The following is a 102,247-nucleotide window of genomic DNA, read 5'->3' as shown; positions in this document are numbered from 1 at the left end:
AAAGAAAATTTTGCTTGGGATTATAATCTTTAAAGACTATTTTTGATTTACTTAACACACAGCAAATTAATCAATTTGCAAAAACTGGGAAAGCTTTGAGCTTTCCTTTTTTGCGCATAAAAAAAGACTGTCTCACTTTTGAGACAGCCTCTTTTTTTATGCTATTTACACATAATTTGTGTAAAATATTCAGCATAATTTTTAAGAATTTTCCCGCGGATAGCACAGATCTTCACAGCTCTGTTTTTATTTAAATACTAAAATCGTATAGTTATCTCCGGCTGTTTTAGGCTGTACCATCCTGATCAGAGCTTTATCTTTTAGATAATCAAGATAGCTTTCGCCGGTAAGGATCTTTCCTTTTTCTGTCTGTTTGTATCCTGCTCCAAGAATTGCCTTTAAATAGGCATCATATTCTTTTTTGTCTTTGAACTGAAACTCTATATTGTCCTGAGATTTATCCTCAGTATATTCAAATTTTCCGATTTTGTATGTATAATCCGGGCTTTCATATTCGAACAGAATAAATGCAGGACTTTCTGTTTTGTCGTAGAAAGTATATTTATGCTTTTTAATTTCCGTTTTAAAAGTCGCCATATCAAGAGTGTTGAATGCAGCAAGCTCTTCCAGTTTAAATGCCTGTCCGGAGACCTGTGATTGAAACAGAATAAAAAACAGAAGTAATAGCAGATTAACAGATATTTTCATAAAAGAATTTTTGTGGTTTGTGATCTGTAAATTTAAAAGAATTTATTTAAATCTTTTTATGCCACCGGCAATCTGAAATAAAAAGTACTTCCCTGATTTGGAGCACTCTTCACTCCTATTTCGCCATTTTGCTTTTCTATAAAGTTTTTAGATATCGCCAGGCCCAGCCCTGTTCCGTTCTGCTGTTCTCCCGGAACCTGGAAATAGCGGTCGAAGATCTGGCGGTGGTATTTTTCATCGATCCCGCTTCCGGTATCAGTAATACTGAACTGGATCATTGAGTTCTCTTTTTCTACCCTGATACTGATATTTTCGTCCTGAAAAGAATGTTTAACGGCATTGGTCAGGAAATTATTGATCACCCAGACCGTTTTATCGAAATCGGCACTAACGAAATCGTTATCGTCTGTAAGGTATTCGGTATTGATCAGGATATTCTTCTGTTCGGCCAGCTTTTCAACATTTTTCGCGGCGGCCTGCACCATTTCTTTCGGGGAACATTTTTCAACAGTCAGGCTAATATTTCCGGTTTCTACCTGTGATAAATTCAACAGTTCCCCGGTGATATTCAATAACCTCTGGCCATCATCATTGATGCTTTTGAGCAGTTCTTTCTGTTGGTCATTCAGCTCTCCGAATTTTTGGTTTCCAAGCAGCTGCACGCCCATTTTTATGGCAGATATCGGAGTTTTAAGTTCATGGGAAATGGTAGCAATGAAATTGGTTTTAGCAAAATCAAGTTCCTTAAAAGGCGTAATATTCCTCAAAAGAATCACCTTTCCTATATATTTTGTTTCCTTTTCACCGGTTTTTACAATATTAATAGGAACAATATCCTGTTCGAAGTAATTCTCTTTATGATCACGGACGATCTTGATGGGCTCTTTTACCGGATGATCAATATTTTTAAGCAGTTCACGCATCAGATCATTATTGACCGCTACTTCATGAGCCGTTTTACCGATGATCTCTTCTTTATGGAGATTGGTGATCTTCAGGGCTTCATCGTTAATCATGTAAATAAAGTGGTTTTCATCCAGGCCAATCACTGCATCATGCATATTATTCACCAGCGTTTCAATCCTTTTTTTATCCATCAGCTGCTTGGAAAGGCTGCTGCTTTCGTATTCCTGAAGCTTTTCTGCCATGGTATTAAAAGAATCTGCAAGGCCGTTAAATTCTTCACTGCCTTTAAAATGAACTCTTTCATTATAATTTTTAGCAGCGATCTGCCTGATACTGAATGTAAGCTGATTGATAGGTTCCGCAATGGTCTGCGGCAGGTTAAAAAGCAGGATAAAAGCAATCAGAAAACATACGGTTCCCAGACTTACAATCCAGAAGGTAGCATTTTCAGCGGTAATGATGGCAATATCGCTTTTCCTCTCAATACCTTTCATATTCAGGGACATGATCTTGGCCAGGTCTTCACGGATAAGCTTTTCCTTTTCCGGAGAAGGCTGCTTCAGATAGCTGCTGAAATGAAGATTCAGGCTTTGGGTAGCTTCTTTTTCCCCAAATTCGGTAAGGTTTTTCTCCTGAAGTTCATTATTTTTCTGAAAATCATTCACTGCAACAGCACTGTCTGTACTTATTTTATCCAGGGCCAGCAACATATTTTTGGAAAATTCCAGACTGTTGTAGTTGGCGGTAAGAATTTTTTCAGTGTCGGATTTCAGCTTATTGATATACACAGATCCGATGACCGACATAAGAACGATCAGTAAAAATAAAAGACCTACGCCTAAGGTGAGTTTTGTTTTAAGTTTCATTACTTCTAAGATAAAATAATAATATCTATCTGCTTTTCATTCAGCCTGTTCATCAGTGTATAAATCCAGCTGTAGCCGGAAAGACGCTGCCAGAGCTTTGCATGGGGTTTTCCTATACAGACCGTGGTGATATTATGGGCAATCACATACTCCAGAATTCCTTTATGGACACTGCTTTCTTTTACCCGGACCACTTTCGCTCCCAATTCCTGTGCTAAATTAAAATTATTAATCAAATACCGCTGTTTGTCGAGAGCAATTTTTTCAGGATTTTCTGATGGCTTCTGCACATAGAGAACGGTCCACTGACTGTTATAATAGCTTGCCAGACGGGCTGTTTTCCGGATGATATTCTTGGCAATCTTCTCGTTACTGCTGATGCACGCCAGAAATTTTATCGGTTTAAAATTCTCTGTCTTGATCTCCGTTTCAACCTTTCTTTCTACATGGGCAGCAACTTCTTTTAAGGCAAGTTCCCTGAGCTGCAAAATATGTCCGCTCTGAAAAAAGTTGGCAAGCGCCGTCTGGATTTTTTCTTTTTTATAAATTTTTCCTTCTTTCAGGCGGGTGAGCAGTTCATCTGCGGTAAGGTCTATATTGACGACCTCATCAGCAAGACTTAAAATCTTATCAGGAACACGTTCTGCCACTTCTATTCCCGTAATATTTTTCACTTCTTCATTCAGGCTTTCGATATGCTGAATGTTCATGGCACTGATGACATTGATCCCGTTATCAAGGATTTCCAGTACATCCTGCCATCTCTTTTTGTTTTTTGAACCTTCTACATTCGTATGAGCCAGTTCATCCACTAAAACAACCTCCGGATGTTCATTGATAATAGCCTGAAGATCCATTTCTTCCAGATTTTTACCTTTATAGAAAACCGATCGTCTCGGTATTTCCGGAATTCCGTTTGTAAGGGCTGCTGTTTCTTCGCGGTCATGAGTTTCTATATACCCGATCTTTACGTCAATGCCGTTACGCAGAAGAGACTGTGCCTCCTGAAGCATCCGGAATGTTTTCCCTACGCCTGCGCTCATCCCGATATAGATCTTGAATTTTCCTTTCCTGGATTTCTGGATCAGTTCTAAAAAATGTTTTGCTGATGACATTGATTTTTGCTTTATTAATTTTTTAAACACAAAAGGCACAAAAGTTTTATTTTGAACGCTTTACAGGGTATACGTAAGTTATGCTCATTCTGAACAATTTTTCTTAAACCACCCCGTCAAAAAATTCTTTGAATTTTCGCCACCCCTCCAAGAGAGGGGAATTCTCGCCGGTTTAGTCATTATCTCTGTTATAATCTTTGGTTTTATAAAACATACAAATCATAAGGTTTTGTTACTCTTTTGATAAATATTTTTTATCTCTCGCAGATTACACGGATTGCGCAGATTCTAATTCTCTCTGTTTAAAAGACTTATGTGAACTTCCTTCTTGCAAGTCTTTCACTTCAAAATAATATAAGTGCCAAAAACTTTTGTGACTTTTGTGGTTAATATTTCATCTCCCGCAGATTACACAGATCTTTAATAATTCGATGGAATAAAAATCTTTGATTTTTTTAAACTTATGTGATCTTAATATTGACAAAGTATTTAAACTTTAAATAACTTAAGTGTTAAAAAGCTTTTGTGACTTTTGTGGTTAATATTTTATCTCTCGCAGATTACACGGATTACGCAGATTTTTAATTCATTTTGTTTAAAAACTTATGTGAACTTCTTTTTTGCAAGCTTTCACTTTAAAATAAACTTAAGTGTTAAAAAGCTTTTGTGACTTTTGTGATTAATATTTTATCTCTCGCAGATTACACGGATTACGCAGATTGCAATTCATTTTCATTATTCACTTTCTCTTCTAGAACCAGGCAGCCAGACTGGTTGTGATAAAGAAATTCCCCTGCTTCATCTCATCATTCTTCACAAAAATGGCATCTTTGGAGGTAAATCCTCTCGCTTCTGTACGGAAAACAACGTTCTTCAGAATCGCATAATCTACATTCAGGGAATATCCGAAGGTTTGGAAGCCATTTGGCGTTTTGGTGCTGATGATGACTCCGTTTTTATCATTGTAATATTCAACTCTTCCTGCGAGGGCCCACTTGCTGTCCAGGTGGTATTTCATTAATATATTTGGAGTGTACCAGATGTTATAACTGCTGCTGCCTTTCTCTTTCTGCTCTGCGCCGATATCGAACCCAAGCAAAGCTGAAAATCGGTCTGTCAGCTGAAAATTTCCGTAAAGATCATGAAAATACCGCATTCTTTTCTCATCCTTTGATTTGTCGTTTCCGATAAATGAGCTGCTGTTCAGTGTAATTTTCTCTGTCGGCTTGTAGGTCACCTGATGCCCGAAAGAAATAGTTTGATTTCCTTCCGGCTTTGCAATACGCTGCCAGCCATTAAGCACTAATCCGCTTAAAAACCATTTTCCGCTGTCTGATGTATAAGAAATTTTCGCTCCGGTTTCAAAATAAGGTGAGTTTTCAGCCGCAAAACTTCTGGTCAGATTAACGTTATCTTTTCCTATGGCACTTTCCCAACCGATGTGGGAAGGCATAATTCCGGCATCAATCCATAAGTTTTTGTTCTTTGAAATTTTAATCCCAATATTTGCTTCATTCACATAACGCAATGCGTCCTGTTCCGCAGCCATATTATCCTGTGCATAGGTTCCGGCCATTAAAGCAACATTAGCACGGAGGTTCTCACTCTGATAATTCGCTTTTACCAATCCCAGATTCAGGTTAAGCTCATTATGTCTGTTATAGGAGTATAAAAAGTTCTGGCGGACATGATTGGCAGGTTCATTAAAGTCATAAGTATAGAAAAGCTCTGCATAGGCAGAAAATGTCACTTTATTTTCTGTTTTTAATGAATCGGATGATTGTGCTTTTGGGAAAAAGATCCCTAATAATACAGCACTGGTAATGATATATTTTTTCACGGTGATGGTTACATTATTTTAATTGGTCCAAAGCGATATTCAGCTTCAATACATTTACTTTTGAAGGCCCTAAAAGTCCTAAAAACGGTTTCTCTGTCTGATTTTGCACTAAATTTCTGACTTTTTCTTCAGAAAGATTTCTTACTGCTGCAATTTTCTTTACCTGATACAGAGCACCTTCTTCAGAAATGTCCGGATCCAGACCGCTTCCGCTGGCCGTAACCAGTTCTACAGGAACTTTTATATTCCCCATAGCCGGATGATTCATTTTTAAAGTATCTATTCTTTTCTGTACGGTTTCCAGGTATTCTTCATTGCTGGGCCCCTTATTACTTCCGCCGCTTCCCGCCGCATTATAATTAACAGATGAAGGACGTCCGTGGAAATATTTTTCAGATTTAAATTCCTGGCCGATATTAGCGTAGAACTTTTGTCCGTTTTGAGTGATGATCTCTGCATTTCCTTTTGTAGGCAACACTTTTGAACCTCCGTATACGATAAGAAGATAAATTCCTACAACAGCCAGCATTACAAAAGTCAGTCTGAATGCTGTCACAATATGATTTTTCATTTTTTAAATTTTAATAGAATAAACTGATGACCAAGTCAATAATTTTGATCCCGATAAACGGAACGATAACACCGCCCAAACCATAAATTAAAAGGTTTCTTCTTAATAATGCGCTGGCACCGATTGGCTTATATGCAACTCCTTTTAACGCCAGTGGAATAAGGAACGGAATGATCACTGCATTGAAAATAACAGCTGATAATATCGCGGTTTCCGGGCTGTGAAGGTTCATAATATTCAACTTCTGAAGTGAAGGAATGAAAGTGATGAACAAGGCAGGAATAATGGCAAAATATTTAGCTACATCATTCGCAATACTGAAAGTTGTCAGTGTTCCGCGGGTCATCAGCAGCTGTTTTCCAATCTCTACGATCTCAATGAGTTTCGTAGGGTCATTGTCAAGGTCTACCATGTTTCCGGCTTCTTTTGCAGCCTGTGTTCCGCTGTTCATGGCTACGCCCACATCGGCCTGAGCCAGTGCCGGAGCATCATTCGTACCGTCACCCATCATGGCCACCAGCTTTCCTTCCTGCTGTTCTTTTTTGATGTAGTTCATTTTGTCCTCAGGTTTGGCTTCGGCAATAAAATCATCTACACCTGCTTTTTCGGCAATGAATTTTGCGGTCAGAGGATTATCTCCGGTTACCATCACCGTTTTCACCCCCATTTTTCTCAGCCTCTGGAAACGTTCCTGAATTCCTGTTTTAATGATATCCTGAAGCTCAATAACGCCCCATACTTTTTCGTTAACGCTTACCACAAGAGGAGTTCCTCCGTTTTCAGAAATTTTGGTAACGGCATCCTGGGTTTCTTTCGGAAAAATATTCCCGGCTTTTTCAGTCAGTTTTTTTATCGTGTCATAAGCTCCTTTTCTGATCCTTGTCTCTTCAAAATCGATTCCTGAAGTTCTTGTTTCCGCTGAGAAATCAATATAGACCGGATTCGGAACAAGAAGGTCTTCTGTTTTCAGCTGGCTTAGTTCTATAATGGATTTTCCTTCCGGTGTTTCATCCGCTACTGAGCTTAATGCAGAAGCTTTAATAAAGTCGGGCAGTCTGATTCCATCTGCAGGATGAAATTCTGTTGCCTTACGGTTTCCGATAGTGATGGTTCCTGTTTTATCAAGAAGCAGCACATCGATGTCTCCGGCAGTTTCAACTGCTTTACCGCTTTTAGTAATCACGTTCGCCCTCAAAGCTCTGTCCATTCCGGCAATCCCGATTGCAGAAAGCAGACCTCCAATGGTTGTGGGAATCAAACAAACGAAAAGTGATATAAATGCCGCAATGGTAATTGGAGTCTGCGCGTAGTCTGCAAAAGGTTTTAAAGTGAGTGTTACAATAATAAAGGTCAGGGTAAATCCTGCCAGAAGTATGGTTAATGCAATTTCATTAGGTGTTTTCTGTCTTGAAGCTCCCTCCACAAGAGCAATCATTTTATCTAAGAAAGATTCTCCGGGTTTAGTTGTTACTTTCACTTTTATTCTGTCGGAAAGAACTTTTGTCCCCCCTGTTACAGAACTTTTATCCCCTCCGGATTCACGGATTACGGGTGCACTTTCCCCGGTGATTGCCGATTCATCAATGGTAGCAAGCCCTTCAATGATCTCTCCGTCCATAGGGATCTGATCTCCTGTTTCACAAAGGAAAATATCGCCAAGTTTCATTTCGGCAGACATTTTAAGAACGGTTTCTACCTGAAATCCAGGTTTGTTGTTCACCACCACTTTGGCGGGAGTTTCTTCACGTGTTTTCCTGAGGGTATCTGCCTGAGCTTTTCCTCTGGCTTCTGCAATGGCTTCCGCAAAATTGGCGAAAAGAACAGTGAAAAATAAGATAATAAATACGGTAAAGTTATAAGCAAAGCTACCCTGTGACTGGTCTCCGGTAAGACTGAAAAGACTTACGATAAACATCACAACCGTTCCTACCTCCACCAGGAACATCACGGGATTTTTAAACATGATTTTCGGATTCAGCTTGACGAAGGACTGTTTGATCGCTTCGTTTACCAAATCTTTTTGAAATAATGTCTGGGATTGATTTTTCATTTTTTTGAAAGAGTTATATCATTATAAACCAACGGTAACCATTAAGCCAGATTAAAACAAAAGGAGTGAAATGGATAATATTCAGGTGAATGTTTCGATGAGTTTTTAGACTAATTTCCTGATATTCCAATCTTCCTAATGGTTAACTATTGATTTTAATTTTAATTTATTGATACTATTTAAACCATTAAGATTTGTTAAGGAGCGAAGAAGAGTTAAGATTATATTCAAAAGAATATTTTTAAGCCTGCTGCATATTGAGCGTACACCTTAATATTCTTAACTACTTTTACCTTCTCAAGGGTTCAAAAAATTAATTTTCTTTTATTTAGAGAAATACTGAATCTGTTCTGCGATCGGTCCCAATGTTAATGCCGGGAAGAAAGACAGCGCCGCAATAAGCAGGATCACTGCCAATGTCATAAAACCGAAAGTGGCTGTATCCGTTTTTAGCGTTCCTGAACTCTCCGGGATGAATTTCTTCTGTGCCAATAATCCTGCAATCGCTATCGGTCCGATGATTGGAATAAATCTGGATAACAGCAAGACAATTCCCGTTGAGATATTCCACCATGGGGTATTGTCGCCAAGACCTTCAAATCCGGAACCGTTGTTTGCCGAAGAAGAGGTGAATTCGTACAACATTTCACTGAATCCGTGGAAACCCGGATTATTCAATGCCTTGGCTCCAAATTCCGGCAGATAAGCCGTTAATGCAGTTCCTACCAGTATTAAGAACGGATGGAACAGAGCGACGATCATGGCGATCTTCATTTCTTTGGCTTCGATCTTTTTGCCCATGAATTCCGGGGTCCTTCCCACCATCAGACCACTGATGAATACAGCAAGAATGATAAAGATGAAATAATTCAGGATTCCGACTCCGCAGCCTCCGTAGAAACAGTTGATCATCATAGCCAGCAGCTCGTTCATTCCTGAAAGTGGCATCGTACTGTCGTGCATAGAGTTAACGGAACCTGTTGAGATCACTGTCGTTGCAATACTCCAATATCCTGAAGAAGCACTTCCGAAACGGATCTCTTTACCTTCCATAGCTCCCAGACTGCTGTCGGCACCCATTTGTGTGATAAGCGGATTGCCATTTGTTTCATTTGCAATGTTTGGAACGGCAAGCGCGAGAAAACCGACAGTCATTACCGTAAAAATTACCCATGACAGTTTTCTCTTTTTCAGATAAAATCCCAGTGCAAAAACCAGTGCAAACGGAATGATCATCTGAGTGACCATTTCGGTCATATTCGTCACATAGTTCGGGTTTTCAAGCGGGTGCGCCGAATTGGCACCAAAGAAACCTCCTCCATTGGTTCCCAAATGCTTAATCGCTACGAAAGCAGCTACAGGACCTCTGGAAACATCAACTTTCTGTCCTTCCAACGTTGTTATATGGTCTTTACCTTCGAACGTCATCGGACTTCCGTTGGCAGAAAGGATCATGGCAACAAGGATACTCACCGGAACGAGTATTCTGATCACAGATTTAGTAAAGAAATCGTAGAAATTCCCTAATTCTGTAGTTGTTTTATCTTTAAAAGCTTTAAAAAGAACGGCCATAGCCGCCATTCCGGTTGCTGCGGTTACAAACTGCAGGAACATCAGATAAAGCTGGCTTAAATAACTCACTCCCGTTTCTCCTGAATAGTGTTGCAGATTACAGTTCACCAAAAAAGAAATAGCTGTATTAAAAGCAAGATCCGGTGACATATTCGGGTTTCCGTCAGGATTTAAGGGGAGCCAGGACTGGGTCATCAGGATCAGAAATCCTATAACGAACCAGACCAGGTTGATCGTCAGCATGGCATACATATTCTGTTTCCAGGTCATCTGACGGGCCGGGTTAATTCCCGCTATTTTATAAATTAATTTTTCAACAGGTTCAAAAACAGGATCCAAAAAGTTTTTTTTGTACCCGTACACATTAGCAATGTATTTCCCAAGAAATATTCCAATAACTAATGTAATGACAAACATGGCAATGACGCCTAAAATTTCTGTATTCATGACCGGTTAAAATTTTTCAGGTTTCAGCAAAACGTAGCAGATGTACACAAAGGCCAGAATTGAAAGGAAAAATAAACTCCACATATTTTTATATTTTATCAAAAAATTCAACGGATTTGTAAAGAAGCCAGAACATCGCTGCAAAAAGCAGGATTAAAGTTATCAGCATCATATCGAAATCATTAGGATTAAAAGAGTAAGAACTACATACGCTACTACCAGCTGACTGAAGTTGGTGTGCTCACGTTTTTTGAACGTTTTTCTTGAAATTGTCATTTTTAAAATATTTTATTCATGTGCTATAGCCCAAAAGAAGGCCCACTTTGAAAACAAAGCATTTAAACAAATGATAATCAATAAATTAAAACAATGACTAAGCCATACCAAAAACACAAAAGCCTATCAAAATGATAGGCCTGTTTATTGAAATGATAGGGTTGAGAAGTTAGATTTCAGATACGAGACATGAGGCTTTTAGATTAAGGTGAGAATTGGAAAACGTTATTATGAATTTTGTCTGCAAGTCAATAGTGGGTTGTAAGAGTTAAAATTAAAATATCAAACCCTATCCATGGTGGCTTCGGGAGCCTCAGCCACCAAATATTTGCCATTTATTCAATATTCTTGATTCATAGCTTTTGGGCACGTATTTCATGATTTATAGCCATGTGGACACCCAAACTCTAAAACTTTAAAACACTCAAACTTTGGAAACACGCATCCCGAAACCCTAAAACTCTCCTACTCTCAAACCCCGCAACTCATAACTCGTCTACCTCAAGCCATATTCTTCCAGCTTGCGGTACAGGGTTGCAATGCCTATTTCCAGCAGTCTTGCGGCTTCGGCTTTATTGCCTTTTGTATATTGTAGGACTTTTTGGATGTGTATTTTTTCCAGTGTTCTTATGCTTAAAGAGTCGCTTTCAGGAACTGTTTTATCGGTATAACGGGGAAGGCTTCCAGCATCCAGCATATTGTTTTCCATTAAAATAAGACTTCTTTCCACTGCATTTCTCAATTCACGGATATTTCCTTTCCAATCGTTTTTTTCCAGCATTTTATAATAATCCGGATTTACCTGCAGTGCTGAAAGATGAAGTTTATGCGAGAAAATGTCAATGAAATTTTTGGCCAGCATTTTCAGATCTTCCTTTCTTTCACGCAGTGGCGGAAGATGGATTTCGAAAACATTCAGCCTGAAATAAAGATCTTCCCGGAAATGGCCCTGCTTTATTTCTTCTTCCAGATTTCTGTTGGTTGCAGCAATCAGCCTGAAGTCGGATCTGGATACTTTTGTTTCTCCCATTTTGATAAATTCTCCTGTTTCCAGAACGCGGAGCAGTTTAGCCTGCAGTTCTATAGGCATCTCTCCTATTTCGTCTAAAAACAAGGTTCCGGCGTTGGCTTCTTCTATGAGACCTTTTTTATCTTTTACAGCACCTGTAAATGCTCCCTGCTTATGTCCGAAAAGTTCACTTTCAAGAATTTCTTTACTGAATGCGGAACAGTTGATGGCTACAAAATTGTTTTTCTTCCTATCGCTTCCTTCGTGGATGGCATTGGCAAACACTTCTTTTCCGGTTCCCGTTTCTCCGGTAAGAAGAACGGCAGCATCTGTTAAAGCCACTTTTTCAGCCAGTTTTTTAGACTGAAGAATCAGGGGAGAGGTCCCGATAATCTGTCCGAATCCTTTTGATACAGTAATTTTCTGACCAATTCTGGAGCGGTTATCCTTTACTTTTTCCAGCGCTTTATATACCAGCGGAATGATCTTCTCGTTATCGTCCCCTTTCACCAGATAATCATACGCTCCGTTTTTCATGGCCTGAACGGCATCGGTAATGTTCCCGAAAGCCGTCATCAGAATAATCTCAAGGTGTGGATATTTGGTTTTGATGGATCGTACCAGCTCTACCCCGAAAGCATCAGGAAGGCGGACATCGCAGAGTACGACGTCAAATTCATGCTGCTCAAGCATCGTCATTGCAGAACGTGCTGTTGAAGCCTCTTTTACGTTAAAATCTTCTTGGGAAAGAATCATTCCTAATAATTTCAGGAGCTTGATCTCGTCATCGATGATCAGAATGTTTCCGTGCATGGTGTAAGTTTTTGGAAAACTACTGCAAACTTATTGAATTTATTTTGGAAAGACGCATAGAAAGTAAAGAAGGCTGATCCGGAGCTACTTTTTCGTCACTATTACAGCTGAGAATATTTCATCAGTCTATTGGAATCCATTTCGTTCTGTTCAGGCTTAAGAACTTCTGTAAAACCTGCCTTTTCATAAAGTTTAAATGCTTTAAGATTATCATTTTTAACTTCAAGGTAGATTTCAATGTTCTTAAACTGGTTATATGCTTCTTTTATAACATTCTGAATCAGATTTAAACCTATATTTTTACCCTGATATTCTTCTTTAACGTACATCTGGTAAATATTTCCTCTGCCATATTCATCTTTAACAAAAGTGCAGATCCCAATTAACTGGCCATCATTAAAAGCTCCCCCGACAAACCTTTCTGCCAACTCATTCTCAATATCATATTCTATTCTGAATTTTTCAGTTTTTAATGCTTCATTATAATCGGCTCCGAAAGATTCAGGGAATTTTTTCAGACTTTCCAGTCTGATGGTTCTATAAATTCTGCTTTCTTCGGGTAAAAGTTTCCGGTATTGAATATTCATTGCGATCTCAGTCTGTATATAAATTAAAACTATAGATGCAATAATAAGGAAATTTTGATTTGTTCCTTTTTGATTCCTTACATTTGTAAGGCATTCTGACTTTTAGGGATGAAATGAGTTAGCTTATGATTGACAAGAGATATAGAGAAACGGTTCATACAGATAAAAACAACTACGAATATACTACAGTTACGCATGACGAAAATAAAGTAAGAATTTATACGTTAAAAAACGGCTTAAAGGTTTTTCTTGCTCAGAATTTTGATGCTCCCAGAATACAGACTTATATCCCGGTAAGAACGGGAAGTAACAATGATCCTTCAGACAATACAGGACTTGCACATTATCTGGAACACATGATGTTCAAAGGTACTTCGAAGATCGGAACACAGAACTGGGAAAAGGAAAAGGACCTTCTTGACCAGATCTCAGCATTATACGAGGAACATAAAGCGGAACAGGATTCTGAAAAAAAGAAGGAAATTTATAAAAAAATTGACACGGTATCCCAGGAAGCCAGCCAATATGCAATCGCCAATGAATATGATAAAGCAATTTCTTCCCTCGGAGCCAGTGGAACGAATGCCCATACGTGGTTTGATGAAACGGTTTATAAAAATAATGTTCCGAATAACGAGCTTGAAAAATGGCTAAAAATAGAGAAGGAAAGATTTTCAGAGATTGTGCTCCGACTTTTCCATACGGAACTGGAATCGGTATATGAGGAATTCAACAGAGCCCAGGATAATGATTCAAGACTTGTGAGTTATGAGCTTATGTCCGCTCTTTTTCCTACGCATCCGAATGGGCAGCAAACTACGCTAGGGAAGCCGGAACATTTGAAGAACCCTTCTATGAAAGCTATTCATAAGTATTTTGATGAATATTACGTTCCGAATAATTATGCTATGGTTTTGGTGGGAGACCTGGATTTTGAGGAAACGATTCAGCTGGTTGACCAGTATTTTGGAACAATTCCTTACAGAGAACTTCCGAAAAAGACGCCGGTTGTTGAACAGCCATTAACGGAAATTGTAAAAAGAACGGTAAAAAGTCCTACAACACCAAGAGTTCAGCTGGCATGGAGAACAGACAGCTATGGGACCAGAGAAGCTATGCTGGCAGATATTACAGCCAATATCCTCAGCAACAGAGGGGAAGCCGGACTTCTTGACCTTAATATCAACCAGACGCAAAGAATGCTTTGGGCCCAGGCTTTTTCTGTAGGCTTAAAGCAGTACGGGTATTTTTCTATCGTTGCGGTTCCGAAAGAAACGCAGACGTTGGATGAAGCAAAAGATATGGTGCTGGAGCAGATCGAGCTGATCAGAAAAGGGGAGTTTCCGGACTGGATTCTTCCTGCAATCATTAATGATTTCAAAATCCAGAGGATGAAAGGTTTGGAAACAGCAGATGGACTGGCTACCAATCTTTACGACACCTATATCAAAGGCAGAACCTGGGAACAGGAGCTGAATGAAATGGATGAGTATGAAACCTTTACCAAAGAAGAGGTTATAGATTTCGCCAATGCTTTTTTTAAAGACAATTATGTTGTTGTTTATAAGGAAAAAGGCGTTAATGATCAATTGGTAAGAGTAGAAAACCCGGGAATTACCCCGATTAAAATAAACCGTGATGCACAGTCTGACTTTTTAAAGGAAATTGTTGCAGAAAAAACAGAGGATATCCAACCGGAATTTATTGATTATAAAAAAGAAATCCTTACTGATACGGTAAAGGATAAAAAACTGAGCTTCGTCCGTAATAAATACAATGATATTGCACAGGCACACTTTATTTTCCCTTTCGGAAGCGATCATGACAGGGATCTTGGGATTTCCACACAGTTACTGCAGTATCTTGGAACTGACGATCTTTCGCCTGAAGATTTGAAGAAGGAATTCTTTAAGATCGGGATCAGCAATGATTTTAAGACAACGAATGACCAGCTTCTGATCTCACTGAGCGGGCTGGAAGAAAATATTGAAAAAGGAATTGCCCTTCTGCAACACTGGATGTATGAGGTAAAACCGGATCAGGAGATCTACAGGCAGTTTGTAGAAACAGTTCTGGAAAACCGCCAGGCTACAAAAAAAGATAAAACCCGTATCATGACTGCCCTGACCAATTATACAAAACTGGGAAGTTTTTCACGTTACACGGATATTATTTCGAAAGAAGAGCTTGAAAGCAGCAGTGCTGAGATATTTACAGACAGAATGAAAAAGCTTTTCAAATATCCTTATGAGATATTTTTCTATGGAAAGGATGTGGAAAATTTCAAACAGTATATTGGAAAGTATGTTGAAAATGAAAGCTTCAGGATTCCTGAGCCTAAACAATATCCAGAACCTGAAACCAACGGAAACGTCTATTTCACAGATTACGATATGGTTCAGATGGAAATGAGCAAAGTGGGAAGAGGCTACCAGGTGGATACTTTAAACTTTGGAAAGATCAACGTTTTCAATGAATATTTCGGAAGAGGACTGTCATCTATTGTTTTTCAGGAGATCCGTGAAAGTAAAAGTTTAGCCTATTCTGCGTATGTTTCCTATTCAGCCAATTCCGAACTGGGACACCCTGATTATATCACCACGTATATCGGAACGCAGCCGGATAAGCTCCAGACTGCCGTAAGCACAATGAGTGAGCTGATGAATGAGCTTCCGGAAGTGCCTACCCAGTTTGAAAATGCCAAAAATGCAGCCCTGAAACAGATCGCTTCAACCAGAATTACCCGGAACAATATATTTTTCAATACGTTAAGGCTTAAAAAACTCGGGGTCTACCATGATTTCAGAAAAGATATCTACGGACAGATCGAAAACCTGAAATTTGAAGATCTTAAGGATTTTTATCAGACGAAAATCAAGCCAATACATTTTAATACAGCAATTATTGGCAAGAAAGAAAATCTGGATATGGACGCCGTCAATCAGATGGGAATCTTTAAAGAATTAACGTTGGAAGAGATCTTCGGACATTAAAAAAAACAAACCGCTTCATTTTTTTGAGGCGGTTTTTTATATCTACCTGAAATCGGTATAAAAAGCCTAGAGGCTGTTTAAATTTTAAAATCTAGCTGTTCGGCAGATTACACAGATTTTTACAACGGAAATAAATCGGCAGATTATTCTTTAATAAATTATTTCTGCATAGCATTCAGTTTTATTTTTAAATTAAGCAAAACCGTTTCAGTGATAAGAAAGCATGCCTAAGTCATCATGCAATCTCCGTCCCCGTCCTGATATTGCGGATCAAATCCTTCCGGTAAGTGCTGGATCAGCTGTTTGTGAAACAGGTATCTTCTTTCAAAATCGCGTTCGTAGATTTTAGGAAACCTTTTTGACTGTTCTATTCTGGTATTGAGGTCCTTGTGATAGCTGGTTAAGGTTTTTATTTTATTGCTGACAATAAAATAGCTTAAAAATTCAATAAAGGGGTCTAAACCGGCAGCTTTTGAAAACAGATACGGAATTTTAAGGTTTCCGTCCCTGAGCTGGAGCAGTGAACAGGCTGTTAAATTACTGTTGTCATCATATATTTTTATCCAAACATATTTAAAAACCTCAGCATAGGCCGAAAACAGGTACTTCTCTTCTTTCTTCTTACTTTCCAGTACCCATGGATTTTTTATAAATACATTGATTTCATCGGCATTCCGCTTAGCCTGAAATTCCGACATGAATTCCGAGCTTTCTGCATCAATATGATCAAGAATTTCGAATTTGAATCCGGGCTTTTTGATGGCAGAGTTTTTTAAAGCAATTAAGGAGTTCGCAACAGCATCAGTTATTTGAAAAAGTGGCTTCAATACTTTGGTTTCAGGCTTTTTTCCAGGAATAATATGAGCTGCATCTGAACGAAAATAATATCTTTTTCCTGCCTTTGGATGCACATATTCAAAAACACCCAATACATTGTAAAGAGCTTCTGCTTCTTTGGTAAATTCTGTTGCGATAATATTGCCGTCATATTCTTCAAACATCTTATTCAGCAATGTTTTTGCAATCCTTTTCCCACGGAATTCTTCACTTACAAACAGAGTACTTAACCATGCATAATGGAATATTTTCCCGTCAATTAAATAATTATCAGGAAAGCATCCTACATATCCCGCCAGTTTTCCGTCATAAAAAGCCAGAACCAAAAGTGTCTGATTATCTAAAGCTTTCAGGTTTCTGATCTGGGATTTTGCCCGGTGCTCTGAAATAGGAAGAAAATCAAAGCCTCTGAAATCTCCTGACGAAACGAAATCTTCAAGTTCTTTTTTGTTAAATGTCTTTAGCTCGGTCATCTTCTCACTATTTTATTTTTGTTGATTATTCTTTTCAGTCTGAAATAGGCCGTTTCTTTTTTTAATATGCTTTCTCCGCTCTCTCCCATTTCCATTGGAATTCTGTGAAAAAGCCTTTCAACACTGTCTGATTTTGCGCCTGCACTTCCAAAGCAGCAAAATAGATCTTCATTTTTAAACAACTCATCAAAGAAATCTTTTTTCACTCCAAAATCCGTGAATGGAAATGCAAAGCTTTCATATAAAAAGCCATTCTCTTTCAAATAATTAAAAGTCCGGTCGGTACTTTCCATCTGCTCCTTCAAGGACAGTTCGCCATATTTGGGATGATCCCAGCTGTGGGAGGAAATTCCGTAGCCTTTTTGTGTCAGTATTTTTAACTGGTCTGTTGTAAGATAAGGGGTCTGCTCTTTAAGGTAAGCAGTGCAGTCAACTTCCAATTTTTCAGCAAGTCTGTCCAGAAGATCTCTTTTATGATAACTGATCTTTAAAACCTGCTGCCTTAAACTTTCTTTTGACAGATTTTCTAAGTAAAGCATTTGATAGACTTCCGGATCTGCTGTTTTCACTTTTTCTGCAGCATCAATAATTAAACTCGCTTTACATCTGAACATCAGTTCCCGGTTATCAATAAAAGCCGGATTTATAAAATTACAGGCATATATTCCTTTTCGTTCCAGAACGGGAAGTACGGTATCGTAAAACTCCCTGAACCCGTCATCAAAAGTCAGGAAAGCAATCTTTTTTTTAGGTTTAAACTTACCATTGACAAAATCCTTGAATTCTGACCAGCTGACGAACTGAAAGTGTTTTGAAAGACAGTCCAGATCTTCTTCAAACTGTCTGGTATTCTTATACTGGATAATGTGCCGGATATGCGGCAGACTTTCATCTGAAACGCAGTGGTAGACAGGCAAACAGTAATCCATCGGAAAAGAATTTCCGATATTTCCCGTTTCAAAAGCGGCGAGTAAATTGATGATCTTCTCTTTCATCTCTATTAAATAAAAAGAATCTATTCAAATTGGATTTAAATAGATTCTTAAAGGTATTACTTTTGTGTATTATTTTATCACCTTCATTTCGTCGATAAGCCATTTGGAATCGGCGAACTTATCGATAATGAACAGGATATATTTGGTATCTACCATGATATTCCGGCTGAAGCGGGGGTCGTAATTGATATCACTCATCGTTCCCTCCCACTGTCTGTCAAAGTTAAGTCCTACAAGGTTTCCGTTGGCATCAAGCGCCGGACTTCCTGAGTTTCCTCCCGTTGTATGGTTGGTCGCAGTGAATCCTACCGGAACATCGCCTGTTTTGTCTTTATAAATACTGTAATCTTTTTTATTGTAAAGATCAATCAGTTTTTTAGGGACATCAAATTCATAATCTCCAGGAATATATTTTTCCATTACTCCTGCCAAATGTGTCTGATAACCGTAAGAAACAGCATCTCTAGGCGTAGAACCTTTTACTTTTCCGTAGGTTACCCGAAGAGTGGAATTGGCATCCGGGAAGAATTTTCTGTCTTTATCCGTTGCCATCTGCTGTGCCATGAATTTCTTCTGCAGGTCATCAATTTTTCCCTGAAGAGAAGTAAACTGAGGATCAGCATTTTTCATATACGTTTCTTTCATAGAAACATACAGCTGGTAAATCGGGTCTTTTTTCAAAGTCTTGATCAGCTTGTCCTGGTTGGAAAATGCTTTCTCAATATCTCCGGTAAGACTTGCTCCGTTTACCTGCTCTCTTCCTGTAATAATGGAGTTTTTCGACATTTCTTCCACCACCGGAATGTTCTGGTTCTCGTCTTTATATTTATTGAATCCGGCAGGCAGGAACTGAGGAGCGGTTTTATTGGCATATAAAGCCAGTAGTTTTGCCGTCACCTTAGCATCAAGCTCTGCGCTGTAATCCTTGTAGAAAGAACTTACCTTTTTCTTCAGTTTTGTAAGCTCTTTTTCGTCCATTTTCCCTGCTTCTACAGTAGTAATGTAGTCGTAGTAGTCACCTGCCAGCTTCAGCGTTTCGGCATTTCTTACCACTTCTGTATAGTAGGCATTGTTTAATGCATAAGGAGCCTGATCGTTGTACAGTTTATTCAACTGATCCAGAGTGGCTTTGATCTCATGATTTTTAGCGACTAAAGAACCTTCATACATTACTTTTTTCTCCACTGCATTGGATTTTTTCAGCCCTTCTACTTCACCGATCCATTTTTTCCAGTAATTGGCCACCGATGCATATTTTGAAGAATATTTAATACGTGTTTCGCTGTCAGTACGCATTTTTTCGTCCAGTGTTTTCAGCGCTACTTCACGTACGGCAATTCTTGCAGGATCTATATCTGTCATGATCTTCTCCACTGCTACTGCAGGAAGATATTCTGTTGTTCTTCCCGGAAACCCGAATACGAATGTAAAATCGTTTTCAGCTTTATCTTTTATAGAAACGGGAAGATAATGTTTCGGAACGTAAGGAACATTGTCTTTTGAATATTCTGCAGGCTTGTTGTCTTTTCCTGCATAGATTCTGAACATGGAGAAATCCCCGGTATGTCTTGGCCAAACCCAGTTATCCGTATCACTTCCGAATTTCCCTATGCTTTGAGGCGGTGCCCCAACCAGACGGATATCTTTGTACGTTTCTGTGGTAAAAGCATAATATTTGTTACCGTAATACATTGATTTCACAATGATCGACTGGTAAGATTCTATTTTCTGAGAGTTTTTGTAAACCTCAATATTTTTATTAACTTTTTTAGTCAGTTCAGGCTCCACAAGATTGTCTGTCCCTTCCAGGATCTGATCTGTCACTTCTTTGATGTCTACAATGAAGTCTACTTTTACACCGGGATTAGGAAGCTCCCCGTCCGGGTTTTTAGCCCAGAAACCATTGGAAAGAAGATCATTCTGAACCGTAGAATGGGCCTGGATCTGCCCATAGCCACAGTGGTGGTTGGTCAGCAATAATCCTTTAGGTGAAATGATTTCTGCAGTACACCCACCGTTAAACTGTACTACTGCATCCTTTATGCTCGGCTTCTGAGTATTGAAAATGTCTTTGGCAGAGATCTTCATTCCCAAATCCTTCATTTCCTTTTCATTCAGCTCTGTAGGAATCCACATTCCTCCATATTGTTGCGCAAATGCCATTGCAGCCGGCAAAAGAAATACAGATAAAAGTATCTTTTTTGTCATAATCAAAATTTTGTCCCAATTTACAAAGAATATTATACATATGCCTTATGAAATAACAGCGAAAATTGGTGTTCACGGATGGGAAAGGGATAGATTGTGAATAGTGAATTTAAGAGTCAAGAAACAAGAGCCAAGAGTCAAGATTTCAGATGCCGGATTTATATTTTAACCTGAATTCGGGATAAGGATAAAATTAAACGCAAGGATAAACAAAGCTTTAAAAAGTATTCATTTGATTTTTTAAGATAGACAGAGCCGTTTCACTTATTGGTAAGCAATACAGGGAAATATATTGGTCTTACTTTGCTAAATGAAATGCCCTTGTTTTTCTTATTAACATGTCAAAAAATCTACTTTGTTTGCCTTTGCGATAAAAATACAATTGTTTTCAGGTATTTCTTATCCCGAACTCAGGTTATTTTAGAGGAAATAGCCTTTACAGATCTCCGGAGTTTCCATCTTCTGTCTTTACTTTTACCCTTAAAACACTTATTAACTCTTAAACTCTCCGACGCTCCAGCTCCTTTCTATGGCTCAGTTTTTGTTGATGATAAGGAACTTAATTATTCAAAATATATCAAAATTATTTTATCATGGTAAATAGCAAAATATTCATCTTGGGAATTGCATCTGCTGCGTTTTTAACATCGTGTAATCCTAAAGAAAAAAATCCCGAAACTATTGATACAACCACGGATTCTGCAACCGTAGAAACACCTGCTTCTGACAGTATTGCAACAGTAACTCCTTCTGCTCCGGGCGATACTTCGGAAAACGCTCTTGACTGGCCGGGAACGTATGAGGCTGTAGTTCCTTGTGCAGACTGTCCGGGAATTAAGACCTCTCTTACTATTAACAATGATAAAACCTTCAGCATCACTGAAGAATACATCGACAGAAATTCGAAAAATCAGGATAAAGGAACTTTTGAATGGGATGCTGCAGGAAGTGTAATTACGCTAAAAGGGAAAAGCCCCAATCATAGATACAAGGTAGGAGAAAACATTCTCATACAGCTGGATATGGACGGCAGGGAAATAACCGGTCCTAACAAAGATCTGTATGTTTTCAAGAAAAAATAAGGGCTCAGGCCTTTATTTTTTTTATCTTAGAATTGATAGGCTGTGATTTTAGGATCATTAATAAGGCTTTTCACTACCTCATCATGTTTCGTATGCTTTCCGGTAAGCATCCATGTTATAGAAAGGTTTCCCTGGGTATACTGCAGTTTAAGCATAAAATGCTTCAGATGATGTTCTTCAAAGATTTTTTCACAATGTTTAATATCCTCGGACCTGGTTACGGTTATTTTATATTCCCTTATTTTGTGACTGCTGTCTATAAAATTCTGAAGGTATATCAGTGCACTGAGGATCAAAAGTACCAAAGCCGTTCCCAGCAGCGAAAGATAAACATAGCCTGAACCCACAGCCATTCCTATTGAAGCAGTAGCCCAGATAGTCGTTGCAGTGGTAATTCCATCGATCTTATTATCGCCTTTAAAAATGACTCCGGCACCCAGAAAACCTATTCCGGTAATGATATTGGCTGCCAGGCGGTCCGGATTTTCCACTCCTATTTTAATGGAGAGAATGGTAAAAAGACAGGAACCGAAACACACCAGAATAAAAGTCCGGAGACCCGCTGATCTGTTCCGGTATTCGCGTTCTGCACCAATCAGCAGCCCCAAAAATACGGAGATCAGTATCAGCAGCAGTTCGTTTTGTATAACATAATGATCCTGAAGAAATTCCATTGTACTGAAGTTTTACCTGAATAAAATTACAATAAAAAAAGTTTATTTTAATGCCTTTTGATGACCAGTTTTATCCTGTTTAAAAGAAAGTTTTGTAATATTACATTTTAATATGAATAAAAAGATTCACTATGAACCCTACTTTTTTTGCAACAAAGGAAGAATTCAGGAAGTGGCTGGAAGAGAATCATATAAAAGAAAAAGAAATTCTGGTGGGATTCTATAAAAAAGACAGCGGAAAACCTTCTATGAGCTGGTCTGAATCTGTGGACCAGGCTTTATGTTTCGGGTGGATAGACAGTGTAAGAAGATCTGTAGATTCAGAGAGCTATTCTAACCGTTTTACCCCAAGAAAACCGAATAGCACCTGGAGTATCATCAATATAAAAAAAGTGGAAGAACTGACCAAAGTGGGGCTTATGACTGTGGAAGGGCAAAAAGCATTTGAAGCAAGAAGAGAAGATAAAACAGGAATTTATTCTCATGAGAAAGAGGATATTATCCTTGATCCGGTGTATGAGAAACAGTTTAAAACCCATCAAAATGCATGGGCTTTTTTTGAAAAACAGGCTCCTTCCTATAAAAGAATGATCATTCACTGGCTGATGAGCGCAAAACAGGAAAAAACAAGACTCTCCCGATTGGAAAAAGTTATTCATGAAAGTGAGCAGTTAAAGAGATTAAAATAAATATACAGTATACTTTAAAAAAATAATTTATGGAGAAAGAAATTTCACACTTTTGGTTGGGATATTTTAAAAATGAGGAAGACTTTAATGAATTTGCAGAAGAAGATGAGAGGTATTACACAGAAGAGGAAACTGAGGATCTTTACGTCTCAAAATTTGCTGAATCACAGAATATCCAATGGTTTGATTATGATTTTCTGGAATATGGCTTTGAAGATGAAAGTTTAGGCATTTATGAAAAATTCACAGATTATTCTTATGCTGATCAATGGCTTCCTGTTGTGGAACAAAAGATCAATCAGTTAGGCCTGGAAACTCCGGTCAATGCTATTATTTTTGCAAACAAACATGCAATCCCCAACCCGGTTTCCGTGAATGAGGAAGACTATGCATTATATTACATTGGCGAGATTGAATACAATATCTAGCTTACTATGAGAAGAGCCTCAATTAAGGATCACAAGAATCTCCTGAAGGTTTTTGTGATTCTTCTGAATATCAGACTGGATCTTGGATATCCGGCTTGAAGTGTTCAAAAAAAATTATCTTTATTGAAAATTATCAACGTACAAAGCTGCTGATATGTACAAAAAACTCATTACCATCAATTTAACGATAGTCCTGTTAGTCACTGCTGCCTATATTTTACAATACTATTTTATCAATTATCCTGTGCAGTTTGATTTATGGTATATAGTTAAAGAATGTCAGCTGCAGTATCTGCCTTTCTTTTTTGCCACAACAGTCCTTGTTTCTTATCTTGTCAGCAGTCTGGATTTTAAAAAATTAAGCTTTAAAGGTAAATTTTTGCGGGTATTTTCCTTTTTAAATTCTCTGATTCTTGCATTTTTTGTTTTCATATCCTTCACTGCATTCATAAAGAATAAAAAGGACCTCAATGCACTGGAAAAACACTATGTACAGGAAGCCGAAAAAGATATTAGAAAAGATCAAGTTGTCATAAGAAATGTAGGTTTTATCGTTCCTGCCTATGATGAAAAAACAGTCCACCTGATCAACAGCATTTATCAGAAATATGGAATTGTTTCAAAAAACACCGGATGTATCATTGATGCAATGGATACAAAAGCGCAGGAAAAATATAATGAACTAACTGATTCATATCTTGAAAAAAGGAATGGAAATAACTGGAAACAAAGAATGGAAAAGGAGATTGATGATGTGGAGAAAATTATGGGTCCAAAAACTAAATAGAAATCAATTGTTAAAAGAATTAACTTACAGAATTCCAAAACAAAAACCTTGAAAAAAATTATCCCTCTACTTGCTTTTTGCCTTCTGTATTTATCCTGCAAAAAAGATAAAAAGTCAGCACTTGATCAGAAAAATAATCCTGTAGAAAAAGCTATACAACAAGATACTATAAATAATTTTCTTGCCGAACAAGAAACTAGATCTTTCAAAAGCAGAAAGCCATCTGATCTGGTTCCTGACGGCTATGAAATTCAGTATGATGCGGAAGGAGATCTTAACCGGGATGGGCTTTCCGATATTGCGCTTGTTATCAGGAAAAAAGAAGATACGCTGGCCGGCAGAAAAATAATGATCCTGTTGAAAAACACGGATAAAACTTTCCGTTTGCATAAGATCTCAGATACTGTTCTTCCTGATGAATACAATGAAGCCGGCTACAAAATGTATGATCCGGAAGATATTTCTATAGAAAAAGGAGAACTTTCTATTAATTTATATAATGCCGGTCCCAATGGAAATCAGTTCAGCAGGTTTAAGTATCTGAACGGAGATCTTATTCTTACTTATATTGAGACTTACAATATGGGAGCCGGGTCCCACTCTGCCCTCTATTATGAGCCGATGAATGGTAAACTGATTCTTGAGACCGTGAATACCATGAAAGAAGAAATGCCTTCAGAATCTAAGACTTTTCACCTCAAAAAAGAAAGGTATTTATTTGACAAAACTTCTCCGGAAGATATTATACAAAAGGTTTACGGATCTGTAAATGATGAATAAGCGGTTCTTCATTTGAAAATCTTTTAAAATAAAATAGCGAAAAAGGGTAATTGATATTCGTCTGTAATAATTCGAAATTTGTTGTATCAGATTTAAAAAGCCTATACAATAAAACACAGCCAGAATTAAAAACAACAATACCATGAAAACTCTAAATTTCGGACTTTTAGGAAAGGAAAACACAGGTCCTTTTATCATTACGGCCATCCTGTACAGTATCCTTTTATGTCTTCCTTTTATTTATTTTCTATATCTGAAGGGACAGCCTCATTACTCTAGTTTTGAAAATTTTAATGAGAACGAAAACAGGATCACCGTAAAAGACTGGAGGAATGATGCGGAATCCAGACAATTTAAACTGCTTACAAGAGCTTCAATTTTCAGTGCTGCTTTATCTTTTGGAGCACTCGGCGCAGCCGTAAGCCTTATCACACGGGCGCAAAGACCGGGCGTTTTTAATCATAAAATAACCATCAGGGAATTAGTTTCTATACAGACAATAGGTGCTGTTTTTGCCTTTATTCTTTCTCTGATCTTCATGGGTGAAATGATTGGCGGTACGTTATTTCCAAATGCTGATGAATTTTACTATATCGTTTATATTCCCGCGGCACTGGCCAAGCTTCTCGTTTGGTCCTTCCTCGCAGGTTTCGCTGAAAGATTCGTTCCCAATATTCTTGAAAACCTGACTAAATTAAAGGATGTAAATGAAGAATCCTGAAATAATTGGGAATTTCTTAAAATTAATACAAAAGTAGTATTTCACAGGAAGTTTAAACTTCTTATCTTTAGCTAGTATTGATTCGGAATGAATTGTCATTCTTTTAAATACAGGCCTTAAAAAACCAGAGACGAAGGTAAAATCGATGAGGTGAAAAATGATTACAAATTTTCTGTATTATGCAGAAAGTTGAGAAGACTAAAGCTTTTAGTCTTCTTTTTTATTTTAAAGTTCTTTCTCCGGATGGTCAGATTGAGTAATTCCGGGCTCAGATAAAGCAAAATAAAAGGTGAGTTTAAAAACCCACCTTATTTTAAATATTTTATCAATGGGCTTCCAGCCAGTTGTTTCCGACTCCCACTTCTACCAATAAAGGCACCTGGGTTTTCAAAGCGCTTTCCATCTCTGTTTTAATTAATTTTGAAGCCGCTTCAATTTCATCTACCGGCGCTTCAAATATGAGTTCGTCATGTACCTGAAGAAGCATTTTGGTCTGCAGCTGCTGTGCGTTAAGCTCATGATCAATTTTAATCATGGCCAGTTTTACAACATCTGCTGCACTTCCCTGAACCGGTGCATTAACGGCATTCCTTTCTGCATGTCCCCTCACGACGAAATTATTGGAATTGATATCTTTTAAGTGACGTTTTCTTCCTAATATCGTTTCTACATATCCTATCTGGCGGGCTTTACTGACCTGCTCTGCCATATATTCTTTTAATTTCGGATAAGTTTCAAAGTACGCTTCGATCATCTGTTTGGCTTCTGTTCTTGAAAGTCCGGTCTGCTCTGCCAGCGCAAAGGCTCCCTGTCCGTAGATAATCCCAAAATTCACGGTCTTTGCCTGGCTTCTCTGGGTTTTGGAAACTTCTTCCAAAGGAATCTTAAAAAGTTTTGCAGCTGTTGAAGCGTGGATATCTTCTCCGTCCTGGAAAGCTTTGATCATATTTTCTTCTCCTGAGATCTCGGCAATCAGACGAAGTTCGATCTGAGAATAATCGGCAGAGATGATCTTTTTTCCCTCTCCTGAAACAAAAGCTCCCCTGATCTGCTGTCCGCGCAGTGTTCTGATCGGAATATTCTGAAGGTTGGGGTTTACACTTGCCAGACGTCCTGTAGCAGCCGTAGTTTGGGAGAAATTGGTATGTACCCTGCTGTCCAGTTTATCGATCTGTGAAGGCAAGGCATCTACATAGGTAGATTTCAGTTTCTGATAGGTTCTGTATTCCAGGATATGCTTGATGATCTCATGTTTTGAGCTCAGTTTCTGAAGAACATCTTCTGAAGTTGCGTACTGTCCGGTTTTTGTTTTCTTTGCTTTGGGATCCAGCTGCATTTTTTCGAACAGGATTTCTCCAAGCTGTTTGGGTGAATTCATGTTGAATTCTTCACCTGAAAGTTCAAAGATTTTGGTTTCCAGCTGTCTCAGGTCATTTTCAAGATCGATACTTTCCTGGGCCAGCCATTTTTCATCAAGTGAAATTCCGGCCAGTTCCATTTTAGCAAGAACTTCCATCAAAGGCATTTCTATTTTAAAGAAAAGCTCTTCCAGGTTCTCTTTTTTCAGCTGTGGGGCAAACAGCTCGTACAGCTGGAAAGTTACATCAGCATCTTCCGCAGCATAGTCGGTCTGTGTTCTCAGGTCTGCATCTCTGAAAGTTCCCTGGTTCTTTCCTTTTTTCCCGATAATGGTTTCAATGGATACGGGTTTGTAATTAAGGTAAACTTCGGAAAGATAGTCCATTCCGTGTCTTCCGTCCGGGTTCAGCAGATAATGGGCAATCATAGTGTCAAACATGGCCCCTTGTACCGTAATATTGTACTGCTTTAGTATTTTATAATCGAATTTTAAATTGTGAGCAATTTTCAACAGGTCTTCTTTCTCAAAGAACGGTCTGAAAATTTCCAGTGTCTGGAGCACTTCCCCTTTGTCTTCAGATAAAGGAACATAGTAAGCCAGCCCTTTTTTATAGGAGAAGCTCATTCCTACAAGTTCTGCTTCCAATTCGTTCAGTGAAGTGGTCTCTGTATCAAAACAGACTGCTTTCTGTTTTAACAGGTTACTGACCAATACCTTCTGTGCTTTCGGATTGTTTACAAACTGGTATAGATGGTCATTCTTGTCGATGGAAGTTTTGGTAGAAGTCGCCTGATCCAATTCTTCAAAATTGGCAAACAGGTCAAGCTGCATTACCTGTCCTTTTATTTCGGTACCGGCAGTAGTCTGCGTCACTTCAACTTCACTTACGATCACAGTTTCTGCAGGGGCAGACGCAAATGCCCGGTACAGGTTTTCGTATAGTCTCCTGAATTCTATTTCATCAAAAACTTCTTTTACCTTTTCGAAATCCGGGGTATCGAGATCATATTGTTCCTGATGGAATTCTATTGGTGCATCGCATATGATGGTTGCCAGTTTTTTGGATAAAATTCCACGTTCTGCCGAAGCTTCCACTTTTTCTTTCAGCTTTCCTTTCAGCTTATCGGTATTCTGCAGCAGGGTTTCTATATTTCCGAATTCTTTAAGGAATTTCATGGCTGTTTTTTCTCCTACTCCATCCAGTCCGGGGATATTGTCCACAGCATCTCCCATCATTGCAAGGAAATCGATGACCTGTTTAGGATCTTCTATCTCATATTTTGCCTTTACTTCTTCTACTCCAAGAATTTCTATGTCGCCTCCTTTTAAGCCTGGTTTATAGATTTTAATTTTATCTGTAACCAGCTGGGCAAAGTCTTTATCCGGGGTTACCATGAAAGTGGTGTAGCCTTCTTTTTCTGCTTTGCAGGCAATGGTTCCTATCACATCATCTGCTTCATAACCTTCTACTCCTAAGATGGGAATATGCATTGCCTCCAGAATTCTATGAATGTATGGAACAGCTATTTTGATTGCTTCAGGAGTTTCGCTTCTGTTGGCTTTGTAGTCTGCATAGTCATCAGTTCTTACACTTGCCTGTCCTACGTCAAAAACTACTGCGAGATGGGTGGGCTTTTCTCTTCTGATCAGTTCGATCAGGGAATTGGTAAAACCGAAAATTGCAGAGGTATCCAAACCTTTGCTTGTCAGTCTGGGATTCCTGATCAATGCGTAATATCCTCTGAATATCATCGCATAAGCATCGATGAGAAAGAGTCTTTTATCTTGTGTTGCGTCCATAATGTCTATAATGAACAAATATAAGAAAATAGGAATATTTTATCGGGTTATCCGTTATGAATTGTGAGTTGTAAGTTTTTGGATATGCTTCTAAAAGTGTTTTATAATGTCCATAAAAAAACAGAACAGCATTTCTGCCGTTCTGTTCTGATGTTATTTTTTTACTAAAAGACTTGGGTCTTATTAATTACCTAAAGGCCACATTCCGCGGAACTCAGAGTTACCAAGCGTGATAACTTCTGCGCTCACTACGAAGCTGATCAGCATACTGTTGCTGTCAACTGCATCGAAATCTACTTCATGCTGGATCACGTATCCGTTCTCCCATTTCAAAGTAGTCAGTGTACCTTCTTCGTGAGATTTGTTGAAAGTAACCTCTCCTGTTGTCGGTTTATATTTTCCGTTCAATAAACTTTCCAAGATATCAGATTTTTCTGTAGCTTCTACTGTAATTTTGATAAGGGCATTGGAAGGGTCTGATGCTACACGTCCTGAAACGTCTGTAGATCTTGACACACTGTAGTTAAGTTTTAACAGTTTCTGACCTTCTCCTCCGTTGAATTTTAAGATTCCTCTTGAATTTGCTGCCATGATTGGTGAATTTTAATGTTATATATGGTGTGAATAGTGATTGATTACAGAGCAAAGATAGAATCGATACAGGTAAGGAAAAAGTTTTTGAATGCAAATCTGAAATATTGTAGTAGTTCTACGATTTGATGTAGTAATTCTACGACTTTTGACTTAACATAATGTTGTAAATGCCTGTTTAAAGTAGAAATAATGCTTTTAAGAAGCTTCAATTTCTTTATATTTTACACTGTTACGGGAAATATAAAAATAAAATCAGACCTTGTGTGATCTGATTTTTATATTTATTAAAGTATTGTTTCCGGTTGTCTTTATTTTCCTTTTACAATAGTCAAATCTTCCTGATAGCGATTTTCACCGTAATTCTTTTTGAAATTGACTGATATTTTATCTTTAGGACTCAGATTTTCATAAAGCTTTATCCTGAGTTTGGCTTCTTCTACAGTATCTTTTTTGTAGGGAAACTGAACATTATGTTTTTCAATCAGCTGTTTTTTAAGCGCTGATAATTTTTGATAATATGGAGAATCCTGTAAATTACGTTCATTTTTCTGCTTTTCCTTGTATTGAATATAATCAGCCATTGGAGAAAGATGGGTTCCGGCAATAACAGGCTGGCCTCCTTTTTCCAGAAAATAGCTGGCCAAATCCAAATTATCTCTTGCAGCATCTTCCATAATATTGCCTCCATTGTAGGATACATTATTAATATCTGCCCCATGTTCAAGCAAATAGTTTATCATTTTTCTTTCAACATTTTCATCTCCCAGCACCATTGCATCACTAAGCGGATTCACTCCAACTGCAGGATTAAGTGTTGCATGGTATTTTAATAATAAGTTCAGCATATCATAATTATTAAGGGCTACGGCATGCTTAACCGGCAAACCTTGAGGCATAATAATATTAGGATCTGCCCCACTTTGCAATAAGGATTCCATTGCTTTCATATTTTCAAGTAATGCAGCATAGTGCAATAATGTGTACCCATTATCTTCTCCCTTGTCACTCAGCTGGTTAATGACTTCAGGATGAGCCTTAATAGCATGCAGAAGTTCTTCATGGTCTTCATCAAAAATACTTTGTGCAGCTTTAAGCTGTGGCCCCTCAAACAATTTTGCTGGCGGAAGATTTCTTCTATTTATATTTTTACGGGATCTAAGCACAGAATCTGAACAATTGGTAAGTGTCATAATGGATAGAAGTATTAGAATAATTGCTTTCATATTATATATTATTTGCTACAACGTCTGTATTGATTGTGCTCATCATAGCCTGAAATGCATCATTATAAGCACTGTGACCGCTTCCAATGGTTTTTATACCAAGCCCTTCATTGTCTTCAATATATCCGTAAATTTCATGTTGCTCATTTAGGGCACGGGGAACACCTCCGGTAAGACCTCCAGCCCCTGCAAGTAAATTAAGTCCTGGGATTCCTGAAAATGCCAAGGTAGAGAGTAACCCTTCTCTATTGTTTTGCAATCCATTAAGAATGTCATTACTTGTACTATAATTGATAATATTTGAAGTTGACTTTACAGCTCCTTTTTCATCAAGATAATTTAAGGTATTTTGATGAACACCTCTTGTATTAAAGGTATAACCTGTAAGTCCCGTATAGTAGGAAGCCATGGCACTGTTTCCACCGCCTAATGAATGTCCCGTAAATTTCACGTTTCCATTGGTTGCATAATCCATTTTCTCGGCAAGGCTTCTCGTCTTTTCTATCTGAGGAGTATCAAAACCAAAGGCCTGTCCTCCGTCTTCTATAAACCAGTCATGATAGAATTGCATCCCTTTAGGCTCGGAACCTCTAAACGCTACGAAAAAGTCTCCTGTTTCTGCGTTATGATATAAGGACGCATAAAAGCCATTATCATTATTGGTATTAAAATCTTCTTTCTTCAATACCCCCGGTCCAAACAATTCGTCTAATTTACCTTGGTCATCCGTATTAATGCGGGTATACCCATCTATTGACACATCGTTTCCCTTCTCATCCTTGTAACCATCTTCATAAGAATTTTGTGCCATTTGGCTGGCCGTACTTGCTTCCTGAAGCTGGGCAATGGGTAGATGAAAAGTAACCTCTCCCCCTATAAAACAATGTAAACTGGAATTTTGCAATAAGGGTTTTTTATTTTCAATTTTTACTTTCGGATGTGTATTTTGCCAGTCGCTTCCTTTACATAAAAACGAACAGATATTCAGACAATCGTCTATAAGGGCACTCCCTGCCCAGGCTGCGGCGGCCAAAACCAAAAGACCGCCGGAAAAAGCTGCTGCTACAGCAACTCCGGCTAAAGCCCCGGCCACCATCATTTCAGGACAAATAAAATTGTCTTTAAAACGATCGTCTTCAGTAGCCATCAGCTTTCCTCCATTTTTTAACTTTACTGAAGACTGGGAACTGACTCCAATTCCTATCAGTCTTCTTCCTTTACTACAAGTAAGCGGAGTATCCTGTGCGATATATAATTGACTCATATGATCGTAAATTAATTGTTATTTTTTATTTAATCTTACATGATATCTACAGACATAAATCATTTTTTCATTAAGCTCTTCTTTCACATGGAATATGATCTCAGATAATACGGAATCTTCATTATAGATATACTCCCCATCTATGGCATATTTATATTCCAAGGGGTTCCCCAGGGTTTTCTGATATTTATCTTGATATATATTTTCAAACCGGGATTCGTCACTTTTACTTTTCCCGTCCAGCTTAACGGTATAACCACCTCTTTCATTTTTTGAAATTCCGTATGCAGAACTGTATATTAGTTCCTCTCCCGGAAAAAGCGTTGATAAAGTAGTTCTTACAGGCATTTCATCAGTAAAGCTTCCTCCCCTGAACACGGGTAAAGGATAAAACATAGTCTGGTATAATAAATTTCGTCCTATGTTACGATCTATATTATTAAATTCTTTATCATAGATCTGAATAAAAGTTTTATAACTTTCTTTTACCAGTTCAAAAAAATGTAAATCCTTTTTTATCCCATCCCATTTGCTTAAAATTTCATTTTTGTTGGTAACTTCATTAATACTTTTATCTGTATTTAAAGATAACTCTACGACCTCTGTTGCCTTATTTATTTTTTGAAGAATCTCATAAAAAGGCTGCATCTGCCCATCTGACTGAATATATCTCTGGGTAGAAGACTGTACAGTAATCTGATTATAATCTCCCGGTATTAGAATCCAGTCTTCTTCTATTTCCGTCTGATTAGCTTTCCCTGCTCCTAATGTAAGATAAGATTTAATATTGATATTGTATTCTGCTTTTTTATACCAGGCATATTTAAATCCTGATAACTCATTATTCGGTTCCAATGTCATGCTCTGATTAATTTTTAGAATAGATTACACGACATTAGTTAATATCGACCTTACTTCCTGTGATAATTATATCTCCCGTTGCATTAATTGAAGTCACCGATTTACTGTGAACACTTAAGTTATCCTGTGTTACCAATAAGGCATTTTTTAATGCATTCAAATCCAGCATTCCTTCTTTAGCAGAAATAGAAATCCCTTCTTTTGTAATCGTAATACTGTTTTCTCCCACCTTTAATTCAATTTTTGTTTTTCCTTCCAGGGATATATTTCCACCAGCATCCATTTTTAAAACCGAATCAGCTGCTTCACCTTCCTTTCCACCAACATTAATAGAACTCGCACTGCCAGCATTGACCGTATTATTATTTCCTACGTTTACCGTTTTATTATTATTGGCATTGGTCTCTGCATTTCCCGCGCCATCAAATTTCATATTGGCACCTCCCTGATCAGTCAGGAAAACAGAACCTTCACCATCATTTAATTCTAACTTATTTCCGCTTCTGCTACTTAAGCTTTTTATGTTATTATCAGTTCCTCCACCGCCTCCGATTCCACCATGAAACATGCCTCCCATTACAAAGGGACGGTCCGGGTGCTGATGCACAAAATTGACAATAACCTGATCTCCAACCTCGGGAATGGCCATAAATCCTCTATTTTTGCTTACTTTATCACTGCTTCCCGCATCTGGTGTCATTACCCGGACAAATTCAGTGGTATCCGGTCCGCCCTGCCAGTCAAACTGAACTTTCACTCTTCCCTGATTCATTGGGTCTGTATTGGAAACTACCCTGGCAAATTGAGGCTCCGCTTTAGGGGTTTCAAATTCCGGTCGGGGAATAAATCCTGTGTCTGCTGCAATAGCTTCAAAAGCCCCGTCGTAATATCCTCTTGCATTAACTTCGTGGGTAACGCCTACGATCATTAATTTGGTGAAATAAGAGGTATCATTGGTTTCTGTTTTACGCATTTCAATATCTGCAGTGCATCCGGGATACAGGAATGGAACCGTTGTCGTTCCTGAAGTTATAAAAACCTCCGATGCTTTGCTTCCTGCTGTTCCTTTCTGAGAGGCATCAATATCCATAAATGATGTGGCCTTGATAGGAGCCACTCTCAATGATGGGGTTTTAAATGTTCTTTCGGATATTTCGTAGGCACGTTTGGCAATATCCGAAGTATGGTTGATCTTTGAGCTTCCGGCAGTCAGTTTTTCATTTTTACTGCTGTTGTACCCGTAAAAACTTGGGCTTACATGCTGAGCTTTCATCCTGATGGCAATATCACTTACACTGCTTCCGTAAGTAAGCTTAACAGGCTTTTCCTGTGGCGGGAGCTTCCCAAAATGCAGCACCTCACCGTCATAATAAAACTGTTCACCATAAGCTTCAGCAATTCTTGCCAGATAATTATAATGAGTTTCTTCATACTGAGAGCTGTAAGAGACGTTTCCATGCTGGGCATCTACCCTGAAATCAAATTTATTCTGCCCCAGGCCCTCTTTTATCACATGATCGGCAATACTGTTCAGGCTTACTTCCTGACCGCCGCCGAAGCTCTGAATATGAGGTGCCGCATCCAGCAGTACTGTGGGGCTGAAACCTGTAAGAACAATATTTCCAAGGCTTCCTTTTTCCTGGCTGAATCCCACTTCTGTAATCACACCCACAAAGTTACGTTCAGGCCCCTGCTCAATATCTTTATATTTAAATACTACTGTAATTCTTTTTCCTAAAAAGTTTTGCGCTTCCTGCAAATTATGATTTTCGGCTCCCCCTAAAGTATCGTGGGCCATTATCAGCTTGAATTCGTGATGTTTTGAAGCACTCTGCACCAGCTTAAAATGTTTGAAATGCCTGATCATCTGTCCTTCTATTACAATATCAAGCATCACAACCCTGTTAATTCCAGCAATATAACTGTCAGGAATAGCTGCGGCATTATGTATTTTGGAAGTTGGCTGTTTTGTCCATACCTTGTTTTCGATTATGGACGGATTATTGGGAACCATGGTCTGGTTCATGAACATTTTAGAGTTCTGAGCAGTACCGGAATAAATTTCCTTTGCCTTTTTTGCGGACTTTTTTACCGCTTCATCTGCTTTCTGAAGTTTAGCATCTATTTTTTGTACAGCAATATCTTCAGCATTTTTCAGCTGTTCTGCCTCTATATCGTTTATACTGCTTTTTGGGCTCTGTACTTTTATTGACTGATCATCTTTAAACATAGTGTGTGGTTTTTTGCTTAGACTGTATAATACATTTGAATAGCTTCCAGATGCTTCACGATCGAAAGCTTCTCCGTTCTTATGTAACCGGGTCATATAAGAACTTCGGCAGGATCATTTTGGTTCCGATTGTTCAAAAACGGCAAAAACAGAACAGTGTATTCTTGCGAATACACTATTCTGTACCAATTTATTTTACTAAGATGATTGTCAGATTATTTGCCTTCTAAAGGCCAAAGCCCGTCAAATTTAGAAGTACCATAGTCAATTGTTTCTGCGCTTACTACAAAACTGATCAGCATACTGTTTTCGTCTATTGCATCGAACTCTACCTGATGCTGGATCACATATCCGTTGGTCCAGTTTAAAGTAATCAGCGTTCCTTCTTCGTGAGATTTGTTGAAAGTAACTTCACCTGTAGTAGGCTTATACTTTCCGTTCAGTAAGCTTTCAAGGATGTCCGATTTTTCAGTAGCTTCTACTGTAATTTTGATCAGTGCATTGGAAGGGTCTGATGCTACACGACCTGAAACATCCGTAGATCTTGATACGCTGTAGTTAAGCTTTAATAGCTTCTGACCTTCTCCTCCGTTGAATTTTAAGATTCCTCTTGAATTTGCTGCCATGATTCGTAAATTTTAATCGTTAATATTTTGTGATTTGGTGATTGATTACAGAACAAATATAAAACGTCATATTTTGATAAAAAAGCTTTTGAATATAAATTTGAAAATTTGTAGTAATTCTACGATTCAGTGTAGTAATTCTACGACAATAGAATTAAAATAAAACATAAGCATTTGATTTAAAATGCCTTAAAAATAAGTTACAACAGCACCCACAACAGAAATTTTACACTTAAATGAGAGATATTAAGAATTTTAAAGGACAATTAGCAGATTTTTAACAGGTATTTCATTAACTTATTGAAACAAAAAAAACCGTAAAAATTTACGGTTTAATTATATACTGTTCAAGCTTATTACTGCTGCATACGGTTTCCTTCTTTTATAGAACGGGAAAGAATTTTATTTTTTTTCAAAAGAAAATCCGGCATAAGATCAGTAGGAAGATAAAGAGGGCTCTCCCCTTTTTTCTGCAGCTCTTCAACTATTCCGGGGTTCCAGGCAAGAATTTCATTCATCTCTACATCCAGTTCATCGGCAATGACACCCAGATTAAATCCGGCATTAATTTCTGTTTCCTGAAGCGGTGCGGCATTATTTCTTCCGCTTCCGCCTTCTGTAAAGAAAATTTTATTAAGCCTTGAAGAATTGTAATTGTTCAAAACGCTTTCCAGCTCGCCGGTTGCATAGCAGGCGTTCAGATATTTCTTAACATGGTTGATTGTTTCGCCGGGAAGATATTTAGAGAATACATGGTATTGTGTAGACCCAGCATTCTGCATCGCTTTGGCAATATTTCCTTCGCCACAGTTATAAGCTGCTACAACGGTAATCCAGTCACCATACTTCCTATAGAGATTTGCCAGAGAAACTACGGCTGTCTTGGTACTTTTATACACATCCGTCCGGTTTTGCTCTGTAAGTCCGTACTGATTGGCATGGGAGGTCATAAACTGCCATATTCCTACTGCTCCGGCGCCTGAAGTTATATTTCTGTTGAAATGCGATTCAATCAGGGCCAGATTTCTCAAATGTCTGGGCAGTCCTTTCTGTACCAATGAATATTCGATGAATTCAACGATCTCTTTATTGGCATTTATAATGTTATTGTATTTTTTCACGCTGCTTTCCGAAGTATCGGAAGCGGCAAGAAACTGTCCGTTTGCCGTTACAAAAGTTCCAGCGAGCAGCAGCCCTGTAAAAATATTTTTGAATACAGTTTTCATTTTAATTCCTTATGGTTATTGGCAAAGAAACAGTCTATCAGGTAAATTTTATCCGGATACAGACTTTCTTTGTATATTTTTAATCTACTTTCCAGCTTAGTTTATCTTCTTCATTATTCCAGTCTACGTGGATAGTCTGCCCGGATTTTACTTCCTCCCTTACAATCATTTTAGAAATCGGTCTTGCCAGCTGGGCACGGATAACGCCGGAGATCTGTCTTGCTCCGTATTTACTGCTGAATCCTCCCAAGGCAAGGTTTTTCACGGCCTCATCGCTGATCTTTAAGGTCATTCCCAATCTTGTCAGTGAAGTATGAAGTGATTTCAGCTGGATATTGAAAATTCTTTCTGCAATAGATTCTGTGATAGGGGCAAAAGGAATAATCTCTGTGATTCTGGCTAAAAACTCAGGTCTGAATCTTCCTGAACTGGACATAATCTGCATCAGTGAAGACGATTCAGGAACTTTTCCCTCTTCAAACTGTTTTACAATTTCTTCACTTCCGATATTTGAAGTAAACAATATAAGCGCATTACTGAAATCACCTTCTTTTCCCAGTTTGTCATGAACTTTTCCTTCATCCATGATCTGCAGGAATACATCAAAAACGGAATGATGGGCCTTTTCAATTTCATCAAATAAAACAACGGTATAGGGCTGCTGTCTGATCTTGTTAACCAGCATTCCTCCTTCTTCATACCCTACATAACCCGGGGGCGCTCCATACAGTAATGCTGCGGAATGTTCTTCTTTAAATTCTGACATATCAAAACGTACCATGGCTTTCTCATCGTTGAAAAGAAGCTCTGCCATAGATTTTGCCAGCTCGGTTTTTCCTGTTCCGGTAGGTCCCAGAAGGAAGAATGACCCGATAGGCTGCCCCGGCTTGTTCAATCCGCTTCGGTTTTCAACAATAGCATCTGACAGGATTTTTAAGGCATGGTCCTGCCCCACCACTCTGTTGAGTAAAAGGGATTCCATATTCAGAAGCTTTTCTTTTTCCTGAGCCTGGATTTTCCCGATCGGAATATTTGTTTTTGCCGCCATTACTGCTGCCAGCTCCAGACGGTCTACTTTTTCTCTCTTTACAGCGGCATGCTCTAAAAGCTCCGCGTAGGCATCATCAATAATCTTGTGGATCTGGTCAACAGGCATAGAGTTGTCGATAACCGGCTGTTCGTTTAATGATCCCCAAAGAATAGGGCTTATTTTATCTCTCAGGAGATTATAGTTCCAGATGAGTTCATTAGCCTGGTCTTTACTGTCGGTGAATTCTTCTTTTAAAATCGCCTCGTAAGTTTCTTTCCAGCTTGCCAATTCTTTTTCCGAAAGCTCATCCAGCATTTTAATGGCAGCCATGGTTCGGTCCAGCAGGTCAATGGCTGCATCAGGCAACTTTTTGCCTTTTGCATATCTTTTTGCGAGGCGTACACATTCGGGAATGGAGTTTTTTTCTACTTCGATACCATGATGTTTTTTGTAGCCATCAAGAAGCACATCGATCATTTTCACACAGGTCTGCTCATCCGGCTCATTAACTGTCAAGACTTCAAAACGACGGTTGAAAGCCTGTTCCGGTTCAATGATCTTTCTGTATTCTTCCTGCGTTGTGGCTCCAATCACAGTAATTTCACCTCTTGCCAGTTCGGGCTTAAGAAGGTTAGCTACATTTCCGATGCTGCCTTTCGGATCAAGAAGGGTATGAATTTCATCGATGAAAAGAACTGCCTTTTCGATTTTTTTACATTCAGTGATAACTTTTTTCAGGCGGTCTTCAATTTCGCCCTTATAAGAAGTTCCGGCCAACAATGCTCCGGTGTCGAGTTCGAGAAGGGTTGCATTTTTCAGCATTTCAGGAACATTTCCTTTGGTAATTTCTATGGCGAAACCTTCTACTAATGCCGTTTTACCTACACCGGGCTCACCAATGATGATGACATTCGGTTTGCTTCTGCGGCAAAGGATCTCGACGAGCATCCTGAGTTCTTTATCCCGTCCAATAATGTTTTCAAGATCGCCTTTTCTGGCCTGTGCAGTTCTGTCTACACAGTAACTTTTGATTGATGGAAATGATGAATCTGTGAAGTCTGAGCCGTTTGAAAAAAGGGATGAAAAATCACCGTCTTCGGATACAGCAAAAGGGGTATCTTTTCTATATAAGTTGAAAATTTCATGTTCTCTCAGAGGAAGTGATTTCAGCTGCTGCAGTGAAAAAACGACCTGTGGTTTTACGATAGCGGTAAGGATACAGATCGGTGTAATCTCATCCAGACCCAATTTTAAGCGGATATCGTCTGCTTCTTCTGTAAGGGTATCTACAGCTTCATCCGGGCGTACATCATCCGGAAGATGCGCTGTCTTGGGATAATCTTCAATCCGGACATCTGCCCATTCATAGAAGTAGCCGGGATCTTTGTCGATACTTTTCAGAAATTCACTGAGTCCTATATCTTTATGCATTAAAGCCTGCAGAATATGCGGACCGCCGTACGTGGCATTATAGTTTTCCTTCGCTATCGACTGAGCAATATGAAATAGCTGTTTTACTGTTTCGTTGGTTACTAGTACTCCCATTATAATTTTCTAATATTAATATATGTTTGTGTTTCTTTCAGTTTTATCAGATTATTTGGTGCAATCTGTCAAGGCATTACCTTTTTACAAATATATCTTTTTTATGCAAAATGTGTGTAGGATAAAGATAGTTAATTCTTTGATTAGAGATGTAATAAGTTTTCGGATGATAAAATCAAATGTTTCTGAAATTCCGCTGATATTTTTGGATGGCAGAAATGAAGAATTTACATAGTATTCTGTGATTTTAGTTTCATATTCCTGTACGTCTAAAGAGCATTTATTTAAATTTTGAAGCAAAAAGACCGTCTTTAGGGGACGATCTTTTCTTATGAATGTTGATGTGTAATAGTGCATCTTTAGTTATATGGCTGCAATCCGATGATCATCTGTATTCTAACGTTAATAACTTCTGTTATTTCTGCTATTGAATGTTATGATTTTTCCGAATCTCCTTCCATAACCGTAAATTTTATTCACTATTAATATTTTGTGATGTGGTGTTTGTTTAACAAATATATAGAGCTTATTTCTATTCTAAAAGTATTTTGATAAAAATTTCATATTTTGTAGTAATTCTACGACTTTGGATTTAAAAATCGCCGTCATACGTCATGAGAACAAGGGTCACAATTTATTGGGATATATAGAAAAAAGTGGAATTTTACACTTAATTGAGAAATAGGAAATTTTTGGCGCTCTTTTTTGAGCTCCAGAATGCGGGTTTGTGAATCCTGTTGTTTAAAAAATTATATGTTATCCTTCATTTTTTTAAACACAAAAAAAGCAGAAGTTATACTCCTGCTTTTGATATGCTATCATGAATGATTAATGTTTTGTGTATTCCGGTTCCTCAACGGTCTGAGTGGTCGGCATAAAGTATTCATTAAGCCAGTAGAAGGTTTGCCCGTTCTGCTGGATCTTTACGGCAGGATTGTTTCTGTGGGAAAGCATATGTTCTGCCAGATTCTTATAGTTCTTGAAATATGCTCTTGCTGTTTCTTTTAAAACAATTTTAGATTTCTTCCAGCCTTTCAGTTTATATTTCGACATCAGCTCATCTTCAGAATTGTCAAAACCGGTACTTAATCCTACTGCGTAAGCCATTGGTTTTTCATACAGTTCAGACTTATCCAGGAATTTTAAGGTAGGGTTATATTTTTTCAGAAGTCTGATATACTCCTTAACTGCTCTGGACTGGTTAAAATCTGCTCTTTCAGGCTCGGTCTTATGATAAACTTCGGTATAGAAGTTCTTTAAGTTATCGTATTCCGTTTCAGAAATAAGGATTCCTTTTTCTATACCCGGCTTGTAATCTTTCAGACCTTTTGGGATATATCCTTTTACAAGGAATGGGTTTCCATAGTTGATCAGCTGGGCTGCAATTCCTGCAGAAACCGGATTGGTAAGACCTGGGAAGAGGTATTTATATTTCAGATCTACGTCTGTTCTTCCGGCTCCTACCGAAGAATGGAAATACTCATTCAGTGATTTATCAATCGTTTCATTGTCTAAAGTTACCTGTGCAATAAGACTGTCAACCGATTTTTTCAGATATCCGGGTGTTGCAACATCTCCTTTTTTAGGGAAGATAACAAATCCCTGTGACATACTCTGCTTTGGATAATCCAGTGAGAAAAATCCGGCATCGCCCTCCACAAGGTTAAAGTTATTTTTGGTAAGAACATCACTCTGGTTAATGATCTTCTGTTTTTTCAGTTCGGCAATATTTTTAGCAGTATTGGTCACCACATTCTCAGCCATTAATACAAAATCGTTGTAGGTATCGGATGATCTTGCACTGGTCTGGAACATAATCACTCTGGCCTGTGCCTGCGTAAGAGAGCTGATCACACTGTACATATTTCCGCTCTGATTCGCTGAAGTACCTACAGTTACGACAATATTGGTTTCATCCGGCACATTTGAAAGCAGGTTTCCTGCCGCAGAAAGCGCCTCGCCAACCGGCTGGTATCCGCTGTTGCTCGCACAGTTCATTTCATTGGTTTTTTCATCAATGAACTTGGTGATCTTACTGTAATCCGTACTTAAATTGGAAGTCATGACATTTTCTCCACACGGGTTGTTCTTATATAAAACAACACCGTATTTTACGCCATTGAAATAAGACGGTTTCTCAAATCTAAGCTGCAGATCCTGAAGAAGAGATTTAACGATCGGGGCATAAGGAGCATTCGGAGCACTTACATCCAGAGCAAAAACAATGTTTATATTTTTATCTCTTTCCGTGATTTCCCTGTAACGGTCAAAATAAATCTCCTCACCCAAAACATTGAATACATAATTTTTACTGTAATCTAAAATATTGGTAAAATATTTTGTTTTGGAGTCCGGTGTTGGAGCTTCATTCAAAGCTAAATTTACCGGATAAATATTCTCAAGAGGTGTTCTCTTGTTGGTATCCGTAAGAAGAACAGCCGTTCGGCTTTCTGCGTCTGCTGCACCAGGATATCCTTCATGGATTCCTAACTCAGATTCTGTAACCTGCGTATCATTTTTAAGTTTTACGGCAGAACGCTCACCCCATGCAGAGATCACATTGGCGTTTACCCATCCGTAAAGGCTGGTACTGATACTGTCTATATCAACAGAAGGTTTTTTACCAACCAGAAAACGTTTATTATTTTCTGCCTGTTTGTAAACATACACCATCTGTCCGTTTGGAATTTTGACATTGGCAGCTTCTATAAGGCTTGGTGAATTGAATACCATGATGGAATCATTCTTATAGTATCTTTCTGCACTTCTGATCACTTCACTGTGATTCGGAACTACAGCCACTCTTACAGGGAAACCTGTTTTTTCGCTTTTTAAAGAATTGTTCCATAAAAGAAGATCGGATTCCGGGATCCAGCCATAGGTTTTAATGGATTTCGATGAAACCTTTTTCATCAGGGCATCCGGAACGTATTCCGCTACTTTTACCATTCCGTCTCTATGTTTCAGGACCATCAAAGGCTCAAGGAATTTAACTTCTTTGTAAGATTTTTCGTCACTTTTATCAAGATAGGCCGTATTTCTGGATCTGTCTGAAATAACGATCCATGGGACCGATTTTTTAGGGTATCCGTTCACGACCGGCGAATTATCTACCTGCCCGTACTGGGACGGTTCAGGAGTTCTTTTAGACGGCAGCTTGACCTGACAGCTTGCTAACAATACTGAAAATCCTATATAATATGCTGCTAGAGGAAATTTATTTTTCATCCTATTTTATTTTAATGATTGGTGTATCCGGATGCCGGACTTTATTATTTGCTTTGGTTTATATCGACCTTCGTTACACAGTTCTGCTTATCATCTAAGTTCACTTTTACACTCTGGATCACAACGTTTTTGTCAAACTGAAGTCCCGCACAGTACATATAGAAGTTATTCGCCTTGCTGTCGCTTACTTTTACTACCGTGTTCTCGTTGTTACACAGATAGGTTCTCAGCAGGTAGTTATAATGCATATTAAAACTGTTCCCGTTGGCAATCTGCTGCAGGTGATATTTGAAGTCATCATCAACCTTTTTATAGGAATCCTCTACAGGTATTTCATCTTCCTGCAAAGAATTGTAGGCCGGAAGAATCTTGATAAGGTGGTAAATAGGTTCCTGACTTTCCTCTGTGAATAATGCCACGCGGTAATCTCCCGGTTTTTTATAAGAATAAATGGCCATTTTCTCCTTAGCATCGATATTGCCTGTTTCGCCGAACTTCCATGCAAACTGTGTAGCTTCCGAAACTGCCCGGAACTGTACGTTTTCATTCTGCATCGCCTGGGTAGGAGCTTCAATAACGGTACTGATCTTCGCGCTGTCCTGTGGCTTCTGATATCTGGCCGAAACCATCACAGGGAAGGTTTTGCTATATTTGTTATCAATAATCAAACTTACCGAATAATACCCCGGTTTATTGTAAAAGTGTATTCCGGTACTTTTGTCTGAAGTGGTTCCGTCCCCAAAATTCCATCGCTTGGTTTTTGCGAACTGGGTCTTATCCTCAAATAAAAGGGTATCTCCTACAGATAGTGAAGAAGGATAGACTACTCCTACAATATCATCAGAAGAATGGATTACCTTTTTCTGCAGCCATAACGCAATGAGTGCCGCAATAAGCAGCGTTGCGATAACACCAATAATAATGTTCTTTTTGTTTTTTTGAAAATAATTCATAGTTAAGTGATTGTGATGTGTTTATTCCTTTAATGCTTATTTCTTTTACTGGGTTCTTGCTCTTAATGCATTTTCTCTTTCATAAAGTCGGTTTTGCTTATCTTTAAAACCGATTCTGCAGTCTTCCACTTCTTTTTCGAATCTTTTTACATCTTCTGTAGTGGTAGAAATAACTTTTTTGTCTTCAAAATACATTTTGTAGAATTTGGCGATCTGCGGATACGCATCTTTACGGATATCCATGATATTGCTATTACCCTGAAAATGACTGGCAAGGCCATTAATTCCATTAAAAATATTGTTTTCAGCGAAAGGTTCCGGAGATTTATCTGCAATTCTGCTGATCAAAACATACGTACTGTCCATTTCGGGCTGTAAGATCTTCTGCTGGCTTTCGAATGCTGCCTTCTGTTCAAGGCTCTGTATTCCTCTTACATCTTCTTCAGAGAATGGAGAATCATATCCTTTTAAAAAGATGATTCCGAAGAATATCATCGCTGCAAAAAGCATCAGTATCAAATAAAAAAACTGATAATGCCTTTCTTTCTTAGATAGTGTAATAGATCCCTGCATATGCTTATTTTTATTATCTTCTTCTTCCTCCTGTAAAATTCCTTGTAGGATCTTTTTTAAGCTGGCCGTTGGCTCTTCCTACTTTTGCTATACATTCCTCAAGATCCCTGAGGACTATCTTTTTCTGGGATTCTACCCCTATAATATCATTCTTCAATTTCAGCATAGGCTCTATCTGTTTCATCAGAACGGCATAATGCTTAAAATTATCAGCACTGTCTTTACCCATAATGTTTTTCGCCTCCGTCACATCATCCATAATTCTGGTTCTGAGGAAAACATCATTTTCTACCTTATTGATGTTAAGCTGGTTCATCTGGTCATATATTTTATCTACATGAGTCCTGAGAACATCACCCCGCATCATAAGATCTTTATAGGCATCAGCTTCTCGCACAATTCCTTCCCGTTGTATACTGTAACTTTTAAAAAAGAAGAATAAACACAGAAAAGACACCACCGACAAAACGGTGAAAGACAGAATAAACTTCCAAATGCCTGCTCTGACATCAGATTTGTTTAGTTTTTTTTCTCTGTTAGAAGACATATGTTCGTGATTTGTTTGGCCTGTGAAAATATAAAAAAAAAAATTTATGTACAATACGTATTTTCCCTAATGTAATTCCGTGAAAACCCTAATTAAACTAAGTTTAATTTCTGCTTTCATAAGTTTTTCATAAATTAGGCCTCTGAATTTTAAATATCACCTACCAAATCGATATTAAAAGTGAATAAAATACTATCAAACACAGTACGGTTTTCTATAGCTGACAGTGACTTCTACTTTAAGAAGATCATGATCAAAACTCTTATGGAAAACCCTTTCTATATGCTTCTGAATGACTGTAACAACGGCCATGAGCTTGTGAACAGGATTTACAGGAGGCAGGAAGATGTGTTTATCATTGAACTGTTTATGCCGGTATTAAGCGGGATAGAGGCTATCAAATACATCAGGAAAAACAATACGGAAACTCCTATTGTAACGTATTCCAGTACCTATCAGGAAGATATGGCTGAGATTCTTTCAAAAATCCCTAATATCTATTACTGCCAGAAAAAAAGCACTATTATAAAAGATCTTATCAAAGGAAGTATCGCTTCTGACGGCTTCGATTACGAAAAATATTCTAAGGAATGGGAACAGCAGCCACTCGCAGTACAAAACTATATGGAAAGGCAGAAGAAAGGCCAGGAAGAGCTGAGCCCTACTGAAATACAGCTTATGAAATTCTGCTACGAAGGCTACAGCAACAAGGAAATTGCTGAAAAACTGAACCTTAGCACACGTACAATTGATACCTATATTAACAGGCTTACAGAAAAACTGGGGCTGAAAACAAAGCTGCATCTCATCCGCTTCTGTGTGGAAAATGGCTACTACAATTCCAGCATGTAGGGAGATTTAATGTAATATTAATATAGGGTAAACATAAAAACTCCAACTCTTTAAACAAAAATATTTTGCCACTAATTTGCTAGTATTCAATTTTTTTAACTAAATTTGCACACCTAAAATTTAAAATTAAAAAAGGAAATGACAAAGGCAGAATTGGTAAACACCATCTCAAATAAGTTGGGAACAGAAAAGAATGAAACACAGAAAGTTGTAGAAGCTTTTATGCAGGAGATCAGGACTTCTATGTATAATGGGGATAACGTTTATCTGAGAGGTTTTGGATCTTTTATCATTAAAACAAGAGCTGCTAAAACAGGAAGAAATATTTCTAAGAACACTGCAATTGAGATTCCTGCTCATAACATTCCTGCTTTCAAGCCTTCAAAATCTTTTGTAGAGAAAGTAAAAACAAAAGTCGCAGTAAAATAAAATTAACTGAATATTAACTAGTTACTAAAAAATTAAAATTATGCCAAGCGGAAAGAAAAGAAAAAGACACAAGGTTGCAACTCACAAAAGAAAGAAAAGAAGAAGAGCAAACAGACATAAGAAAAAATAATCTCTTTTTTTCGAGGTTTACAATATAATAATATAGTTGGTGGTTTTATTTATATAGAGTTCACCGACTATATTTTTGTTTGCAACTATAAGATTTCCAAGGAAAAAAGGCTTTTGCAGATATTTTCAAAAAGGTATAGCAATTTCAATCTAAATTCTTATATTTAAAATTATTTATTTGCTAAAAAATACGCCAGTTTCCTATAATCTTAATAAATTTTTATCTTATACAAAATGAAGAAAGAACTAATAGTTTCGCATGAAGATGATCTTACAAAGATTGCCCTACTGGAAGACGGAAGACTATGTGAACTTCATGAGCAAGAGGACAAAAGCGAATTTATAGTTGGAGATCTGTTTGTAGGAAGAGTTAAAAAACTGGCACCTAACCTGAATGCCGCATTCGTAAACATCGGGTACGATAAGGATGCTTTTCTGCATTATCAGGATCTGGGGCCACAGTACCTCACCTACAGAAAGTTTTTAAAAGATACTATTTCTAAAAAACAGAGCACTTCAAGCTTAAAAAATTTCGAGATACAACCCGAAATAGACAAAAACGGAACCGTAGACAAAGTCATTGCAAAAGATGATCTTGTTCTGCTTCAGATTACTAAAGAACCTATTTCCACTAAAGGTCCGAGGATCTCTACCCAGGTTTCTTTAACAGGACGTTTTCTCGTCCTGATCCCTTTCGACAACAAAGTTTCCATTTCCAAAAAAATCAGAACCACTGAGGAAAAAGAAAGACTGAGAACGCTTATTGACAGCATCAAGCCTGAAGGCTTCGGTGTCATCATAAGAACCGTAGCGGAAGGTAAAAAAGTAGCAGACCTTCACAATGACATGAATCAGCTGATCCAGAAATGGGAAAGCACTTTCAAAAACATTCAGAAAAGTAAGGTTCCGGCCAGAGTTTTAAGCGAAGAAGACAAAGCTTCAGCTATTTTAAGAGACAATTTCAACCAGGATTTCGTGAGCATCATCTGCGACGATGAACAGATGGTAGACGAAATGACCAACTATGTAGAGGTCATAGCTCCTGAAAAAAAGAATATTGTCCAGTTTTACAATTCACACATCCCTCTTCTCGAATATTATAACGTTGAAAAACAGCTCAAACAGAGTTTCGGAAAGCACGTTAATATTCCAAGTTCAAAAGGTGCCTACCTTGTTATAGAGCATACAGAAGCACTTCACGTGGTTGATGTAAACTCCGGAAACAACATCACAACCGGAGCCGCCGTAAACAAAGAGCACGCTCTGAAAGTAAACAAAATGGCAGCTACCGAGATTGCCAGACAGCTTCGTCTCCGAGATATGGGAGGCATCATTGTAATCGACTTCATCGATATGCAGAATCCTGAACACAGAAGGGATCTGTACGAGCATCTTAAAGAAGAAATGAAACGTGACAAAGCGCGCCACAAAATTCTTCCCCCGAGCAAATTTGGACTGATCCAGATCACGAGACAAAGAAACCGCCCGGAAAAACAGATAGAAACCAAAGAAGAAAACCCGAACAAAGACGGAGAAATTATAGCTCCGATCGTCATCGTGGAAAGAATGGAGGAAACCATAAGAAACATTATACAGAAGGATAAAGGCAAGCTTTACCTGCATGTACACCCTTTCGTTGAAGCTTACCTTACCAAAGGAATCAAAAGCATTCAGATGAAATGGTTTATGAAGTATAAAAAATGGGTAACCATCATCCCACGGGATTCTTTCAAATATTTAGAATACAAAATTTACAATTCGAAAAAAGAAGAATTGGTTGGATATTCTAATTAACACAAAAATCTAAACCTTCAGTTTTTCTGGAGGTTTTTTATTTATGGTATTTCAGGAAAGGAATCTACATGCAAAAGTTACATTCGAAAACGGAAGAACAGCAGTTAAAAAACTTATTAAGAATTAAGAGAATGTCAATTTCTTTTTAAAAAAGTATTTGCTTAATTTTAGCAGATACTTTTTATTTTTAAACTTAAATGAGCAGAGAACATCATTACAAAGCAACCATTAACTGGACAGGCAACAAAGGAACAGGAACCAGCAGCTACAAGGATTATGAAAGAAGCCATACCATTCAAATTGAAAACAAAGTTCCTATTGAAGGTTCTTCTGATCCTTCATTCCGTGGAGACAAAACCAAACACAATCCCGAAGACCTCTTTCTTTCCTCACTTTCTTCCTGTCATATGCTGTGGTATCTTCATTTCTGCTCCGAAGAAGGCATTATCGTTATCAATTATACAGATGAAGCTACCGGAATTATGACTGAAACAGCGGATGGAAGCGGGCAATTTACGTCAGTGACCTTACATCCTACAGTGATTGTCGCGGAAGAATCAATGGCTGAAAGAGCAAAGGAACTCCATCATAAGGCAGGTCAGTTTTGTTTTATTGCCAAATCAGTAAATTTTCAGGTACAACATATCCCTAAAGTGCTAGTTAAATAACTTTATTATAACTTCAGCTTAATTGGAACTGCCCTTAACCCTGAGTTTTAATCATAATAACTCTAAAATTAATAATCAAAATTCCACAATAGGAGATTTATTTATTAAATAATCAATAAAATTTATATTTATCAATCACTTTTCATGTAAAAATTACATTTAATTGTTATTTTTATTCAAAATGTAAAGTTTTTTTATATTTTTATATAAACAAAACTAACCATGATGAAACCGAGATTAACCATTTTTGATGAACCGTTACTGTATACAGAAGGTTTGTCAAAACTGCTCTCACAGAGCAAAATTTTTAACACGATTGACATTTGTAATTCTTACGAACCCTTATTTGAACAATTAAAAGAAGATCCTCCGGAAATTCTGGTTATCAGCTCCAATATGCTGATGCTTACAGATATTTTCAGACTTGTAGAAGACATTACCGCCAAAAACAAAAAAATCAAAATTATTGTCATAGGCAATAGTTATGACATGACAGACATCCGGAAGCTTTTTAACAAAGGTATAAAAAGCTACCTTGATAAAAACAGCAGATATGATGAATTCCTGAAATCCATCAATGTTCTGCTTCTGAACGAGATCTACATCTGTGACAATGCAAAGGAAAGAATGATCAACTTTATCAGCAGCGACGAAGGAAAACCAAACCTGCACATGAAAGAACCTCTTACACGCAGAGAAATGGAAATTCTTAAACTGATATGCGACGGATTCAGCAGTAAAGATATTTCTGAAAAGCTTTTTATAAGTATCAATACCGTAGAAACCCACCGCAAAAGAATTCTCTTAAAATTAAACGCAAAAAATTCCGTAGGAATTGTAAAATATGCCTTAGAAAATCACATTATCGACTGATGAAAACCTATTTCGACTACTACCAAAAAAATTCCAAATCTGAAGGTTTGGAATTTTTTTGGTAGTAATCGAAGTGAATGGTCAATTTCGTATTCAAGTGAATAGTGAGTTTTAATATGCAGCAGTTATATTTTTCTCTGTATAGGTATAAGATGAGAATAAAGAGCAAAGAATAAAGACAAGAATAAAATCTTAAACATACAGACTCTAAGACCTCCAGCATTTTAACATCATAAAACAGCCTCACATGTCGAGCGGTTAATTTTCTCATCAAATGAATGGACAACTATTATAATTGATGACCATTCACAATCCACTCCCTAATCGCTCTTCTATTCCCTACTCATAATCCGGCATTTCACCGTTCGTGAAAAGAGATGCTCTGGACATTATTCGGAGAAAATCTGGGGGTCAAGATCATTGGTTCTTAGTGGTTTTTCGCTTTCCGCAGAAATATCAATGGTTAATTAATGTTAATGCCTATTCTTTTCTTCAGTATATATTGCTAAATTTGAGGTATGGAAAGTTTTGGAAAAGATTTATTGAGGAAAATAACAGATGTAGAACTGCCAGGGATACATGCCCATGGAGTATTTTCACCTCCTTCCCGACCAATATTCACCTATGATGAAGTATTGGCGAAAAATCCAAAATTTGCAGCCGTTAACATTGTTCTCTATTTAAAAGATAATGAATGGTATTTCCCGCTGATTCAAAGAACTATTAACGAACATGACAGGCACAGCGGACAGATCTCACTGCCTGGCGGTAAGCGTGAAGAGACGGATAGGGACTTTTCTGAAACTGCAGTACGCGAAACCTCAGAAGAGATTGGAATAGACAAGCATTACATAAGAGTAATCAGGGAAATGTCTCCCATCTACGTTCCACCGAGTAATTTTTATGTTTATCCTTACATTTCGTATACTAAAAAGAACCCTCTTTTCGTTCTTCAGCAGAGTGAAGCAGTAGAAACTATAGAGTTTCCTATCACTTCTTTTCTCAACCTTCCGGATAATCCTGAAATTATGGCATTGCCAAGTGCTGCCGGACATGAAGTACCGGTTATTAATTTCAACGGATATATCATCTGGGGCGCTACAGCAATGATATTGAGCGAGTTTAGCCAGTTGTTGAAAAAAATGTAACTTTGCACTACCGTGTTTAATTGAGAGATGGCGAAGAAAAATATTTTCACCGATGCATTCGGAACACCTTATTTTTTAAAAAGGTTTATCATTTTTATTTTAGGAATTGTATCCTACAGAAGGTTCAACGGCTTTAATAAATTAAAGATAACCGGTACAGAACACCTTGTGGATCTTCCCGATTCCAACGTGCTTTTTGTATCTAACCATCAAACCTATTTTGCAGATGTAGCAGCAATGTATCATGCATTCTGTGCTGTGAACAACGGATATCTGGACACGATTAAAAACCCTATCTACCTGCTCAACCCAAAGATTGATTTTTACTATGTAGCAGCAGAAGAAACCATGAATAAAGGGATTCTTCCTAAAATTTTCAAAATTGCAGGCGCTGTAACGGTAAAAAGAACCTGGAGAGCAGAAGGGAAAAATGTCAACAGAATGGTAGATCTTACAGAAGTTGACAATATTATGAAAGCTTTGGACAATGGCTGGGTAGCTACTTTCCCTCAGGGTACTACGTCTGCTTTTGCCCAGGGACGAAGAGGTACAGCCAAGCTGGTTAAAAATCAACGCCCGATTGTGATTCCTATCAAGATCAACGGTTTCAGAAGGGCATTCGACAAGAAAGGCCTTCGGGTAAAGGTTACAGGCGTAAAACCTACCATGGAGTTTAAAGCACCTCTGGATATAGATTATGACAATGAAAAAGCGCCGGAAATTTTATTGAAGATCATGACTGCCATTGAGCAGACAGAAGATTTCAATGTACTACACAATTATGATGAAGAACTTAAAGCTAAAAAAGTAGAACAAAAGGATTCAAATAATTAAAGTAAGTAGAAAATTATGAACAAAATATTAGGGATCTTATTCACGGTCTTGGTATTAGTTTCGTGTAACAGTCAGAAAGTATATTCAGATTTTGATATAAGCTATTCCAGAAGCGGGGGTTATGCTCCAATGTACGAGAATTTACTCATCAAAGGCAATAATGCACATTATTCTTTAGAGGAGGGAGGGAAAAAATACAGACATGACTTTAAAATTTCTGATGAAGATTTAAAGAAACTGGACCAGACCCTTTCCCAGAACAATTTCAGAAGAATACAGGAAGACCACAAAAAACTGTATGATCATGTGACCACTTCCATCAATGTAAAGAAAGGCCCGAATGAAGGCAGCAAGTCAGATGCCAGCATGATGATGCCCAATTTTACAACGAACTGGAATAATATTCTGAATGTTTTCCAGGAAGTTATTAATAACAACGTAAAAAAAAACAATAAATAAAGTTGAAAACCCACTTCATTGCTATCGGCGGAAGCGCCATGCATAATCTTGCTATTGCGTTAAAAGACAAAGGATATCAGGTAACAGGTTCGGATGATGCTATTTTTGAGCCCTCAAAATCCAGACTGGAAAAGAAAGGAATTTTGCCTCAGGAAATGGGCTGGTTCCCGGAAAAGATCACTGCGGATATTGATGCGGTTATCCTGGGAATGCATGCGCATCAGGATAATCCTGAGCTGGCAAAAGCAAAAGAGCTGGGTTTAAAAATTTATTCATACCCCGAATTTCTTTACGAACAGTCAAAAAACAAGACAAGAGTAGTCATTGCCGGCTCACACGGTAAAACGACGATCACTTCTATGATTCTTCATGTACTGAACTTTCACCGGAAAGACGTGGATTTTATGGTAGGTGCCCAGCTGGAAGGTTTTGACTGTATGGTAAAACTAACGCAGGAAAATGATTTTATGGTGCTGGAAGGTGATGAATACCTCTCCTCTCCTATTGATCTCCGTTCAAAGTTTCTTCTGTACCAGCCGAATATTGCTTTAATGAGCGGTATTGCATGGGATCACATCAATGTATTCAAAACGTTTGACGATTATATAGAGCAGTTTAGAAAATTCGTCGCAAGCATTACTCCCGGTGGCGTTCTGGTGTACAATGAAGAAGATGCAGAGGTGGTAAAAGTAGTGGAAGCAGCTGAAAATTATTTCAGAAAAATTGCTTACAAAACTCCTGAATATGAGATCAGCAATGGAAAAGTATATTTAAAAACTGAAATGGGCGACGTCCCTCTTTCTGTTTTTGGAGCTCACAATTTACTCAACATGGAAGGTGCAAGGCATATCTGCCGCCAGCTTGGTATCATGGATGAAGATTTCTACGAAGCCGTTATGAGCTTCAAAGGAGCTTCGAAACGTCTTGAAAAAGTAGAAAGAGAAGATCAGGGAATTTTATACAAAGATTTTGCCCACGCACCGAGCAAAGTAAAAGCTGCGGTAAAAGCTTTCTGCGAGCAGTTTACAAAAGAAAAGAAATACGGTTTTCTGGAGCTGCACACGTATTCAAGCTTAAATCCGTTATTTCTTGAGCAATATGATCATGCTATGGATGGCTTGAACGAAGCGATAGTTTTTTATTCTGAAGATGCTTTAAAGATCAAAAGAATGGAACCTATTTCCCCGGAATTTATTAAAGAAAAGTTCAAAAATGATGCCCTGAGGGTATTTACCAATGCTGAAGAACTTCATGCCTATTGGGAAACGCTGGATAAAACCGATGGTGTTTTCCTGATGATGAGTTCCGGAAATTTTGGTGGACTGGATCTGACTAAGTAAATTATTATTTTATATAACAAAAAATCCTTTCATATGTATGAAAGGATTTTTGTATTTTCCATTTCTTAGAAATCTATATTGATTATCACATTCAAACACTTTGAATCAAATTTTTCAGGATTTCCTCTGTAGAAAGCTCACTGTAATCATGAATTGACTGTCCAGCCCAGATGCCTACAAAATCAGTATTATTCAGTTCTTTTGAAACTTTGCGTAGCTCATTCGTCAGTTTATTCTGATAGGGATAAGGCAGAATATAGGCTGAGTTTTCAAGAGTTTCGATGTATTTATTTTTAATTCCTCTCGCATACCGACCCGAAAAGCTTTTTGTCAGGACAATATCCTTTTCTGTTACATTTTTAAGTCTTTCTTTTTCAAACGGCTGCAAACCGCTTTCCTGTGATGCCAGCAAGATACTTCCGACCTGAAATCCCTGTGCTCCAAGCTCTTTTGCCGCTCTTAAAGTTTTTCCGTTATAAATACCGCCTGCATAGATCAGCGGGACTTTCACATGATCATAGACTTTAGAAAACAGGGACATTCCTCCGATTTCAGGAATAGTATCGGCATTAAAAGCTCCCCTGTGCCCTCCGGCTTCAATTCCCTGCACACAGATGATATCAATTCCTGAATTTTCCAGAATTAATGCTTCTTCCACGGAAGTACAGGTTCCGATAAGTAGTATTCCATTCTCTTTTAGCTTATGAATGCTTTTATCATCCAGATTTCCGAAAGTAAAGCTCAGAATCTTACAGCCTTCTTCAATAACAGCATCTATCTGCTCATGATAGCCGTTCACTTTGATCTCTTTAAGATCAGGAAGCTGAACTTCTATATTATTTTCTTTTGCAAGTTGGGTAATAAACTGTCTGGCTTTAGCAAATTTTTCTCTCAAAACATCTGTGAGCTCAGGAATATGGTGAACAAAAATATTAACCGCAAACGGTCTGTCGGTGAGTTTTTTGGTATCTCTGATAAGTTCAGCAGACCGATCTGAGGAAAGGTCTGCTAATGCCAGTGATCCAAGACATCCGGCTTTTGCGGCTGCGGCAGCCATCCGCGGACTACTTACACCAAACATCGGAGCCTGAATTACAGGGTATTTTACATCTAAAATTTTACTGATTGTATCCGGCCAAAACATAGAAATTATTTTAGATAAAATTTACAAAAATCTGATGATATGCTAAGTTTACGAAGCGTGATATTGCTCACAAACATCTACAGATGATTCATTTATTTTTCCTTACGCAGTTCATTTACTGCTTTTTCAAATAAAATCTCCCGCAGATTAAACTGATTCCCAGAAGTAAATCTGTGTCCGTTTGATCTGTGGGAGAAATAACAGTGAAATATTATATTAAATATCCACTACGGACTTCAGCATCTTTTCTTCCCATTCAGGATCTTTAGGATCGAAGAACAGTCTTTTGCCCGTATCTAAAGAACGGACAATATTCATCTCCTCTTCAGTCAGTTCAAAATCAAAAACATTGAAATTTTCTTCAATTCTTGAAGGCGTTACAGATTTCGGAATGACAACAAAGCCCTCCTGAAGGTGCCATCTCAGAATCACCTGAGCAACTGTTTTGCCATATTTTTCAGCCACCGCTTTCAGCTGAGAGTTGTTTAAAAGATCTGCATTTCCATTTCCTAGAGGACTCCACGGCTGTGTTATGATATTGTTTTCTCTGTCATACACCTGAAGCTCCTTTTGCTGAAAAACCGGGTGAAGTTCAATCTGGTTGATCACCGGATGAACCGTTGAATTGGCTTTTAATTCTTCTAATTTCTCTACAGTAAAATTGCATACTCCGATAGCCTTAATCTTTCCTTCTGCATACAATTCCTCCAAAGCTTTCCAGGTGCCTAAGAAATCTCCATATGGCCAGTGAATCAGGTACATGTCCAGATAATCCATCTGCAGCCTGTCCAGTGTTCTTTGGAACGCCTTTTTTGCTTTTTCATACCCATGATCCTGCACCCATACTTTTGAAGTGATAAACAACTCGTCTCTGCTTACACCACTGTCTTTTACCGCCTGCCCAACTGCTGTTTCATTCTGATAAATAGCTGCCGTATCAATCATTCTGTATCCTGTGTGAATGGCTTTTACCACTGCTTTTTCACATTCGTCAAGATTTTCCATCTGCCATACTCCAAAGCCTAAAGCCGGTATATCCACTCCGTTATTTAAGGTCACTACAGGCTGCCCTGCATATGTTTTCTTTTGCATAATTCTTTAATTTAATTTTTAATATTAATGTAAAGCCTAACAAATTTGCAATAAAAATTTGAAAATCCTGCTTACCATTTTTACTGTTTATGACCACTATCCTTAAGCTACACCTTTATTATTTCTCTGTCATAACTCTCTCTAATTTCTAACTTCTAACTTCTAAAATCTAATCTCTAATTTTCCCTATTTTTGCAGTAAACACCTAACAATGTCCCATCAAATCAGGCTGGCTAAAGCCGAAGATTATCCAAGAATTATGGAGATCTGGGAATCTGCTGTAAAAGCAACCCATGATTTCCTTACTGACGAAGATTTTAACTATTTTAAAGAAGCTATTCCAAGAGATTACCTTCCGAATATGGAAGTTTATTTGATCTCGGAAAAAGAATCAGCAGCCGGTTTCGCCTCTGTAGTTGAGGGTAATCTGGAAATGCTTTTTATTCATGATGCTATGCGGGGAAAAGGATATGGCAAAAAACTTTACGAATTTATGAAGGAGACCACTGGACTGACCAAAGTGGATGTCAACGAACAGAATCCACAGGCTATTGGCTTTTATGAAAAAATGGGCTTCAGAAGGGTTGGAAGATCGGAGAAGGATGGTTCAGGAAAAGATTATCCACTTATTCATATGAGCCTGTAATGGAAAATTTTGTTTTTAATAAAATAGAACCGGGAACGGATATTCCGTATGAATTATTGCTGCTTGCTGATGAAACCGTTGAAGCCATCAACCAATATATTTTCAATTGTGCCGTCTACCTTTTAAATGAAGGACTTGAAAATATTGCTGTGATGGCACTGTACCCAAATGGCAGTACAGAATTGGAGATCAAGAATATCGCGGTGATTGAAAGCTGCAGAAGCCGGGGAATCGGCAGTATTCTTATAGATAAGGCGAAAAAAATAGCTAAAGAAAATAGCTTTACAATTTTAACTGTAGGGACTTCAGATACAGGTTTTCAGCAGATCAGGTTTTACAAAAAGAACGGTTTTGTAAAGAAGGGAATACGTAAAAACTTTTTTACAGACAATTACCCATTCCCTATTTATGAAAACGGATTACAGATGCGCGACATGGTTGTTCTTTCCCATGACCTTTCTGAATAAACCTTTAATATGCTCGATCTCTGACTGGTAATTTGTTTTTTTCCGGCACCCGAAATACAGGGTGTTTTCCAGTTTTTTTTCGCCTTCCCAGATCAGTTTCACTTCACCGTTCTCTATTTCATTTTTGCAGAGGAAATTAGGAATAACAGCGAGTCCGGTTCCGCCTTTCAGACAGCGGATAATCGAGTTTAAATTTGGAACAATATAATTGGGGCGGAAGTTGGGTTTATGTCCGAAATTCATGATCCAGAACTGAAAAAGATGCTCCATATCACCGGTCGTTCCGTACCATTTTTCCTGTTTCAGCCATTCTTCGGCATGTTCGATGCCTTTTGTTTTAAGAGTCTTACGGAAACTTTCCGTATCTATATCTTTTCCGCCTACAAGAATGATCTGTTCAGAAGAAAATGCCTCATGTTCAATATTAGGTGAAACTCCTTTTTTGGGTGTAATAATCAGGTCCAGAATCCCTTTATCCAGCTGGTCCAGCATTTCGGGATATTCTCCGAAGCTGATGATCAGATTGAAAGGCAAAGTAGAAACATACTGCTCCAGAGTAGTCTGAAACGTTTCAAAACACATTCCTACGCTGATCGTAGGAGTTAATTTTTCTGTAGATTTCTGAAAGTTTTTTTCTACATCTTCGAGCTTGGAAATTGGTTCAGAAACAGCATTGAATAAAACTTTTCCTCTTTCGGTAGGTATCATTTTTCTGCCGGTTCTGTCAAATAACTTATAGCCTACATACGCTTCAAGCGAGCTTAAATGCAGGCTTACACCCGGCTGAGAAATAAACAGAGAGTCTGCAGCGCCCGTCAGCGTTCCGGTTTTGTATATCGCTTTAAAAGTGCGATACCATTCTAAGTTGACCATAACTTTAATTATAAATATTCTGATACAAAACTACAAAATAATTATAATACTGATGTTTTCTCATTTTTCAAAAAAGCAGCATAATAGTCCGGAATCCCACTTTCCTCAATGCCACAGACAGTTTCTTCAATTGGATAATCTATCTGAATGATCTCCGGACTAATCTGTTTCTCATCCAGTGTCAGAATGAGATAAGACGCCAGGCGGTTTTTTTCCTTGGAACGGCCTACAGAGCCACAGTTCACAGCCCATCCTTTAGTTTTGAAATATTTTTTAAATGATAAATGGGTATGTCCCATCACAACGATATCAGAATGGGATTCTTCCAGCATACGGATGAAAACCTCATCACCTTCGGATTCATAAAGGTAGGTATCATTACTCACCAAACCTGCATGTAGCAGCTGGATATCCCAATGCTTCTTCCCTACTTTAAAGTTTAATTTTAAATGAAAAGGAAGTTCTGATAAAAATTGCCTGTTCCTTTCTGTAATGTTCTTTTTTGAATGATCAATTGCTATGAATCTTGCTTCGGTTTCTTCTTCTGAATGTTTAGGCAGAGGAACAACAGGAATATCAAAAGCAATTCTTTCGTCATGATTTCCCATGAGACAAGGAATGTTCAGGCTTCTGATCTTTTCGACCACTTCATTTCCCCACGGAGCAAAATCCACCAGATCTCCAAGGCAGAACTTCTGCTGAATTCCTCTTTTCACTATATCTGCAAGCACTGCTTCCAGCGCAGGAAAATTTCCGTGCACGTCACTAAAAATTGCAATCTGTATCATTTTCACTATTTCAATAACAAATTTACTTGAGATGGTTTGATATCATGGCTAACAACGATATGACATTTAACCATAAATGTACAGTTCAACTATTATTATTCTAATAGATAGTTATAAGTTATACTATTTTTATTATACAATACAGCAGACTAACTTTGCATCATACAATTTAAACAATCATAAAATGAAAAAAGTATTGATCATTAACGGAGGACAAAATTTCGGACATTCCGGAGGAAAATATAATAACACTATTGCAGAAAATACCTTAGAGGTACTTAAAAAATTTGAAAATGTAGAGGTCAAAACTACTCAGATTTCAGATGGCTTTGATAATGATGAAGAGGTAAAGAAATTTGTTTGGGCAGATTTTATCATCTACCACACTCCTATCTGGTGGTTCCAGCTTCCTAACGGTTTTAAAAAGTATATCGACGAAGTTTTTACAGCCGGTCATGCCAAAGGAATTTATATGAGTGACGGAAGAAAAGCCGAAGCTCCGGAAATCAATTATGGTACAGGAGGAATGCTGGGCGGAAGAAAATATATGGTAACCACAAGCTGGAATGCTCCGGAAACAGCCTTTACACTTCCCGGAGAATTCTTCAATGAAACCAGTGTAGATAATGGACCGTTATTTGGATTCCATAGAATGAATGCTTTTGTTTCTTTAGAAAAAATGGAAAGCTTCCACTTCCATGATGTAGAAAAAAATGCCAATATAGAGCGTGATATGAAACTTTACAGAGAGCATCTTGAAAATGTTTTCGAAAAAGAACTTAAACCTCAGTTAGTCTAATGAAAAAAATACTGATAACAGGAATTACCGGTTATATCGGGGGTACCGTTGCCCGGAAGCTATTAGAAAGGAACTACAGTGTAACAGGACTGGTTCGCAATGCAGATGCAGCAGAAAAACTGAAACAATTAGGAATTGGTTCCATCATAGGAAATATACATGATGAAGCTGTTTTGAATTCTGCCATTTCCAATGCTGATGTCATTATCCATACTGCAGACTCTGCAGATGATGCTTATGCAGCAGACAGTTTCATCAATGCATTGGAAGGAAGCGGCAAAACCTTTATTTTCACTTCAGGTTCCGCTATTTTTGGAGGAAAGGAGAATGGAGAAAAAAATGATTTTGTGTACACAGAGGATATTCCTCTGAGCCCGAGGCTGGAAATGGCTTCCAGGGTACTGATCAATAATTATGTTCTTGAGTCTGCCAAAAAAAATATCAGAAGCATTGTCATTGTTCCTACGATGGTTTATGGTGATGGGCTGGGCCTGAAAAAAGACAGCATCCAGCTTCCGGCTTTAATTAATTTCTCCAAGGAAAAAGGATTTGGAGCTTATTTTGGAAAAGGTGAAAATATATGGTCGAATCTTCATATTGAAGATTTAGCGGATCTGTATGTACTCGCACTGGAAAAAGCAAAAGCAGGCTCTCTTTATTATGCCGAAAACGGATCTTCAACCCTTAAGAATCTGGCAAAAAATATAAGCCGACAGTATGATTTGCAGCCTGCACAGTCCGTCAGCGTACAGGAAGCAGTCAATACATTTGGCCCTGCGGGCGGATACTTTGGGTTTGCATCCAACAGTGTATGTAATTCTGACAAGGCAAAAGCAGAACTCGGTTGGAGTCCTCAATATCAATCCATTGAAGAATTTATTTAAATATGAAAATCTATCTTACAGCAGTTATAAAATCTAAAGAGGAACATCAGCAAGAAGTGTTGGAAGTTCTTCAGAATATGGTAAAAGAAACCAGAAAAGAAGAAGCGTGCGAACTCTACAGTCTGCATCAGGGAATTGAAGACAAAAACCAGTTCATCTTTTATGAAATCTGGGCAAGTGAAGAAGGCCTTGCAGAGCATAACCAGCAGCCTTACATCCAGGCTTTCGGAGCTATCGTTGACGGAAAATTACAGGAAAACCCACAAATTTATACTACTCATATCCTTTAATATGAAAAAATTAGCAATTCTATTTTTAGCCCTGTTTACCATAGGATCTATTCAGGCACAACATCAAAAATCTAAACATATGAAAAAGAAAATTTTATTTGTCGTAACCAGCCATGACAAAAAAGGAAGTACGGGTGAAGATACCGGATATTATCTAGGTGAAGTTTCCCATCCATGGGAAGTCCTTCATAAAGCAGGATATGAAATCGATATTGTAAGCCCTAAAGGCGGGACTCCTCCGGTAGACGGATTCGATTTAAAGGATCCTGTAAACAAGGAATTCTGGGAAAATACGGAATACAAAAATAAGATCGACCATTCTTTACAGCCTTCCCAGGTAGATCCAAACAAGTACGGCGCTGTCTTCTATGCAGGAGGCCATGGTGCCATGTGGGATTTTGCAGATAACACGGAATTGGCTGGCATTGCGTCAAAAATTTATGAGAATGGAGGCGTTGTAGCGGGAGTTTGCCACGGCCCGGCCGGTCTTGTCAATATCAAACTGAATAACGGAAAGTATTTAGTGGACGGCAAAAAGATCAATGCTTTTACTAACGAGGAGGAAGCTGAAGTGAAATTAAAGAATGTGGTTCCTTTCCTTCTGGAAGATAAACTGAAAGAACGAGGGGCAAAATTTGAAAAATCAGGACTTTGGCAGAACCATGTGGTAACTGACCAGAGAGTGATCACAGGACAAAACCCTCAGTCAGCAAAAAGTGTAGGTGAAGCAATTTTAAAGGAGCTTAATCAATAAGCAAATTTAGCTAAGTCTTAAATAAAAAATCCGGCAGAAAGTATTTTCTGCCGGATTTTATTTATATCATTTGCATTATTTAATGACAATTTTTTTCGAGATACTGTTTCCGTCTGCATTTATTTTTATCAGATAAACACCTGACTGTATTCCACTGCCATTCACTTTGTTGATCCCTTTTTCCAGCTTTTCAGCTGACTTAATCAATTTCCCTGAAAGGTCATATATTTCATAGTCTGCATTTCCTTTTAGATTGGATTCAATGGTAAACTGCCCGTTAACAGCCGGATTAGGGTACACTTTAATACTATTCTGACTGTCAGATTTTACATTCTCATTTACTCCCAATAACGAAGCGCAATTACCTAATCCTACTGCACACCAGGCATTTTCTACCTGCTGCAATTCATTGGAACCTGCGCCATAAAGATCAATAGCAGCCTGCTTTGACTGATCGTAAGCGTTGATATAACCACTGTTTGCCGTCAGATAGGTAGTCAAAGTTCTGAATGCAATTTTTTCTGCTTTTTGGATCGTGATCCCGGTAACATTAAATGCAGTTCCCTTATCATTGGTTCCCGAACCGCCCACAGACAATAAGTAAAACCAGTAATTCCCTACACCACTGTTTCTATGTACACCTCCATGGTCATTAGCCTGATTATATGGAGGCGTCGGAACAGTCCAATAGGTTCCTGTATAGGTATCCGGCTGTTGAGAATTCAAAGCTGCAGGACCAGAGTTAGGGTTTGACATACTTCTAAGAAATGTAAATCCTAAAGCAGGTTTAGGAATTCCTTCACCTATATTCCAGTTAGGGCTAATCCCCGAATAAAATTCTATGGCAGCACCAAACATATCTGCAAAAGATTCATTCAATGCACCTGATTCTGCCTGGTATGCTAAATTAGCCGTTCTGCTTACCATAAGGTGAGAATATTCATGTCCGGCTACATCAATTCCTACAAATGGATTAAAATAGGCTGTAGAATTTGTAATATTGTTTGCCGGGTTGTTAGGATCTGTCTGAGAAAATATTCCGCTACCATAAACCATTGCTACAATTCCCTGAGTATCTATTGCTGCTGCATTGGCACCATTTTGTGCTGCTGCCGTTCCAAAATTTATGTTATAATAATTTCGGATGATAGAGCCGTTGCCGTCATAACTGTTTCTATTATGTCTGGTGATATAATAATCTTTTGCTTTCTCCATACCCCAATGAACATCTACTGCAGGCTTAGTAGCTGTAGCCGTATAATTGGCTGTACTGTTGGTATATTCTGTAATATTTCCAGTTAAACCTACAGCCGCGCTTCCATTACCGTCCCATCCGGTTCCGTCCAGTGTATGAATATTTCTCGCATTATCTTTTAAACGATAAGAACCGTCATAAGAATCTACAGTAACTGCCTGATTTCCTTTATAAAAAGTTGCACTTGTAGAAGGAGTGTCTGCCAGTGGACTGGTAAAAGATGTATTGCCTGTAGGAGGCACTTTATTTAAAGGAGAAATATTGTTAATGGACGGTTGTATATTATGATTATGAATCCTCTCCAGTTTCTTAACAACTTTCTTTGTTGCATTATCTACATAGTACATGTATCCCTGTAAAGTTTTTAATGATAAAGCATTAATTTGCGATACTAGGTGTAAATCCACACCTCTGCCGGAATACACTTTTGTAATTACCTGATCAAATTCATCAAAGGTAACATTTGGTGCTTTCATATCGGCATTTACAATATTTTCCACTTCAGCTTTCGCAAGCGGTGGCTGAATAGTCAGGTTAATATTTGCAGTCAGTTCTCCGTTTACATAAGTTATTTTCCCATCTTTTTCATGTACAAGGATCAATTCATCAGCTACTTTCACATTTTTATAGAAATGTTGAAAAACGGAGTGCTTTATTCCCAATTCATCCGTTGTAACACTTACGGATTCAAAAGTATGGTTACTGTCCGTTCCCAGCCATTTCTTAAAATTCGTCATGAAAAACTCTGTTGAAACATTTTGCCCGTTAAAATCTGCATAAAAATTCCCCATTGCTGAAGATGTAGAAATCTTGGGTAAATCTTGTAGGGACAATTCTGTTTTTTTCTCTTGCGCATTTACCAGAACGAGCGGAGCAATACCAACAGATAATGTGAAGGCTAAAGCCTTAATAAATGTAGTTGTTTTTTTCATATTATTTTTTTATTGATGTGCACAGTTAGTAGTAAAACATCAAAAATGTTACAAATAGCATAAGAATAAATATTAGAAAATTAACGATAGTATGAATTATTTTTTGTGAAAATAATTTTATGATGAAAAATTCGAGACTGTATTTTACCTCCAATAATGGCCCGCCCAATACGAAAACTATCAAAAAAATAAAAAAGCTCTCAAAATGAGAGCTTTAGCTGTGTTAATAAAGAGAAAACTATTTTGGCACTTCCAGATGCGTGCTTACTGCAATTCTGTTCCATGCATTGATGGTTACAATAGCCATAATGATCTGTGCAATTTTTGCATCATCAAAATACTGTTTTGCTTTCTGGAAGGTTTCTTCTGTAAGCCCTCTATCACTGATCAGAGTAATTTCTTCTGTCATAGCCAAAAGTACCTGCTCTTCTTCTGTGAAAAAATCTTTCGCTTCTCTCCAGCCGTTAAGGATGAAAATTCTTTGAGTGGTTTCACCGTACTTAAGGGCATCTTTTGTGTGCATATCAAGACAGAAAGCACATTTATTGATCTGTGAAGCTCTGATCTTGATTAATTCCTTTTCAATGTGGTTTAAAGAAATAGTCTGAAGGTATCCTTCCAGTCCAAGCATCGCTTTATACGCGGCTGAATCTACGTTGGCAATATTTAATCTTGCGCTCATAATATTATAATTTGTTGGTTAAATGATCTATACTAAAGAAATATTTCGGCTGAACAGCCAGTAAAAAGGCTCCGGCGCTTCCTACCCATACAGAGTAATCCAGAGGAGCTTTAACTCCTGATGCCATGGTCATAGACAAGGCAAAGAACAACAGCAGAAAACCCGCCCCGTAAGCTGCGATCCTGGTTTTCCAGCCTAAAAGCAACATCAGTGGAAAAAGTATTTCCAAAAAAGTCGCGGCATAAGCAGAAAATACGCTTAAATCTTCCGGAAGAAAAAAAGTAAGTTTCCTGGTGTAGATTTCAAAGTTTTCCCAGGTTCCCCACGCAGAATCTTTGCCCCAGAAACCCAACCTGTCCGCTACTGCAGAAAGCATGGTCGCAGAAATGGCAAGTCTTAGAAACAACTGTGGAAAATAAACATTTTTGTCTGTCATAATATTGACTTTTAATAACATGACAAATCTCCGACTTATTATCCGTAAAAATCTTAAACTGGTTTAAGAACGTAATTTTGCTCTGATTTCGCTCAGATATTCCGGGGTAAGATTCAGGAAAGAAGCAATCAGATATTGTGGTATCCTTTGAATAAACCAGGGGTACAGGGTGCTGAAATGCACATACAGCTCTTCCCGGGACATCTCATACAGGTAACGGATCCGTCTTTCTGAAGCCGCATAAGCCCTTTGGTAAACCATTCTGAAATACCGTTCCATAACCGGATGTTTTTCTAAAAGAAGCTCCTGCTGATGAAGATCAATAGCAATAATGGAAGAACGCTCCACTGCCTGAATACAGAAATCTGATTTCATCTGTCTTTCATAGGCAAAAGTATCTGTAATCCACCAGTTTTCTATCGCAAATTCAGTCGTCTGTTCCGTTCCTTTTTCGTTCACAAAAAACTTTCTCAGGCATCCGACAGACACAAAATACATTGATCTGCAAATTTCACCCTGAAGCATTAGACTCTGCTTTTTTTTCACTTCTATCTCCTTAAAAAAAGAAAGTATGGAAGCATATTCTTCATCAGTGACCGTAATAAATTTATTTAAATGTGCTTTGAAAGTATCCATCTTTACAATTGAGTAACCAAACTTAACTTTATTTTTTTAGTTTTACAATGTCAAAAAACATTAAATCATGGAACTCGTCGCTAAAATTCTGATCGCCATCGTTGCACTGGAACATATTTATATCCTGTGGATGGAAATGTTCGCCTGGGAAACCAAAGGAAAGGAAGTATTCAAAGCTGCACTGCCGGCAGAAATGTTCAAACCTACCAAAGGTCTGGCCGCTAACCAGGGACTTTATAATGGTTTTCTTGCTGCAGGGCTCATCTGGTCATTTTTAATTGAAGATCCGAAATGGCAGGATAATATAGCATTATTCTTTTTGGGATGCGTGGCTGTAGCTGGAATTTATGGGGCTATTTCTGCGACAAAAAAGATATTTTTCGTACAGGCATTGCCAGCGATACTGGCTATTATTGCTGTTCTTTTAAAGTAATTTGTTATTATGAACAGACTGTAGGTCTGCAAATGTAGTTCAGAAGAGACGAAGCAATCTCAGGAAATAATCGCTTTTTGAGATTGCTTCACCTAAAGGTTCGCAATGACAGGTTATTTTTCCACTAAATTGACACAAATTTTTCTTTTTGTGAAATATCTATACTGCGGAAAATTTTTAAATCTTTAAATTATTCAATTTTTAAATAGAACTAACTCATCGACTCTTTGATCTTCTCTCTATGGAGGATTCCCCAATTCACCAGAGTTTCGGTTACCGGTAAAACTGATTTTCCGTATTCTGTGACGGCATACACCACCGTGATCGGTTTTGTATCCTGAATGGTTCTTGTGATCAGAAGATTGATTTCCAGTTCTTTCAGTTCTTTGCTGAGCATTTTAGCCGAGATTCCATCTATTCCGCGCTGCAGCTTTTTGAAATGAATCTGCTGATCGGTTCTGTTGGTCAGGTAGCGTAGAATCATCAGTTTCCATTTCCCACCCAAAACATCGAGACTGTCGCGCATAGCGAATAGTTCTTCTGTACAGCTCGCTTCTCTTTCTATCCCGTTTTCTATGATTTTTGCCATAATAGTTTCATTAAGGTAACTGGTTACCAATAGTTAACTGGTAGCAAATATAAACTATTCTCTTTCTACATTTGTTTATCAAATTATTTTTATGAAAGCTATTACATTAAATAAAAATTTCCAGCTTGAAGATGCTGTAATAGAAAAGCCAATACTAAAGGATCACGAAATTCTGATTCGGATCAAGGCCAGCGGTTTCAATCCTATCGATTATCAGATGATTGAAAACGAACTGGAGCGGAGACTTCTCAAATCACCCATTTTAGGCCGTGAGCTATCAGGAATTGTTGTCGAAAAAGGAGCGGATGCCCATCAGTTCAATATCGGAGACGAAGTGTATTGTGGAAGTGGCTCCATGGGAAGCAGCGGTACCTATACCGAATATATTGCTGTTCCGGAAGCCATTGCAGCATTTAAGCCCAAAAATATTTCTTTTGAGCAGGCTGCCGGTATTCCCTCTGCGGGACTTACAGCATTACAAATTTTAACCGTTTACAACTGAACCACAATGACTCTGTTCTCGTTACGGGAGCAACAGGTGGAGTTGGTTCTTTTGTTATTAAATTTTTAATGGCTCATCAGTTCCAAAAGGTTACCGCTACAGTTGGAAGTGAAGAAAACAGACAGATTCTTCTTGGATTGGGTTTAAAAAGTGATCAGATCATCAGTTATAAAGAGGAAGATCTTGCAACAAAGCTTTTAAAGGCCAATAACGGTGATCTTTTCGACTTCGGAATTGATCTTGTTGGAAATTATATGTCTGAAATCACGGCAGAGGTTTTGAAAATTAACGGTACGTATACAGATGTCACTGCACTGGTTTCTAAAGATGCCCATGAAATCCTCTTCAATAAAGGAATTCTGATTATGAATATTTCCAATTATTCCTACAGTATGAACAAAGATTATCAATATTATAAAGGAGGTCTAGAGAACATTTCAAAACTTATCGAAAACGGAACGATCAGCCCGCCAAATTATAAAATAATAGGAGATCTTTCTCTGGATACGGTTTTAAAAGCCCATTCTATTCTTAAAAACAATGAAACTCAGGGTCACAAATTAATCATGAAACATTAAGATATGAATACAATACCTAGACGTGTTGTCACAGGCATAAAAAACGGGAAATCTGTCATTATTGAAGATCAGCAGACAGAAAATGCCGTGGAACATCTTCCAGGCCTGATTATTTCAGATATCTGGAATACGCAGAAAATGCCGGCCGGACTGGATTTTGAAACCAGAATTCCCAATACAGGATTTCCACAAACCCCTAAAAACGGCACATACTTCCGATATGTTGTCATTCCACCGGACAAAGATCTCGGTGTGGAATTCAAAGCCGGGGAACCTCATCCTATGATGCACCGGACACAGACTTTAGATTATATTATTATTCTTTCGGGGGAACTTTACCTGATCATGGACGAAGGTGAAACGCTTCTCAAGCCAGGAGATATTGTTATTCAGAGAGGAACCAATCATGCATGGAGCAACCGTTCTGACGAACCGTGTATTCAGCTGGCAGTACTTATTGATGCCGAGGATTTAATTTAAAGATTGAAGGATTTAAAGATTTAAAGGATTTTTCATAATACAAATTTTTCACAACAAGAAAAATCTGCGAGAGAAAAAACACCTACAAAGCAGAAATTTCCAATAATTTCTGCTTCATCATTTCAGGTGTCATTATCCCTTCATGATAATATACTAACTTCCGGTCTTTATCCAGAACAATCCACAAAGGATAAACAGGCTTATCCTTATTTTTAGACAAGGCCAAAGCCAGTTCATGAATTCCAGAGCTTCCATTCGGCAGATATCCAAATTCTTTTCCCTGAAACTGTATCTTTTCTTTCGTTTTTTCAGCCTCAAAATTGACCAGATAAAAATTTTCATTGATCAGGTCCACAGTTTCCCTGTCTTTATTCAACCTATGCTTTTCCATTTTGCAGACCGAACACCAGTCTGTATACAAATGGATAATAATTGGTTTCGGATCTTTTTTCATCCATGTTTCAAGTTCAGAAAAAGTGCCTGTCTTCATCTGACACAGATAAAAACAGGGCACTAACATTAAAAATAAAATAAAAGTTTTCATTTCAAAGTATATTTTATTCCCAGAAACCCTCTGATCTTCTGCATCGGTGCATAGCCATAAGCAGTATCAAAAGTATAATGGTTCGGGTTATTTACCGGATCGTTTACATTTTTATCAAAAGGGTCAAACGGTCTCATTAAGGGATCTTTCGGTGTAAAATTGAACAGGTTTTTCACCCCGCAGTATACCTCAAAGCCGGATCTGAAACTTTTTGAAACCTGGATATTGGCCAGAGAATAAAAAGGTGAATATTCAGGCCGGTAATCATCCGGTAGCACAGGAAGTCTCATCGGTCCGTAGAATTGTCCTGTAAAATCTACAGTCAGGTCATTCGCAAACTTATAGGAAAGGTTATAAGTTCCACTCCATTTCGGCGCATGCAGCTGCTGTGATTTTTCTTTTTCTCCATCAAACTTCTGATACACATCAAGATAAGTCACTCCTAAATTGATACTTAAAGGAAAACTGAAGCTGAAGTCCACATTCATGGAAGCTCCTCTGGAAATTCCATATCCTTGAAGATTGTCATAGATAATTTTATCCGGATCGGTATTAAAATCTCCTACGATCTTATTGCTGAAATAGGTATAAAATGCTGAGGCATCCAGCTGAAGCATACGGCTTCCCACCGGAATTTTCCAGATATAATTTAGATTCCCGTTGACAGATCTCTCAGGCTTCAGATCAGATTTGATCACTACCTCACGGGAACCGGTCAGTGCAGCATGATCTTCTGTGAAGAGATTGACCACCCGGAAGCCAGTTCCAAAGTTGAATCTCAGTGTATGATAGGGATTAGGGGAAAATTTCCATGCCAACCTTGGTGAATGTACTTCATGGTGAATTTTATCATAGTCAAAACGGTAGCCGACCAGCAAAGTATGCTTCTCATTAATTTCCCACTGGTCCTGTACAAAGGCTCCCCAGATTGGCGATTTCATCGGTGCATTGGTGACTCCGTCTCCGGATAAGGTGCCGGGTGTGTTATCATCGTAAAATGTCCTTTTAAAAGTAATTCCTCCTGTCAGATCGTGCTGCCCGAGCTTTTTGCTCCAATAGGTCTGTGCAAAAGCCACTTTTTGAAGCGCATCATAGGGATTACTCCCATAAAAAGAGTTCTGATCATGATAATTATAAGAAAACTGGGTAACGATATATTCTTTTAAAGGCCATTGATACAAGCCAAACACTTCCGCTCTGTTGGTATAAATACTTTCTCCGTATACATCCCCGCTTCCACGGTAAGATCTGTTCCACTGCATTTCACCTCCGAAACGGTCTTCATATAAATATCTCAGTGCAAAACTTGCCTGACGGTTTTCCTTTCTTTTAAAATTCCATTTATTAAAAACAGAAATTCGGCTCTGCAATGCTGCATCCGTAAAATTGTCTTTGTTCTGATCTATCTTTTCTTGAAAGCTGAAATAATTGAAACTCAGTAAAGACGCAGCGTTTTTCCCAATATTAAATTTTGTTGAAACATCAAGATTATTTTCACTCCAGGTGCTCGTCATCAGATCTACACTTAATTTAGGAGCGGTCAATGCATTTTTGGTGATAATGTTGATTACTCCACCCATTGCCTCAGAGCCGTAAATAGAAGAAGCGGGACCTTTTACCACTTCAATTCTGTCCACCAGGCTGTTGGGAATTCCGCTTAAGCCGTATACTGTTGAAAGTGAGCTCACAATAGGCATTCCATCGATCAGGATCATTGTATAGGGCCCTTCCAGGCCATTGATATGGATATCGCCTGTATTACAGACTGAACAGTTGAGCTGTGGTTTTACCCCATTCACCATTGCGATGGCCTCAAAAATACTCGGAGTGGGATTTTTCTGAAAAAACTTCTGGCTGTAAACCTCTACGGCCACAGGACTTTTTGATCTGCTGAAAGGCTTTATAGTTCCGGTAATCACAACATCTTCAATACTGCTTGTCTTCATTTTTCCCTTAGCAATTAGTGCAGAGTCATTTTTTATGGTTTGCTGTACAGTAAGACTGTCTGTCTCCTGAGAAAAACAAAAAGAAGATAAAAGAGTAACAGAAAATAGTATTCGTTTCATGAAATTAAAATTGTTAGACAAATCTAACAATTATTTTTGAATTACAAAACACCATGACAAATGTTGTTGGAATGAATTCACGAAAAATGATTAAATTTGAGAAACAAGATATAAAAAGTAAAATGAGATATCATCAAGCGGGTAATATCCCACCAAAAAGACATACGATTTTCAAATCGCCGGAAGATAAATTTTACTATGAACAGCTTTTCGGAACGGAAGGTTTTCACGGAATTTCCTCATTGCTCTACCATACACACCGCCCTACGCAGATCAAATCAATTGGGCCGGCAAAAGATGTAACTCCAAAAATCGCGGTGGAAAAAAACGTTGCTCCGAGAATGTTCAAAGGAATGAATGTAACACCGGAAGATGATTTTATGGACAGCAGGAAGATCCTTCTGATGAACAATGACCTGAAAATGGGATTGGCAAAACCCAGAAAATCCATGGATTATTTCTATAAAAATGCAGAATGTGACGAGCTTTTATATGTTCATCAGGGAACTGGCATCCTGAAAACATTTGTTGGAGATCTGGAATTTGTTACCGGAGATTATCTTATTATTCCGAGAGGAACTATCTATCAGGTGGAGCTGAAATCAGAAGACACCGTATTTTTTGTGCTTGAAAGCCACTCTCCTATTTACACTCCGAAACGTTACAGAAATGAATTCGGGCAGCTATTGGAACATTCTCCTTTCTGCGAAAGAGATATGATTGCGCCGGTTTTCAAAGAACCTAAAGATGAAAAAGGAGAATTTTTAATTAAAGTAAAAAAAGAAAACCAGATCACGGACTTCATCTATGCAACGCATCCGTTTGATGTTGTAGGATGGGACGGATATTTTTATCCTTATAAATTCAATATTAAAAACTTTGAGCCGATCACAGGAAGGATTCACCAGCCACCTCCCGTACACCAGAATTTTGAAGGCCATAATTTTGTAGTCTGCTCGTTCTGCGCCAGAATGTATGACTATCACCCACTGGCTATTCCGGCTCCTTATAACCACTCGAACATTGATTCTGATGAGGTTTTATTCTATACAGAAGGGGATTTTATGAGCCGTAATCATATCGACCTGATGGACTTTACCCTACATCCCGGAGGAATTGTACACGGGCCTCATCCGGGAGCTATGGAAAGAAGTATCGGCAAAAAGTTCACTGAAGAATATGCGGTAATGGTAGACCCTTTCCGTCCGTTGAAAATTACGGAAGAGGCTTTAAAGGTGGAAGATCCTTCCTATAAAACCTCATGGTTGGAAGAATCTGATAAAACTATGGAAGACCGTTCTCAGGAATAAAAATCACACATAAAAAATTTCATTATGTACAATTATATTAGTGCAGAAGAAGCCATATATACTGTAAAAAGCGGAAACCGCGTATTTTTCCACGGAAGCGCCTGTACTCCAAATTATCTTATTGACGAGCTGGCAAGACAGTCTCACCGACTGGAAAATGTAGAAATGGTTTCCATTACCCAACAGGGAAACGTAGAAATTGCAAAGCCCGAATACAAAAAAAGCTTTTTTGTTAATTCATTATTTGTATCAACCCCGGTACGGGATGCTGTAAACTCGGAGCGGGGAGATTTCGTTCCCGTTTTCTTAAGCGAGATCCCCATTCTGTTCAGAAAAAACATTCTGCCTCTGGATGTTGCTCTGGTAACTGTTTCACCACCTGACAGACATGGTTTCTGTACCTTAGGAACCTCTGTGGATGTTGCAAGAGCAGCTGTTGATACTGCTAAACTTATTGTTGCCATTGTGAATCCCTTAATGCCAAGAACGCACGGAGACGGAATGATTCACATCAGCAGAATCCATAAGCTGGTATGGCATGAAGAAGAGCTTCCAACCGTAGATTACGGTTCAAAAGTAGGTCCGGAGGAAATGCTTGTCGGAAAGAATGTGGCTGAACTTATTGAAGACAAATCAACACTACAAATGGGTATCGGAACGATTCCTGATGCCGTACTAAAATGTTTAACCAATCACAAAGACCTGGGCGTTCATACGGAAATGCTTAGTGACGGGGTTATAGACCTGATCAAAAATGATGTGATCAATAACAAGTATAAAGGCTATAATGATAATAAAACCATAACAAGCTTTTGCTTCGGAACAAGAAAACTCTACGATTATGTGGATGACAATACTGTTTTTGCATTCAAAGACGTTAGCGATGTGAACTTCCCGATCAATATTATGAGAAACAAGAAAATGGTTGCCATCAATTCTGCCATTGAAATTGACCTCACGGGACAGGTATGTGCAGATTCCATCGGAACATTGCAGTACAGCGGAATCGGTGGCCAGATGGACTTTATGAGAGGGGCAGCCTTGAGTGAAGACGGAAAACCTATTATTGCCATTACCTCAAGAACCAAAAAAGGAGTTTCAAGGATCGTTCCTTTTCTCAAACAAGGGGCCGGGGTTGTTACAACAAGAGGACATATTCACTATGTAGTCACGGAATACGGCACAGCTTATTTATATGGTAAAAATCTCCGTCAGAGAGCTCAGGAACTTATCAGTATCGCACATCCGGATGACAGGGAAATGCTGGAAAGAGCTGCTTATGAACGATTTAAGCAGTAATGAATACTATATTTTGTTTTTTATCATGAATAATTTATCATAAGTAAAGCCAATATATTATCAACGAAAGCAAAACGGCTCTTAAAAAAACATTAACATTTGGCAGTGTTTTTGATAAACTCATTCAAAACCAAAGGAAATTGAAAACTATATATAATTCGATTAGAGAAGAAGTTGAAAAGCATTCAAAAGTAAGAAATTCTGTTTTAGGGAATGTGAGTGAATGGAAAAGGAGCCATTATATTATTCTTTCTGAAATTATAAAAGATGAATTGTCTGACGCTGAAGAACTGAAAGGCGGAAAAAAATTTGAAATAGGAAATACAATATCACATGTTACTCTCCAGCGCTTTTTCGAAAATGACTATCAGGACAAAACCCATAATGACCTCAGGTTTTTAAAAACTCTGGACAAGATTTGTATTTTCCTGGGCTATAAAGATTTAAATAATTACATACAGTCCTTAAAGCTAAACAACCGGGAAGAAGAACCGGCAGACAGCCTGGAATTTCTTACGAAAATAGTATATGATTACTGTGCCACCACGTTTGAATTTTATAAGAATTTTCCCGATCATAAACCCGAAGTTTTTAAAGAGCTGGTTTTTGACGGCTCACCATTTTTAGAAAGAACTTCACAGTTCAGCAGAGAATTGTGTGAAAGAGAATTTCAGCTGGTCACCAAAAACAACCGTTCCAACTACGAAGTTTTTGATATCCACCTTGTTACTGATGAACCTGACAAGAAAATACTGGAAACTCAGGAGTTCTGGAACCTTTTGTTCAAAGTGGGAGAAACCGGTGAAGAACATTTCGTTAACCAGCTTAATACCCAGATCTATTTTATCCGTAAAATAGGCAATGTCTGGAAGATCTGGGACAACTATAATCCCGACGCCGGAAGACTCAACAGAAAAGTAGAAATCGAGAAATAAGGAAAGCCGTAGAAGATTCTACGGCTTTCCTGTTTCGAAAATATTTTTTTTTCACTTGTTCTTTGTATCTCAAAGATAGCCATCTAATTCCGTTATAAGAAAACTTAAATATACTTAAATGAACTCTTTTTTAACATTATGTTAACTATATTCAAGGAATCCATTTCAATCCTTTTGCTATTTCTAAGATTTTTGTAATTTGCATACATAAAAATAAAAGTAAAAATAGAAATATGTCAACACTTACGTTTGCCGAAAAAATCGCTCAAGCTGAGAATTTTCTACCGATCAACGGTACAGATTACATTGAGTTTTATGTAGGAAATGCTAAACAGGCTGCCCATTATTACAAAACCGCTTTCGGGTTTCAGTCTGTAGCCTATGCCGGTCCTGAAACAGGAGTAAGAGACCGTGCTTCTTATGTTCTTCAACAAGGAAAAATAAGACTGGTATTAACAACAGGGCTTAAATCCGATTCCCCTGTCAGCGAGCATGTAAAAAAACATGGCGACGGAGTAAAAGTTTTGGCACTTTGGGTAGATGACGCTTACCAGGCGTTCGAAGAAACTACCAAGAGAGGCGGAAAACCATATTTGGAACCTGTAACAGTAACGGATGAGAACGGTGAGGTAAGAATGTCCGGAATTTATACATACGGAGAAACCATCCACATGTTTATCGAAAGAAAAAACTATAAAGGTGCTTTCATGCCAGGATACGAAAAGTGGGAAAGCAACTATAACCCTGAAGAAGCAGGTTTATTATATGTAGACCACTGTGTAGGAAACGTAGGCTGGAACAGAATGATCCCTACTGTAGAATGGTACGAAAAAGTAATGGGCTTTGTAAACATCCTTTCTTTTGATGATAAGCAGATCAATACAGAGTATTCTGCATTAATGTCTAAGGTAATGTCCAACGGAAACGGATTTGCAAAATTCCCGATCAATGAGCCTGCAGAAGGTAAAAAGAAATCTCAGGTAGAAGAATATCTTGATTTCTATGAAGGAGAAGGTGTACAGCATATCGCAGTAGCGACAAAGGATATCATCCACACCGTAACCGAATTAAAAAAACGTGGGGTAGAGTTTCTTTCAGCTCCACCAGAGGCTTATTATGATATGGTTCCTGAAAGAGTTGGCCATATTGATGAAGATATTAAAAAATTACAGGACTTAGGCATCCTTATTGATCATGATGAAGAGGGATACTTGCTTCAGATCTTTACGAAGCCTGTAGAAGACCGTCCTACTCTGTTCTTCGAGATCATTGAAAGACACGGTGCACAGAGTTTTGGCGCCGGAAATTTCAAAGCGTTGTTCGAAGCACTGGAAAGAGAGCAGGAAAGAAGAGGAAATCTTTAATTTAAATATAGAATACTAAGTTTTGTCAGGATGAAGAGTCTTGACAAAACTTTTTTAAAGACACACATTATGAGAAAATTTTTTATCGGGATTTTATTTTTCGGAACATTGGGGCTTAATGCTCAGTATGGAACCCTTAATGAAATTCTTAACCGTCTGGAAGAAAGAAAGGGCATCAATCAGCATCTTGAAAATGTAAATATTGACAATAAGAAGTTCATCTTCATCAAAGATGCAGAGGATCACACGGAAAGAGACTTTATTGTTATCAAAGGAAAAGAAGCTACCTATGTAGAAGTTTTTGATGACAAAGCTACCGGTGAAAGCAGTTCAAACGTTTTTACAGGAGATATCATCAGGAAAAAGAACATTCTTTCTCTAAGAGCAGATAAACTTGAAAATAAGAAAGTTCCGATGCCTGTAACCAAAACTTTGCTGCTGACCAGGCAGGATAATATCCTGTATCTTATTGATGTAAATACCAAAGACAGATGGATAGATGAAGCCTCTTATTCCAAAAAGAAATAATTCCCACAGAATCAGGATAGGAGATCTTTATGGATTTGTTATCTTACCATTTTAATTTAATTCCAAAAAATTATGAAATCATTTGTAGAATATTCTTCGGATTCAGACTTTTCTATACATAATATTCCTTTCGGAGTAGCAGTTTTTAATAAAGAATATATCGGATGCTGTACAAGGATCGGAGATCAGATCGTTGATCTTGCCACTCTTTATGATCTTGGATATTTTGAAAATATTGAAGGATTGGACGACAATATTTTTGAAGCCTACACCATCAATGAGTTTATTGAACTGGGAAAACCTATAACCAATGCAGTACGTACCAGAATTCAGGAACTTCTACAGGAAGGTTCAATATTGTCCAAGGACGAAAAAACCATTGCAGATGCCTTTTACGATCTTGATAAAGTAAAAATGATGATGCCTGTGCACATCCCGAATTACACCGATTTTTACAGCAGTATTGAACATGCAACCAACGTTGGAAAAATGTTCCGTGATCCTGCCAATGCCCTGCTTCCAAACTGGAAACATCTTCCGGTAGGTTATCACGGAAGAGCTTCATCCATCGTCGTTTCAGGAACAGAAATTAACCGTCCGAAAGGGCAGACAAAACCTGCTGACGCTGAAAAACCGGTTTTCGGACCAAGCAAGCAGCTTGATTTTGAACTGGAAATGGCCTTCATTCTTAACAGAAACTCAGAAATGGGTGAAAGTATTTCTACAAAGGATGCTGAAGAAGCCATCTTCGGAATGGTCGTATTCAACGATTGGTCAGCAAGAGATATCCAGGCATGGGAATATGTTCCGCTGGGACCTTTCCTTGGTAAAAACTTCGGTTCATCTATTTCTCCGTGGGTAGTTACCCTTGAAGCGCTGGAACCTTTCAGAACAGCTTCTCCAAAGCAGGATCCTGAAGTTTTAGACTATTTAAAATTTGAAGGTGACAAAAATTATGATATCAACCTTGAAGTGTATTTACAACCTGAAAACGGCGAAGAAAACTTGATTTCAGAAAGTAATTATAAATTCATGTACTGGAATATGGCTCAGCAATTAGCACATCATACGGTAAACGGATGTAATGTGGAAGTTGGAGATCTATACGCCAGCGGAACCATATCAGGAAGCGATCCAAAATCTTTCGGATCTATGCTGGAACTGACCTGGAGAGGGCAAAATCCTATACAATTGAAAGACGGTCAGGAAAGAAAATTCATTGAAGATAACGATACGGTTACCATGAAAGCCTGGGCTGAAAAAGATGGTGTAAGAGTTGGCTTTGGTGAGGTTTCCGGTAAAATTATTCCAACGGTTTAATATTAAAATAAACACTTAAGTCTGTTGAGCTAAATGATAATGAATATTTAAGTTCACTTTAGTTTGAAAATCTCTGATTTTCATAATATCTATTATGGTTACACAAAAATTGATTAACGAACTTTCTTATAAGGTTGTTGGGGCTTGTATAGAAGTCCATAAATTGGCAGGTCCAGGGTTATATGAAGAAGTGTATCACCAATGTTTAGAAAAAGAATTTAATCTATTAGGGTTAAAATACCAAAGTGAACTTGAAATTCCTTTTATCTATAAAGGACAGTATATAGATTGTAAGTTAAAATGTGATTTTCTAATTGAAAATTTAATTGTTTTAGAATTAAAATCTGTTTCTGAAATTCATCAGATTCATAAAGCTCAAACAATGAATTATATGCATCTTTTAAAAGTGCCTCGTTCAATATTGGTCAATTTTAATGTTACCAACTTATATCATGAAGGCTGTGAGTTTTTTGCTGCCAAATCTTTTAAAGATCTACCAAAAGAATGAAAATCTATGATTTTCAAAAACTTAAGTGCTCTTGTGAAACAGAAGCAAGAAACTAAATTAACTTAAGTGTTAAAGAGAAAACAATGAAAACAGTAATACCCTCCGAATTGTCCCCTGTACAGCTCCAGACGATCATGCAGACCGCTGTGTCTCCGCGTCCCATTGCTCTGGCCTCTACAGTAGATAAAAACGGAATTATCAATCTATCTCCGTTCAGCTTTTTTAATATGTTCAGTACAGTTCCACCCGTGTTGATTTTTTCACCATCGAGGAGAGTACGGGACAATACCACTAAGCATACCCTGGAAAATGTTTTAGAAGTTCCTGAAGTAGTAATTGGAACGGTGAATTTTCCAATTGTACAGCAGATTTCTTTAGCTTCTACAGAATACGAAACCGGAGTCAATGAATTTATCAAATCAGGCCTGACCATGAAAGACGCAGATCTGGTAAAGCCCAAACTGATTGAAGAATGCCCTGTCAACTTTGAATGTAAAGTTTTAGAAATAAAGTCTCTTGGAGATCAGGGGGGTGCAGGAAATCTTGTGATCTGTGAGGTTCAGAAAATTCATATCAGGGAAGAATATCTGAATGAAGCTGGAAACTTGGATCAGCAAAAGCTTGATATGGTAGCCCGTTTGGGAGGAAACTGGTATTCCAGAAGCAATGAGAACAGCCTTTTTGAGGTTCCGAAACCATTGGTCACAAAAGGAATCGGATTTGATCTTCTGCCGGATTCCATTAAATACAGCAGGATATTTACAGGAAATGACCTGGGAATGCTTGCCAATGTAGAAATACTGCCTGCAGGTGATTTCCATGCAGATGAGAATGTTCATAAAAACGCTCAGAAATTACTGCTGGAAAGCAGGATTGAAGAAGCCTGGACGCTTTTAACAGTATAATAACAAGTCAAAATAATAAAACCAGTCTTATCGGGCTGGTTTTATTATTTTATTTCTTAGCTATAAAATTAAATTGCCAAACAACACGCTTCATCAGATCAACTTATTGATTACTCCTTTGCTTGCTCAAATAATTCATTCAGATCTTAAAATTTTGCGTTAATAACTCTCACTGACTGCACGAATCTCACAGAGCTAGTTGGAGATTTTAGGCTGAATTTTTATTTCAAATTTTCATTGATAAAATCAATACACTTTTCTGTAACAATATTCAGACTGTGAGGAAGCTCTTTTTCCGTCCAGGGCTCTTTTGATCCGAACGTATGATCCGCATTTTCCACTAAGAACAGTTCTGAGTTAGGATTGAGAATATGAAGGTGTTCCGCATTCTTCACACTGACACTTTCGTCATTAGTTCCATGGATGATCAGCACAAAAGCTTTGGCCATTTCCGTAGCTCTTTCCACATCAAAACGGTGAACATTCTTTTCAAAGTCTTCATAAAACTGGTAATAATGTGGCATTTCCTGTTTTGTTCTTCCGTTCAGCACATAATACACGCCTTCCTTCCTCCAGCTTTCCAAAGCTTCATCCTTTGGAAAACGTTCTAAAGTATCTACACTTGCCAGTGTAATAAGACCGTTGATTCTTTCATCTTCAAATGTTTTGATAATGGAAATCCCTCCTCCTCTACTGTGTCCTATCAGAATTATTCTTTGATCATCTACATATGGATCTTTCACAAACTGGTCGATCACAACTCCCAGATCGGAAAGTTCTTTTGAATAATTATTGTTCCCAAAAGCTTCCAGATCACTAAAATTGTGTGGATCTTCAACTGTGGTTCCGTTATGGGATGAATTGAATTTTACAAAGAAAAAGCCCGCTTCAGCAAACTTTTCCGCCATCAGGTTCCAGGCTCCCCAGTCTTTATAGCCTTTGTACCCATGAACAAAGATCACTAACGGCAGCTTTTTATCAGTTTCAGGATAAATGGCATCGGCAAGAAAATCCCGGGTTTCCGCATTTTCCAGTTTTATATTAAGCTTTTTTATCAATTCCATATAAAATTAATTATGATTCTTAAATAGCAATGCTGTTTGCAGTATTCACATTAACCGAAATATAATGAAAAATTTTTAGCTGAGAAAAGTTAATCTTCTGTACCGGAATTGATTAAATAGTTATAAAAATAACCTTATTTTTGCGGTATGCTGGATTTAAGAACGGTAACCGTCACACGTTACATCCTGCCCTTAAGAGAGGGCGGATCTCTTCCTGCTTTGGCAGAAGCTGATGATGACTTTAAATATGTACTGAAATTCCGGGGCGCAGGCCACGGAGTAAAGATGCTGATCTCCGAACTCTTGGGTGGCAAAATCACGGAAGCTCTGGGTCTGAAGATCCCTGAACTGGTATTTGTTAATCTTGACGTTGATTTTGGACGAACAGAAGCGGATGAGGAAATTCAGGATTTACTGAAATTTTCGGAAGGGCTGAATCTGGGTCTGCATTATCTTTCGGGTTCTATCACCTATGATCCCGGAGTAAAAATTGATCCTCTTCTGGCCTCCAAGATCGTATGGCTGGATGCCTTCATTACAAATATTGACCGTACTTTTAAAAATACCAATCTTTTGATGTGGCATAAAGAACTTTGGGTTATTGATAACGGTGCTTCGTTTTATTTCCATCATTCGTGGCAGAATTTTGATACGGCTGCAAAGACTCCGTTCAAATATGTGAAAGATCATGTACTGCTCCCGAAAGCAAAAATGCTGGATGAAGCTGATCGGTTTGCTCATGAAGTATTGAATGACAATCTGTTCAGGGAAATTGTCAATTTAATTCCTGAAGACTGGCTCCACTGGGATGATGCCGATGAAACTCCTGAAGAGATCCGAGAGATCTACTTCCAGTTCCTGAAAACCAGGTTAGAAAATTCTCAAATCTTTGTAAACGAAGCTAAAAATGCAAGAGGATAAAATATACGAATACGCTGTAATACGTCTGGTACCGAAAGTTGAGAGAGAAGAATTTTTCAATATAGGCCTTGTGATGTTTTCCAAAAAGGAAAAGTTTATCCGTATGGAGTTTTACTTATGTCCTGATAAATTCAGTCTCATGCACAGCAAACTGGATTATGATGATATTATCCGGAATCTTGAAAGCTTTCAAAAAATCGCCAACGGAGATAAGGAAGGAGGCCCCATCGCTCTGATGGATGTTCCGGAACGTTTCCGATGGCTGACAGCTGTAAGAAGCTCTTCCGTCCAGACATCCAGACCTCATCCGGGAAAATCCAAAGACCTGGAAAAGACGTTTGGTAAACTTTTTGAGGAGTTAGTAAAATAACACACCACCACAAAAAGTATTCTATGAAATCATTACTAAACAACATATCAATCTACAGGTTTTCAATAAACCTGTTTTTTGTTATCTTTTTAGGATTATCTAGTTTAATTTATTCACAAAATCAAATTGAGCCAATAACTCCAAAAAGCAGTCTTCTGCCAAAAATATCGGCAGTATCAGAGAATATTATCTATAAGAACAATGCAAAAGGAATTCCTGTTTCGCTGGACATCTATATCCCGAAAACCGGTTCAAATGATAAAATACCTGTTGTTATCTATGTCCACGGAGGAGCATGGGTAAAAGGTGATAAAACAGTAAGGGACGGAAGCTATATTGAAACATTTATTTCAAAACTTCTGGACAAAAAGTATGCAGTCATCAGTATCGATTATACACTTCTGAATGACAGTATTCATTTTCCTCTCCCTCTGCAGGACACTAAAGATGCAGTAAGATGGGTAAGAAAGAATGCAGACAGATATCGTTTTGACACGGACAATATTGGTTTTTTTGGGACTTCATCAGGGGCACACCTGTCGATGCTTGCAGCCTATACACCGGACAATGAATTTGCAGGAAGCCCGGAACTTTCTTCGTATTCTGCAAAAGTAAATTTTGTAATCAACCACTACGGCCCTTCCGATATGAACAAACTGCTGCATACGCGGCTTGGAAAAGTTCCGGTATTTTTTTTCGGACTGGCAGCAAAAAAAATCGTGGATCTCAGAACGGATCTGGTGAGGGGATTATCCGGTTATGACATCAAAAAAGAGAAAAGAAAAGTCATAGACTATTTCAAGACCATTTCTCCTATAACCTATGTCCCGGGAGGTGTTCCTACATTGATTGTGCAGGGAAATAAGGATAAGGTAGTTCCTATTAAACAGTCCAGAAAGCTTCACAGAAAACTCAGAAGAGAAAACATTCAGAATAACCTGATCATTGTAGAAAACGGGGTACATGGTTTCGGAACGACAGATAAAGCTTATATGGACAGGCTTACTGACCAGATGGTGGATTTTATCGTTTCTCAAACAAAATAATATACACGGCCCGACAAAGAATAGCCGATAAATATTCAGAATCAGCATAATATATTATTAATTTAAATAATAATTTATAAAATTGCTAGATTACTATACATTTCATTATTTTTTATCAATAAATAATTAACTTGGCTTTTGTTTAGGTTATTCTTAACAAAATATCCGATATTTTTAATTATTCATTCTAAAAAAACAGATGATATGGATTTTCTGAATAATACCAATGCGCTCACCCTGATTTTTGTCTCGGTACTGGTTTTTGCAATTGCCTACCGTTTTTACGGTATTTTCATTGCCAATAAAGTACTTCGGCTTAATGATAAAAACACTACTCCGGCAGTAGAATTTGCCGACGGTAAGGATTATGTGGCGACTAATAAAAATGTGCTTTTCGGGCATCATTTTGCTGCTATTGCCGCTGCCGGACCTTTAGTCGGGCCTGTACTGGCTGCCCAGTTCGGTTACTTGCCTGGTGCATTATGGATCCTGATCGGATGTGTACTTGGTGGCGGCGTACATGATATGGTGGTTTTATTTGCTTCAGTACGGCATAAAGGACAGAGTCTGGCTACTATTGCCTCTAAAGAAATAGGTAAGGCAACAGGAACGGTTGCCGGTTTTGCCATTTTATTTATCCTGATTCTTACACTGGCTGGTTTGTCACTCGCCTGTATCAATGCGATGCATGAAGCCTCGTGGTCTCTTTTTACCGTTGTGATCACAATGCCTATCGCTGTGATCATGGGTCTTATCATGAGATACAGAAAAAACAGTGTGCTTTTTGCCAGTATTTTAGGCGGTATTCTTTTAGTGGCAGGAATTATCGGAGGTCATAGCCTGATGCAGAATGAAACGATGAATAACCTGTTTTCGTGGGATATAAAAACAATTTCCATTGCTATACCTCTGTATGGTTTTCTGGCTTCTGTACTTCCTGTGTGGCTGCTTCTGGTACCCAGAGACTACCTGTCCACCTATCTGAAAATAGGAACGATCATCATGCTGGCTGTAGGGGTTATTGTCATTCACCCAACAATCCAGATGCCTGCACTCACTGAATTTGTGAATGGTGGCGGACCTGTTATAGGCGGGCCGGTACTTCCTTTTATTTTCATTGTTATTGCATGTGGCGCTATTTCAGGTTTCCATGCGGTTATTGCAACGGGAACTACTCCTAAAATGCTTAATAAAGAAAGAGAAATCCTTTTTGTAGGCTACGGCGCTATGCTTGTGGAAGGTTTTGTGGCTTTAATGGCTTTAATTGCTGCATGTACTTTAATGCCCGGGGATTATTTTGCCATTAATACTCCGAAAGAATCCTATGATGCTTTTCTTGCTGCACACCCATCACTGCACGGAGTAGATATAGATTACTATTCTCAAAAAATAGGTATTGAACTCCACGGAAGAACCGGCGGAGCTGTATCTTTAGCTGTAGGAATGGCTCATATTTTCAATAAGATCCCATACATGGACCAGCTGACCGCATATTGGTATAATTTCGCCATCATGTTTGAAGCCGTATTTATCCTTACCGCCATTGATGCAGGAACAAGAGTAGGCCGTTTCTTTTTGCAGGAAATGCTGGGTTCAGTTATTCCTAAATTCAATGATAAGAACTGGGTTCCCGGAATTATCATCAGCAGCCTTTTATTTACTTTCGCATGGGGATATCTGGTCTTTACGGGTAATGTAAGCAGCATCTGGCCGCTGTTTGGAATCAGCAACCAGCTATTGGCAGCCTGTGGACTGATCGTCTGTACAACGATGCTGATCCGGATGAAAAGAGGGAAATATGCTTTGTGCTCTGCCATTCCCGGGGTATTTATGGCCGGAATCACTTTTTGGGCCGGGTATATCCAGGTAACAACGATCTACCTTCCGAAGGAACAGTATCTGCTGGCATCTTTGGCAGCAATCGCAATGATTCTGATGCTGATCGTATTTATAGGTGCTTTCATCAAATGGTACCAGCTTCTGCAGATCAAAACAACAGAGATTGATTACTATGGAGAGCCCGTAAAAGAGCTTGTAGAAAGATGATCAAGATAATTCATATAAAACAGAAACAGTCCGGATTACCCGGACTGTTTCATTTACTAATTATTAATTATTTAAAAACTGAAATTAAGTCTTGTGAACACATATCGTCCGTTCTGCCCAAACTGCGAAGTTGAGCGGGAATAGATAAACTGGTCATTATTTGTAGATGCCGTCAGATTTTTATCAGGATAAATATCAAAAAGATTATTAACTCCGACAGTCAGTCCTACATTTTTTGTAAACTGGTAGGCCAGTGAAAGATCGGTAATGATCTTGTCCCCGATCTGCTGATGCTCATTGAACCCGGTAAGTCCGTCACCGTTGGCATCAATAATATCTGCACCAGTTACTTTTCCGAAATAGGTGTTTCTAAGATAGAGGCTTGCATTGTTCCATGAAAGTGTATGCGATAAGCTTGCTTTTACCCTTGGAACGGCTTCTTCCAGATATACTCTTGATTTTTCTGAAAAATAGATCTTCTCAAGGTTCGGAGACTGTAAAAGTCCTGAAGAGTGGGTATCCCCAACTTTCTTGGTCTCGCTGATATTAACCGCAAAATTATTATCAAGCTTAACTCCTGAAAATCTTGCATTATGGGAAATCACTACATCTATTCCTCTTGTTTCTGTATCAATGGCATTGGTAAAGAATTGTGCTCCATTAACCCTTTCTTCATCAAAAGCAGCCTGTGCTGCAGCCGGAACATCTGATCTTAAGAACTGGTCCGTAAGAATGATCCTGTTGTTGATTTTTGTAAAATACCCGTCTGCGGTAAAAGTAAGTCTTGCAGAAGGAATTCTGTAGGTAAATCCTACGCTGGCAGATTTGGAAGTTTCCTGCTTCAGTTTCGGCATTTCCAGTAAGCCTGCAATGGCTGAATCATTGCTGAATGTTCCCACGTCCAGAAGCTGGCTGTTTGTAAACAGTGTTGACGTCACATTATAATAGATCTGATGGATGGAAGGTGCCCTGAACCCTGTAGAACCTGCCAGTCTTACATTAAAATCAGGAGCCACTTTGATCCTTGAAGCCAGCTTATAATTGAAGGTAGATCCAAAATCTGAATAGTTTTCATATCTCGCTGCTGCATCTACTAATAGCCAATTGGTAAAATTGAATTCAACATCTGCATAAGTTGCTACTGCCTGTCTGTTCTTATCGACAACATTAACAGGCTTAAATCCCCCGAAAACCTGCGATCCTCCGGGAAGTGCATTTCCAAAGAAATCCGTTGCTCTGGGACTGGTATTATTCCACACGTTTCCTGTTGCATCGTAAGTTGTATAAGAAGCTTCCTCACCCTGTGTTATTTTAAAATTCTCATAACGGTGTTCTGCTCCAAAAGCCACATTAATTCCATTCCAAACGTCATACTTTTTAGAAAAATCCAGATTGATGGTATTCTGAGAAAACCTTAAACCTCCTGCATCAAACTCGTCGGGCGAAGCAAAACGTAATGAAGTATTTCCTGTATTACCGATATTATAGGTAAATGAATTTTGCCCGAATGTATTACTGAAATCAATATTCCAGCCGTCCCAGTTTCCCTTTATTCCGGCTGAAAGTGACAGATCCTGAATATCCGTTCCGATCTGGGGAAGATAACCATCCGAATACAGCCCTGTAAATGTTCTGCTCTGATTCGGTTTTCTGTAAAATCCTCCTGAACTGCCATGTCTGAAGCTGTATCCGCCAAAAGAATATATTTTCCAGTTGTCATTAACCGGAACTTCAATATTAGCGAAAAGCTGATGGTTATTCAGCTTAGACTGCCCTACCTGCATATTGAAATCTTTTCTGCTCAGTCCTCTGTAAGCCAGTTCCTGATCGGTAAAATCACCCTTCAAAAGTCCTTGTAAAGCACTAATGGTATTAGCTCCCTGAATTTGATTCTGAAGATCCGGAGAAAAATAACTTACACCTTGAGCATATTGATGAATATAATTAATAAGCTGTTGAGAATTGGGAATATTGTTAATATTTGAAAAGAGAGAAGAAAGGTTTACCCCATCATTCTGAGCCCGTTTTTCAATCACATTGTACGCATTATAAATTGCTCCGCTTTCGGCACCGGCCCTGAAAGTAGGATTTCTGAACTGGGAAGACCAGGTGATGTTATAAAAGCCACCTTTATTTCCTATCTTATTCCCATAATTAAGGTCCACCTGAATATTCTGCCCGTCAAAATCTCCTGTATGGTCATTGGCCGTTGGAGTTAAATTTCCGCCATAGCTTACCTGACCCGTCAGTTTACCAATATCTTTTTTCAACTCAAGGTTGATTACACCTGCAATAGCATCAGATCCGTATTGTGCAGAAGCCCCATCTCGCAGCACTTCAATCCTGTTTAATGCAAATGAAGGGATGGAGTTCAAATCGGTTCCTACCGTTCCTCTCCCCGGTGTTCCGTTGACATTGACCAATGCTGAGGTATGTCTTCTTTTTCCGTTCACCAAAACCAGCACCTGATCCGGGCCCAATCCTCTCAACTGAGCCGGATCCAAATGGTCTGTCCCATCTGAATTGGTCTGAATGGTAGAGGTGAAAGAAGGTGCTATTGCATTAAGAATCTGTCCTATACTGGACTGCGGAAGAACTACTGATGATTCTTTTATATTGAAGACATCCACAGGAACAGGGCTGTCTGTTTTGGATCGTGCACCCGCTCTTGAGCCCAGCACCACGACTTCTTCTACATTATTGGTTTTCACACTGTCTTTTTCCTGCCCGAATGCAAACGTTCCGAGGAAAAACAGAACAGAAGCTGATAAAATAGTCTTTTTATTGCTCATACCCTTACATCAATTTATAGTTTATGTTTTTGAGTGGCAAATGTAGAATAATTTTATTAGTCTACAAAAACAATAGACTTTTGTTTTACAAAAATTTAAGATAGTTTTGTTCTATTGGGAAATAATTGTCTACGCTGTGCAGAACCTTTCCGGTTTTTAACGCAAAGATTAATTTCAAGAATGTGTTTTTAAGCGTGCAAAGAAAGAATCAATCAGTGATTGATTCGAATAAGCGGACGTATGATCCGATAGTTTCGTAATGGTACAGCCGTCGTCTTGCTTCTCTTAAAAGTTAAGGCTTTTGAGGCTAAAACTTTGCGTTAAATAACGGGTGGAATTTAATTACAAATGGCAAATTCTTTCACAAACATCAATAAGCGTCAAAGATATCGTGTCATTCGTGTAAAACATTTTGTGTTATCTGTGTTAATAAAATAAAAACGGACTCCAAAATGGAATCCGTTATGTATCTGAACAGCTTTTTACTGAAAAATTAAACCGTTATATTTTCGTTAGTTTAGCATATTTCAGGATAAGGTTTTTCTCTCCTTCATGAATGAAAATCACCTTGGCCTTAATATTCTGGGGATCTGTGCCATCCAGGAAAGAAACTTCCCCGATTCCGAAACGGTCATGTCTCACTTTGTCTCCTACTTCAATATCCTGCGAAGAAGCCCCGCTTGGATTGATGATTTTTGCCGTGCTTACCGGCTTCAGTTTTCTGACTTCCTGTGCAGGCTTTGAACCGTCTCCTTTTTCAATCGTTTTCTTTTCAACTTTTCTGAAAGAACGCTGTTCGGAAGGATGCTCATCAAAAATATTGGATTTGATTCCAGTATTGTTGATGAATCTCTTTTCCATAGCCGGATTCAGGAATTCAATATATTCTTCATCAATTTCGCTTAAGAATCTTGATGGTTCTGCATCCGTGATTTTTCCCCACTGAAAACGCGAAACGGCATAAGAGAAAAACACCTGTTTTTCAGCTCTTGTCAGTGCCACATAAAATAAACGTCTTTCTTCTTCCAGATCTTCCCTTGTTGCAGAACTCATAAAGCTCGGGAAAAGGTTTTCCTCAAGACCCACAAGATGTACCACCGGGAATTCAAGACCTTTGGAAAGGTGAATGGTCATTAAAGAAACCATATCTTCATCTGTATTCTTATCCTGAGTATCAGCAGAAAGGGCAATATTTTCAAGGAAGTTCGGAAGGCTCGGATCTCCGTCTTCCAGCTGCATCTGCTCTTCAATGAATCCCTGCATCGAGTTCATCAATTCCTGCACGTTTTCTACCCTGGAAATTCCTTCAGGAGTCTGGTCGTCTTTTAAGAATTTAATCAGTCCGCTGCGTTTGGCAACTTCCATAGCAACACTGTAAGCAGTATCCGTTTTCAGCAATACCTGGAAAGCTTTGATCATGGACCAGAAATCATTCAGCTTGGTCAAAACACCATTGTTTAAGCCCAACTGTGGAGCGTACATCGGCAGATTACCCAGTACCTGTGAAATGCTTACATTATGGGAATCCGCAAAAACAATCAGCTTATTCTGTGTGGTTTCTCCAATTCCTCTTGTGGGATAGTTGATGATCCTCATCAGTGCTTCTGAATCATTTTCATTGACCAGAAGACGCAGATAGGCAATAAGGTCTTTCACCTCCTTTCTCTGATAGAAAGAAAGTCCTCCGTAAACCTTGTACGGAATATTTTTACGTCTCAGCGCATCTTCAAATGCTCTGGTCTGTGAATTGGTTCTGTATAAAATAGCAAAATCACTGTACTTTCTCTGGTCAGTATTTCGGAGTTCCCAGATATTTCCGGCCACAAAATTCGCTTCATCAGCATCGGAAAGTGAGCGGTATATTTTGATCTTGTCCCCTTCTTCATTGTCACTGAAAACATTCTTTTTAAACTGCTGCAAGTTTTTCGCGATCACAACATTGGCTGCATTCACAATATTTTGAGTCGAGCGGTAATTCTGCTCCAGAGAAACCGTTATCGCATCAGGATAATCTTTCTTAAAGTTTAAGATATTATAAATGTTCGCACCACGGAAAGAATAAATAGACTGGGCGTCATCCCCTACCACACAGATATTCTCAAATTTTGAAGCCAGTGCTTTAACAATAAGATACTGGGAATGGTTGGTATCCTGGTACTCATCTACCATGATATATCTGAATCTGTCCTGATATTTGGCCAATACCTCCGGAAAACGGGTCAGTAATTCATTGGTTTTCAGCAGTAAATCATCAAAATCCATTGCACCGTTTTTGAAACATGCCTCCACATATTTCTGGTAGATTTTCCCGATGAATTTCATATTGGCTTTTTCATCAGCTTCCATGAGTTCAGGATTGTTGAAATACGCTTTTACCGTAATCAGATTGTTTTTGTATGTCGAAATTCTTGCCTGAACTTTTTTAGGTTTGTAAAGATCGGCATCAATATTCATGTCTTTGAGAACTTTTCTGATGACATTCAGAGCATCCTGCTGGTCATAGATCGTAAAATTGGAAGGATAGCCCAGATAATGGCCTTCAATTCTCAGGATTCTTGCAAAAACTGAGTGGAAAGTTCCCATCCATAAGCTTCTTGCGTTGCTGTCCCCTACCACTTTTGCGATACGGTCTTTCATTTCGCGGGCGGCTTTATTGGTAAATGTCAGTGCCAGAATATTGAAAGGGTCCACTCCGTTGTGGATCAGATGGGCAATACGCATGGTAAGCACACGCGTTTTTCCGGAACCTGCTCCTGCAAGTACCATCAAAGGTCCCTGTAGAGAGGTAACGGCTTCATATTGTGATTCATTGAGTCCTTTCAGATAATCCATACTGCAAAAAAATTTGGGAACACAAAATTAATGTATTCAAAGGACAATTCAAATTATGAGCTTAATTTATAGAAAGTAAAAAATTGGACAGGCTTTCCTTCAGGGTTCAGGCAGTTTTAATTAATAAAGTTTTCACGCTGTCCATTTACGGTTTTCTATTGGTTATATTACAGTTTACAAAAAAGTAGAGTAATTCTGTAACAAATACTGTGTTTTCCCTACTAATACATCCAAAACAATTTCTACTTTATGAAAAAGCGACTTCTTTCTGTTGCAGCAGCATCTTTCTTCGGAATGATCCTGAATGCACAGCAAATTAAATTCGAAGAGTATGACCTGCCAAACGGTCTTCACGTAATTCTGCACCAGGACAATTCTGCACCGGTAGTCACTACTGGGGTCATGTATCATGTAGGAGCAAAGGATGAAGTAAAGGGAAGAACAGGTTTTGCCCATTTTTTCGAACATCTTTTATTTGAGGGAACACCCAATATCAAAAGAGGTGACTGGTTCAAGATAGTTTCTTCAAACGGAGGACAAAATAATGCGAACACTACGAATGACCGAACGTATTACTATGAAACATTCCCTTCGAATAACGAGCAGCTTGGTCTTTGGATGGAAGCCGAAAGAATGCGTCATGCTTTGATAAACCAGGTGGGAGTAGATACTCAGAGAGAGGTTGTAAAAGAGGAAAAAAGATTAAGAATGGACAACCAGCCTTATGGAAATCTTTTCCCTACAATTCAGAAGAATTTATTTACCAATCACCCGTACAACTGGCCTACGATTGGTTCTATGGAAGATCTTAACTCTGCAAAGCTGGAAGAGTTCCAGGCATTTTATAAAAAATATTATGTTCCGAACAATGCGACATTAGTGGTGGCAGGAGATATCAAGCCTGAGCAGACTAAGAAATGGATCCAGGAATATTACGGAGGAATTCAAAAAGGAACCCTTTATCCGAAAGATTTCCCGAAAGATGCTCCTATTACTCAGGAAAAAGAGGTAACAGCTACAGACCCGAACATTCAGCTTCCTGCCTATATTTTCGCATACAGAACTCCGTCCAATAAGGAAAAAGACGCTTATGTTCTTGATATGCTTTCATCTTATCTGAGCAATGGTAAATCTTCAGTTTTATACAAAAAATTAGTTGATCAGGAGAAAAAAGCACTTGCTGTACAGGCTTTCAATCAGGGGCTTGAAGATTACAGTATTTTCGCATTCTTCGCCATCCCGATGGGTCAGACGACAAAGCAGACTTTACAGTCTGATATTGATGCAGAAATCAAAAAACTGCAGACAGGCCTGATCTCTGAAGAGGATTATCAGAAACTTCAGAACCAGTATGAGAATCAGTTTGTAAATGCCAACTCAAGTATTCAGGGCATTGCGGCTTCATTAGCAACCAATCATGTACTGATGGGTGATACCAACCTGATCAATAAGGAAATCGACATCTACAGATCGATCACAAGACAGGACCTGCAGAACGCAGCTAAGAAATATCTGAATTCTAATCAAAGAGTAATCATTAATTACGTTCCTGAAAAAAAGTAATCATTTAAAACTCAGGTTTGAATATGATTATTAAAAATTAAATTTTTACAAATGAAAAAGCAATTAACATATATAGCTGCAGCGTTTTTATTCGCAGGAACGATTTCAGCACAAAAAATTGATCTTAATGCAATGCCGAAGCCGGGACCCACTCCTGCCATCAACATTGCAAAACCAAAAACTTTCCAACTGAGCAACGGCCTTACGGTAATGGTTGTGGAAAATAATAAACTGCCGAGAGTAAACACTACCCTTTCTATGGACAGACCACCTTTTCTTGAAGGAAGTGTAGCTGGAGTAAGTTCTATCATGGCTGAGCAGTTCGAAAACGGAACAACCAATCTGAGCAAAGATGACTTTAACAAAAAAGTAGATTACCTGGGAGCCAATGTAAGCTTTTCTTCCAACGGTGCTTTTGCCAACTCTCTTTCAAAATATTTCCCTGAAGTATTGGGCTTAATGGCAGATGCGATCATTAATCCTAAATTTTCTGCGGAAGAAATTCAAAACTCAAAAGAAAGAGCGGTAGAAGGATTGAAATCTGAAGAGAAAAATGCTTCTTCTATCGCTTCTAAAGTTTCCAATGCACTAATGTATGGTAAAAATACAGCCAGAGGTGAATTTGAAACCGTAGAAACCATCAATAAAATCCAGTTAGCTGACGTACAAAACGTTTATAAAAAATATTACGCTCCCGACAATGCTTATTTAGTGATTGTGGGTGATGTGAAATTTGACAAGGTAAAATCATTGGTTGAGAAAGCTTTCAGCGGATGGAAAAAGGCCAATACCCCAGCAGCACCTCTGGAGCAGGCTTCTAACCTTGCCAAAACAGAGATTAATGTAGTAGATGTCCCTTCTGCTGTCCAGTCTGTGGTTTCGGTGAACAACCTGAACAATCTAAAAATGAAGGACCCGAACTATTTTGCTGCTACAATGGCCAACTATATCTTAGGCGGTGGCGGTGAAGCAAGGCTTTTCATGAACCTTCGTGAAAAGAACGGATTTACTTACGGTGCTTATTCGAGTATGAACGCCGGTAAATATTCTTCTGATTTTTCAGCTGATGCAAGTGTGAGAAATGAAGTTACGGATAAAGCGGTTAAGGAATTTATGAATGAACTTAATGCTATTTCTACCGTAAAGCCTGAAGAACTGGAAAATGCCAAGGCTAAACTGAAAGGATCTTTCATCATGTCTCTGGAGAAGCCGGAAACGATTGCCAAATTTGCTTTAAACCAAAAGGTGCAGGATCTTCCATCTGATTTTTATACCAATTATTTAAAATCAATTGATAAAGTAACTGCCGCTGATATCTCCAATGCAGTAAAATCTACCATTTTACCCAATCAAAGCAGAATTTTCATCGCCGGTAAAGCCGCTGATATTTCTGAAGGGCTTGAAAAACTGGGTTATCCTGTAAAATATTACGATAAAGAAGCTAATCCGGTAGCAAAACCGACGGCACAAAAAGTGGATGTCAATGTAAATGTCGCTTCTATCGCTGATAAATACATCACTGCCATCGGAGGAAAAGCAAATCTTGCGAAAATCTCTTCTTACACCATGAACGCTTCAATGTCTATGCAGGGACAGAATATTGATTTTAAAATTATAAAAGCTCAGGGCGGAAAAGAACTGACATCAGTTTCTGCCATGGGACAGGTTGTTCAAAAGCAGGTTTTCGACGGAAAGCAGGGATATTCTGAGCAAATGGGTCAGAAAACACCTATGAAACCGGAACAAGTTGCTGAAAAACAGAAAAACACTGAATTATTTGAAGAATTAGGTTTTGCAAAATCTTCAGATTACAAAGTGACCGGAATTGAAAAAATCGGTGGCGAAGATTCTTATGCTGTAAAAGGTCATAATGTAACCTATTACTACAGTGTAGCTACAGGATTAAAAACAGGGGAAACCAGAACTGCAAAAGCGCAGGGACAGGAAGTAACCATCCCTACCACTTTCTCTAATTACAAGGATGTAAATGGTGTGAAGATGCCACATACCATCTCCATAAATCAAATGGGTATGGATATGGTAATGAATGTGAAATCATATGAAGTGAACCAGGCTAAAGATTCTGATTTTAAATAAAGAATAGTCTTTTTTATAGAAAAAACGGCAGCAGGCGCTGCCGTTTTTATTTTTAATAACATTTACCGTGATCTTCTTTGCCATTCAGTAAAAAAAGATTAAATTTGCCCATTCAAAAAGATATCAGAATTAATGGATACTATATTTACACTATTGATGGTTCTTGTTATGATTGCCAGCATCTTATTGGTAATCATCGTTATGGCTCAAAATCCTAAAGGAGGAGGCCTTTCCAGTACTTTCGGAGGTGCATCACCTGCACAGTTCGGAGTACAGAGAACCAATGATTTCATGGAAAAAGCAACATGGACTCTGGGCGCAGTAATCATCGTTCTTATCCTTATAAGCGTTGTAATTACAGGTAAGCCTACCACAGCAGCTCCTACACAGCAGCAGCCAGTGAAAAAAGAAACGACGGCTCCGGCTAAACAATCTACTCCGGCAGCTACTACCACTACTCCGGCTCAGGCACCTGTAGCTCCGGCAAAATAATAACAGACCTATCTTATATAAACAAAAGCAGTTCAAATTGAACTGCTTTTTTATTTTAGCTTGATCTTCTCTATCTTGTGGCGAAGTCTCAATCCTGCTTTTAAAAATGAATACTGCATCGGTTTGGACTCTCTGTAGTATTTATCAATAAAGATCTGCATAGCCCCGTAAAACCGGTCAAGGTACACCTCATCCTTAATGGTACTTTCTCCTTTATGATGAAGAAGGGAAGCCTTTCCGTAATAATAGTTTTTGTAACCGCTTCTTAACAGCGTATAGCAAAGATCAATGTCTTCTCCGTACATAAAATATGCTTCATCCAGACCTCCAAGTTTTTCGTAGATCTCTCTTCTGATCAGTAAAAAAGCTCCGGTAACTACATCTACTTCTGTCACTGCATTTTCATCAATATCGCTTCTGTAATAGGATTTTGAATTGCTTCTCTTAAAGTTCGTAAACAGTTTTTCAAAAGAATTGAACATATCCGGTACGGAACGTTTACTTTCAGGCAGAAAATTTCCCTCTGCATCATGCATCTTTATTCCGAGGCATCCGAAATCCGGCTTGGAATCAGCAAAATCCAGAATATCTTTCATATAATATCCTTCCAGTTCGGTATCCGGATTCAAAAGAAGAACATATTCTCCGGCTGCTGTTTTTATCGCTTTATTATTGGCAACAGCAAAACCTTCATTATGCTCGGAGGATATAAAATGTACCTTCGGAAATTCCGGAATGAGATCACTCCAGGAAGTGTCAGTAGATGCATTATCTATTACAATTACTTCATAATTTTCCCCTTCCGTATATTTCTGGATAGACAGAAGACAGTTTCTCAGCAGCCTGGTCACATTATAATTAACAATAATTATCGACAGCCTCATATTTAATCCTTTTCGTTGTATGGCAACCTGTTAATAATAGATCTCCCTAAAGATACTTCATCTGCATATTCCAGCTCGTCTCCCACTGAGATTCCTCTGGCAATGCTTGAAAAACTGACATTAAAGTTTTTAAATTTTTTGTAAATATAGTAAGCCGTGGTATCCCCTTCCATTGTGGCACTTAACGCGAAAATAAATTCTTTTACCCCGCCCTCATTTACTTTTCTTTCAATACTCGGTATATTCAGCTGGTTGGGTCCAACGCCTTCCATCGGTGATATTTTCCCTCCTAAGATGAGATATTTTCCCGTGAACTTTCCTGTATTTTCAATGGCAATTACATCGCGCACATCTTCAACGATGCAAATCAGTTCGCTGTTTCTTTTTTCATTGCTGCAGATCTCACAAACATCAAAATCTGAAAAATTATGACATTCTTTACAGTATTTTATTTCGTTAACAAGGTTGATTAATGAGTTCCCAAGACCTACCGCTCTGGAACTGGGCTGTTTTAACAGATGCAATGCCAACCTCAAAGCTGTTTTTCTCCCGATTCCGGGCAGTCCTGAAATTTCGTCTACGGCTTTTGCTAAAACTTTACTAGGGTAATCCATAGGTACAAAAATAAGGAATATTGTTGAGAATTGAAGGGGTTGATGAGTTGGTGAATCGGAGATTTTAAGGTTTTAATGTTGGGGAATTATAAGTTTCAGGGGCGTGCTCCAGGATGTGATTTAAGCTTTGGGGGTGAGACTCCCGAAGCCCCAGTACATATGCCTGAAATCTTATATCTGCCATCTTGATTCTTGACTCTTACATCTCGGTTCACTCATTGCCCTTCCTTGCAAAGCAAAATTCACCATTGACATTTTCCAGCCTTAAGCTAAAGTCTCATGTCTGAAATATTGCCCTCAACATTCTAAAAAAACCTCTATCTTTGGGGTTCTAATATGAAAAAAATAAACTAATGGTACTTAAAAACCTAAATTATCCACTGGATTTTAAATTCAAAATCTCTACTTTATCAAGTGACTTCAATATCACTGACAAAGACGGAAACTATGTAGCGTATGTTCGTCAGAAAATGTTCAAACTGAAGGAAGATGTTATTGTTTTCAATGACGAAAGTAAATCTAAGGAGCTTTTCAGAATCAAAGCCAATCAATGGATCGATTTCAATGCGTCTTATTCTTTAAATGACCTTACCGATAACAAAAATTACGGAAGACTGGCAAGAAAAGGGATGCGTTCACTCTGGAAATCCACTTATGACATCCTGGATTCAAACGACCAACCTAAATTCACGGTTGCAGAGGATAATGCATGGACAAAGTTCTTTGACGGAATGGTGAGTGAGATTCCAATTATAGGAATGTTTACAGGATATTTTCTGAACCCGGCTTATACTGTAAGAGGTATCGACGGAAAGGAATATTTTAAACTTAAAAAAATGCCTTCATTCTTCGGAAGAAGATTCCAGCTTGACAGAGTGATCGATATTGATGACGAAGACGAAAGTTTAGTGATCTTATCATTACTGATGATGGTTCTTCTGGAAAGAGCAAGAGGTTAAACGTAAAAAACCACAAACAATGAAATATCTAATCATTTTCTTTTCAGCACTTCTTTTGACCGCCTGTAAAAAAGACAAAGAAACCGTTAAGGACAGTGCTTCAACAGATTCTTTAACTATGGCAAAGGATTCTGCCAAAACAGGAACAGCATCCGGAAAAATACAGGTTGACATCATTCCTTTTCCAAAAGAAATCAAAGAATGCTCATGCTATTTTGCAAGAAATAAAGCTGATTTTGAAGCAGAAAAATACATCTACGCTGACGATGCCGGAAAAACAGCCTATATGAAACTTGACGGTAAAAGATTAGCCATGAATCTTATTTCTTCAAGTGATATGGAGGTTGATGAGGAACTGACGAAAGAAATTGAAAGCGACAACTACAAGATCTCTGTGAAAGGAAAAAAAATAAAAAGCGAAGAGGCTTTATTATTCGAAGGTACCCTGACGATTGAAAAACCGGATGGTAGTGTAGAAACAATTCCTATTTATGGGGAATGCGGATGTTAAAAAAAACAATAGGGTAAAAAATAAATCTACTCTGTACACCTTATAAAAATGCTTCCGGATTCACGGAAGCATTTTTTATTTTGTAATTTTGATAAAAATAAAATTTCATGGAATTATCTAACATAGAACCGCAGATTATCTGGAAGAATTTCTCCAAATTAAATGCAGTTCCAAGACCGTCTAAAAAAGAAGAAAGAGTCATTGCTTTCATCAAAGAATTTGGTGAAAATTTAGGATTGGAAACTACGGTAGATGAAGTAGGAAACGTGATCATCAGAAAACCCGCCACTGCGGGTATGGAAAACCGTAAATCTATTGTTCTTCAGTCGCATCTGGATATGGTATGCCAGAAGAACAGCGATGTTAATTTTGATTTCGATACAGAAGGCATCAAAATGGAGGTAGATGGAGATTGGGTGAAGGCAAAAGGAACAACTCTGGGTGCTGATAACGGCTTAGGAGTGGCTACCATTATGTCAATCCTTGAAAGTTCAGATATTCCACATCCTGCTATGGAAGCACTTTTTACGATTGATGAAGAGACAGGAATGACAGGTGCGTTAGGTTTAAAACCGGGACAACTGAGTGGAGAAATCCTATTGAACCTTGATACGGAAGAGGATGATGAAATTGATATTGGCTGTGCCGGTGGTGTAGATGTAACCATTACTCAAAATTATGGAACAGAAGCAGCAAAAGGACAGATCATAAGAATTGAAGTGAAAGGCCTGCAGGGAGGACATTCAGGAATGGACATTCACAAAGGTTTCGGAAATTCCAATATTATTTTAGGAAGACTTCTTTACAGCGGTTTAGCGAATCAGAATATTCAATTGGTATCTGTAGACGGCGGCGGATTGAGAAATGCAATTCCGAGAGAAGCTACAGCACTTATTTCTGTGAGAAATGCTCAGGAATTTATAGAAACCGCTACAATTCTGAAAAAAGAAATTTTAGAAGAGTTTGCTACGGTAGAACCTGGTCTCCACATCAATATTGAAAATTCCACAACTTCTGACAAAGCAGTTTCCGGGGAAGATTCCAGGAAGATTATTCTTACTTTAAAATCTCTTCACAACGGTGTTTACAGAATGAGCCCGGACGTAAAAGATCTTGTGGAGGCCTCCAACAACGTGGCGAGAGTGGAAGTAAAAGGCGGCGAGCTTAAAATTTTAAACCTGACCAGATCATCTGTAGATTCATCTAAATATTCAGTAGCAGAACAGTTAAAATCCGTTGCAGAATTAGCCGGAATGAATGTTGAATTCAGTGGTTCTTATCCTGGATGGAAACCAAAACCTGGTTCTGAGATCGTACAGCTGATGGAAAAAATCTACACAGAAAAATTCGGTGAGAAACCTCATGTGGTAGCTTGCCACGCAGGACTGGAATGCGGGATTATCGGGGCCAATTATCCAGAAATGGAAATGGTAAGTTTCGGGCCTACCATCAGAGGAGCGCATTCTCCGGATGAAAAAGCCAATATTCCTTCTGCTCAGAAATTCTGGAATTTCACCAAAGAAATTTTAGCGAATATTCCTTTAAAATAAGAAGATAAAATTGCTATATTGAATATCCAAAGTCGTATGATTTTGGATATTTTTAATTTTTAAATATATGATGAAAAGAATATTACTTATATTTTACCTGATAACTTGTATTAAAATTTACTCTCAATCTCATAAACTAAGAGGTGAATGGATTTTAGATAAAATTGTGCTGTCTAATGGGAAAAATTTAGAAATAAATAATTCCAGGTATTCCTTTAGGCTTTTTTACAAAATTAATCAAGATGAATTAGTTCTGTATAATCAAAAGTTTAAAGCAAATTTTTATAATGACAAGATAAGTCTTGAAAATCGCACTTTTAAATATTGGTTTGAAGATAATTATCTGGTATTACAAGAAGGAAATGAGATATCATTATTATTAAAAGAAGAAGATTTTGTAAAAAAATATCCGGAATTTAAACCGAAATTTGAAATTAGAGGTAATGATAGTTTATTGATGGCTAATCAGGTAGTTCATCCAATATTTAATAATGAAAAAAGCCTTGAAGACTTTATAAACTTACGTATGACTCATGGGGATTCAAAGGATATGAATGACCTGTATTTTAAAATAGAATATATTCTAACCAAAGATAATAAGATTAGAAATATTAAAATACTTGACAAACTTACTCCACAATATGATACGCAATTTGTTCAAGCATTGATGCAGGCAGAAAAGTATTTCGAAAATTATTATGGAGTAAACATGCTAATAACCGACGAAAGACATTTTTTAAAATTTTTTAAAGACCTGAAAGACGAATCAGAAAAAAAATTATACCATATTATTGGAGATGGCTTTGAATATTATAATAATAACCAATTTGAAAAAGCAATTGAAAAGCTTAGTAAACTCGATAATTTACAAATTAAAGACAATCGCTTCATTTCAAGATTTCATGACGGATATATTAAGTTAGGAATTTCATATCTTGCTGTTGGAAAAAATGAGCAGGCATGTAACAGCTTCAGAAAGGCTGGGAATTTAACCGATTTTGAAGTTAGAAATTATTTAATTGATTTTTGCAAATAACATGAAAAGTATAACAGTGTTCTGCGGTTCAAGTTTCGGCACAGATGATATTTTTAAAGAACAAGCTTTCCTTTTGGGACAAACGTTGGCAAAACAAGACATTCAACTCATATATGGCGGTGCAGATGTAGGTTTAATGGGAGCTGTTGCGGACGGAGCTTTAAATGAAAAAGGAAAAGTCGTTGGAGTTCTCCCCCACTTTCTGCAGTCTAAGGAAATTGCCCATAAAAATCTGTCGGAACTTATCCTTGTAGAAACCATGCACGAAAGAAAAACGAAGATGAATGATCTCTGTGATGGCGTGATTGTTCTTCCCGGCGGCTACGGAACCCTGGAGGAGTTCTTTGAAATGATCACCTGGGCACAGCTGGGACTTCATAAAAAGCCAATTGGGATTTTGAATATTGATGGGTTTTATGATGATTTAATAAGACTGGTTCAAACGATGGTTGATAAGGGATTTTTAAAGCAGGTAAACCGTGATATGCTTTTGATGAGTGGAAATATTAATGAGCTTTTGGAAAAAATGAGGAGTTATCAGGCACCTACTGTGGGAAAATGGATTTCGAAGGATGAAGTTTAAATAATAATCGATTAAATGATTGTTTTTGACATACACAAAACCGCCCGGAAATTCCAGGCGGTTTTTTATATTAATTAAATTTAATATTTTCTAAGGATAAGGAGCAATCTCCACTTCAAGACCTTCCATAGCATCCATCATATGCAGCTGACAACCCAGTCTGCTGTTGCCTTTTACGTGGTAAGCTTCCGCCAGCATGGCATCTTCTTCATCGCCCATGGGTTCAAGGCCCGGATCACTGATCACATATACCTGACATGAGGCACACATCGCCATTCCTCCGCATACCCCAATGGTCCCTTCTTCCGCCAGTTCATAAGAGCGGATGATCTCCATCAGGTTCATAGACATATCTGTAGGTGCTACAACATCATGGGTTACCCCCTCCCGATCCGTGATCTTTATATTAATATCTGACATAATAATACAAAATTAGTCAATTTTTTTCACAACTGCCTTTTCTGCTTCCTTACGGCTGCCGTCAAATCCGTCTACCCCGCTTACTGTTGTATATTTAAGGACAAATTTCTTACCCGGGTTCAGTCTGTTGTAAACACTCTGACACATTAAAGTAGCTTCGTGGAACCCGCAAAGGATCAGCTTCAGTTTTCCAGGATACGTATTGATATCGCCGATTGCATAGATTCCGTCAATATTCGTCTGATAATCAAGTGCATTATTTACAACGATAGCATTTTTCTCAATATTCAGTCCCCAGTTTCCGATCTCACCCAATTTTGGAGTCAGTCCGAATAAAGGAATGAAATAATCCGTTTCGATATCGAAAGCTTCCTGTCCTTCAATCTCTACCGTGATCGCTTCTACTTTTCCGTCACCTTTGATCCCGGTAACTTCAGCAGGGGTAATTAGTTTAATTTTTCCCTGGTTCTTAAGATCCTGAACTTTCTCTACAGAATCCAAAGCACCTCTGAATTCATTTCTTCTGTGGATCAAAGTAACCTCACTGGCAACATTGGAAAGGAAAACGCTCCAGTCGAGAGCAGAATCTCCACCACCGGCAATTACTACTCTTTTGTTTCTGAAATGTTCAGGCTCTTTAACAAAATATTCAAGACCCATCTCCTCATAGTCAGCCACATTTTCAAAAGTAGGTTTTCTGGGCTCAAAAGTTCCCAATCCACCGGCAATGGCAATAGCTTTACATCTGTGAACCGTTCCTTTGTTCGTGATCACTTCAAACCATTCGTCATCAACCTTCGTATAAGAAACTGCAGTTTCTCCCAAAGTAAATCCAGGCTGGAACTGCTTGATCTGTTCCATCAAATTATCTACTAATTCTCCGGCATTCACTGAAGGATATCCCGGAATATCGAAAATAGGTTTTTTCGGATAAAGCTCTGCTAGCTGTCCTCCCGGCTGCGGAAGCGCATCAATAATATGGCACTTCATTTTTAATAAACCTGCTTCAAAAACAGCGAAAAGCCCGGTAGGTCCGGCTCCTATGATCAATATATCAGTGGTTATCATAATAAGATAATTTAATTATACATGTATCTGCAAATTTACTAATTTTAATGCGAAGCATATTTAATTGATTCTAAATAAAAACCTGAGATTTATCAAATCTCTGTAAATAGCTAAGAATCTTAAATTTGGCAATGTTTTTGTTAAATTTCATACCATGAAGAAAATTTTAAATCTTTTTGCAATATTGATGTTCCTGATGAGCTATGCTCAGATCGACAATATTTCTGACGGTGAGTCTATTACATTCAGAATCCACTATGGAATCCTGAATGCCGGAACTGCCAATCTTACTGCCAAAAAGACCAACTATATGGGTACCCCCCATCTGTATGTTAAAGGTACAGGAAAGACTACAGGAGCTGTAAAAGCCTTTTTCAAGGTAGAAGATTTATATGAAAGCTTCATTAATATAGAAACAGGGCTGCCTAGCTTTTATGTAAGGAATGTACGTGAAGGAAGCTATCGTCAGCATTTTGAAACTGTTTTCAACCATAATAATCACACGCTGATCTTAACGGATAAAAAGACTCCTGCCAACGGCTCTAAGGTAGTTAAATCTGTAAAAGGGGTTCAGGATATGCTTTCCTGCTTTTATTACCTGAGAAGCAAAAGTACAAGTGAACTCAAGGTAGGAACAGTGATCAATATGAATGTATGGATTGATGATGAAATGTTTCCTTTTCAGCTGAAAGTGACAGGAGCAGAAGATCTTAAAACCAAGTTCGGGACTATTAACTGTCTGAAAATTATCCCGTCTGTAAAAAGCGGAAGGGTTTTTAAAGAAAAAGAAGGGGTAACGATGTGGGTTACCAATGACGCCAACCATATTCCAATGCTTTTGCAGGCCGAACTGGCCGTAGGGTCACTGAAAGCAAGTATCGATGATCTTAAAAATGTGAAATACCCTTTAAAATATAAGTAAAAGATACTCAGTCTTTTGAATTATAAAAAATGTCTGCAATTATTTTTGCGGGCATTTTTTTATGGCTTAATGTAATACATTTTAATTTCCGGCTGTCTTACTAATAACAGAAAGGTAAAGACTAACAAATAATCCTGATTGAAAATAATATAACATTTCGACTTCGCTCAGTGCGACAGAATTTCAGAGAAGAAAAAATTAATATAAAATTAATAAGCCCTCTATTAAAACGGACACATTGTGATTTTTCAATATAATCTCGTTTTTAATTACGTTTTGTTTCTTAGGTCAGTAATTAATGACTAGTCCTGAAAAAGGTTGACTAGGTTTATTACCCAAATATAATTAAATCAGAGTAGGAATTTTTCTATTCTGATTTTGTTTTTTATAGGTTTTTAATTTCACATTATTTTTTAGATGTACTT

The 102,247-nt window shown here is 38.1% G+C and carries 91 protein-coding genes; 47 read left to right on the top strand and 44 right to left on the bottom strand.

What is annotated here, in order from left to right:
* Positions 1–246: 246 nt before the first annotated feature.
* The 9 genes from J4Q03_RS17580 to J4Q03_RS17540 all read right to left on the bottom strand — a co-directional run bounded on the left by J4Q03_RS17580 (position 247) and on the right by J4Q03_RS17540 (position 12,760).
* A complete protein-coding gene (locus J4Q03_RS17580; RefSeq protein WP_426049424.1) occupies positions 247–708 on the bottom strand; it encodes a hypothetical protein in 462 nt (153 codons plus the stop codon).
* Positions 709–764: 56 nt separating this feature from the next.
* Positions 765–2,480, bottom strand: a complete 1,716-nt coding sequence (locus J4Q03_RS17575) for a HAMP domain-containing sensor histidine kinase (RefSeq protein ID WP_426049423.1) — start codon at positions 2,478–2,480, stop codon at positions 765–767.
* Positions 2,481–2,485: 5 nt separating this feature from the next.
* Positions 2,486–3,595 carry a sensor protein KdpD gene (locus tag J4Q03_RS17570; RefSeq protein ID WP_426049422.1) on the bottom strand — a complete coding sequence of 370 codons (1,110 nt, stop codon included), beginning with the start codon at positions 3,593–3,595 and terminating at the stop codon, positions 2,486–2,488.
* Positions 3,596–4,346: 751 nt separating this feature from the next.
* Positions 4,347–5,435: a porin gene (locus J4Q03_RS17565; protein WP_426049421.1), complete on the bottom strand. Its 1,089-nt coding sequence runs from the start codon at positions 5,433–5,435 to the stop codon at positions 4,347–4,349.
* 13 nt (positions 5,436–5,448) lie between these two features.
* Positions 5,449–6,006, bottom strand: coding sequence for a K(+)-transporting ATPase subunit C (gene kdpC, locus J4Q03_RS17560; RefSeq protein WP_426049420.1), 558 nt, complete (start codon positions 6,004–6,006; stop codon positions 5,449–5,451).
* 10 nt (positions 6,007–6,016) lie between these two features.
* Positions 6,017–8,056, bottom strand: coding sequence for a potassium-transporting ATPase subunit KdpB (gene kdpB, locus J4Q03_RS17555; RefSeq protein ID WP_426049419.1), 2,040 nt, complete (start codon positions 8,054–8,056; stop codon positions 6,017–6,019).
* Between the two features lie 324 nt (positions 8,057–8,380).
* Positions 8,381–10,075 carry a potassium-transporting ATPase subunit KdpA gene (gene kdpA / locus J4Q03_RS17550; RefSeq protein ID WP_426049418.1) on the bottom strand — a complete coding sequence of 565 codons (1,695 nt, stop codon included), beginning with the start codon at positions 10,073–10,075 and terminating at the stop codon, positions 8,381–8,383.
* 772 nt (positions 10,076–10,847) lie between these two features.
* Positions 10,848–12,173, bottom strand: coding sequence for a sigma-54-dependent transcriptional regulator (locus J4Q03_RS17545; protein ID WP_426049417.1), 1,326 nt, complete (start codon positions 12,171–12,173; stop codon positions 10,848–10,850).
* A gap of 101 nt (positions 12,174–12,274) precedes the next feature.
* On the bottom strand, positions 12,275–12,760 hold the full coding sequence (locus J4Q03_RS17540; protein WP_426049416.1) for a GNAT family N-acetyltransferase: 486 nt from the start codon (positions 12,758–12,760) through the stop codon (positions 12,275–12,277).
* A 125-nt stretch (positions 12,761–12,885) separates the two neighbouring features.
* Here J4Q03_RS17540 and J4Q03_RS17535 point away from each other — a divergent pair, with 125 nt between their 5' ends.
* On the top strand, positions 12,886–15,753 hold the full coding sequence (locus tag J4Q03_RS17535; RefSeq protein WP_426049415.1) for a M16 family metallopeptidase: 2,868 nt from the start codon (positions 12,886–12,888) through the stop codon (positions 15,751–15,753).
* Between the two features lie 227 nt (positions 15,754–15,980).
* Here J4Q03_RS17535 and J4Q03_RS17530 read toward each other — a convergent pair whose 3' ends face one another.
* The 3 genes from J4Q03_RS17530 to J4Q03_RS17520 form a co-directional block, all read right to left on the bottom strand.
* A complete protein-coding gene (locus tag J4Q03_RS17530) occupies positions 15,981–17,063 on the bottom strand; it encodes a GNAT family N-acetyltransferase (protein WP_426049414.1) in 1,083 nt (360 codons plus the stop codon).
* A complete protein-coding gene (locus J4Q03_RS17525; protein WP_426049413.1) occupies positions 17,060–18,058 on the bottom strand; it encodes a polysaccharide deacetylase family protein in 999 nt (332 codons plus the stop codon). The genes J4Q03_RS17530 and J4Q03_RS17525 overlap by 4 nt, the downstream gene beginning before the upstream one ends.
* Before the next feature lie 69 nt (positions 18,059–18,127).
* Positions 18,128–20,266 carry a S46 family peptidase gene (locus tag J4Q03_RS17520; RefSeq protein ID WP_426049412.1) on the bottom strand — a complete coding sequence of 713 codons (2,139 nt, stop codon included), beginning with the start codon at positions 20,264–20,266 and terminating at the stop codon, positions 18,128–18,130.
* 593 nt (positions 20,267–20,859) lie between these two features.
* On the opposite strand from J4Q03_RS17520, the gene J4Q03_RS17515 reads away from it, so the two are divergent.
* Positions 20,860–21,348, top strand: coding sequence for a copper resistance protein NlpE (locus J4Q03_RS17515; protein WP_426049411.1), 489 nt, complete (start codon positions 20,860–20,862; stop codon positions 21,346–21,348).
* 26 nt (positions 21,349–21,374) lie between these two features.
* Here J4Q03_RS17515 and J4Q03_RS17510 read toward each other — a convergent pair whose 3' ends face one another.
* Positions 21,375–22,022, bottom strand: a complete 648-nt coding sequence (locus J4Q03_RS17510; RefSeq protein ID WP_426049410.1) for an MgtC/SapB family protein — start codon at positions 22,020–22,022, stop codon at positions 21,375–21,377.
* Positions 22,023–22,153: 131 nt separating this feature from the next.
* Between J4Q03_RS17510 and J4Q03_RS17505 the strand changes: the two genes are divergently transcribed.
* The 5 genes from J4Q03_RS17505 (at position 22,154) to J4Q03_RS17485 (ending at position 25,427) form a co-directional block, all read left to right on the top strand.
* The gene (locus tag J4Q03_RS17505) at positions 22,154–22,711 is read left to right on the top strand and encodes a YdeI/OmpD-associated family protein (RefSeq protein ID WP_426049409.1); all 558 of its coding nucleotides are present in this window, start codon (positions 22,154–22,156) and stop codon (positions 22,709–22,711) included.
* A 29-nt stretch (positions 22,712–22,740) separates the two neighbouring features.
* Positions 22,741–23,139, top strand: coding sequence for an immunity 22 family protein (locus tag J4Q03_RS17500; RefSeq protein ID WP_426049408.1), 399 nt, complete (start codon positions 22,741–22,743; stop codon positions 23,137–23,139).
* A gap of 154 nt (positions 23,140–23,293) precedes the next feature.
* A complete protein-coding gene (locus tag J4Q03_RS17495; RefSeq protein WP_426049407.1) occupies positions 23,294–23,926 on the top strand; it encodes a hypothetical protein in 633 nt (210 codons plus the stop codon).
* A gap of 48 nt (positions 23,927–23,974) precedes the next feature.
* Positions 23,975–24,706 (top strand): hypothetical protein, encoded by a 732-nt coding sequence (locus J4Q03_RS17490; protein WP_426049406.1) that lies wholly within the window; start codon positions 23,975–23,977, stop codon positions 24,704–24,706.
* Positions 24,707–24,848: 142 nt separating this feature from the next.
* On the top strand, positions 24,849–25,427 hold the full coding sequence (locus J4Q03_RS17485; protein ID WP_426049405.1) for a hypothetical protein: 579 nt from the start codon (positions 24,849–24,851) through the stop codon (positions 25,425–25,427).
* A gap of 325 nt (positions 25,428–25,752) precedes the next feature.
* On the opposite strand, the gene polA is transcribed toward J4Q03_RS17485, so the two are convergent.
* From polA to tssO, 13 genes are all read right to left on the bottom strand, one after another.
* Positions 25,753–28,587 carry a DNA polymerase I gene (gene polA, locus J4Q03_RS17480; protein ID WP_426049404.1) on the bottom strand — a complete coding sequence of 945 codons (2,835 nt, stop codon included), beginning with the start codon at positions 28,585–28,587 and terminating at the stop codon, positions 25,753–25,755.
* A gap of 183 nt (positions 28,588–28,770) precedes the next feature.
* Complete coding sequence (tssD, locus tag J4Q03_RS17475) at positions 28,771–29,178, bottom strand: type VI secretion system tube protein TssD (protein WP_426049403.1); 408 nt, start codon at positions 29,176–29,178, stop codon at positions 28,771–28,773.
* A gap of 311 nt (positions 29,179–29,489) precedes the next feature.
* Positions 29,490–30,404 (bottom strand): ankyrin repeat domain-containing protein, encoded by a 915-nt coding sequence (locus tag J4Q03_RS17470; RefSeq protein ID WP_426049402.1) that lies wholly within the window; start codon positions 30,402–30,404, stop codon positions 29,490–29,492.
* Between the two features lies 1 nt (position 30,405).
* Entirely contained in the window at positions 30,406–31,668 is a 1,263-nt protein-coding gene (locus J4Q03_RS17465) for a PAAR-like protein (RefSeq protein WP_426049401.1), read from the bottom strand.
* A gap of 18 nt (positions 31,669–31,686) precedes the next feature.
* Positions 31,687–32,529 carry a hypothetical protein gene (locus tag J4Q03_RS17460; RefSeq protein WP_426049400.1) on the bottom strand — a complete coding sequence of 281 codons (843 nt, stop codon included), beginning with the start codon at positions 32,527–32,529 and terminating at the stop codon, positions 31,687–31,689.
* A gap of 34 nt (positions 32,530–32,563) precedes the next feature.
* Entirely contained in the window at positions 32,564–34,759 is a 2,196-nt protein-coding gene (locus J4Q03_RS17455) for a type VI secretion system Vgr family protein (RefSeq protein WP_426049425.1), read from the bottom strand.
* Positions 34,760–34,974: 215 nt separating this feature from the next.
* Positions 34,975–35,385, bottom strand: coding sequence for a type VI secretion system tube protein TssD (tssD, locus tag J4Q03_RS17450; RefSeq protein ID WP_426049399.1), 411 nt, complete (start codon positions 35,383–35,385; stop codon positions 34,975–34,977).
* Positions 35,386–35,741: 356 nt separating this feature from the next.
* Positions 35,742–36,611: a lytic transglycosylase domain-containing protein gene (locus J4Q03_RS17445; RefSeq protein ID WP_426049398.1), complete on the bottom strand. Its 870-nt coding sequence runs from the start codon at positions 36,609–36,611 to the stop codon at positions 35,742–35,744.
* A 79-nt stretch (positions 36,612–36,690) separates the two neighbouring features.
* Positions 36,691–39,186, bottom strand: a complete 2,496-nt coding sequence (locus tag J4Q03_RS17440) for an ATP-dependent Clp protease ATP-binding subunit (protein ID WP_426049397.1) — start codon at positions 39,184–39,186, stop codon at positions 36,691–36,693.
* Positions 39,187–40,014: 828 nt separating this feature from the next.
* A complete protein-coding gene (gene tssR / locus J4Q03_RS17435; protein ID WP_426049396.1) occupies positions 40,015–42,414 on the bottom strand; it encodes a type VI secretion system protein TssR domain-containing protein in 2,400 nt (799 codons plus the stop codon).
* Between the two features lie 44 nt (positions 42,415–42,458).
* A complete protein-coding gene (locus tag J4Q03_RS17430) occupies positions 42,459–43,367 on the bottom strand; it encodes a PKD domain-containing protein (RefSeq protein WP_426049395.1) in 909 nt (302 codons plus the stop codon).
* 45 nt (positions 43,368–43,412) lie between these two features.
* Positions 43,413–43,940, bottom strand: coding sequence for a type VI secretion system transmembrane protein TssO (locus J4Q03_RS17425; RefSeq protein ID WP_426049394.1), 528 nt, complete (start codon positions 43,938–43,940; stop codon positions 43,413–43,415).
* A gap of 13 nt (positions 43,941–43,953) precedes the next feature.
* On the bottom strand, positions 43,954–44,487 hold the full coding sequence (gene tssO / locus J4Q03_RS17420) for a type VI secretion system TssO (RefSeq protein WP_426049393.1): 534 nt from the start codon (positions 44,485–44,487) through the stop codon (positions 43,954–43,956).
* 180 nt (positions 44,488–44,667) lie between these two features.
* Here tssO and J4Q03_RS17415 point away from each other — a divergent pair, with 180 nt between their 5' ends.
* The 9 genes from J4Q03_RS17415 to J4Q03_RS17375 all read left to right on the top strand — a co-directional run bounded on the left by J4Q03_RS17415 (position 44,668) and on the right by J4Q03_RS17375 (position 53,013).
* Positions 44,668–45,339 (top strand): response regulator transcription factor, encoded by a 672-nt coding sequence (locus J4Q03_RS17415; RefSeq protein WP_426049392.1) that lies wholly within the window; start codon positions 44,668–44,670, stop codon positions 45,337–45,339.
* A gap of 138 nt (positions 45,340–45,477) precedes the next feature.
* Entirely contained in the window at positions 45,478–45,768 is a 291-nt protein-coding gene (locus tag J4Q03_RS17410; RefSeq protein WP_002984212.1) for an HU family DNA-binding protein, read from the top strand.
* Between the two features lie 363 nt (positions 45,769–46,131).
* Positions 46,132–47,691 (top strand): Rne/Rng family ribonuclease, encoded by a 1,560-nt coding sequence (locus tag J4Q03_RS17405; protein ID WP_426049391.1) that lies wholly within the window; start codon positions 46,132–46,134, stop codon positions 47,689–47,691.
* A 197-nt stretch (positions 47,692–47,888) separates the two neighbouring features.
* Complete coding sequence (locus tag J4Q03_RS17400) at positions 47,889–48,359, top strand: OsmC family protein (protein ID WP_426049390.1); 471 nt, start codon at positions 47,889–47,891, stop codon at positions 48,357–48,359.
* 222 nt (positions 48,360–48,581) lie between these two features.
* The gene (locus tag J4Q03_RS17395; RefSeq protein WP_426049389.1) at positions 48,582–49,232 is read left to right on the top strand and encodes a response regulator transcription factor; all 651 of its coding nucleotides are present in this window, start codon (positions 48,582–48,584) and stop codon (positions 49,230–49,232) included.
* Positions 49,233–49,750: 518 nt separating this feature from the next.
* Positions 49,751–50,380 (top strand): NUDIX hydrolase, encoded by a 630-nt coding sequence (locus J4Q03_RS17390; protein WP_426049388.1) that lies wholly within the window; start codon positions 49,751–49,753, stop codon positions 50,378–50,380.
* 27 nt (positions 50,381–50,407) lie between these two features.
* Positions 50,408–51,214, top strand: a complete 807-nt coding sequence (locus J4Q03_RS17385) for a lysophospholipid acyltransferase family protein (RefSeq protein ID WP_426049387.1) — start codon at positions 50,408–50,410, stop codon at positions 51,212–51,214.
* 15 nt (positions 51,215–51,229) lie between these two features.
* The gene (locus J4Q03_RS17380; RefSeq protein WP_426049386.1) at positions 51,230–51,673 is read left to right on the top strand and encodes a hypothetical protein; all 444 of its coding nucleotides are present in this window, start codon (positions 51,230–51,232) and stop codon (positions 51,671–51,673) included.
* A 2-nt stretch (positions 51,674–51,675) separates the two neighbouring features.
* A complete protein-coding gene (locus J4Q03_RS17375) occupies positions 51,676–53,013 on the top strand; it encodes a UDP-N-acetylmuramate--L-alanine ligase (RefSeq protein WP_426049385.1) in 1,338 nt (445 codons plus the stop codon).
* 91 nt (positions 53,014–53,104) lie between these two features.
* Here the strand turns inward: J4Q03_RS17375 and J4Q03_RS17370 are convergent, their stop codons facing one another.
* Together J4Q03_RS17370 and J4Q03_RS17365 are read right to left on the bottom strand one after the other, a co-directional pair.
* Entirely contained in the window at positions 53,105–54,157 is a 1,053-nt protein-coding gene (locus tag J4Q03_RS17370) for an NAD(P)H-dependent flavin oxidoreductase (RefSeq protein WP_426049384.1), read from the bottom strand.
* A 216-nt stretch (positions 54,158–54,373) separates the two neighbouring features.
* Positions 54,374–55,249, bottom strand: coding sequence for an aldo/keto reductase (locus J4Q03_RS17365; protein ID WP_426049383.1), 876 nt, complete (start codon positions 55,247–55,249; stop codon positions 54,374–54,376).
* Positions 55,250–55,460: 211 nt separating this feature from the next.
* Here J4Q03_RS17365 and J4Q03_RS17360 point away from each other — a divergent pair, with 211 nt between their 5' ends.
* A complete protein-coding gene (locus J4Q03_RS17360; protein ID WP_426049382.1) occupies positions 55,461–55,895 on the top strand; it encodes a GNAT family N-acetyltransferase in 435 nt (144 codons plus the stop codon).
* Positions 55,895–56,362, top strand: coding sequence for a GNAT family N-acetyltransferase (locus J4Q03_RS17355; RefSeq protein ID WP_426049381.1), 468 nt, complete (start codon positions 55,895–55,897; stop codon positions 56,360–56,362). The genes J4Q03_RS17360 and J4Q03_RS17355 overlap by 1 nt, the downstream gene beginning before the upstream one ends.
* Here the strand turns inward: J4Q03_RS17355 and J4Q03_RS17350 are convergent.
* Both J4Q03_RS17350 and J4Q03_RS17345 read right to left on the bottom strand, forming a co-directional pair.
* The gene (locus J4Q03_RS17350) at positions 56,315–57,235 is read right to left on the bottom strand and encodes a LysR family transcriptional regulator (protein WP_426049380.1); all 921 of its coding nucleotides are present in this window, start codon (positions 57,233–57,235) and stop codon (positions 56,315–56,317) included. The genes J4Q03_RS17355 and J4Q03_RS17350 overlap by 48 nt on opposite strands.
* 41 nt (positions 57,236–57,276) lie before the next feature.
* Positions 57,277–58,023, bottom strand: a complete 747-nt coding sequence (locus tag J4Q03_RS17345; RefSeq protein ID WP_426049379.1) for a metallophosphoesterase family protein — start codon at positions 58,021–58,023, stop codon at positions 57,277–57,279.
* A gap of 184 nt (positions 58,024–58,207) precedes the next feature.
* On the opposite strand from J4Q03_RS17345, the gene J4Q03_RS17340 reads away from it, so the two are divergent.
* Genes J4Q03_RS17340 through J4Q03_RS17325 form a run of 4 tightly spaced genes read left to right on the top strand, consistent with a single transcriptional unit; the run spans position 58,208 to position 60,750 of the window.
* Positions 58,208–58,822: an NAD(P)H-dependent oxidoreductase gene (locus J4Q03_RS17340; RefSeq protein ID WP_426049378.1), complete on the top strand. Its 615-nt coding sequence runs from the start codon at positions 58,208–58,210 to the stop codon at positions 58,820–58,822.
* Complete coding sequence (locus J4Q03_RS17335; protein WP_426049377.1) at positions 58,822–59,706, top strand: NAD-dependent epimerase/dehydratase family protein; 885 nt, start codon at positions 58,822–58,824, stop codon at positions 59,704–59,706. Before J4Q03_RS17340 ends, J4Q03_RS17335 begins: the two co-directional genes overlap by 1 nt.
* A 2-nt stretch (positions 59,707–59,708) precedes the next feature.
* Positions 59,709–59,996, top strand: a complete 288-nt coding sequence (locus J4Q03_RS17330) for a putative quinol monooxygenase (RefSeq protein ID WP_426049376.1) — start codon at positions 59,709–59,711, stop codon at positions 59,994–59,996.
* A gap of 1 nt (position 59,997) precedes the next feature.
* The gene (locus J4Q03_RS17325) at positions 59,998–60,750 is read left to right on the top strand and encodes a type 1 glutamine amidotransferase domain-containing protein (RefSeq protein ID WP_426049375.1); all 753 of its coding nucleotides are present in this window, start codon (positions 59,998–60,000) and stop codon (positions 60,748–60,750) included.
* A 75-nt stretch (positions 60,751–60,825) separates the two neighbouring features.
* On the opposite strand, the gene J4Q03_RS17320 is transcribed toward J4Q03_RS17325, so the two are convergent.
* The 4 genes from J4Q03_RS17320 to J4Q03_RS17305 form a co-directional block, all read right to left on the bottom strand.
* Complete coding sequence (locus J4Q03_RS17320; RefSeq protein WP_426049374.1) at positions 60,826–62,937, bottom strand: M4 family metallopeptidase; 2,112 nt, start codon at positions 62,935–62,937, stop codon at positions 60,826–60,828.
* Positions 62,938–63,175: 238 nt separating this feature from the next.
* Positions 63,176–63,619, bottom strand: a complete 444-nt coding sequence (locus tag J4Q03_RS17315) for a carboxymuconolactone decarboxylase family protein (protein WP_426049373.1) — start codon at positions 63,617–63,619, stop codon at positions 63,176–63,178.
* Positions 63,620–63,623: 4 nt separating this feature from the next.
* Entirely contained in the window at positions 63,624–64,055 is a 432-nt protein-coding gene (locus J4Q03_RS17310) for a DoxX family membrane protein (RefSeq protein WP_426049372.1), read from the bottom strand.
* 63 nt (positions 64,056–64,118) lie between these two features.
* Complete coding sequence (locus J4Q03_RS17305; RefSeq protein ID WP_426049371.1) at positions 64,119–64,691, bottom strand: Crp/Fnr family transcriptional regulator; 573 nt, start codon at positions 64,689–64,691, stop codon at positions 64,119–64,121.
* A gap of 67 nt (positions 64,692–64,758) precedes the next feature.
* On the opposite strand from J4Q03_RS17305, the gene J4Q03_RS17300 reads away from it, so the two are divergent.
* Positions 64,759–65,124: a DUF1304 domain-containing protein gene (locus tag J4Q03_RS17300; RefSeq protein WP_426049370.1), complete on the top strand. Its 366-nt coding sequence runs from the start codon at positions 64,759–64,761 to the stop codon at positions 65,122–65,124.
* Between the two features lie 211 nt (positions 65,125–65,335).
* Here the strand turns inward: J4Q03_RS17300 and J4Q03_RS17295 are convergent, their stop codons facing one another.
* The gene (locus tag J4Q03_RS17295; protein ID WP_426049369.1) at positions 65,336–65,713 is read right to left on the bottom strand and encodes a winged helix-turn-helix transcriptional regulator; all 378 of its coding nucleotides are present in this window, start codon (positions 65,711–65,713) and stop codon (positions 65,336–65,338) included.
* Between the two features lie 91 nt (positions 65,714–65,804).
* On the opposite strand from J4Q03_RS17295, the gene J4Q03_RS17290 reads away from it, so the two are divergent.
* The 3 genes from J4Q03_RS17290 (at position 65,805) to J4Q03_RS17280 (ending at position 67,273) form a co-directional block, all read left to right on the top strand.
* Entirely contained in the window at positions 65,805–66,215 is a 411-nt protein-coding gene (locus J4Q03_RS17290) for an alcohol dehydrogenase catalytic domain-containing protein (RefSeq protein WP_426049368.1), read from the top strand.
* 68 nt (positions 66,216–66,283) lie between these two features.
* Entirely contained in the window at positions 66,284–66,793 is a 510-nt protein-coding gene (locus J4Q03_RS17285; protein ID WP_426049367.1) for a zinc-binding dehydrogenase, read from the top strand.
* Between the two features lie 3 nt (positions 66,794–66,796).
* Entirely contained in the window at positions 66,797–67,273 is a 477-nt protein-coding gene (locus J4Q03_RS17280; protein WP_426049366.1) for a cupin domain-containing protein, read from the top strand.
* Positions 67,274–67,355: 82 nt separating this feature from the next.
* On the opposite strand, the gene J4Q03_RS17275 is transcribed toward J4Q03_RS17280, so the two are convergent.
* Both J4Q03_RS17275 and J4Q03_RS17270 read right to left on the bottom strand, forming a co-directional pair.
* On the bottom strand, positions 67,356–67,763 hold the full coding sequence (locus J4Q03_RS17275; protein ID WP_426049365.1) for a thioredoxin family protein: 408 nt from the start codon (positions 67,761–67,763) through the stop codon (positions 67,356–67,358).
* Between the two features lie 50 nt (positions 67,764–67,813).
* Complete coding sequence (locus tag J4Q03_RS17270; protein WP_426049364.1) at positions 67,814–69,883, bottom strand: TonB-dependent receptor plug domain-containing protein; 2,070 nt, start codon at positions 69,881–69,883, stop codon at positions 67,814–67,816.
* A gap of 122 nt (positions 69,884–70,005) precedes the next feature.
* Between J4Q03_RS17270 and J4Q03_RS17265 the strand changes: the two genes are divergently transcribed.
* The 8 genes from J4Q03_RS17265 to J4Q03_RS17230 all read left to right on the top strand — a co-directional run bounded on the left by J4Q03_RS17265 (position 70,006) and on the right by J4Q03_RS17230 (position 78,052).
* The gene (locus tag J4Q03_RS17265) at positions 70,006–71,193 is read left to right on the top strand and encodes a homogentisate 1,2-dioxygenase (protein ID WP_426049363.1); all 1,188 of its coding nucleotides are present in this window, start codon (positions 70,006–70,008) and stop codon (positions 71,191–71,193) included.
* Between the two features lie 24 nt (positions 71,194–71,217).
* On the top strand, positions 71,218–72,492 hold the full coding sequence (locus J4Q03_RS17260) for an acetyl-CoA hydrolase/transferase family protein (protein WP_426049362.1): 1,275 nt from the start codon (positions 71,218–71,220) through the stop codon (positions 72,490–72,492).
* Positions 72,493–72,632: 140 nt separating this feature from the next.
* Complete coding sequence (locus J4Q03_RS17255) at positions 72,633–73,427, top strand: hypothetical protein (protein WP_426049361.1); 795 nt, start codon at positions 72,633–72,635, stop codon at positions 73,425–73,427.
* A 233-nt stretch (positions 73,428–73,660) separates the two neighbouring features.
* Positions 73,661–74,791 carry a 4-hydroxyphenylpyruvate dioxygenase gene (gene hppD, locus J4Q03_RS17250; protein ID WP_426049360.1) on the top strand — a complete coding sequence of 377 codons (1,131 nt, stop codon included), beginning with the start codon at positions 73,661–73,663 and terminating at the stop codon, positions 74,789–74,791.
* A 69-nt stretch (positions 74,792–74,860) separates the two neighbouring features.
* Positions 74,861–75,319, top strand: coding sequence for a hypothetical protein (locus tag J4Q03_RS17245; protein ID WP_426049359.1), 459 nt, complete (start codon positions 74,861–74,863; stop codon positions 75,317–75,319).
* Between the two features lie 72 nt (positions 75,320–75,391).
* The gene (gene fahA, locus J4Q03_RS17240; RefSeq protein ID WP_426049358.1) at positions 75,392–76,639 is read left to right on the top strand and encodes a fumarylacetoacetase; all 1,248 of its coding nucleotides are present in this window, start codon (positions 75,392–75,394) and stop codon (positions 76,637–76,639) included.
* A gap of 94 nt (positions 76,640–76,733) precedes the next feature.
* On the top strand, positions 76,734–77,147 hold the full coding sequence (locus tag J4Q03_RS17235; protein WP_426049357.1) for a GxxExxY protein: 414 nt from the start codon (positions 76,734–76,736) through the stop codon (positions 77,145–77,147).
* An 83-nt stretch (positions 77,148–77,230) separates the two neighbouring features.
* Complete coding sequence (locus J4Q03_RS17230; protein ID WP_426049356.1) at positions 77,231–78,052, top strand: flavin reductase family protein; 822 nt, start codon at positions 77,231–77,233, stop codon at positions 78,050–78,052.
* 221 nt (positions 78,053–78,273) lie between these two features.
* Here the strand turns inward: J4Q03_RS17230 and J4Q03_RS17225 are convergent, their stop codons facing one another.
* Positions 78,274–79,116: an alpha/beta hydrolase family protein gene (locus tag J4Q03_RS17225; protein ID WP_426049355.1), complete on the bottom strand. Its 843-nt coding sequence runs from the start codon at positions 79,114–79,116 to the stop codon at positions 78,274–78,276.
* Between the two features lie 147 nt (positions 79,117–79,263).
* Here J4Q03_RS17225 and J4Q03_RS17220 point away from each other — a divergent pair, with 147 nt between their 5' ends.
* From J4Q03_RS17220 to J4Q03_RS17205, 4 genes are all read left to right on the top strand, one after another.
* Positions 79,264–80,037 (top strand): HipA family kinase, encoded by a 774-nt coding sequence (locus J4Q03_RS17220; RefSeq protein ID WP_426049354.1) that lies wholly within the window; start codon positions 79,264–79,266, stop codon positions 80,035–80,037.
* A complete protein-coding gene (locus J4Q03_RS17215; protein ID WP_426049353.1) occupies positions 80,024–80,407 on the top strand; it encodes a DUF3037 domain-containing protein in 384 nt (127 codons plus the stop codon). The genes J4Q03_RS17220 and J4Q03_RS17215 overlap by 14 nt, the downstream gene beginning before the upstream one ends.
* Positions 80,408–80,430: 23 nt before the next feature.
* Positions 80,431–81,453: an alpha/beta hydrolase fold domain-containing protein gene (locus tag J4Q03_RS17210; RefSeq protein WP_426049352.1), complete on the top strand. Its 1,023-nt coding sequence runs from the start codon at positions 80,431–80,433 to the stop codon at positions 81,451–81,453.
* 204 nt (positions 81,454–81,657) lie between these two features.
* A complete protein-coding gene (locus J4Q03_RS17205; RefSeq protein ID WP_426049351.1) occupies positions 81,658–83,499 on the top strand; it encodes a carbon starvation CstA family protein in 1,842 nt (613 codons plus the stop codon).
* 71 nt (positions 83,500–83,570) lie between these two features.
* Here J4Q03_RS17205 and J4Q03_RS17200 read toward each other — a convergent pair whose 3' ends face one another.
* Complete coding sequence (locus J4Q03_RS17200; protein WP_426049350.1) at positions 83,571–86,291, bottom strand: TonB-dependent receptor plug domain-containing protein; 2,721 nt, start codon at positions 86,289–86,291, stop codon at positions 83,571–83,573.
* A gap of 501 nt (positions 86,292–86,792) precedes the next feature.
* The gene (locus J4Q03_RS17195) at positions 86,793–89,123 is read right to left on the bottom strand and encodes an ATP-dependent helicase (RefSeq protein WP_426049349.1); all 2,331 of its coding nucleotides are present in this window, start codon (positions 89,121–89,123) and stop codon (positions 86,793–86,795) included.
* A 249-nt stretch (positions 89,124–89,372) separates the two neighbouring features.
* Between J4Q03_RS17195 and J4Q03_RS17190 the strand changes: the two genes are divergently transcribed.
* The 3 genes from J4Q03_RS17190 to secG all read left to right on the top strand — a co-directional run bounded on the left by J4Q03_RS17190 (position 89,373) and on the right by secG (position 93,275).
* Complete coding sequence (locus tag J4Q03_RS17190; protein ID WP_426049348.1) at positions 89,373–90,686, top strand: M16 family metallopeptidase; 1,314 nt, start codon at positions 89,373–89,375, stop codon at positions 90,684–90,686.
* A gap of 51 nt (positions 90,687–90,737) precedes the next feature.
* The gene (locus J4Q03_RS17185; RefSeq protein WP_426049347.1) at positions 90,738–92,783 is read left to right on the top strand and encodes a M16 family metallopeptidase; all 2,046 of its coding nucleotides are present in this window, start codon (positions 90,738–90,740) and stop codon (positions 92,781–92,783) included.
* Positions 92,784–92,915: 132 nt separating this feature from the next.
* Positions 92,916–93,275 carry a preprotein translocase subunit SecG gene (secG, locus tag J4Q03_RS17180; RefSeq protein ID WP_426049346.1) on the top strand — a complete coding sequence of 120 codons (360 nt, stop codon included), beginning with the start codon at positions 92,916–92,918 and terminating at the stop codon, positions 93,273–93,275.
* 50 nt (positions 93,276–93,325) lie between these two features.
* On the opposite strand, the gene J4Q03_RS17175 is transcribed toward secG, so the two are convergent.
* Positions 93,326–94,159 carry a glycosyltransferase family 2 protein gene (locus J4Q03_RS17175; protein ID WP_426049345.1) on the bottom strand — a complete coding sequence of 278 codons (834 nt, stop codon included), beginning with the start codon at positions 94,157–94,159 and terminating at the stop codon, positions 93,326–93,328.
* A 2-nt stretch (positions 94,160–94,161) separates the two neighbouring features.
* Positions 94,162–94,773, bottom strand: a complete 612-nt coding sequence (gene recR / locus J4Q03_RS17170; RefSeq protein ID WP_426049344.1) for a recombination mediator RecR — start codon at positions 94,771–94,773, stop codon at positions 94,162–94,164.
* Positions 94,774–95,126: 353 nt separating this feature from the next.
* Between recR and J4Q03_RS17165 the strand changes: the two genes are divergently transcribed.
* The 5 genes from J4Q03_RS17165 (at position 95,127) to J4Q03_RS17145 (ending at position 99,412) form a co-directional block, all read left to right on the top strand.
* Positions 95,127–95,732, top strand: coding sequence for a hypothetical protein (locus tag J4Q03_RS17165; protein WP_426049343.1), 606 nt, complete (start codon positions 95,127–95,129; stop codon positions 95,730–95,732).
* Positions 95,733–95,751: 19 nt separating this feature from the next.
* Positions 95,752–96,243 (top strand): hypothetical protein, encoded by a 492-nt coding sequence (locus J4Q03_RS17160; RefSeq protein ID WP_426049342.1) that lies wholly within the window; start codon positions 95,752–95,754, stop codon positions 96,241–96,243.
* 107 nt (positions 96,244–96,350) lie between these two features.
* Positions 96,351–97,793 (top strand): aminoacyl-histidine dipeptidase, encoded by a 1,443-nt coding sequence (locus J4Q03_RS17155; protein WP_426049341.1) that lies wholly within the window; start codon positions 96,351–96,353, stop codon positions 97,791–97,793.
* 67 nt (positions 97,794–97,860) lie between these two features.
* Positions 97,861–98,829 (top strand): hypothetical protein, encoded by a 969-nt coding sequence (locus J4Q03_RS17150; protein ID WP_426049340.1) that lies wholly within the window; start codon positions 97,861–97,863, stop codon positions 98,827–98,829.
* Between the two features lies 1 nt (position 98,830).
* Positions 98,831–99,412, top strand: a complete 582-nt coding sequence (locus J4Q03_RS17145) for a TIGR00730 family Rossman fold protein (RefSeq protein ID WP_426049339.1) — start codon at positions 98,831–98,833, stop codon at positions 99,410–99,412.
* A gap of 90 nt (positions 99,413–99,502) precedes the next feature.
* Here J4Q03_RS17145 and J4Q03_RS17140 read toward each other — a convergent pair whose 3' ends face one another.
* Complete coding sequence (locus J4Q03_RS17140) at positions 99,503–99,832, bottom strand: ferredoxin (RefSeq protein ID WP_426049338.1); 330 nt, start codon at positions 99,830–99,832, stop codon at positions 99,503–99,505.
* 12 nt (positions 99,833–99,844) lie between these two features.
* Positions 99,845–100,900, bottom strand: a complete 1,056-nt coding sequence (locus J4Q03_RS17135; protein ID WP_426049337.1) for an NAD(P)/FAD-dependent oxidoreductase — start codon at positions 100,898–100,900, stop codon at positions 99,845–99,847.
* Positions 100,901–101,054: 154 nt separating this feature from the next.
* Here J4Q03_RS17135 and J4Q03_RS17130 point away from each other — a divergent pair, with 154 nt between their 5' ends.
* Positions 101,055–101,822: a DUF3108 domain-containing protein gene (locus J4Q03_RS17130; protein ID WP_426049336.1), complete on the top strand. Its 768-nt coding sequence runs from the start codon at positions 101,055–101,057 to the stop codon at positions 101,820–101,822.
* Positions 101,823–102,247 lie beyond the last annotated feature (425 nt).

Origin of the sequence: Chryseobacterium sp. NFX27 (assembly GCF_049887855.1) — a bacterium.
In the GTDB taxonomy this organism is placed as follows: Bacteria; Bacteroidota; Bacteroidia; order Flavobacteriales; family Weeksellaceae; genus Chryseobacterium.
This window is presented reverse-complemented; position numbering and strand designations above follow the sequence as displayed.

Excerpts from the sequence above, each read along its gene's own strand:
- J4Q03_RS17580 (WP_426049424.1), bottom strand. The coding sequence starts at position 708 with ATGAAAATATCTGTTAATCTGCTATTACTTCTGTTTTTTATTCTGTTT.
- J4Q03_RS17575 (WP_426049423.1), bottom strand. The coding sequence starts at position 2,480 with ATGAAACTTAAAACAAAACTCACCTTAGGCGTAGGTCTTTTATTTTTA.
- J4Q03_RS17570 (WP_426049422.1), bottom strand. The coding sequence starts at position 3,595 with ATGTCATCAGCAAAACATTTTTTAGAACTGATCCAGAAATCCAGGAAA.
- kdpC (WP_426049420.1), bottom strand. The coding sequence starts at position 6,006 with ATGAAAAATCATATTGTGACAGCATTCAGACTGACTTTTGTAATGCTG.
- kdpB (WP_426049419.1), bottom strand. The coding sequence starts at position 8,056 with ATGAAAAATCAATCCCAGACATTATTTCAAAAAGATTTGGTAAACGAA.
- kdpA (WP_426049418.1), bottom strand. The coding sequence starts at position 10,075 with ATGAATACAGAAATTTTAGGCGTCATTGCCATGTTTGTCATTACATTA.
- J4Q03_RS17545 (WP_426049417.1), bottom strand. The coding sequence starts at position 12,173 with ATGCACGGAAACATTCTGATCATCGATGACGAGATCAAGCTCCTGAAA.
- J4Q03_RS17540 (WP_426049416.1), bottom strand. The coding sequence starts at position 12,760 with ATGAATATTCAATACCGGAAACTTTTACCCGAAGAAAGCAGAATTTAT.
- J4Q03_RS17535 (WP_426049415.1), top strand. The coding sequence starts at position 12,886 with ATGATTGACAAGAGATATAGAGAAACGGTTCATACAGATAAAAACAAC.
- J4Q03_RS17530 (WP_426049414.1), bottom strand. The coding sequence starts at position 17,063 with ATGACCGAGCTAAAGACATTTAACAAAAAAGAACTTGAAGATTTCGTT.
- J4Q03_RS17525 (WP_426049413.1), bottom strand. The coding sequence starts at position 18,058 with ATGAAAGAGAAGATCATCAATTTACTCGCCGCTTTTGAAACGGGAAAT.
- J4Q03_RS17520 (WP_426049412.1), bottom strand. The coding sequence starts at position 20,266 with ATGACAAAAAAGATACTTTTATCTGTATTTCTTTTGCCGGCTGCAATG.
- J4Q03_RS17515 (WP_426049411.1), top strand. The coding sequence starts at position 20,860 with ATGGTAAATAGCAAAATATTCATCTTGGGAATTGCATCTGCTGCGTTT.
- J4Q03_RS17510 (WP_426049410.1), bottom strand. The coding sequence starts at position 22,022 with ATGGAATTTCTTCAGGATCATTATGTTATACAAAACGAACTGCTGCTG.
- J4Q03_RS17505 (WP_426049409.1), top strand. The coding sequence starts at position 22,154 with ATGAACCCTACTTTTTTTGCAACAAAGGAAGAATTCAGGAAGTGGCTG.
- J4Q03_RS17500 (WP_426049408.1), top strand. The coding sequence starts at position 22,741 with ATGGAGAAAGAAATTTCACACTTTTGGTTGGGATATTTTAAAAATGAG.
- J4Q03_RS17495 (WP_426049407.1), top strand. The coding sequence starts at position 23,294 with ATGTACAAAAAACTCATTACCATCAATTTAACGATAGTCCTGTTAGTC.
- J4Q03_RS17485 (WP_426049405.1), top strand. The coding sequence starts at position 24,849 with ATGAAAACTCTAAATTTCGGACTTTTAGGAAAGGAAAACACAGGTCCT.
- polA (WP_426049404.1), bottom strand. The coding sequence starts at position 28,587 with ATGGACGCAACACAAGATAAAAGACTCTTTCTCATCGATGCTTATGCG.
- tssD (WP_426049403.1), bottom strand. The coding sequence starts at position 29,178 with ATGGCAGCAAATTCAAGAGGAATCTTAAAATTCAACGGAGGAGAAGGT.
- J4Q03_RS17470 (WP_426049402.1), bottom strand. The coding sequence starts at position 30,404 with ATGAAAGCAATTATTCTAATACTTCTATCCATTATGACACTTACCAAT.
- J4Q03_RS17465 (WP_426049401.1), bottom strand. The coding sequence starts at position 31,668 with ATGAGTCAATTATATATCGCACAGGATACTCCGCTTACTTGTAGTAAA.
- J4Q03_RS17460 (WP_426049400.1), bottom strand. The coding sequence starts at position 32,529 with ATGACATTGGAACCGAATAATGAGTTATCAGGATTTAAATATGCCTGG.
- J4Q03_RS17455 (WP_426049425.1), bottom strand. The coding sequence starts at position 34,759 with ATGTTTAAAGATGATCAGTCAATAAAAGTACAGAGCCCAAAAAGCAGT.
- tssD (WP_426049399.1), bottom strand. The coding sequence starts at position 35,385 with ATGGCAGCAAATTCAAGAGGAATCTTAAAATTCAACGGAGGAGAAGGT.
- J4Q03_RS17445 (WP_426049398.1), bottom strand. The coding sequence starts at position 36,611 with ATGAAAACTGTATTCAAAAATATTTTTACAGGGCTGCTGCTCGCTGGA.
- J4Q03_RS17440 (WP_426049397.1), bottom strand. The coding sequence starts at position 39,186 with ATGGGAGTACTAGTAACCAACGAAACAGTAAAACAGCTATTTCATATT.
- tssR (WP_426049396.1), bottom strand. The coding sequence starts at position 42,414 with ATGAAAAATAAATTTCCTCTAGCAGCATATTATATAGGATTTTCAGTA.
- J4Q03_RS17430 (WP_426049395.1), bottom strand. The coding sequence starts at position 43,367 with ATGAATTATTTTCAAAAAAACAAAAAGAACATTATTATTGGTGTTATC.
- J4Q03_RS17425 (WP_426049394.1), bottom strand. The coding sequence starts at position 43,940 with ATGCAGGGATCTATTACACTATCTAAGAAAGAAAGGCATTATCAGTTT.
- tssO (WP_426049393.1), bottom strand. The coding sequence starts at position 44,487 with ATGTCTTCTAACAGAGAAAAAAAACTAAACAAATCTGATGTCAGAGCA.
- J4Q03_RS17410 (WP_002984212.1), top strand. The coding sequence starts at position 45,478 with ATGACAAAGGCAGAATTGGTAAACACCATCTCAAATAAGTTGGGAACA.
- J4Q03_RS17405 (WP_426049391.1), top strand. The coding sequence starts at position 46,132 with ATGAAGAAAGAACTAATAGTTTCGCATGAAGATGATCTTACAAAGATT.
- J4Q03_RS17400 (WP_426049390.1), top strand. The coding sequence starts at position 47,889 with ATGAGCAGAGAACATCATTACAAAGCAACCATTAACTGGACAGGCAAC.
- J4Q03_RS17395 (WP_426049389.1), top strand. The coding sequence starts at position 48,582 with ATGATGAAACCGAGATTAACCATTTTTGATGAACCGTTACTGTATACA.
- J4Q03_RS17390 (WP_426049388.1), top strand. The coding sequence starts at position 49,751 with ATGGAAAGTTTTGGAAAAGATTTATTGAGGAAAATAACAGATGTAGAA.
- J4Q03_RS17385 (WP_426049387.1), top strand. The coding sequence starts at position 50,408 with ATGGCGAAGAAAAATATTTTCACCGATGCATTCGGAACACCTTATTTT.
- J4Q03_RS17380 (WP_426049386.1), top strand. The coding sequence starts at position 51,230 with ATGAACAAAATATTAGGGATCTTATTCACGGTCTTGGTATTAGTTTCG.
- J4Q03_RS17370 (WP_426049384.1), bottom strand. The coding sequence starts at position 54,157 with ATGTTTTGGCCGGATACAATCAGTAAAATTTTAGATGTAAAATACCCT.
- J4Q03_RS17365 (WP_426049383.1), bottom strand. The coding sequence starts at position 55,249 with ATGCAAAAGAAAACATATGCAGGGCAGCCTGTAGTGACCTTAAATAAC.
- J4Q03_RS17360 (WP_426049382.1), top strand. The coding sequence starts at position 55,461 with ATGTCCCATCAAATCAGGCTGGCTAAAGCCGAAGATTATCCAAGAATT.
- J4Q03_RS17355 (WP_426049381.1), top strand. The coding sequence starts at position 55,895 with ATGGAAAATTTTGTTTTTAATAAAATAGAACCGGGAACGGATATTCCG.
- J4Q03_RS17350 (WP_426049380.1), bottom strand. The coding sequence starts at position 57,235 with ATGGTCAACTTAGAATGGTATCGCACTTTTAAAGCGATATACAAAACC.
- J4Q03_RS17345 (WP_426049379.1), bottom strand. The coding sequence starts at position 58,023 with ATGATACAGATTGCAATTTTTAGTGACGTGCACGGAAATTTTCCTGCG.
- J4Q03_RS17340 (WP_426049378.1), top strand. The coding sequence starts at position 58,208 with ATGAAAAAAGTATTGATCATTAACGGAGGACAAAATTTCGGACATTCC.
- J4Q03_RS17335 (WP_426049377.1), top strand. The coding sequence starts at position 58,822 with ATGAAAAAAATACTGATAACAGGAATTACCGGTTATATCGGGGGTACC.
- J4Q03_RS17330 (WP_426049376.1), top strand. The coding sequence starts at position 59,709 with ATGAAAATCTATCTTACAGCAGTTATAAAATCTAAAGAGGAACATCAG.
- J4Q03_RS17325 (WP_426049375.1), top strand. The coding sequence starts at position 59,998 with ATGAAAAAATTAGCAATTCTATTTTTAGCCCTGTTTACCATAGGATCT.
- J4Q03_RS17320 (WP_426049374.1), bottom strand. The coding sequence starts at position 62,937 with ATGAAAAAAACAACTACATTTATTAAGGCTTTAGCCTTCACATTATCT.
- J4Q03_RS17315 (WP_426049373.1), bottom strand. The coding sequence starts at position 63,619 with ATGAGCGCAAGATTAAATATTGCCAACGTAGATTCAGCCGCGTATAAA.
- J4Q03_RS17310 (WP_426049372.1), bottom strand. The coding sequence starts at position 64,055 with ATGACAGACAAAAATGTTTATTTTCCACAGTTGTTTCTAAGACTTGCC.
- J4Q03_RS17305 (WP_426049371.1), bottom strand. The coding sequence starts at position 64,691 with ATGGATACTTTCAAAGCACATTTAAATAAATTTATTACGGTCACTGAT.
- J4Q03_RS17300 (WP_426049370.1), top strand. The coding sequence starts at position 64,759 with ATGGAACTCGTCGCTAAAATTCTGATCGCCATCGTTGCACTGGAACAT.
- J4Q03_RS17295 (WP_426049369.1), bottom strand. The coding sequence starts at position 65,713 with ATGGCAAAAATCATAGAAAACGGGATAGAAAGAGAAGCGAGCTGTACA.
- J4Q03_RS17290 (WP_426049368.1), top strand. The coding sequence starts at position 65,805 with ATGAAAGCTATTACATTAAATAAAAATTTCCAGCTTGAAGATGCTGTA.
- J4Q03_RS17285 (WP_426049367.1), top strand. The coding sequence starts at position 66,284 with ATGGCTCATCAGTTCCAAAAGGTTACCGCTACAGTTGGAAGTGAAGAA.
- J4Q03_RS17280 (WP_426049366.1), top strand. The coding sequence starts at position 66,797 with ATGAATACAATACCTAGACGTGTTGTCACAGGCATAAAAAACGGGAAA.
- J4Q03_RS17275 (WP_426049365.1), bottom strand. The coding sequence starts at position 67,763 with ATGAAGACAGGCACTTTTTCTGAACTTGAAACATGGATGAAAAAAGAT.
- J4Q03_RS17270 (WP_426049364.1), bottom strand. The coding sequence starts at position 69,883 with ATGAAACGAATACTATTTTCTGTTACTCTTTTATCTTCTTTTTGTTTT.
- J4Q03_RS17265 (WP_426049363.1), top strand. The coding sequence starts at position 70,006 with ATGAGATATCATCAAGCGGGTAATATCCCACCAAAAAGACATACGATT.
- J4Q03_RS17260 (WP_426049362.1), top strand. The coding sequence starts at position 71,218 with ATGTACAATTATATTAGTGCAGAAGAAGCCATATATACTGTAAAAAGC.
- hppD (WP_426049360.1), top strand. The coding sequence starts at position 73,661 with ATGTCAACACTTACGTTTGCCGAAAAAATCGCTCAAGCTGAGAATTTT.
- J4Q03_RS17245 (WP_426049359.1), top strand. The coding sequence starts at position 74,861 with ATGAGAAAATTTTTTATCGGGATTTTATTTTTCGGAACATTGGGGCTT.
- fahA (WP_426049358.1), top strand. The coding sequence starts at position 75,392 with ATGAAATCATTTGTAGAATATTCTTCGGATTCAGACTTTTCTATACAT.
- J4Q03_RS17235 (WP_426049357.1), top strand. The coding sequence starts at position 76,734 with ATGGTTACACAAAAATTGATTAACGAACTTTCTTATAAGGTTGTTGGG.
- J4Q03_RS17230 (WP_426049356.1), top strand. The coding sequence starts at position 77,231 with ATGAAAACAGTAATACCCTCCGAATTGTCCCCTGTACAGCTCCAGACG.
- J4Q03_RS17225 (WP_426049355.1), bottom strand. The coding sequence starts at position 79,116 with ATGGAATTGATAAAAAAGCTTAATATAAAACTGGAAAATGCGGAAACC.
- J4Q03_RS17220 (WP_426049354.1), top strand. The coding sequence starts at position 79,264 with ATGCTGGATTTAAGAACGGTAACCGTCACACGTTACATCCTGCCCTTA.
- J4Q03_RS17215 (WP_426049353.1), top strand. The coding sequence starts at position 80,024 with ATGCAAGAGGATAAAATATACGAATACGCTGTAATACGTCTGGTACCG.
- J4Q03_RS17210 (WP_426049352.1), top strand. The coding sequence starts at position 80,431 with ATGAAATCATTACTAAACAACATATCAATCTACAGGTTTTCAATAAAC.
- J4Q03_RS17205 (WP_426049351.1), top strand. The coding sequence starts at position 81,658 with ATGGATTTTCTGAATAATACCAATGCGCTCACCCTGATTTTTGTCTCG.
- J4Q03_RS17200 (WP_426049350.1), bottom strand. The coding sequence starts at position 86,291 with ATGAGCAATAAAAAGACTATTTTATCAGCTTCTGTTCTGTTTTTCCTC.
- J4Q03_RS17195 (WP_426049349.1), bottom strand. The coding sequence starts at position 89,123 with ATGGATTATCTGAAAGGACTCAATGAATCACAATATGAAGCCGTTACC.
- J4Q03_RS17190 (WP_426049348.1), top strand. The coding sequence starts at position 89,373 with ATGAAAAAGCGACTTCTTTCTGTTGCAGCAGCATCTTTCTTCGGAATG.
- J4Q03_RS17185 (WP_426049347.1), top strand. The coding sequence starts at position 90,738 with ATGAAAAAGCAATTAACATATATAGCTGCAGCGTTTTTATTCGCAGGA.
- secG (WP_426049346.1), top strand. The coding sequence starts at position 92,916 with ATGGATACTATATTTACACTATTGATGGTTCTTGTTATGATTGCCAGC.
- J4Q03_RS17175 (WP_426049345.1), bottom strand. The coding sequence starts at position 94,159 with ATGAGGCTGTCGATAATTATTGTTAATTATAATGTGACCAGGCTGCTG.
- recR (WP_426049344.1), bottom strand. The coding sequence starts at position 94,773 with ATGGATTACCCTAGTAAAGTTTTAGCAAAAGCCGTAGACGAAATTTCA.
- J4Q03_RS17165 (WP_426049343.1), top strand. The coding sequence starts at position 95,127 with ATGGTACTTAAAAACCTAAATTATCCACTGGATTTTAAATTCAAAATC.
- J4Q03_RS17160 (WP_426049342.1), top strand. The coding sequence starts at position 95,752 with ATGAAATATCTAATCATTTTCTTTTCAGCACTTCTTTTGACCGCCTGT.
- J4Q03_RS17155 (WP_426049341.1), top strand. The coding sequence starts at position 96,351 with ATGGAATTATCTAACATAGAACCGCAGATTATCTGGAAGAATTTCTCC.
- J4Q03_RS17150 (WP_426049340.1), top strand. The coding sequence starts at position 97,861 with ATGATGAAAAGAATATTACTTATATTTTACCTGATAACTTGTATTAAA.
- J4Q03_RS17145 (WP_426049339.1), top strand. The coding sequence starts at position 98,831 with ATGAAAAGTATAACAGTGTTCTGCGGTTCAAGTTTCGGCACAGATGAT.
- J4Q03_RS17140 (WP_426049338.1), bottom strand. The coding sequence starts at position 99,832 with ATGTCAGATATTAATATAAAGATCACGGATCGGGAGGGGGTAACCCAT.
- J4Q03_RS17135 (WP_426049337.1), bottom strand. The coding sequence starts at position 100,900 with ATGATAACCACTGATATATTGATCATAGGAGCCGGACCTACCGGGCTT.
- J4Q03_RS17130 (WP_426049336.1), top strand. The coding sequence starts at position 101,055 with ATGAAGAAAATTTTAAATCTTTTTGCAATATTGATGTTCCTGATGAGC.